Here is a 115,343-nt window from a genome sequence, read left to right as displayed (position 1 = left end):
CAACCTTATCCTATGAAGAAGATCTAACCTTGTTAAAGCAATTGGTTGGCTGTAAAAATGTCGGTATCATATTAGAACGCGGCGTGATGGATTATACACCGATTGCTGAAATGATTCCTAATCTGGAACGTAATTTAGATTTAAATCTCACCATATTACCTTTTGAAACGGCGAGTGATATCATAAATTCAGTAGATGGCTATGATGCTGTTTACTTTGCTGGAGGACTGTATTTAACCGATGCTGAAATCAAAACCATTTCAGAAGCGTTAATTGCTAAAAATATTCCATCATTTACCACAACACCTATTCAAGATGTAGAGAACGGACTTTTAGCCAGTAATCATGATCAATCACAAATTAATCAGTTTTTTAGAAGGGTAGCCTTAAGTGTTGAGTCCATTGTTGTAGATGATGATTTTGCGGAACCATCATCCCTCTTAACGTTGAACAAAAACTTGACTGTCAATTTTAATACAGCAGAAAAGTTGGGAGTTCCCTTGAAATATAGTTTGATAGCCTCTACCAATTTTGTGGGTGATGCTTCAGAATTGGATGCTGAAAAAATCTATAGTTTAGTGGATGTGATGACAGAAGTCATTGCAGAAAATTTAAGCTTACAGGAAAGTCAACAAAATGTACGTCTTTCAGAAAAAGATACGCAATTAGCCAAAAGCAATTATTTGCCAGATGTTTCTGCGGCAGCTTCTGCTAGTTATGTGGATCCTGAATTTGCAGCGGCCACTAATGGACAAAATCCCGAATTTTCAACTTCGGGTAATGTCACTTTATCACAAACGGTTTTCTCTGAAGCAGCCAATGCCAATATTGGTATTCAACAAGCACTTCAAAAAGCCCAGCAGGAGGACTATAACAGGGAACAATTGAATATTATTTTCGAGGCTGCTACAGCTTATTTTAATGCATTGATATTAAAAGCCAATTATAAAATTAAAAACAAAAACTTAAACCTCACCAAGCGTAATTTACAAATAGCCGCTCAAAATTTTGAGGCTGGTCAATCAGGTAAATCGGATGTGTTACGATTTCGAAGTGAGCTGGTTCAAAATATGCAGGATAATATAGAATCTATTAACCAGCTCAAACAAGGGTTTTATGTATTGAACCAATTATTGAACAATCCAATTGGGTATAGTATTGATGTGAATGAGGTCGAATTAGATCAGGGTGTTTTTGAGGCCTATGATTATCATGATTTTAGTAACTTGTTGAATGATCCTTTGGAACGTAAACCATTTATTCAATTTTTGGTTCAGGAAGCGTTAACCAATTCGCCAGAGTTAAAATATTTGGATTATAACTTATTGGCTACCGAACGCAGCGAAAAGCTATTTGGTCCAGGTCGTTTTTTACCAACAGTGGCTTTACAAGGAAAGTATAACTATGTTTTTTCCAGAAGTGGTGCAGGTAGTACGTTTCCAGCTTTTTTAACGACGCCTCCTGATGGGTTTTATAATGTTGGTCTGAACTTGTCGTTACCAATCTTTAATCAGAATAAGCAGAATATAAATCAGCAAATTGCAACTATTCAAAAAGACCAGTTGGGTATTGCTTCCGATAATATTAAGTTGGAAATTGAAAAGAATATCAATGATGCTGTTTTAAATATTATCAATCAAATCACCAATATTGAATTGTCAAAAGTATTTGAAGAGACGGCCAAGGAGGTTTTAGAATTAACCCAAACCTCTTATGAGAATGGTGCTGTTAATATTATTCAGTTGTTGGATGCCCAAAACAATTATTTAAAAGCACAATTGGCCAGTAGTAACGCTACGTACAATTATTTATTGGCTATGTTGACTTTGGAGCGCTATATTGGAAATTTCTTTTTACTGGAAACTACGGACGAGCGTCAGGAATTTATTGCTCGATTTATTGAATTTAAGGCCAGTGTTGAAGATTAATAAACTATCATAATGATTATGAAACATACAGGTAAGATTTGGATGCTCTTTTTAACCATACTGATTATGGCATGTGGTAAAAAAGAAGAAACCAAGGCAGAGGTATTAAGACCCGTTAAATACACCGAAGTGACCTATTCAGGTGGTGAAAAGGTTAGAAATTTTAGTGGTACGGCAAAAACCGAAAAAATAATCAACTTGAGTTTCAGGAATACAGGAATTATTGTGATGCTAGATATGAAATTGGGACAACAGGTCAAGAAAGGCGATTTATTGGCACAATTGGATAATGTGCAGGCACGATTAAATTATGAGAGTGCTTTGGAAAGTAAGAATAGTGCGGAGTCACAAATGAATACGGCCAAGTTGAGTTTGAATCGTGTACGCACCTTATATGAAAAGGGGAGTGCATCATTAAGTGATTATGAAGCTGCCAAGAATTCTTATCGAACAGCTGTAGCTAGTTTTGAATCCGCTAAACGCAGTGTGTCCATTCAAGCTGAACAAATTAAGTTTGGGTATCTCTATGCACCAGAAAACGGTTCCATAGCTTCCGTTGTAGCTGAAGTTGATGAAAATGTCTCACCTGGTCAAATCATTGGTGTATTGAATGCTGGAACGGCTATTGAAATTGCTTTGGGTTTACCAGAAAGTGTGATTAACAATGTGAATAAAGGCATGAAGGTAAAGGTGTCTTTTACAGCGATACCTAATAAACAATTTGATGCCACAGTTTCAGAGGTTGCTCCGGCACTAGACCAGAATACATCAACCTATCCTATTCGAGTAACCATTAATGATAATGATGAAGCTATAAAAAGTGGTATGGCTGCGAATGTTATGTTTGAATTTGGAATGGAAGATCAGGTAAAAAGAGAGCTGGTTATACCTGCAGTAAGTGTCGGCGAAGATGGTGAAAGCCGTTTTGTTTTTGTCATTGAGGAAAATCAAGACAAGCATATAGTCAAGCGTCAACCCGTTACATTGGGAGCGTTGACATCGGAAGGTTTTTTAGTCACATCTGGATTGGAGGCAGGACAAAAAATAGCCACAGCTGGTTTACAGACTTTGCTTGACGGACAACAGGTAAAACTTAATTAACTGCTAGATGAATTTAGCCCAGTTTTCAATAGAACGCAATAGAATTACCTTTACGGTTCTTGCCACCATTGTGTTAATGGGTATCGTCATGTACCAAGGATTATCACGTGATAGTATGCCACCCTATACGGTTCGAGTAGCTACTATCGTCACGCAATTTCCGGGAGCGAGTCCGGAACGTGTGGAGCTATTGGTAACGGATAAGGTTGAAAAAATTTCCCAGGAACTTCCGGAGTTAAAAGAAGTTAGTAGTACGTCACGTTCTGGTTTGTCAGTGGTCACGGTGGAGTTAAAAGATGAGGTCAAGCCTGAAAAATTACAAGCTGTTTGGGACAGATTACGTCGTAAGTTGGATGCCATCGAAGGATTGCCTTCTGGTGCTGTGCCTTTTTTGGATGATGATGGTATTGGCGAAGTGTTTGGAATTGCTGTGGGCTTGGTTTCAGATGGATTTTCCTATGCCGAATCAAAGGAATACATTGATGATATCAAAGACGATTTAATTAAACTGGAGTTTGCCGCTAAAGTGGAATTAGGAGGGGTGCAAGACGAACGCGTTTTTGTAGAGTTTGATAATTCTCGTTTAAAAGAATATGGTTTATCAGCATCTAAATTACAATCAGCTATCAGTGCCACCAATATATTGAGTTCAGGAGGTCAGGTCAATCTTCAAAATGAACGCATTATTTTGGAACCTACTGGTAATTTTAATTCGGTTGAGGATATTGAAAATACATTAATTCCGGTAGGTGATGGGACTCAAATGGTTTACTTGGGTGATATTACAACCATTGTCAAAGGTTATATCGATCCACCAACTCAAATCGTGAAGGTAAATGGCAAAGATGCCATTTCCATGCATGTGAGTTTGAAAGAAGGTGCCAATGTCATTCAATTGGGAGCAGATGTGAATCAGGTAATTTCCGACTGGCAAAATAAGTTGCCTGTTGGACTCGAGTTAACACGATTGGCTTCTTTAGATAAATATATTGATGTTAAAATCAGTGATTTCATTGTCAATCTCATGCAATCTATTGTGATAGTATTATTGGTGATGCTTATATTTTTAGGTGTTCGAACAGGAGCCATCATTGCCAGCCTGATTCCTTTAGTGACTATTATGACGTTGATGCTTATGGGAGTCATCAGTATGGGTTTAAATCAGGTGACTTTGGCAGCCTTAATTATGGCTTTGGGTATGATGGTCGATAATGCCATAGTTGTGGCAGAAACCGTAATGGTTAAAATGGAAAATGGCACAGCTGCTAAAACAGCAGCCATTGAAGCCTGTTCCGAATTATTTACACCACTGTTAATTTCAACCTTAACGACCTCTGCGGCATTTTTGGCTTTTTATTTGGCTGAATCGACTATGGGTGACATTGTAGGACCTATTTTCGTGGTAATATCTCTGGCTTTATTATCGTCCTGGCTTTTAGCTTTAACCGTAATTACCTTGTTCTGTGTTTTATTTTTGAAAATAAAACCTAAAGCAGAACGTGAACCTAGTGCTATCGATAAAGTCATATTTAAATTAAAAGGCTATTACAAGGATTTAATTCTGAAGGCATTATCTATAAAAGTTACCGTGCTTCTAGTAATAGTGGGACTATTTATGTTATCGCTTTATGGGTTCACGAAAATTCCATTCATTTTCTTTCCGGATAGTGATCGAAACATGATTACGGTAGACATTAACTTAACCCAAGGGACGCGAATTGAACGCACTCAAGAATTGGTTGAAGAATTGGAGGTTTACATGCGTGATTCGCTTTTAGTCAATGAAACTCGTGAAAATGGTATTACCGATTGGTCTTCATATGTTGGAAAAGGACCGGAATCTTATGATTTAGGCTATACTCCCGATGAACCCGATGCTAGTTATGGACATATGCTGGTGAATGTTTCTGATGCCATTTATAACAATGAGTTGGTGAATAAACTAGATGCATTTTGTTTTAATAATTTCCCGGATGCCGACATTAAAGTGAGTCTGTTGGGTTCAGGAGGTGGTGGTACGCCCATTGAGGTCAAAATATCTGGAGATAATCCAGATATATTGGCAGCCTTATCGGAACAAACCAAACAAAAACTATCCAAAATAACCGGAACCAAAAATGTCAAAGACGATTGGGGACCAAAAAGTAAAAAGTTTGTTGTCAACATTGATCAAAACAAAGCTCGTTTGGCGGGTGTTTCTAACCAGGATATCGCAACATCTTTACAAACGGTTTTAGATGGTTTTAAAACAGGGGAGTATCGTGAGGATGATAAATCTATTCCTATTCTAATGCGAAGTGACGGTAGTCAGCAACAAACATTGGCTTCCATAGAAACCTTAAATGTTTATGCTCAAAATACGGGTAAGAGTGTCCCTTTAAGTCAAGTGGCTACCATAATTCCAGAATGGCAATATGCCAAAATAAAGCGTTTGGATATTGATAGAACGATAGTGGTCTCCAGTGAGTTAAATGATGATGGTAACGCTTCAGCTATAATGAAGGAAATAACACCTTGGATAGCCGAACAGTCTAAAACCTGGCCAGAAGGATACACCTATAAATTTGGAGGTGATGCAGAAAACACGGCTGAAAATATGGGAGCGGTTATAGGTTATTTACCATTGTCAGGATTCATTATTATTTTATTGCTTATTATTCAATTTAATTCGGTTAGAAAAACTACCATGGTGGCCTCGACGATTCCATTAGGAATTATTGGTGTCGTCATTGGACTTCTAATATTCCAAGAACCATTTGGATTCATGCCGTTTTTAGGTGTGATATCGTTGGCTGGAATAGTTATTAATAATGCTATCGTTTTGATTGACAGGATTCAAATTGAAGAAACCGAAATAAAAAGACCCATTCAGGATGCTATTATTGCCGCTTGTTTGCAACGCTTCAGACCTATTTTATTAGCAACCTTTACTACGGTGTTAGGTTTAATACCATTGTATTTGAGTGGCGGTGAAATGTGGGAAGGTATGGCCGTTAGTATCATGGTAGGTCTTTTGTTTGGTACGTTTATAACCTTATTATTTATCCCATCGTTTTACAGCGTTTTGTATAAGGTGAATTACAAGGATTATGAATTCAATGAAAAATTAATGGAAGATTAAAGTGGTTTTAAAAAGACTCTATCAATATCGTTTTGAACTTTTCTTTTTTAGTCTGGTTTTAATTCTCTTTGGCTCACTTATTTTTCCGAAGTATTTTTTAAATACCCTTGTTATGCCTGTGCTGTTTGTTATTAATATAGCGTCTGGGTTGGTGATATTTAAAAAGAGACGAAAACAATCAATAATTGTTAGAGTTATTTTATTCGTTACAATTGGCGTTTTTTTATACCGTTATTTTTTAAGTTCTGAAGAACATGTATTAGAATATGTACGCTTTTTTATTTATTTTATTTTTTACAGTTTAACAACCTTCGAAATTATTTCTCAAGTTTGGAAAGCGAAAAAAGTCAATAAAACAGTTATTTATGGATTGATGAGTGGTTATATTTCCTTGGGGCTCATTGGATTTTTTATTTTTAATTGTATAGAACTTATCAATCCAGGTTCTTTTAGTGGGTTGCAGGAAACAGGAATGACCCCTAAAAATATCGATGATTTGATGTATTACAGTTACATTACCTTAATGACCATTGGTTATGGTGATATCACACCAATTTCTGACATTGCCCAAAAAGCGTCTATGTTTATAGCTATGGTTGGTCAGTTTTATTTGGTCATTATTACGGCGGTTGTCGTGGAAAAATACATTAGACACTCACAAAAAGACTAACTTTTAGGAAAATTTCCTTAAATAGAATTGTATTTTTGTTCCTCAAAAATCCACCGATGTACAAATTAATCATCCGACCACTTTTTTTTCTATTTGATCCTGAAAAAATTCATCATTTCACCTTTTCAATGATACGGTTTCTGAATAGGATTCCATTGATGTCTAATATGTTTAGAAGCCTTTACTGTGTGGATGATACAAAACTTGAACGTCAATTATTTGGATTAAAATTCAAGAATCCTGTAGGATTAGCAGCTGGTTTTGATAAGGATGCCAAATTATTTAATGAGTTGTCCAATTTAGGGTTTGGTTTCATTGAAATCGGTACGCTTACGCCAAAGGCACAACCTGGTAATCCTAAAAAACGATTATTTCGTTTACAATCAGATTCGGCTATTATTAACCGTATGGGATTTAATAATGGTGGTGTAGCTGAAGCTGTTGAACGTTTAAAAAAAAATACAGATGTCCTGATTGGCGGCAATATTGGTAAAAACAAGGTGACACCCAACGAAGAAGCGGTAAACGATTACAAGCTATGTTTTAATGCTTTGTTTGATTATGTGGATTATTTTGTGGTCAACGTCAGTTCACCAAACACGCCTAATTTACGGGAGTTACAAGATAAAGAGCCTCTTACCAAGTTATTACAAACTTTAAAGGACTTAAATTCAAAAAAAGAAAATCCCAAACCCATTCTATTAAAAATAGCACCCGATTTAACCGATTCGCAATTACTGGATATTATTGATATTGTTAAAGACACTAAAATTGATGGTGTAATCGCAACCAATACCACCATTTCAAGAACCGGTCTTAAATCTGAAAATAAAGATGAGGTTGGTGGCTTGAGTGGTAAACCGTTAACTGGACGGTCCACGGAAGTGATTCGTTTTCTTTCAGAAAAAAGTCATAAGGCTTTTCCGATTATAGGTGTGGGTGGTATTCATTCGGTTGCCGATGCTTTGGAAAAACTGGATGCAGGTGCCGATTTAATTCAACTATATACTGGTTTTATTTATGAAGGACCTAAACTGGTTAAAGCTATCAATAAGGCATTGCTTGAAAGAGCCTAACAACTAAACAGGTTTTTCAAGGAGGTAATCATCCATGATAAAGCCATTGCCAATATCAAACTCAACTTTTTCCTTTATTTGAAACCCTTGTTTTTCATACCATTGTATGGAATGGGTATTGTATTTATTGACCGTTAACCAGATTGTTTTGAAACCTTCGTTTTGAGCTTTTTTAACTGTGAAATCCAAAAGCGCAAGACCTAGACCCAAACCTCGGTAATGACTATCGACATAAATCTTGCTGATCATGATTTTACCTTCAACTGGATTAGGTACCAAAGCTAAATAACCACAAGGACGCGATTGGTGTTCAATCATGAAATACTGATAACCTTCCTGTATTTGTTGAGTTATGGCTGTTTCACTTTGGAATTTTTCAATCATATAATCCACTTGGTCTTGACCAATGATGGGCACATAATGTTGATTCCAAATGCTGTGCGCTAATTGGGCAGTTATTTTTATTGCTGATTTTGATGTGACAGTTTTAATCAATTTTTATAATTTATCAGGTTGCCAAGCTATTACGGTTTTGTAAATCTAATAAAAATAGAATCACAGCTAAATTGTTTTTTACTAATGGGTAAAAATCCTATTTTTGAGATTATGTCTGAAATCAAAATCATTGAATGTCCACGTGATGCCATGCAAGGTATCAAGGATTTTATTCCTACTGAAAAAAAGGTGCAATATATCCAGTCATTGTTACGCGTGGGATTTGATACTATTGATTTTGGAAGTTTTGTGTCTCCCAAAGCAATACCGCAAATGGTTGATACAGCTGAAGTGCTTTCACAGTTGGATTTATCAAAAACCACTTCTAAATTATTGGCCATTATTGCCAATACTCGAGGTGCTCAAGATGCCTCCCAACATCCAGAAATAAATTATTTAGGTTACCCGTTTTCAATCTCTGAAAATTTCCAGATGCGTAATACCCATAAAACCATTGCGCAATCGGTGGTTACTCTAAAGGAGATTTTGGAAATTGCCAATAAATCAAATAAAGAAGTTGTGGTATATATTTCTATGGGATTTGGTAATCCTTATGGAGACCCTTGGAACGTAGATATTGTAGGGGAGTGGACCGAGCGGTTGAGTAATATGGGTGTTAAGATATTATCCTTAAGTGATACTATAGGAAGCTCTGACCCTGAAAATATTGACTATTTGTTTTCCAATTTAATTCCCAAATATTCTCAAATAGAATTTGGTGCCCATTTACATACAACACCTTCCACTTGGTTTGAAAAGGTGGATGCGGCCTATAGAGCTGGCTGTAAACGATTTGATGGTGCCATTCAAGGCTTTGGCGGCTGTCCGATGGCTAAAGATGAGCTCACTGGGAACATGCCTACTGAAAAACTGCTTTCTTACTTCACTTCCAAAAAGAAATCGGATCTCAATGCCATGAGTTTTGAGAGCGCTTACAATGAAGCAACTAAAATTTTTAGTGTCTATCATTAAAAAAAGCTACTTGAAACAAGTAGCTTTTTAAATTTAGACTAATACATTATTTTAAAACCTAAACTCTAATCCTGCATTAGCAGCAAATGGCATACCAGGTCTTAAGCCAGCTGGAACTCGAGAAACTGCATATGTGGTATCCAAAGCATTAAAAATATTACCCATGACACTTAAATGTTTATTAAAATGGTATTTCGCTGAAAAATCTAAAACAAAATTTGAATCTACTTTTTCGTTTGTTGGTATGGCACCAGATCCGGCCATTGTTCTGAATGTTCCTAAATAGCGACCGCTAGCATTTAATTCATATTTCTCGTGCTCCAACGAAACCATCAAGTTAAATTGATGTTCTGGTAAATATGGTAATTGATCACCTGCCTCAACTTCACCCCAAAGACCGTCGGTACTTCCAAAGCTATTTTCGAATTCAGCATGCGTATAAGTATAGCCCAATGAAATAGGCAAACCGTATTTAGGGTTTTTAGACAACAAATCATAATTGATTAAGGCTTCTAATCCAGCTACATTAACCTCTCCAGCATTAAATTGTTCTAGGGACCCAGTACCACCCGTTGCTGCTAAATCACTACCCAACAAATTACTGTAATCATTATAAAAAACAGCGATTTCACCTTTTAGTCTAGAAACAGCAAATCTTGAACCTAATTCATAATTGATACTTTCCTCTGGTTTTTGTCCAACTTGATTACTTGGCGGCGAAAATCCTTTATGAACACCTCCAAATAAAGAGGTCATATTGTTGAATTTATAACTGAACCCAATGCCCGGAATAAATACGTCTACCTTGTTTTCACGATTTGATACATCCAAACCGATTCTGTTTACATCATTTTTACCAAAATCTTGTCTCTCTAAAACCATGTTTTCATAGCGTAAGCCTGGTGTGATGGTTATTTTGTTGTATCTGAATTTGTACATGGCATATGCGGCAAATGCTTTAGCAGCACTTATTCTATTAGCATCTGTTCCTGGAATGCCTGTTTGGGTCAAGGTCATTAAACCTTGAATGTCTATTTTATATTTATCAACCCATTGAAAACGGTCTTCTTCATCATAATGATAACGCAATCCGACTTCAATGTCGTGAAAGGTATTGCCACCTTTAATATGATAATCAAATTTTGATTGAATACCCTTTGAGTTGTAAAGTCTGTTGTTAGCTTTTACACCAAGCGCATCATCAGTGGAATTTGTTTCACCTTTTACGATAGCTAAATAATCTGAATAAGTCTCTGGATCACTGACTATATCAGCGATTCCTGCGCGAGTATTATTGAAAGTAACATCATTAAGTTTATACCAATTACGTTGGAAACGGTTATAGTATCCCGTTGTGGTGATTCTGAAGTTTTCATTGAAATCTGCAGTATGAGTTGCGGTAATTTGTACATGTTCAGCATTCATTTGATCTTCTTGAGAAGCCGCATAGCGATCAAACGGATTGGTGTCAAAATCAGCCTCTGTTAATCCTAAATAGGTTTCGTTAGAAACTTCATCAGAATATTGAAATTTCAGATCTAATGCATTTTGAATTTTGGCATCGCTGTTTGAATTAACACGAAATTTTGCTACAACATCATTTTTATCAAAACCTGTGTTTTGGTTGTCTAAAATGTTTTTAAAACCATCTGAATTATAGTTCAAGTATTCTACCATATAACCAAAGTTTTCGCGACTATCGCCAACCTTGGCCTGTAGTTGTCCGGTATTAAAAGAACCATAACTCCCAAAAATCTTTCCATGAAACGTATCAGGTATTTGGGTTGACACCATATTTATGGCACCACCTGTAGTAAACGGACCATATTGTACTTGACTACTTCCCTTTAAGATCTCAACGGCCTCCATTCGTGCTATTGATGGGAAATAGTAAGCGGCTGGTGCACTGTAAGGCGCAGGAGCTATTAAGACGCCATCTTCCATAAGGGATATTTTGGCACTTCGTTCAGGTGATGTGCCACGTAAACTAATGTTTGGCCTTAATCCAAATCCATCTTCCTCATAAATATTGACGCCAGGTACCGTTCGTAAGACCCTGTTGATATCGGTGTAATTAAACTTCTTTAATTCTTCTGGTGAAATATAATAGGCAGATCCTGTTCTATTTTTAGCGACATATTTATTTCCGAAAATAACATTGGTAGAAATAATTACTTCTTCTAAATCTTGAAGAGAATCTAAAGGTTTTTCATTTTGAGCAACTAATGATAAGCTTAAAAGTGCTGTGATTAGTGATAAGTAGTGTTTCATCTTTATTTAGACTTATTATAAATAGATTGTTTTTAAGTCCGCAAAAATAGTATCAAAAATTACTTCTTACAAGTTTATTTAGAATAAATAAAAATAATATTTAATAATTGTTTGATAGTCAGATAAAGAATGTGACCAATGTTACATTAGGAATGAAATAATTGTTGTTCATTTACGTTTTGAAAGTATCTTCTTCAAAGATTTTAAATGAAAACATATTTTACAATATTATTACTGACCGTTATCAGTTTTAATACCTTCTCTCAAAATTGGAATCACAATTTTAAAGAGGCTCAATTAGAGGCTCAAAAAATGCACAAACCAATGATCTTGGTTTTTTCTGGTTCAGATTGGTGTGCACCATGCATCAAGTTGGACCAGCAAATTTTCCAAAGTGATGCCTTTATAAATTATTCGGATGCCAATGTCGTATTGGTTAAGGCTGATTTTCCACGAAAAAAACAAAACACCTTGTCTGAAGAATTACAAACTCAAAACAGGAGTTTGGCTGAAAAGTATAATAAAAATGGTTTTTTTCCATTGGTGCTAGTTTTGAATGAAAGCGGAAAGGTTTTAGGAGAAATGGGTTATGAAAAAATAGCACCCCAATCCTATGTAGATAAACTGAAATCATTTGTGAAATAAATGAAATATTATCTGCCTCTATATTGTTTTTTTATAGTGTCTCAACTGACTTTCTCACAAGGAACCTATAAACGGACATTAAAGCTCATGGGCAGCCGGTTTGATATAACCGTTGTCGCACAATCTCAAGAACAAGCAGATGAATATATCGATGAAGCCGTTAGTGAAATTCAGCGTATTGAACGTTTAATTTCATCATGGGATCCAAATTCACAAACCTCTCTAGTCAATAAGAATGCTGGTGTTAAACCCGTTGTAGTGGATCCGGAATTGTTTAATTTGATTAAACGTGCCATTGGTATTTCAAACCTCACCCAAGGTGCTTTTGATATTTCGTATGCCTCCATGGATAGAATTTGGAAGTTTGATGGTAGTATGACCAAGATGCCAGAACCCTCTGAAGTTGAAGAATCGGTTTCTAAAGTAGGCTATCACAATATCATTTTAGATGACACTAATCACAGTGTCTTCCTGAAATTAAAGGGTATGAAAATTGGTTTTGGTGCCATCGGCAAGGGTTATGCAGCAGACATGGCTAAAGAACTATTGAAGAAGAAAGGTGTTTCTGGAGGGATTATTAATGCTTCAGGCGATATGAACACCTGGGGTTACCAAACCAATGGTGAGCCCTGGCGAATTGCTATTAACAATCCGTTGAATAAAGATCATGTTTTTGCCATGTTACCAGTAGATAATCGCGCTATTGTGACTTCTGGAAATTATGAGAAATTCGTGAAGTTTAATGATATACGGTATTCCCATATTATAGATCCCAGAACGGGTTATCCAAGCACGGGTGTTATAAGTGTTAGTGTATTAGCTCCTAAAGCCGAACTGGCAGATGCTTTGGCAACATCTATTTTTGTTATGGGCAAGGATATTGGGTTGGATTTTGTAAATCAGCTCAATCAAATAGATTGTATCATTATTGACGAAGACGGAGCTATTTTTTACTCCGATCAAATAAAACCTAAAGAATGAAAAAGTTTTTATTGCTTTCTGTATTAGCGTTAACATTATCTTCCTGCGTCACTGTTAAGGAATATGATAAGGTAAACATTAACGACCCTGAAATGGTTCTTTCTGCAAAAAAGATAGAACGATTTGAAACCAATTACCAGTTATACCGTGAAGGCTCTTCTGGCGCTAACGGAGGAAAAACAGGGGGAGGCTGTGGTTGTAACTAACATGAGAAAGATAATAATCATAGCATTGTTTTTCTTGATAGGAGGAATGTCTTTTGCTCAAGATACTGAAACAGATAACACAGCATCCTACAAAAAGAGGGTACTAGAAACCAATGAAGTTGATTTCTTGATGAGCTACTATACGCAAGATGGTACACATGCTGCTGTTTCAGGAGGTATAGGAACCGAAAAATTAACCGATATCACACCAACTATCGTTGTGGCTATACCCTTAAACAGTGATGATGTTTTAACCGTTGATGCAGGTATTTCTGCCTATTCATCAGCGTCTTCGAGTAATATTAATCCGTTTGATTCATCACAGCCTGCAAGCCCTTACTCAGACTCATCAGGTGCTTCAGCTTCTGATGTCTGGACTGGTGGAACCATTAGTTATGCGCATAGTTCTGATAGTAGAAATCATATTGTTGAAGGCCATTTAAGTGTGGCTTCAGAGTATGATTATTTTTCCATTGGTTTTGGAGGAAGCTATACGCACTTGTTTAATGAAAAAAACACCGAAATCAGTATTAAGGCCAATGTGTTTTTGGATACTTGGAATCCGCAGTATCCCATTGAATTACGTCCTGGTTTTACTAACAGTGATATTGTAGGCACAGGAACTTACAACCCTTTTAAATATCAGGCCTTTAACGATGAAAGCCGAAATTCCTATAGCGTATCAATAAGCTTTTCACAAATATTGACCAAAAATTTACAGGCTTCAGTTTTTGTGGATTTTGTGCAACAACAAGGCTTGTTGTCCACACCGCATCAGCGTGTGTATTTTATGGATCAACCAGATTTTTTTATTGATGATTTTCAGTTGGCTGACGATGTGGAGCGCTTACCGGATTCCAGATTTAAAATTCCTATTGGTATGCGTTTAAACTATTTTTTAAATGAACGATTGACATTTAGAACCTATTATCGTTTTTACAATGATGATTGGGGTGTGAATTCGCATACAGCCAGTATTGAAGTGCCTTTTAAAATATCGGATAAGTTTACAGTGTATCCTGTTTATCGCTTTTATACGCAAACTGCGGCAGACTATTTTGCACCTTATGAAATGCATCTTTCAACACAAGAATTTTACACTTCAGATTATGATCTATCTAAATTTCATAGTCATCAATATGGATTTGGATTTAATTATACGGATATTTTTACAGCCATGCATATTTGGAAATTTGGCTTAAAGAGTATTGACTTCCGATATGGCTATTATGATCGGAGTGATGGTTTGACGGCCAATATTTTTTCTGCAGGCTTTAAATTTTTATTGGATTAAATAGCTCTTGATAATAAAATTTGTTTAATAGCATAGACCCTCGTAATATTATAACATGAAATATGCTTGGGTCTTTATTTTATGCTGTACTTTTTTTCAGGTATCTGCGTCGGAATGGCAATCTTTAAAAGAATATCAAAGGCAAACAGGACGATTAGAACTGACGCATTCCGATTGGTTGAAATCAGATAGAAAGAAAAATAGCCAAGTTTGGCAACATGCCAATAACTTCAATTTAGAAAATCAATTGCCCCAGGAATATCAGACTATCATGCAACGGCGTGACTTTTATGAATGGTACTATAAAAGTATGGAAGCAAAAGGTCATGAAGTCATTTGGCCTAAAATGGCACATTATATATCCAAAAAACTGCGATTAACCAAGGCCTTCCCCTTTAGTTTGTTTACTAAAAAATCAGTTAAGGAATATGCCTATCAAGGCAGTGAAAAAGTTTTTAATTCGGCTTTTTTGAAGTTAAAGGCTATTTACAATTCTTCACCTGTCTTGAACGATATTGCAGCCACAGAATGGGATAAGGAAATATTGTATTTGGAACAGTATCATTGGCTTCAGGAAATTTATGCAGATATTGATGCCGAAACTCTCAAAACTATCAAGCGCATGTCTCAAGGCAAAGGGTTTTATGCACTTTTGGTTCCTTCAGAAATACGCTTTAAAGGCAACATTACAGATGCTAAAACACGTTACGAGTATGCTTTAGGAACATTGCGAGACTATTGCAAAGCACATTATGAATAAATTAACCCTTACTTAAAACATAGTTACTGTTTTAAGTTGTATATTTGCATGCAATTATAATCGTAATTGCATCATGATCGCACATCAAAATAAAATTTTAGGAGAAGGTCTAACCTATGACGACGTCCTATTAGTTCCAGCTTTTTCAGAAGTCTTGCCAAGAGAAGTTAGTATCACTTCAAAATTTTCAAAGAATATAGCTTTAAACGTTCCTATTGTGTCCGCAGCCATGGATACCGTTACCGAAAGTAAAATGGCCATTGCCATTGCTCAAGAAGGAGGTATTGGTGTTCTGCACAAAAATATGACCATTGAGGAGCAAGCCTCCAAGGTACGTAAGGTGAAGCGAGCTGAAAGTGGTATGATAATCGATCCAGTAACCTTACCATTGACAGCTATCGTTCGAGATGCCAAAGAAAATATGGCGGAGCATAGCATTGGCGGTATTCCAATTGTAGATGATCATGGTGTATTGAAAGGTATTGTTACCAATAGGGATTTGCGATTTGAAAAAGATAATAATCGTCCTATCATAGAAGTGATGACTTCAGAGAATTTGGTTACGGCAGGAAAAGGAACTTCTTTAGTGGATGCAGAAGATATTCTTCAGGAAAACAAGATTGAGAAATTACCCGTAGTTGATGATGATTATAAATTGATTGGTTTAATCACTTTTAGGGATATTACCAAGCTGACTCAAAAACCAATAGCTAATAAAGATTCTTATGGGCGTTTACGTGTGGCAGCTGCCATAGGTGTTACAGGAGATGCTGTTGATAGAGCAGAGGCTTTGGTGAGTGCTGGTGTAGATGCTATTATTATTGATACGGCTCATGGACATACGAAAGGTGTTGTGAATGTTTTAAAAGAAGTTAAATCAAAATTTCCAAAACTGGATGTGGTTGTTGGAAATATTGCCACTGGTGAAGCTGCAAAATATCTGGTAGAAGCTGGAGCTGATGCTGTGAAAGTAGGTATTGGACCAGGTTCTATATGTACTACAAGGGTTGTAGCCGGAGTTGGATTTCCGCAGTTTTCAGCCGTTTTAGAAGTAGCTGCAGCTATAAAAGGTTCTGGAATCCCAGTAATTGCAGATGGCGGTATTCGTTATACAGGTGATATTCCTAAAGCTATAGCTGCGGGAGCTGACTGTGTGATGTTGGGTTCTTTATTAGCTGGTACCAAAGAGTCGCCAGGTGAGACTATAATTTACGAAGGTCGTAAATTCAAGTCGTATCGTGGTATGGGTTCGGTAGAAGCTATGAAACAAGGTAGTAAAGATCGTTACTTCCAAGATGTGGAAGATGATATTAAAAAACTAGTTCCTGAAGGTATCGTCGGGCGAGTGCCTTACAAAGGCGAATTGAATGAGAGCATTCATCAGTTTGTTGGTGGTTTAAGAGCTGGAATGGGTTATTGCGGTGCTAAAGATATTGCATCACTTCAGAATAATGGACAGTTTGTTAAAATCACGGCATCAGGTATTAATGAGAGCCATCCTCATGATGTGACCATTACCAAGGAGTCTCCAAATTATTCACGATAAACACTTAATTACTTGGATTTATTTTTTTATTTTTAAGTAAATAAAAAATTATGAGCCCAAAGGTTACTACAAACTTTCAAACTGGTCAGGCGCAAATATTCAAGAATCCCGTTTTAGAGCGCCTAACCAAAACCGATCCGATATCAAATGTCATTGTATACGGATTAGTAAGCATTGGTATGACGTATCTTGCAATTGGTATTGTTAAGTTATCCGTTTTACAGTTTGTCATACTTTTTTTATCAGGTTTATTGTTTTGGACTTTTGCAGAATATGTACTTCATAGATATTTGTTTCATTGGATAACAGAGTCTAAATGGGTGCAGCGCTTTCATTTTATCATGCACGGATCTCATCATCAATTTCCCAAAGATGAAGAACGACTGTTAATGCCACCTGTACCTGGGATTATTTTGGCCTCCATATTGTTTGGGATTTTTTATTTGGTATTTTGGTTAGTAGGATATACTGACTTGGTTTTTGGGTTTTTTCCTGGGTTTTTTATTGGATATTTGTTGTATTCGTTTGTGCATCGCGCTATTCATGTTAAGCGACCACCCAAACGATTTAAAAATTTATGGTTGCACCATAATTTACACCATTATCAATACCCTGAAAAAGCTTTTGGGGTATCCAATACCTTTTGGGATAAGGTTTTTGGAACCATGCCACCAAAGCCGTCTAAAAAATAATTCAGTTTATTCTTTTTGACTATTGTAAAGCTGTCCTCGATGCGGTTTTAAAGCATCTCGAACCGTTTTCATGTCGGTCTCATTCACCACCAAATAAGCAATACTATGCATTTCTGAAATAACCTCATAACCTGTGATGCCTAACTCTAATTTTTCAATAGCTACATATTCCTTTAAATGAATGGCATGATGACTGGCTGTTTGAATAGAGTTTGGGCCTCTAAAGTCCCAAATAAGTTTTATTTGATGCATTTGTTAGTGTTTTTTGAGGTTATTTATTCTATCCAATAAAGTTGGGTGAGAGTAATGCATAAACACATAAGCAGGATGTGGTGTTAAGTTACTTAAACTATTTTTAGATAACTTCTTTAATGAAGTAATCAGTGGTTCTGCTTTATAGGTTTCTTTCGCATAATTATCTGCTTGATATTCAAACTTTCGAGAAAACCAATTCATGATTAATCCTGTAATTTCTGATATAGGCGAATATAACAATCCAAAAGCAATCAATCCAATATGGAAACTTGGTATTTCAACTCCCAATGCATTCGATAATACCGGATTGGATATAAAAATGGATAGTATATATAAAGTCAATCCCGTTAATACAATAGAGCTTATTAAGTTGAAAATGATGTGGTTTCTTTTATAGTGCCCCACTTCATGAGCCAATACAGCTACTATTTCCTCTTCATCTAAATCATTAATTAAGGTGTCGTATAACGTAACCCGTTTTTCACTGCCAAAACCTGAAAAATAGGCATTGGCTTTGGTACTTCTTTTGGAGCCATCAATAACAAAAATCTTGTTCAACTTAAAACCGACCGTTTCAGCATAAGCTGAAATTTTATCACGCAAATCACCGGCTTCCAAGGGTGCTTGTTTATTGAATAAGGGAACTATTAGACGGGAATAAAACATATTCATAAACACCGTAAATACGGTTACCAATCCCCAAGCATATAGCCAGAAATAAATACCAGTAGCATTATAGAACCAGATAATGGCCGCTAATATTCCACCACCCAAAATGCCCATCATAACCCAACCTTTAATTTTGTCTAGAATAAACGTCTTTTTTGTGGTTTTATTGAATCCGAAACGTTCTTCAATGACAAAAGTTTTATAGTATGAAAACAGGGTTGTGAGTATATCGCTGCCAATCATGATGATTCCAAAAAATATTAAAGCAATCAAAATAGGATTTTCAGAATAGTTTCTGGCGATATTATCAACATACTCAAACCCATCTAAAAACAAAAATGCCAGTGTTAATAGCAATGAAAATGTTGAGGTAATAATTCCGAATTTATAATTGGTCAGTTTATAGGCTTGTGATTTTTTGTATTCAGTATCATCATAAACATCATTTATGGCTTCGGGAAGATTGTCATTAAAGTGTTTGGCATTCAAAGCATCCAATATTTTGTCAATGATAAAATTGAGAACAATAATGGCTATGATAATCCAAAAAAGCGTATTGGCAGTCATGATAATTATTTGAAATCGCGATGTCTTTTGGCTTCAAAAATAAGAATTCCAGCGGCAACTGACACATTCATGGAGTCTATTTCTCCCTGCATAGGGATAATAATATTTTGGGTAGATTCTTGAAGCCATTCGTTACTTAATCCAGTGGCTTCTGTTCCTACGACAATAGCCGTTGGTTTTGTATAATCTTGGGTATGATAATCTTTTGAGGCCTGCAGAGCCGCACAATAAATATGGATGTTGTTTTTTTTCAAAAACTGAATAATTTCAGAAGTGGTTCCAGTCGCAATTTGATTCGTAAATATACAGCCTACACTAGACCGTATAATATTCGGGTTGTATAAATCGGTTTTAGGATTGGCAATAATTACAGCATCCAAATTGGCAGCATCGGCCGTGCGTAATAGCGCACCTATATTACCCGGTTTTTCAGGAGCTTCTGCTACTAATATTAATGGATTTTTGGAGTTGAATGTGAGATTATCAATTTCATGTTCCTTAAATTTTGCTACTGCCAAAACACCTTCCGTTGTATCCCGATGCGCTAATTTTTGATAGACCTCTTTAGAAATTTCAATAAGTTCCATGGACTTGCTTGTTAGTTCGTTTACAGCTTGTTCCGATATTAATTCAGGCAGAAATAAAATGTGTGATATATCATAGCCACCTTTTATGGCAAGTGTTATTTCGCGAACACCCTCAATTAAAAATTGACCAGATTGTTTTCTGGTACGCGATTTTTCCTTGAGTTGAAAAAGCTCTTTAATAAATGGGTTTTGGGTGCTTTTTATTGATTTATAAGTCATTATGACTATCTTTAAGTACTAATTGCCTAAAAATGAAATCAAAATTACTTTTTTATTTTTTAATACTTCCCGCATTATTTATTTTTTCTTATGCTCAAGATGTTTCGTTTTTTATGACACCAACTTGTGATGGTGCCATAGCAACCATAACAGGTGATACTGGAGGTAGGTTCACTTTTAACCCAACACCTGTTGATGCAGTTACAATAGACCCAATAACAGGTTCAGTTACTAATGGTATTCCTGGTGAGATATATTGCGTAGAATATTCAATTTCAGGTTCTATTACCGTTTCGAGCATTGTGTGCTTTATGGTAGCTTATATTGATATTGTTGAGCCATCACCTTTAGAAGCTTGTACAGATATTGGCTTTACTGAGTTTGATTTAAGTTCTAAAGTTACCGAAATACTGAATGGTACCGTCGATGTCACACTCACTTTTCATGAAACTTATAGCAATGCAGTAAATAATATTAACGCACTCCCTCTTACTTATATTAACGCTGTTGCCAATCAAATACTGTATGTCAGGGGAGAAGATTTAGTTAATGGTTGTTATAGAATAGTAGAGTTAGAACTTATTGCTGTTGATTGTTTAGATTCCGATAATGATGGTGTCATAGATTTAGAGGAAGATGTCAATGAAAATGGAAATTTGGAGGATGATGACACAGATATGGATTCCATAGCTAATTATTTGGACGATGATGATGATGGAGATAATGTTGATACTATTGTGGAGTTAAGTATGGAAGGTGGACGAACGATGCACAATTTTATTGATACGGATGGGGATTTAATAGAAAACTATTTGGATGACGATGACGATGGAGATGGATTATTAACTATCGATGAGGATTATAATAATAACGGAGATCCAACAGATGATGACACCAATACTAATGGTATTCCCGATTATTTAGAAAACGGCGTTGCGTTAAGTGTTGATAATCTGAACACAAGCTATTTCACTATTTATCCTAACCCTGTAAATGATATATTAAATATCAGCACAAGTAGTCAATTAAAAAATCAATTATCTATAGCGATTTATGATATTCAAGGAAAGTTAATTTCAGATACCTCGTACAATTTAGAAACAACCAATTTTCAGGTAGATGTTTCTAATTTATCCACTGGATTGTACGTTATTAAGTTTTACAACGATGACATTCAGGAGATAAAAAAGCTCATTATAAATTAATAACATAAAAAAAGCCTCAATTTAATTGAGGCTTTTTTTATTATTCGTTTTAGTATTTATCGGAGTATCGTTTTGCCAGCTCTGTTTGATGGGTTTCTAAACTAATTTCTCGACCTTGAACAAAAGCGCTTGTCAAAATATTGGTTCGCATATCCAAGGCATCACCTTCACTAATAAATAGGGTAGCATCTTTGCCAACTTCCAGAGTTCCACAAAAATCATCAATACCCAAAATTTTAGCGGTGTTTGATGTTAGAAGTTTTAAGGCTTCTTCTTTATCCAATCCATAAGCAACACAAGTACCAGCATAAAATGGAATATTTCGCGTATTAATACGTTCATTTCTACTTTCGGATTGTAAACCAACGAGCACACCTTGGTCAACCAATAATTTGGCTGCTTTATAAGGTAAATCATAATCGTCATCATCACTGTTGGGTCTGCTATGAACACCATTCAAAATAACAGGAATATTATTCTGTTTTAAAAGTGCACCAACTTTATACGCATCATAACCACCAACTATGACCATGTCAAGTTTCATTTTTTTAGCAAATTCAACAGCGTCGGTAATACCTTTTTCATCATTAACATGTACAAACACTTTTTGATTTCCTTTGAAAACACCCGATAAACCTTCGTAGAGTAAGTTTTTGTCTTGTTTTTTACCTCCTAAATAAGCTTTTGAAGCTGCAAAAAAATCGCTCAATTCGGTTACTTGATCATGATAATTGTCATTAGGTTTCAAAACATTAGGTTCGCCTAACCACCAACGACCTCTGGAATAGGGACTTGGCCAGTTGATATGGACTCCGTCATCAACCTTTACAGTGGCATCTTCCCAATTCCAAGCATCAAATTGTACGATAGAAGACGTTCCTGAAATACGGCCACCTTGTGGTGTAATTTGTCCCATCAGGACACCGTTCGGTCTCACAGATTCTACAATTTTAGATTCCGCATTGTAGGCAATAATACTGCGGATATTAGGATTCATTTGCCCAATTTCGTCATTGTCTTGAGTTGCTCTTACAGCATCTATCTCGACCAGACCCAATGTGGAATTGGGAGCTATAAATCCAGGATAAACGTGCTTGCCTTGAGCATTTATGGTTTCCATTTCGGTTGTGTTAATGCGAATGGTAGTCATATCGGCAACTGTTTCAAGTTTCCCATTGTTAAAAATGATGATACTGTTTTCAATAACCTGTCCATTACCAATATGAGCCGTTGCGCCTACTATGGCAACAGCCTTTTTTTGTTTAGGAGCAGGTGCTTGTTGTGCCTGAATGATGCTTGTTACTAAAAAACAAGCAATAATGGTATATAATTTTGTTACGTTCATTTTTCTGGTTTTTTAGTTTACGGTATCACAGTGAAACAATTCATCTTCTTTCTTTTCAATAGGTTTGGTTTTTAACCCTTTGTTTTTGGCCTGTAACATCATGGTTGTGAGTTCATTCTTTTCACGTTTCATAGTGTCACGCATACGTTTATCCCGGTCAATATCAAAATATACTGTCCCATCAATAATAGTTTTTTCTGCTTTCGCATAAATCGATAATGGGTTGTCACTCCACAGTACCACATCGGCATCTTTACCTTCTTTGATACTACCGACACGATTGTCAATATGCAATAATTTTGCTGGGTTTAAGGTTACAAATTTCCAGGCTTCTTCTTCACTAATACCACCATATTTTACCGATTTGGCTGCCTCTTGATTTAAACGTCTGGACATTTCGGCATCATCACTATTGATAGCAACAACAACCCCTTGATTATGCATAATGGCGGCATTTTGAGGAATGGCATCATTAACTTCAAACTTGTAAGCCCACCAATCACTAAATGTTGAACCACCTACACCATGAGCTTTCATTTTGTCAGCAACTTTATAACCTTCCAAAATATGTGTAAATGTATTGATGTTAAAATTGAACTGCTCGGCGACTTTCATCAGCATATTGATCTCACTTTGGACGTACGAGTGACAGGTAATAAAACGTTCTTTGTTGAGTATTTCAGCAAGAACTTCCATTTCTAAATCTTTACGATAGGGTTTGCCGCTTTTTTTGGCTGCATCATAGGCTTTAGCACGTGTAAAATAATCGATATAAACTTGTTCAACGCCCATTCTGGTTTGAGGAAAGCGTGAACGCACATTATCACCCCAGTTGGACTGCTTGACATTTTCACCTAAAGCAAACTTGATGAATTTAGGCGAATTGTTATAGATGAGTTTGTCGGGAGACTCACCCCATTTTAATTTTATAATGGCTGAACGACCGCCAATTGGGTTAGCCGAACCATGTAATATTTGAATAGAGGTGACACCGCCTGCCAAATTTCTGTAGATATCCACATCTTCGGAGTCTACAACATCTTCAATGCTGACTTCGGCAGTGGAATTATGGCCAGCTTCATTGACGGCAGCTGTAGCAATGTGCGAGTGCTCATCAATAATTCCAGCAGTCAGGTGTTTTCCTGAAGCGTCTATTATTTGAGCGTTTCCAGCGCTTAAATTTTGACCAATTTTAGAAATCTTGCCATCTTTTATTAAGACATCTGTTTGTTCTAAAATACCATCAGTCTCATTGGTCCATACGGTAGCATTTTTAAATAGAATAGTTTCTGGTTTTGGCAATTCAGTGAAACCATAGGCTTCATTAGGATATGTTACAGGAAATACTTTTGGTGTGTTTTCTTCCTTTGCTTTATCGTCCTTTTTATCTTCTGAAGCATCTTCTTTTACATTCTTGGTGGCATAAAAGGAAGTCTCATTGCCGTTCGGTAATATAGCAACGCCATTAAAGTTGTTGGTTGTAATGATTTTTGATGTTAGTCGCGTATAATCCTGTTTGGTTGAATCAATCCCAGAAAAGATTAATGTCATCCAATCATCATTTAGTGAAACTTTGGAACCCAGTTCATGACTGGCTGTTTTAACTTTGGATTTCGGTTTTGTAATTTCTCCAGAAATGGAGACCTCATATTTTTGACCTGAAACAGTAAATGTATAATCTCCGCGAATATCAATAGCATCCATTGGTGTGATTTCATGTCTGTCACCTATTGACCAATTTTCATATAAGGTAGTTTCCTTATCAAAAATATCACCGGAAGTGATTAGGAAGTTTGCGTAAAAACCGGGCTTCAATTTCCCTAAAACGGATTCCTTGCCCAAAGTTTTAGCAGGAATTGTTGTTAAAGCTTCTAGAGCTGCTGTTTTATCAAAACCATATTCTATAGCTTTTAAAAGATTGTCTTTAAATTCTTTAGGCGATTTTAAATCGTGGGTCGTCAAGGAAAATTTGATGCCGTTTTCATTTAAAACTTTTGGATTTGAAGGGCGCTGATTCCATTCACGTAATTCCGAAAGACCAACAGCTTGTGACAAAAACGGATCCTCCATGTCATAAGCATCTGGAAAATTGATTGGTATTACAAATGTGGCGTTGGTTGCTTTGATGGCTTGAACCATTTCATATTCATCACCACCACCTACAATAACATATTGCGTGCTGAATTCATCACCAACCTTATCAAATCGCAAAGCATTCATTTTGCTTCCTGCATCCATAAACTGAACCAATGATTTATTTTGATTAAAGGCTTCCAATGATCGATCGGTCACTTCAGACAAACCTTTGGCATGCCAGTCAGCATCGTAATTCACTTGTTTCAGCAAGGCAATAGTTCCCATTAATGAGGTAGGGTATGCCTGATTGGACGTTACACTTTTTCGAGTTGAATAGAACTGGCCACTATGATCGTCTAAAATGCGTTCGGCATCATTCGTATTGGGAGCTAATGCAATAATACTACCAGTACCTTGAACAATACCGTCAGATACATGGGTGTTGACAACGCCAAAACCAGCTTCACGTAATTCTTTAGCCGATTTAGCATCAAAATTATAATGCTCAATAGCATGTTGTTCTGGCTTTATGTGGTCATTCCAATAATAGCCTTCTCGCGACGCGTCATATTGAGGGGAATTGGAACGTTCGGCTCGTTGCGGTTTTTTAATGCCAAAATCTGTAAAAACATCAATAAAAGATGGATAGATATGTTTATCACTTAAATCATAAACCACTGAATTATCAGGGATGTTAACGGATTGTCCACTGGCAACAACTTTACCATCTTTTATTAAAAGGGTTCCATTTTGTATGGTTTCAGTTGGCGAAGCGTATATGGTGGCATTGGTAAAGGCTGTGTAGTTGGAATTTTCAGCTTTGACACCATCGTTTTTTGGAAAATATTTTTGTGCCGACGAATAATAACAACACAATAAAAAAACAGGAATAATGAGTTTTTTAATCATAGAATTGTTGGTTAGAAATTTTGAGGATTAAAGATAGTCAATCAGATGTGGACAGAAACCCAATTGTTTTATTTTAACATTTCAGGAATTTTGGGACAGAAAATAATTTACATACAGTGCTACAACATAACTGTAAGATTGCATGCCCTTTGTTTGATTGTTGGCAATTAAAAAATTATCGTAGGTTTTTCTAAAAAATGGTTCGGTGGGATTTTTATAGGAATCCCAAAATAGTTGGACTTCTTGATAGTTTTTAATAATACCATAGTGAATGGTATTTAGTAATTCAGAATACAAATCTGGGTCACGTTTGTAAACCTCATATAAACAATGACGAAGTGCAAAGGTGTAACCGCTATAGTTAAAATAGATATCATCATGATGCATGGCAGCCAAAGCTCCGATAAAATTAGCTTCATTTTCGGCAGCATATCCTAATTGATGGGCAATTTCGTGAGAAGCCGTTGTTGGGAATTTGAACGATGGTATAAGTCTATCAACTTGTGCTTCATTGGTTAAAGGATTCAGATAGCCACTAAACCCCATATAAGTGAGTGGTAAGCTATAAAGAGATTTTTTTAGGCTGGACGGCGAATAAGCCAAGTGCGGATATTCTTGCTGTAAATTTTGATAACCTTCAGGCGCTAATTTTAGTATATCAGTTTTTGAGTACGGCATCTCTATTTTAGCACTATCATCTTTTGAAATAGCCTCATGAGCGTCATTTGATCTATCAATTAACATTTTGGTTACAGAAACCAGTTGTTCTGTTGTATAATCTGATTCTAAATTTAAATTCTTGTGTAATGGCTGCCTATGATAGTTTAAGGCCCATAGAAAATGAAAAGCAAAAAAAACAATGGAAACGGTTGCAAAAATATCGATTAGCCAGTTTTTGGTGTCCTTAACTATACGCCAACGATTTTTAAAAAACCAGCGAATGATATAGATTATGGATAACGTATAAAAAATATCACCAAACGAAAAGGGTAGCCATCCAAAAACCCATCTAAACAGTTTTGAAACCCACTGATACAGACCATTACTGTAATAGGTTTCAACAATTTCAGGAATGTAGGTTAAGGCTTTAACAACCAGTATTTGCGGAATTAAAGCTAGAGCAATATATAGCTTTGGGTTTTTGTGCATAACTCAAAAATAGGGAATAGTTTTAATACTCAATGCAATATAATTACCTTTGTCCGACTTTTAAAACGATACTTATGAATGAAGCGATAAGAGAACTTGAACCAAAAGCACTATGGAATAAGTTTGCCGATTTAAATGCTGTACCCAGACCTTCTAAAAAAGAAGCGCGCGTTATAGCATTTATGAAAGATTTTGGTGAGAGATTAGGTTTGGAAACCATTGAGGATGTAGTGGGAAATGTCATTATTAAAAAGCCAGCTACGCCAGGAATGGAAGACCGTATGACTGTCGTCTTGCAATCCCATTTGGATATGGTGCATCAAAAAAATAACGATACCCAATTTGATTTTGACACGCAAGGTATTGACATGTATATAGATGGTGATTGGGTTCGAGCTAATGGGACAACTTTAGGTGCTGATAACGGTTTAGGTGTCGCGACCATTATGGCCATTTTAGAAAGCAAAGATATACCGCATCCAGCCATTGAAGCCTTGTTTACAATTGATGAAGAAACAGGCATGACAGGAGCTATGGGATTAAAAGGAGGGTTGTTAGAAGGCGATATTCTTTTAAATCTGGACACAGAAGAGGATGATGAAATAGGTGTGGGCTGTGCAGGTGGTGTCGATGTAACAGCAACGAGAACTTATCAGATAGAGGAGACGCCCGAATTTAAAATAGGATTCTCTATTACTGTTAAAGGATTGCAAGGTGGTCATTCAGGTATGCAAATTCACGAAGGATTGGGTAATGCCAATAAGATTATGAACCGTTTACTTTTTGATGGTTTTGAAAATTTTGGTTTACGAATTTCCGAAATAAATGGTGGAAGTCTCCGGAATGCCATACCCAGAGAAAGTCAAGCAATAGTGGCTATTGATGCCATTCACGAAGATGCGTTTATTATGGAGATGGCCCAACTGGCTCAAACTATTCAGTCTGAATTACGGACTATGGAACCCGATTTGGAAATTATCGTTACCAAATGTCAGACTCCAAAAACCATTATAGATTTAGGAGTTCAGGAAGGTGTGACGCGAGCTTTATATGCTGCCTGTAATGGTGTTTACCGAATGAGTGCTGATATTCCTGACTTGGTTGAAACATCAAATAATATAGCAAAGGTTTCCATTAAAGATGGTGAGATAAAGATTGAATGTTTAACACGATCATCTGTTGAAAGTTCGAAATGGGATTTAGCAAATATGCTTCGGGCTACCTTTGAATTAACCGGTTGTGAAGTGGAATTTTCAGGAGATTATCCGGGTTGGCAACCCAATATGGATTCCAAAATATTAAAAGTTTTGGAGCGTATTTATATTGGCATGAACAATGAAAAACCTCATGTTGCTGCATGTCACGCAGGATTGGAATGCGGTATTTTAGGGCAAAATTATCCAGACATGGATATGATTAGCTTTGGACCTAATATAAAAGGGGCTCATTCTCCAGATGAGCGTGCTCAAATTTCATCAGTTCAAAAATATTGGAAATTTGTTTTGGAGATTTTAAAGCAAATTCCAAAGAAGTCATAATTTTTAAAATTATTGAATAAAAAAGCAGCTCAATGAGCTGCTTTTTTATGGATAGTATTATTTCTATTTGATACTGACTAGCTCAATATCAAAAATCACATTGGCATTTGGTGGAATTGGACCTGAACCTTGTTCGCCCCAACCTAGATAAGATGGAATAAATACACGAACCTTATCACCAACATTCATATTTAACATGGCTTCTTTAAAACCAGGAACCGTTCTTGCTGTAGCGTTATAGGCATCTTCAAATGGTTTGTAACCACCTTGCTTATCACGTTGTTCGTTATAAACATTATTTTCTTTGGCAACATCAGCCCAGCTAGTATCGAATAAGCGTCCATCTTCAAAATAACCGGCATAGTTTATTAATACACGATCAGCACTACTCGGCTTATCACCTTTACTTTCATTGATATATATCATCACAATGCCAGTATCCGATTTTTCAACAGGACCAGGAAGCTCTTTGTTGTCTTCAATGAATTTTTCTGCTGCTTTACTAGCGGATTCCTCAAGCTTTTTGCGTGCTTCTTCTTTCAAAGCTTTTTGCTTCTCTTCGATTTTTGGTAATTCTTCAGTATAGACTTTAGCAGCATCAAAGTTTGTGGCGGCATTACCTTTTCGAATAATATTTAGTTTTTCAATAACTACAGGCTCTAATGGTTTGTTGCTGCCTGGGGCAACCTTAACGTTGGAAATAGTATCCAAAACATCCATTCCAACAACCAATTCACCAAAAACAGAATGTTTGTTATCCAAATGTGGTGTAGGTACTTCCGTGATGAAGAACTGACTACCATTGGTCGCAGGACCTGAATTGGCCATTGATAGAATCCCTAGTTTATCGTGTTTTAAATCAGGATGAAACTCATCTAAAAATTGATAACCAGGGCCTCCAGTACCAGTACCTAATGGATCACCACCTTGTATCATAAATTTATCAATAACTCTATGGAATATTATGCCATCGTAATATGGTTTCCCTTTAAGGGAATCAGTAACATTTGGATGAGTTCCTTCTGCCAATGCAACAAAATTAGCAACGGTCACGGGAACCTTATCATAATATAATTTGGCTACCATGGTACCTTTGTTGGTAACGAATTCAGCGTAAAGGCCATCTTTTAAATCAGGATATTTTTCCTGTTCACAGGAGGTGGCAGTCATTAATAATGCAAGTACTAAAAATTTCATAGTCTGTTTATAAATGTTCATATTGTTGTTTATTATTTTTTTAGTTGTTTTAAAATTATAGATCTTTTATTGAATTTATGGTTACTTCACAAATTAGAGGAACATTGGTTCCTATTTTATTCTCATCGCCATAGTATCCGTATGCTTTTTGTGATGGGAATAAAAACGTTGCCGTCTCACCTGGCCGCATGAGTTTTAAACCTTCTCGTAAACCAGTAAAAAGCTCTTGCTTATCCATAAGGTAGTTTTGGTTTTGAAGACTGCCTTTAGAATAAATAAGTGATCCGTCTAAAGATTTCACATTGTAATCAAAGTTTACCAAGTCGCCAAAACCGGGTGTTAGTAAAGAATCTGCAACTTTATGATTGTAATAATACCAGAATCCACTTTCCGAAGCGATGTAGTCAATTTCTGGATTTTCAGACATTATTTTTTCAATATCAGCAGTTTCACGTTCATTAAGTTGAATGTTGCGCTGAACCGATTGATCAATAAATGAACCAGTTTTTGCCGATATGGGCCTTCTGGCTTCAGGTGATTTACAGGAAGCACAAAAGACTGCTAACGTTAAAATTAAAAAGAATCTAGTCATTATTCAGGGCTTTATTATAGGATGGTAAGATACTAATAAATTTATCAATTGTCGATTTTAGGTTGGTTTCACTTTTTCCACCAGCAGCGTTGATATGTCCGCCACCATCAAAATGGGCTCTGGCAAACTCATTTACAGAAAAGCTACCTTTGGAGCGAAGCGATATTTTTATAATTTCTTGTTGCCTGTCTTCAATAAAAATGGCAGCAAACACAACATCGTTTAAAGACAAGGCGTAGTTTACAAAACCTTCTGTGTCGCCTTTTTTAAAATTGTGTTCTTGCAACTCTTCTTGAGATAGCGAAATATAAGCGGTTCGCGATTCGGGAATCACTTTTAAATTCGATAGCGCTTGACCCAATAATTGCATGCGGTCATAACTATTGGTGTCAAAAATCTGATTATGTATCTCGGCATGGTTAGCACCACAATCCATTAAAAAAGCGGCTACACGAAGCGTGTCACTGGTTGTTGACGGAAATCGAAACGACCCTGTATCGGTCATAATACCGGTATATAGGCAGGTTGCTATTTTTTCGTCAATCAGATTTTTATCATCCAAAGAGGTAATAAAATGATAAACCATTTCGCAGGTGGAGCTCATATTCACATCAGAATATACATATTGGGCGTAATCATCGGGTTGTTGGTGATGGTCAATCATTATTTTTACTGCCGAACTGCTCTCAAGAGCTGATGCCATATCACCGGCTCGGTTTAAGGCATTAAAATCTAATGTAAAAATAATTTGTGCCTCATTAATTAAGGTATTACAAGTATCTAATTGACTATCGTATTTTAAAATGTTTGATTCATTAGGAAGCCATTTTAAAAAATCAGGATAATCATTAGGGGAAATAACGACGGCATCATGATGTTGCTTTTTTAAGAAATGCTCCAATGCTAAAGTAGCTCCCAATGCGTCACCATCCGGATTTTTGTGAGGTACGATTACTATTTTTTTTGGTGCGTTTAGCAGCGTTTTTATGTCTCTAATATCTTCCTGTGTCATAGGCAACGAATATACAATTTTTTAATATGGGATTACATGGTTTTTATGTAGAAAAACATTACTTTTGCAGCCAAATTAAAACAAAGAAATGGCAACAAATAGAACATTTACTATGCTTAAGCCAGATGCTGTTGAAAAAGGACACATTGGCGCAATTTTAGAAAAAATTAATGCTTCAGGATTTAGAATCGTAGCAATGAAGTTAACTCAAATGACCCAAGCTGATGCTGAAGCGTTTTACGCGATTCACAAAGAGCGTCCGTTTTTTGGTGAATTGGTTGAATACATGACTCGAGGACCAATTGTTGCAGCTATTCTTGAAAAAGATAATGCTGTTGAAGACTTTAGAACCTTAATTGGTGCTACTAACCCAGCTGAAGCTGCCGAAGGAACTATCCGTAAATTGTATGCTGCATCAATAGGTGAAAATGCTGTACATGGTAGTGATAGTGATGAAAATGCCGCTATTGAAGGTGCGTTTCACTTTTCAGGACGTGAGATGTTTTAAACTATCTATATAATATAAAAAAAGCCAGAACACGTGTTCTGGCTTTTTTTATTATCGTAACACGAGTTTTTTTATCAATTCTTTTCCTAAACTATCATTCAACATGGTAATGATTTTTTGGGAGCCATAACTCAATTCCTCTCGCAAGACGCTAGAACTTAATTGTACATATAACACACTACCTTTTAATTGGATGTCAGTTGTGTAATTATTGACGCCATTTCCCATCATTTGAGACCAAGCATCTTGGACATTTACGGCATCTAAACCTTTGTCTAATTTATTGGTTTCAACAAATTCTTTTAATGCATCGGCAATGTTACGATATTCGGTGTGTCGTTTAGCCATTAATCAAGATTAATAGGTTGATATTTTCTATAGTTATATATGATTTTACTGGCGTTGATTACCTGCAAATTATTGTCGTTAGCATTTAAAACAGTTTCTTTCCAATGATCATAAGGTGTTTTATAATACAGGTTTAAACTGTCATTTTCAAATTTAACAGTAAAATTTTCAACAAGATTGGATGTTTCAAAATTACCATTAAAGGTTGGTTTTAATTTTTTTCTAAAGCCAGTAAGACTATCATTCACGGTAATATAATCCACAGTATCACTAAAGGTGTAATCTTTTTGCTGACCATCAGGAAGAATCACGGATTCAATTTCCCAATAGCCATTTAAATGATTTACATAATCTTCATTATTATTTTTACAACTAATTAATAATAAAACTATTAAAGATATTAGTGTAATGTTATAGTTTAAATATTTCATAAGATTGATGTACTTGTTTTATGGCAGCTTCCGTTCGGTCAGTATGGGTATCGCTAATGAATAATTGACCAAAATTTTCGTCATCAACCAACTTAATGATTTGACCTACACGCTGTTCATCCAATTTATCAAAAATATCATCCAATAGCAAAATAGGATTGACACCACTTTGAGCTTTAATAAAATCAAATTGCGCCAGTTTCAAAGCAATTAAAAATGATTTTTGCTGACCTTGACTTCCAAATTTTTTGATGGGGTGTCCTTCAATATTAAAAACCAAATCATCTTTATGAATTCCAGTATTGGTATACTGTAAGGCTTTGTCCTTATTGATTCCCTTTTGAAGTAGATCAATAAGATTATTATTGGTTAAATCACTTTCGTAAATCAAGTCAACATCTTCATTGCCACCACTAATGGCCTGGTAACGCGATTTGAAAATAGGGATGAAAGTTTCCAAAAATTGCATCCTTTTGTTATGAATGACATGACCATATTGATCAAGTTGCTCGTTGTAGATACTTAAGGTGTCAAAATTAAAGGTGTTGTTTAGGGCAAAGTATTTTAAAAGCGAATTTCTCTGCGCTAGTATCTTGTTGTATTTAATAAGTGTCTCTAAATAGGTCTTATCACTTTGTGAAATGACACTGTCAATGAATTTCCTTCGGGTAGCACTGCCTTCTATGATTAAATCACGGTCTGCTGGCGAAATAATTACCAAAGGCAAAAAACCAATGTGGTCACTAAAACGATCATAGGCTTTACCATTGCGCTTAATAATCTTTTTTTGTCCTTTTTTTAAGCTGACTACAATTTTTTCAATCTTATCATGTAACTCATATTCACCATTGACAACAAAGAAGGATTCGTCATGCTTGATATTTTGCAGGGCAATAGGGTTAAAATAGCTTTTACCAAAGGACAAATGATAAATAGCATCCAGTACATTGGTTTTTCCGACACCATTTTTCCCTACAAAACAATTGATTTTGTTGTTAAAAACGAAGGCTTGATTTTCAAAGTTCTTATAATTAAGTAAGGCTAATGACTTTAAAATCATAAAAAAGCAGCTTGTTAAAGTTTTTGAGTTTGTTGTGCTAAAAGATGTGCAAATTATTGAAAAATAACAAAAAAATACCCTTTTAAATCTAAAGAAAAATTATATTTTTGCGGCGCACAAATTTAGAATATATGGCAACGTACAAGAAGAGAGGATATAAACCAAAGACGAAAGAAGAAAAACAACACGAAGTTGAGGAGCACTCAACAACGGCTGAAGTTTTTAATACGCTTGACGAAACAGCATCCAAAACGGAAGATTGGGTTATAGCCAATCAAAAATACATTTTTGTTATCATTGGAATTGTAGCGGCTGTTGTGTTGGGATATTTGGGATACAATGAGTTTATAGCCAAGCCTAAACAAAATGAAGCCATGAACGATATGTTCCAGGCTCAAAAATATTATGACCAAGCCGTGACTTCAACCACAGCAAAAGATTCCTTGTTTAACCTAGCCTTAAATGGTGGTGAAGGTAAATTTGGTATGTTGGATATCGCTTCTGAATATAGTGGTTCCAAAGCAGCTGATATGGCAAATTATTATGCAGGAATGGCTTACTTAAATTTAAAGGACTATAAAAATGCAGTCACTTATTTAAGTGAATTTTCAGGTGAAGATGAGATATTGGCACCTATGGCCAAAGGTGGTATTGGTGATGCTTTTGTGCAATTAAACCAGGAGGAAGATGCTTTAGGTTATTATGAAGAAGCAGCTAATATGCGTTCCAATGATTTCACCACACCTATGTACTTGTATAAGGCTGGTATTGTGGCTATGGATTTAGGGAAAACTGCGGTAGCATTGAAGCATTTTGAAACCATAAAAGAAAAATATCCGGAGTCAACAGAGGCAACTGATATAGATGTGTTTATTGGAAAAACACGCGCCATGGCAAATAAATAAGATGGCAACAATAAATAAAAATTTATCAGATTACGATAAGAACACAATCCCAAACGCGAAAAACTTTCGGTTTGGGATTGTTGTTTCAGAATGGAATGATTCCATTACAGAAGGGTTGTTTGAAGGCGCCTACAATACGCTTATTGAAAATCAAGTCCCTGAAGATCAAATTATGCGATGGAATGTTCCTGGTAGTTACGAATTGATTTTTGGCTGTAAAAAAATGCAGGAACAAGATGTGGATGCCGTGATAGCCATAGGAAGTGTCATTCAAGGTGAAACGAAGCATTTCGATTTTGTTTGTGATGCGGTTTCACAAGGGATCAAAGACCTCAATATCTTACATGATGTACCCGTGATTTTCTGTGTGCTAACAGATAACACCTTACAGCAAGCCATTGACCGATCAGGCGGTAAGCATGGTAATAAAGGTACGGAGGCGGCTGTGGCTGCTATTAAAATGGCGCATTTGAACCTTTCGGCCTAATCACTATTAATAATTTCCCTGTTAACAATTTTTGGGATTTTTACTTTAGTATTTCCTTGTAAATTCAGTATTTTTGAGGGTATTTCATAATTGGTATTACTTTGGCAAAGTCAGCGAGACGTTTTAATTATAAACCAAGATTTCAAGATAACGTGACTGAAACTAGTAATGCCAATATTAAAGCTGAATGGGAAAACTTAAAACAATCAAGAACACGTAAAAAGAACTTTTTTAGTTCCCCAATATTTTTGGTCTTGTTTTTGATTACTGTACTAGTAGTGATATATGTTTTAAGTCAATATGAATAATTAAGATTATGGGTGTTTTTAAGGCTAAAAAAAATAAAAAATTTAGTTATACTCCAAGACATTATAAAGGTGAAGGAAACCCTTATGAAATCAAACATAAGTTTGATGATTTCAGAACCACTGTTGGAAATAATGGTGGCTTAAAGAATAAATTTGTTTCAGCTTGGGATGACTATCGAAACAATGCTGATGAAAATGCTAACCGTCGCGTGTTGATTATTGTGAGTATTTTGGTCTTAATCTTTCTGTTTATCATAGGGTTTGATTTGTCAATTTTCTTTCCAAAAAGCTAATGGCAGATATCATACAATTACTTCCTGATCATGTGGCCAACCAAATTGCAGCAGGAGAGGTGGTTCAAAGACCAGCTTCCGTTGTTAAGGAGTTGTTGGAAAATGCTATTGATGCCCAAGCAACGACAATTAAATTACTGATAAAAGACGCTGGAAAAACACTCGTGCAGGTTATAGATGATGGTGTAGGTATGAGTGTTACTGATGCGCGTTTGAGTTTTGAACGTCATGCAACCTCCAAAATACGCAGTGCTGAAGATTTATTTCAGTTGCATACTAAAGGCTTTCGAGGGGAAGCTTTAGCCAGTATTGCCGCAATTGCCCATGTCGAGTTGAAGTCAAAACAAGAAGCTGATGATGTGGGGACTGAAATTGTCATTGAAGGCAGTGAAGTAAAATCACAAGAGGTAGTGGTGACACCAAAAGGAACTTCTATAGCGGTTAAAAATCTTTTTTTTAATATTCCTGCGCGTCGTAATTTTTTAAAGTCCAATCCAGTGGAATTGCGTCACGTTATTGATGAGTTTCACCGTGTGGCTTTAGCGCATCCCAACATCGCGTTTGTCATGTATCACAATGGTAGTGAGGTTTTTAATTTGCCAGAAAGTAATTACAGACAGCGTATAGTCAATATATTTGGAAACAAAACCAATGAGAAATTGGTACCTGTAACTGAAGAAACGGAAGTTCTAAAAGTTTCAGGATTTGTTGGAAAGCCCGAGTTTGCTAAAAAAACCAGAGGTGAGCAGTTTTTTTTCGTGAATAACCGGTTTATCAAAAGTGCATATTTAAATCACGCCATAAATTCAGCTTTCGAAGGCTTGCTGAAAGATGGGACTCACGCTAGTTATTTCCTGAATCTGGAAGTGGATCCGCAAAGCATTGATATCAATATCCACCCTACAAAAACTGAAATTAAATTTGATGATGAACAGACCTTATATGCTATTTTAAGGGCATCGGTTAAGCATAGTCTGGGGCAATTTAGTATAGCTCCGGTTTTAGATTTTGAGCGTGATTCTAATTTAGATACACCTTATAACTACAAAGATAAGGAGGCTCAATTTCCAAAAGTTGAGGTTGATGCGACGTTTAATCCGTTTCAGGAGGAGAAAGTTTCCGGAAAAGGAACGCGAACAGCCTTTAGAAAGGAACCTGCTGCTTCATGGGAAAGCTTGTATGTAGGACTGGAATCTAAAGGAACACATTCACATCAGGATTTTAGCGAGATGCAGTTTGAAAGTGACCATCAAACGGAAAGTATATTTGAAGATTCCAAGCAAACAGAAACATCGCAATCCACATATCAAGTTCACAATAAATATATTGTGAGTAATATAAAATCGGGTATGTTGTTAATAGATCAATATCGTGCTCACCAACGCGTGTTGTATGAAGATTTGTTAAAACATATCACCATAAAGGAAAGTGTGAGCCAGCAGTTGTTGTTTCCAGTCGAATTGTTTTTCTCAAGTGATGAAATTAGTATTTTACAAAATGTTCAGGAAGATTTAGAACACACAGGATTTGTGTTTTCACATTTTGGAAAGGATAGCATTGAAATTACTGGAGTGCCCATTAATGTGCCTGCCAGTGAAGTGTCGGTTGTTTTGGAGCAATTGATTGCTGATATTCAAAACGAGATTCCAGATAGTCATTTTAGTGCATCCGATATGTTGGCTAAATCCATGGCTAAAAGTTTGGCCATTAAAACCGGGCAGTCATTAACAGCAGTTGAGCAGGAGCATTTAGTCAATAGTTTATTCGGCTGCAAAGAACCTAATGTATCACCAACCAATAAACCCACGTTTATTACGTTAACGGTTGACGAGTTGGATAAAAAGTTTTTATAAAAGTTTATGCTGAATAATATTACCGATACCGTAAAGCATTTAATAATCATTAACGTTATTATGTTTATTGGTACGCTTGCCATAGGCGGCGCTCCTTTTGGTGAGAACACCGTTTTTTATGATTGGTTTGCCTTACATTTCCCAAAGAATGCCGCCTTTCAGCCATGGCAAATTATAACTCACATGTTCATGCATGGAGGATTTATGCATATTTTCTTTAATATGTTTGCGCTTTGGATGTTCGGTACGGCAGTAGAGCAGCGTTTTGGTAGTAAAAAATTCCTATTCTTTTACATATCCTCGGGCTTGGGAGCAGCACTCGTCATGATAGGGTATTATTATTATCAATTTTATTCGGGATTGAATATCCTAAATGAAGCTGGCTTTGATCAGGCGCAAACTTTAGAGACTCTGAAGTCTGGATATGCTATGTATGATACACGTTGGGCAAATCATCTTTCAACTGATAAATTGTCGAGTTTTATAACTGTATTCAATAGTACAATGGTTGGAGCTTCGGGAGCTATCATGGGTGTTTTAGTAGCTTTTGGCATGATGTATCCTGAATCTAAATTAATGCTCATTTTTTTACCCATCCCAATTAAAGCCAAGTATTTTATTCCTGGTATTATTATTTTGGATTTGATTTCAGCCATTACAGGTCAATCATTCTTTAGTCCAAGTAACACCGCTTATATGGCACATATTGGAGGTGCACTGACTGGTTTTTTAATGATGTGGTACTGGAAAAAAACTCAGTTTAACAAAAATCGATGGGATAGATAGTGACCAGTTTAAATCATGACATAAAAGACAAATTACAACGACTCAATGTGTATGAGAAACTCATAGTCGTTAATTTTATTTTATTCATTGTTGGCCTCTTGCTCAAAAACCTTTTTCAGTTTGGACTGAATTGGTTTGAATTACCCAGTGACATTTCAGACTTTATAGTACAGCCCTGGAGCTTACTTACCTATTCTTTTGTACATTATGGCTTTTGGCACTTTTTGTTCAACATGATTTGGTTGTATTTTATTGGTGGTATGTTCTCGAATTTATTTAATACCAAGTTGGGTCTGAATGTTTATTTTTTGGGAGCCATTTTTGGAGGACTCATTTTTCTGCTTGGTTACAACCTTTTTCCTGATGTATTCAAATATGGAACCACATTAATTGGAGCCTCTGCAGCCATTAGAGCCTTATTGATATTTTTATGTGCTTATATGCCTAGCATGGAAGTACGTTTGTTTACATTTAAAATCAAACTATGGTATATTGGGGTAGCCGTAGTTGTTTTTGATATTTTAGGTGTTGTTGCTGGAATCAGTGATCCTGTTCAGGGTAATGCTGGTGGTAATTTAGCGCATTTAGGCGGTGCTGTTTTAGGATATTTTTATGGTAAACAATTATTGAAAGGAACCGACATTGGAAAAGGGTTTGAAAAAATGATGGATAGCTTCGCCAATATCTTTAAGCACAGTCAAAAATCACCATTGAAAACGGTTCACAAAAACAAATCTAGTAAAGTAGCAGGTTATACTAAAGCTGAATTTAATGAGTTTAATAAGCAGAAAAAAATAGACCTCATTTTAGATAAAATCAGTAAAAGTGGTTATGATAGTTTAACCAAGGAAGAAAAAGAGTTTCTATTTAAAGCTGGTAAATAGTTATGAAAAATCTCAAGTTAATAGACAAGATTATCTACCTAGTAAATGGTCTATTAGCTTTTGTTTTACTGCTATCTTATGTATTACCGTTTGTGCCGCCAAAATCTTTTGCACTACTGTCAGTTTTGAGTTTAGGAGTCCCTTTTCTTATCGTAATCAACATGTTATTTCTATTGTATTGGTTGATTAAGTTAAAAAAACAAATGCTGATATCTTTACTGGTTTTGGTTATTGGTTATTTAAGTTTTGGGTCGCTGTACAAGTTTTCATCATCAAATAATGACGTGCATGACAGTCAATTGGATGTCATGAATTTTAATGTCCGCTTGTTTAATTTGTACAATTGGATATCGGAAAAAGGTATCGAAACAAACATTGTAGATTTCTTAAAAGATAAATCGCCCGATGTATTGAGTATTCAGGAATACCATCCACATGAAAATATCGATTTGTCTTTTTTTAAATATAAGTACGAAAAATTATCGGGACGAAAAACCAAATATGGACAGGCTATTTTTTCGCAATATCCTATTGTGAATTCAGGCTCTGTTGAATTTCCTGAAACATCTAATAATGCCATTTTTGTAGATATTGTTAAGGCATCAGATACGATCCGAATATATAATATTCACTTGCAATCATTGAAAATTGATACCAAAGTGGAATTGAATCAGGAGGACTCCGAACGATTATTGAAGCGCGTTGAAAAAACGTTTGAAATGCAGCAGGAACAAACAGAATTGTTCTTAACCCATAAAGCACAATGCCCTTATAAAATGGTTATTTGTGGCGACTTTAATAATACCGCTTTTTCCTATGTGTATAAGGAAATTAAAGGTGAATTAGAGGATGCCTTTAAGGAAGCCGGAAATGGTTTTGGTCGTACCTATGAATTCAAGTTTTTCCCTGTACGAATAGACTATATTTTTTACAATTCGGAACTGGAGTTGACTTCCTTTAAAACATTTGACAATAAACTTTCGGATCATTATCCTATTATGGCGCGATTCAAATTACATGAGTAAGCAATCTACCCAATCAGCTAAAATATGAATAGCTAAACCAAGTCCCAATATTCGGGTTTTTTTAAAAAACAATAATAATAAGTATACACCAATAGCATAGTAACTATGCAGCGGATGGAAGTTAATACTGCATCTGTTGGCATCAAAAATAGGACTGGCTAGTAAATGGTCTAAATCAATAAGCATACAGGCTATCATAATCAAATAGGCCTTAACCCAAATAGATTTAAAAAATAACAAAGCAACCAAAAGAGGCACTATAAAATGAATACCATAGTGAATAACAACCTGCCACATTAGATGGGAATATTTTGGGATTCCAAATAGTTGATACTGTTTGGACCTTCATTGAACAGCAAGTCCAAAATACTCAAGTTCCCAATGAATCCATGCTTATCAGCAAAAACCTGTATATAATTATCAAAAGGCATAGTGGTTTCTTGCTTGGCATTTACCAGAAAACGAAAGTCGGTTTCAGTAGTTGATGTTTTTTCATAGGTAACCGATTTATCAGTTTTTAAATCAATTTGAAGACAGTCGCAAATGGTTTCAATACAGGTGAGGTTGAAATCATACAGATTATCAACAGGTGTTTCAAATAAGAACTTTAATTCATCTTCGTAGAACTCAAAATAAGGTGAGGTTCTGTAAGCCGATTCCAAAGATTTCCAATGATTGCGTTGCCATTTTTCGGAGTTTTGAATTTTGACCGTTCGATATTTTTGACGTTTTTTTTGTGTGTGGATAACCGGAATATTCAAGGACAGTTTTCCATTGGCACCGTAAACATAACAACGATTTCTATAGGTTTGCTTCTGAAAATTATCATCCCATTCAAAAGTAACGGTATCCGCTTGAACCATAGCCGAAAAATGCGCTATGTTTGGAAAATAAGTTGGGTGAATTAAAATATCACTCATAAAAAAACGGGTATTCTATTTAGATTTGGTATTTAAGCCTGCGCTTTTTTACGCTTTCTAAATTTACTGAATCCAAACCATGCGGCTAATAAGACTAAAAACGGAATCAAATAGGAGACAGGTTCGCCACTTCCATTTACAGTGGTAAACAAACGCTCCCAACGGATTTTTTCTTTAATACCTTTGCCATTGGTATTCCAGCTCATCCAAATAAACACCGGTTTTCCAACGACATGGTCAAATGGAACAAATCCCCAAGACCGCGCATCCAAAGAATTGTGTCTGTTGTCACCCATCATCCAGTAATAATCTTTTTTAAAGGTGTAATTAGGCGCCAATTCACCATTGATAAAAATTTGATTACCCTTAACCTGAATGGTGTTATTTTCATACTCCGTAATGATTCGCTTATAGAGTGGCAATACCTCTAAATTTAAGACAACTGTGGCTCCTTGTTGCGGTATATACATGGGGCCAAAGTTGTCATTATTCCAATTATAATTTGGGTCATGAGGGAATATACCGCTGTCTCGTGTTTTGGAATTATTTTTGACTATTGAAACCACATTGGGGTCCGCTTTCATTTGTTCAGCTAACTCTAAAGTGGCATTTGCACTGATTTTATTATTAACAAAACTGAATTTGAGTCTATCAAAGGCCGTTTGACTCATTTGGCCAACCACATGAACATTCGTGCTATCCTTGTAAACAATATCTAAATGTGTGTTGTTTGTGCTTAAAAAATCTTGCACACGTGTATCGTCCCATACATTGGTTGGTAGTGAAAACACTCGAGTGAACTCGGTGATACCATATTTATCCAGAAAATTTTGGCTGATATCAGACTTGGTTTCGACAGTATGGAAAAACTGCAATTTCGCACGATCAGGTAAGACATTTTGCTGACCATTAATATAAACAAAGCCATCTTTTATTTGTAGTGAATCGCCAGGTAAACCAACACAACGCTTTACATAGTTGGTTTTTTTATCAATAGGCTTATCATATTTTCTGTCAGGGTGGTTCACAGCCATACTGTAAGAGGAGTCTGCCGGCCAGTTAAAAACCACAATGTCATTATGTTTTATTTTTTGAAAGCCAGGAATCCTTAAATACGGAAGCGATAATTTATTGACAAAGGCATTTTTATCATGGTCGTTATATAAGTATGATTTTTTCTTTAAAACAGGTATGGTATCATGAACCATGGGTGCCGCCACAGCAGTCATGGGAACACGCGCGCCATAATGAAACTTACTCACAAACAAAAAGTCACCAACCAACAGGGATTTCTCCAGCGATGAGGTTGGAATGGTATATGGCTGAATAAAATATGTATGTACAATGGTGGCTGCAACAATTGCAAAGAGAATGGAACTCACCCAATCACCCAATGAGGTTCTGGGATGTAAATCCCGATCTTTAATGTGTTCTAAATCTAAAGCATAGTTTAGGTAGTAGTTGTAAAAACCAAGGGTTACAATGGCCAGCAACGTGTCAACAGCTGAATGTTTTCCAAAGCTTCTGGCGGTTTCAACCCAAACTACTGGGAACATAATGAGGTTCACTATGGGTAGGAATAATAAAATTACCCAGTACCAAGGGCGGTTGATTATTTTCATTAAAACCACGGCATTGTACACAGGAGCAAAGGCTTCCCATGCTTGTCTGCCTGCTTTCACATATAATTTCCAAGTTCCTAATCCGTGGATAACCTGAATGATCAAGAAAACGATAAATAATTGTGTCAATGTCATATCCTAAATTTTATTGTCTGTATTAGTGGTCAAGTTTGCTCTTAATGTTACCAAAATAAGTCATCTTAACCAATATTTAACACATCTTTCATAGTGTAGACGCCTGTTTTGCCCAATAACCATTCAGCAGCTATTACGGCTCCTAGAGCAAATCCTTCACGATTATGTGCTATGTGTTCTATTTTTATACTGTCTGTTGGGCTGTTGTAGGTAATGGCATGTGTGCCAGGCACATCTGGAATGCGTTTAGCGTGAATGGGGATGTTGCCTATGGATGCTTCATTTAATTTCCAATTGCCGTAAGCGTCATTTTTTTCTATAATGGATTCAGCCAATGTAATGGCTGTTCCACTGGGCGCGTCCAGTTTTTGTGTATGGTGAATTTCTTCCATTGCAACAGTATACTGCTTTAGACCATTCATTAGTTTGGCTAAATGAGAATTCAATTCAAAAAATATATTGACTCCTAGACTAAAATTGGATGCATAGATAAAAGCGCCTTTTTCATCTTCGCAGATTTTAAGGGCTTTTTTGTAATTGTGCAACCAACCTGTCGTACCTGAAACAACAGGCACTTGATGTTTGAAACAATTAACAATGTTGAAAAAGGCTGCTGTTGGCACACTAAAGTCAATGGCAATATCGGCATCTTGTATGTCATAACCACCTTCTTCCGAAGTTTTGATGACGATTTCATGACCACGCTCAAGAGCAACACGCTCAATAATTTTTCCCATTCTCCCATATCCCAGTAATGCGATTTTCATAACCTAAAATTTAAAATTAACAGTTAATCCCAAATCACCAGTATTGTCAAATTCATTGATTTTATAATGGGGTCTCAACGACAGATTTTCATCAACGTTATATTGCATCAGATGCGCATCCACATTGGCATCAATAATATTTAGGGCATAAATACCTATGGTTACCAATAAGGATATTTCTTTATTTCGGCGTAAGGTTTTTTGAGCTTCACGCAGTCCATCATCCGTTACGGTTCCAAAAAACTCATCGTCCTCAAATCCCGCTAAACGGCGTTTATAGGCATCTCTATACCGATTGTATTCCTTATCGTTGTCTAAATAGAAATACATGCCAATCCCTAAACCGGCATATACAATAGGAATTTTCCAATATTTTTTATTGTAGGCCTGACCAAGTCCTGGCAACACAGCAGAATAAAAGGCAGCACGTGCAGGTGCCAACGGATCAATAGGATCTCTGATAACTGTCGCGGCTTCTACTTGAAGTGTTTCAGTTGATTCCTTTTTATCTTCCTGTTTCTCGTCCTCTTGAGCAAAAGCATTGAAGGAACAGAAGGTGAAGAGGGAAAGCGCTATTAGAAACCTATTTAGCACGCTTAATCAGTTTAATTATTCGATTGAAATCTTCTTCGGAATGAAACGGAATGGTAATATTGCCTTTGCCATTTTTTGAGACCTTCACATCGATTTTATGACCAAAGTAATCCGAAAAATCCTTAACACCTTTTTTGATGTATTTAGGGATTTCAACAGCTTCTTTAGTTTTAGCTGGTTGTTTATCAGTTTGAAAATTACGTACCAAAGCTTCTGTTTCTCTAACGGAAAGCTTATTGGTGATAATCTTCTCGTAAATATCCAATTGCTGGCTTTGGTCTTCAATATTTATGATAGCTCTACCATGACCCATGCTAATAAAACCATCTCGCATACCTGTTTGGATGATAGGGTCTAGTTTTAGCAATCGCAAATAATTGGCAATGGTTGATCGTTTTTTACCAACTCGATCACTCATTTGCTCTTGGGTCAGGTTTATTTCATCAATTAAGCGTTGATAGGATAGAGCTATTTCAATAGGATCTAAATCCTGACGTTGAATGTTTTCAACCAAGGCCATTTCCAAAGATTCCTGATCGTTGGCAATACGAATGTAAGCTGGAATAGTTTCCAATCCGATTAATTTGGAGGCTCTAAAACGACGCTCACCAGAAACCAGTTGAAATTTATTGAAATTTAATTTTCTGACTGTAATTGGCTGAATAACTCCCAATTCCTTGATAGACGATGCCAATTCACGAAGGGATTCCTCATTAAAATTGGTTCGTGGCTGAAACGGATTAATTTCTATGGCGTCAATGTCCAACTCGACAATATTTCCAATAACCTGATCCGCATGCTTATCCTGAACCGAAGTAATATCATTCGCAGGATCTTTTAGTAATGCTGATAAACCTCTACCTAATGCTTGTTTCTTGGTTGCCTTCGCCATAATTAGGAGTTTTTATTAATGATTTCTTTTGCCAAACTTAAGTAATTACTGGCACCTTTGCTACTGGCATCATAATTTATGATACTTTCACCATAACTTGGTGCTTCACTCAAACGCACATTTCTTTGAATGATTGTTTGAAATACCATGTCATTAAAATGTTTTTGGACTTCTTCAACCACCTGATTGGATAGTCGTAAACGCGAATCATACATGGTTAATAACAAGCCTTCAATATCCAATTGCGAATTGTGGACTTTTTGAACACTTTTGATGGTATTCAATAATTTACCCAATCCTTCCAATGCAAAATATTCACACTGAATGGGGATTATCACCGCATCAGCTGCTGTTAGTGCATTTAGGGTCAGTAATCCCAATGAAGGTGCACAGTCTATAAGTATGAAGTCATAGTCGTCTTTTACAGATTCAATGGCTTTTTTGAGCATGTATTCGCGCTCATCTTTATCCACTAATTCTATTTCAATAGCAACCAGGTCGATGTGTGCGGGAATAATATCTAGGTTTGGTGTATCACTTTTTACAATAGCATCTTTGGCGCTATTAGTATGTTCCAATAGTTGGTAGGTTCCTATTTCCACGGTTTCGACATCTATGCCCAAACCTGATGTGGCATTGGCTTGTGGGTCTGCATCTATTAGCAGGACTTTTTTTTCAAGAACACCCAATGAAGCGGCTAAATTTACCGAAGTGGTTGTTTTTCCAACACCGCCTTTTTGGTTAGCAATTGCTATGATTTTACCCATTAAATTGATTTGGTTTTAATACGCGTAAAAATACAATTATTTGTGGGTTTTGAAAACGTAAGTTGTTAACAAACGTTAAACATTTTCGGTTAAAAAATAGCCGGAAATTTGGTTTAAGATTTACTTTTTTTACTGCGAATCATCGCTTCCAATTGGTCCCACATATCTTGTGGTATATCTTCCAGTAGATTGAACTCTCCGGCACCTTTTAGCCACTCGCCACCATCTATGGTAATGACTTCACCATTGACATAAGCCGAAAAATCGGAAACCAAATAAGCTGCCAAGTTCGCCAATTCCTGATGCTCACCGACACGATTTAGAGGCACTTTTTTAGCCATATCAAATTTGTCCTTCAAGTTACCAGGTAACAGTCTGTCCCAAGCGCCTTTGGTTGGAAATAGTCCTGGAGCAATGGCATTAAAACGCATGCCATACTTGGCCCATTCAACCGCCAAACTACGGGTCATGGCCAGCACGCCTGCTTTGGCAGCTGCACTTGGTACCACATAGGCCGAACCTGTCCAAGAATAGGTTGTCACAATGTTCAAAACGACAGTATTGGTTTGTTTGGTGTCTATCCAGTGTTTACCAATAGCCAAGGTGCAGTTCTTGGTACCTTTTAAAACAATGTCAATAATGGTATCAAAGGCATTGGCCGATAAACGCTCGGTTGGTGAGATGAAGTTTCCTGCAGCATTGTTCAATAAAACATCAATTTTACCAAATTTTGCAATCACGGCATCACGCATAGCTTCCACTTGATCATAATGGCGGACATCACATTGCAAGGGTAAACAAGTGCTACCGGTTTCGGCTTCCAATTCTTTGGCTGTGTTTTCCAGTTTTTCCAAATTTCTAGACGTGATAGCAACATGAGCGCCCAATTCCAGAAAGTATTTGGTCATGGCTTTGCCCAAACCAGAACCACCACCCGTTACAATAATGGTTTTGCCTTTTAAGGCGTCATCTCGAAGCATTTTTTTTGTGAATTCCATAAGAAAAGTTGACTTTTTGTAAAAGTAATTAATAAAAAATGAACTGTTCATGGATTAACATGATATATCGCAAAAGATGTTTTATCTTTATGGGAATTAATCAAAATAAATTATGAAAAAATCACACTTATTGAAACAAACACTCGTAGTAATTGCTTTTATGGGTTGTACATTATTTGGACAAGCTCAAATGAAACAGACTGCAAGTGTTGAAGGTATCACGGAGTATATGATTGATAATGGACTAAAGGTCTTATTATTTCCTGATAATTCAGCGCAAACTATAACTGTTAATATTACCTACAAGGTAGGCTCAAGACACGAAGGATATGGTGAAAAAGGTATGGCGCATTTATTAGAACACATGGTGTTCAAAGGGACGCCAAACCATCCAAATATTCCTGAAGAACTAACATCCCATGGTGCTAGACCTAATGGAACAACTTGGTATGATCGTACCAATTATTTTGAAACCTTTAATGCAACTGATGAAAATTTGGAATGGGCCTTAGATTTAGAGTCTGACAGAATGATGAATTCTTTTATTGCAAATGAAGATTTACAATCTGAATTTTCTGTTGTTAGAAATGAATTTGAAAGTGGTGAAAACTCGCCTTCTAGCGTCTTGATGAAAAATGTCATTAGTGCTGCGTATTTATGGCATAATTACGGACAATCTACCATTGGAAATCGTTCCGACATTGAACGTGTACCCATTGAAAATTTGCAAGCATTTTACAAAAAATACTATCGCCCAGATAATGCTGTTTTGATGGTAACAGGAAAATTTGATACAGAAAAAACTCTGGCATTAATTGAGAACAAATTCGGCGGTTTGAAAAACCCAGAAATACCATTAAAAGATATTCCAACTATCGAACCGCCTCAAGATGGTGAGCGTCGCGTTGTATTGAGTCGCGTTGGTGATTTGCAAATTGCATCAGCATTGTATCACATTCCAGCAGGTTCACATGAGGATTATGCAGCCATGGCCATTGCTGAAGAGGTTTTGACCGATGAACCATCTGGCAGATTATACAAAGCTTTGGTTGATGAGAAAAAAGCATCTGGAATTTGGTCATTTTCACCATTTACCAAAGAACCTTCATTTCTGTATATCAATGTGAATGTGCCTTCGGATAAATCATTGAATGTTGCTGAAGAAACCTTATTAGGCGTTTTGGATGATATGTCTAAAAATCCAATTACGGATGCTGAATTAAGCCGTGCTAAAGCAAATCTGTTAAAACAAATTGATCAAATTTCTAGAAATTCATCATATCTGGGTACCTATATGAGTGAATTTATTGGAGCTGGAGACTGGCGTTTGTCATTCATCCATCGCGATAGAATAGAAGACATGACTTTAGAAAAAGTGAATGCTGCCGTACAACGTTATTTAATAAATACTAATAGAACAGTTGGATTATTTATGCCAACAAAAACACCTATTCGAGTAGCTATAGAGCATACCGAAGGTGTGACAGAATTGGTTACCAATTACAAAGGTAAAGAAGGCTTTGATGCTGGTGAGGCCTTTGATGTATCCTATGATAATATCCAAAACAGATTAGATACTGGAGTCATGCAAAAAACACCCATAGAATATGGGTTCATTAAAAAAGACAATAGAGGTAAAACCGTAACCTTGAGATTTACCATACGCAACGGTGAGGTTGACGATTTTATGAACAAAGGGAAAATAGCCAGTTATACAGGACGTATGCTGAATAAGGGAACAACCACCAAATCAAGACAGGATATTGAAGATGAATTGAGTGCTTTAAAGTCCTCGGTATCTGTAGGGAGCTCCAATGGAAGGATTAATGCCACAATCAATACCACAGAAGAAAATTTAATGGCAACATTAGATGTCATGACTGATTTACTAAAAAACCCTGTTTTTGATGAAACAGAATTAGAGAAATTAAAGACACAGGATTTAGCCAATTTGGAGCAAAATAAAACGGATCCGCAGTTTTTGGCTATTCGTGAGATGGGGCTGTTAAATCAACATTATCCTAAAGGTCATCCCAATTACAACATGACCATAGATGAGGAAATTGACGCCATAAAAGCTGTAACGGTAGCCGATTTAATGGCTTATCATGACGAGTTTTATGGTATATCAGATAATGCATCTGTAGTAGCGATAGGTAATATTGATGAAGCTAAACTGAAAAATTATTTTGAGACCCATTTCAGTGATTTTAAGAGCAATCATCCTTATGTGGCTATTCAAAATCCTTATCATGACAATACAACAGCTAATGAAAGCATTAAAACACCTGATAAGAAAAATGCCATATCTTTTGGAATGCTTGCTATGGAAGTGAGTAGGGAAGATGAAGATTATGCGGCTCTGCAAGTTGCAGGCGAAATTTTAGGAGGTGGCTTTTTGTCTTCTAGAATTGCTAATAGATTGCGTCAACAAGATGGTGTGAGTTATGGTGCTGGTGGTGCAGTAAATATTGACAATGATAGCAAGGATAACAATTCCTCTGCTTTCGTATATGCTATTTATGCACCCGAAAATGCAGCAAAGGTTCAGCAAGGTTTTGAGGAAGAAATAGCTAGATTCATTAAAGATGGCATTACTCAAGAAGAACTCAATACCACCATAAATGGTTGGGTAGAAGAGCAGAGTGTTTCTCGTGCCAAAGATGGTGAGTTAGCCGGTTTGATAGGAACAAATTTGTATTATGATCGTGATATGACATTCCAGAAGCAACTGGAGGAAAAAGTAAAAAGTTTGACGGTTGCTGATGTTAATGCTGCTATTAAAAAGTATTTCAAACCATTTGAAGAATGGACTGTAACCAATGCAGGCGATTTTGAAAAAATGGAAATAAAAAATGAAGATAAAAAGGTTGACTAGTTAAAATTGAAGCCTTTAACAACAACAAAGCCAACCTTTTTAAAGGTTGGCTTTTTATATGTTTTAAATTGTATTCTACAATGAAATCAATCAATCAAAATTTCTAAAATCTTAATCGCAGCATCACTAATTTTGGTTCCTGGCCCAAACACAGCAATCGCTCCAGCATCAAACAGAAACTGGTAATCTTGTTTGGGTATGACACCACCAACAATCACCATAATATCATCACGCCCATAAGCCTTAAGTGCTTCAATAACTTGTGGTACAAGCGTTTTGTGTCCTGCTGCTAATGAGGAAACTCCTAATATATGGACATCGTTTTCTACCGCTTGTTTGGCAGCTTCCTGTGGTGTTTGAAATAAAGGGCCAATATCTACATCAAAACCAACATCGGCATAACCTGTAGCCACGACTTTGGCACCTCGGTCATGACCATCCTGACCCATTTTGGCAATCATTATACGAGGTCGCCTACCATCTTGCTCGGCAAATTTATCGGCCAATTCTTTGGCTTTTTTAAACGATTCGTCGTCTTTAATTTCTTTACTATACACGCCTGAAAATGATTTAATCTGTGCTTTATAACGCCCAAAAGCAACCTCTAAAGCGTCACTTATTTCACCTAATGTGGCACGCTCTCTGGCAGCTTCAACAGCTAAAGCTAATAAATTTTCTTGTCCTGTTTGTGCGGCTTTGGTTAATTTCGATAAGGCATTACCAACTTTGTCAGCATTCCGCGATGCTTTAATGTTGTTTAGTCGCTCAATTTGTTGGTTGCGAACCGTTTGGTTGTCAACTTCTAAAGTAGCAATGGGATCTTCTTCCTCTAAACGGTATTTATTAACGCCAACGATAATGTCCTGACCTGAATCAATACGCGCCTGTTTACGTGCGGCAGCTTCCTCGATTCTGATTTTTGGAATACCGGCTTCAATGGCTTTGGTCATACCACCCAAATCTTCAATTTCCTGTATGAGTTCCCAGGCTTTTTGAGCAATATCATGCGTTAATTTTTCAACATAATAACTGCCTGCCCAAGGATCGACTGTTTTGGTTATATGAGTTTCTTCCTGTAAGTAAATTTGTGTATTTCTGGCAATACGAGCCGAAAAATCGGTTGGTAGGGCAATAGCCTCATCCAAGGCGTTGGTATGTAAACTTTGGGTCCCACCAAAGGCTGCAGCGGCAGCTTCAATGGTGGTTCTTGCCACATTATTAAAAGGATCTTGCTCGGTTAAACTCCAACCCGATGTTTGGCAATGGGTTCGCAATGTCAGTGATTTTTCATTTTTAGGATTGAATTGTTTTACCAGCTTGGCCCATAGCATCCGAGCAGCACGCATTTTGGCAATTTCCATGAAATGGTTCATACCTATTGCCCAGAAAAATGACAAGCGTGGTGCAAATGTATCAATGTCCATACCTGCATCCAGTCCTTTTCTGATGTACTCCAAACCATCAGCAAGGGTGTAGGCCAATTCAATATCACAGGTAGCACCAGCTTCTTGCATGTGATAACCCGAAATACTGATACTGTTGAATTTGGGCATATTCTGACTGGTATATTCAAAAATATCCGAAATAATTTTCATGGAAGGCGTTGGCGGATAAATATAGGTATTCCGAACCATAAATTCCTTGAGAATATCATTTTGGATGGTTCCAGCCAATTGCTCTGGTTTAACGCCTTGTTCTTCGGCAGCTACAATATAGAATGCCATAATAGGTAACACGGCACCGTTCATGGTCATGGAAACGGACATTTTATCCAATGGAATCTGATCGAATAGAATTTTCATATCCTCAACCGAATCGATTGCGACACCTGCTTTACCAACATCACCAACCACCCGTTCATGATCGGAATCATAGCCTCTGTGGGTTGCTAAATCGAATGCCACGGAGAGACCTTTTTGTCCTGCTGCTAAATTGCGTCTGTAAAAAGCGTTACTTTCTTCGGCCGTTGAGAAACCAGCATATTGCCTAATGGTCCAAGGTCTACGGACATACATGGTAGAGTAGGGACCACGCAAATTGGGCGCAATTCCTGCCACAAAATTTAGATGTTCAATGTCTTTTAAATCCGCTTTAGAATATGTGGACTGTACCGGAATATCCTCAGCAGTCATAAATAATGATCTGTCTGATTCCGATTGGGTTTTATTGGATTCTAATTTGATATGCTGAAGGTTTTTACGGGTCATGAATTTTATTTATTAGTCGTGGTTATGTCCTGCATGAGGATCATCAGCTGGTTTTTGTTGCATGGTTGGTTTACTTGGGGTGGTTTGTAATGTGGTTTCTTCAATAGCCGGTTTCTCGGTTACTTTAGTTGGATCAACCTTGAACAAGTTAGCATAATACATATCTAAAGCTATGTACATAGATAAATACCTATCTGAATTAGCATTTTTAATTTCTTTTTGAAGAGGCGCTCCAATTAAGTCCAGACGCATACTATTGGTTTCAACCAAAGCATTAAAAGTGGTAGCTAAACTTTGGTTTTTGAAATTACTACTCAAGCATTTGAAAATAGGCGCCTTATAATTAATGGTATTATCACTATTCCATAAGTTAGATTGTCCTTTCAAGGCTTCAAAAACTTTCATGGTGTGTGGTGATGCTACAGATTGAAAATCAACTCGATTACCTAGCAAGCTTCTGAAAAATGTTGAGTAGGCAACTCTTGGGTCATTATTTCGAGGGTTGAAGGCTTTGATGATATCTTCTTCAAAAGACAAAAGTGCCTCGTTGTAAAGTTTAGTGTCTACATCGGTGCAGTTTAAAACGTTTTCAGTATCGGTATACTTATAGTCAGTAAATGTGGCAGTTGATTTTTCGTTTTTACAACCATAAAATGATAGACATATTACAATAACGGTTAATTTTAATAATGTTTTCATTGTGTTTGTTTTTTTGATATTTATTCTGTTTTTAAACGTTCTTGTTCTAATTTTTCGGCCAACCTATAGCCAATTAGGGGTTCTATTAAGGTTTTTCTGATATCAGTTTTAATAAAAGGGTATAATTCCAATTCTCCATTCATTTTATCACTTGGATTCGGATGCTTATTGGTACCCAACAAGGTGATTTCACCATTGTTAAAGCTTTCTTGCTCTTTGGAGGCTTGCTCTTTTATTTTTCTTTGAATGGTTCCCTCTTTTAGCATCTTTAAAAAGCCACTGTTGGATTCAATATCTTTAAACAGATTTAGTCCTTTTTCGGCCAGAGTATTGGTTAGTTCTTCTATGTAATAAGCACCATCAGCCGGATTGGAAACTTTATCAAAGTAGCTTTCGTGTTTTAACACTAGTAATTGATTACGGGCAATGCGGTCGCCAAATTCATTATTTTTATGATAGATGGCATCGTAGGGTAAATTATCAATAATGTCGGCCTCACCCAATATAGCGCTCATGCATTCGGTTGTGGTTCGCAACATATTGGTATTGTAATCATAAATCGTTTTGTTGCGTTTTGTAGGCTGTGCAAAAATCAAACAGTCTGTATTGAAATCGAATTCTTGAGCTACAGTTTTGTATAACACCCTTAAGGCACGCAATTTGGCAATTTCAAAAAAATAATTTGACCCAATAGCTACCTGAAAAACCATTTGGATTGTAGACTTTTGGTTTTTGTCAATTTTCGCATCCAAGAAATTAAAATACTCGTTCAAGTGAGCCATACCATAAGCCAATTGTTGTACCATAGTGGCACCAGCATTTTGATATAACGCGGTATTGATACTTATGCTAGGAGCACTTTTTAGTATTGATGCCAATTGCTCATGATCAGTAGATAAATCCTGAAACCAATTACCAGTTTCACATAAATGGCCAATAATATCTGTTTCTAATTTTACTGATTCTTTGCCGAGTATTTTCTCAAATGACTTGACGTATTCACTATTTAAAAACAATAGTCGAATATAAATGGTTGTAGATTCCAAATCAATGTTCTTTAACAATTCTGATAATGAAATCTCTGTAGATGGAATAATGAATCGGATACTTTCAGCACCACGGTTTAGTGCTTCTAAAACTTTGGTGTTAGAAACATCTATGTGCTGAACATAAATAGTTTGACAAATTTTCCAATTTGAATTGGTTTTGGAATCCCGAAATAACGGCTCTTCAGCAAAATCAAGGTGGTAAAAAGGCTTGACATCAATGCCCTCGCTTGTTTTCCAAATGAGTGTATCGTTATAGTCAGCTCCTTTTAAATCAGCTTGTATTTTTTGTTTCCACTGTTTTGAGGAAACTTCGGGGAATTGATCAAATAGTGTTTTAGTCATTTTTGTCTTCTTTTGGAATGCTATCTTCATATTCTATGATGAAGATATCCTCATTATCTTTCTTCATATAGTATTTCTCTCTGGCCAATCGTTCAACACCTTCTTCATTGCTCAATTCTTTAATGGCTTTTTGGTCCTTTTCAATTTCTTTTTTATAATACTCTTTTTCGGCTTCCAATTCATCAATTTCAGTATTCAGTTCATGATGTATAAACCAGGAATTAGCATCAAAAAACAACATCCATATGGTGAATACAATGAATATCAATAGAAAAATATTTTTAAAGGGTTTTAAATATTTACTATTCAATTTTGCCATTATACTAAACGTTCGTTTATGATAGTTTTCACAATATCAATAGCAACCGTATTGTATTTATTGTTTGGAATAATAATATCGGCATATTCCTTCATCGGTTCAATAAATTGTTGATGCATGGGCTTTAGGGTGTTTTGGTAACGGTTTAGTACTTCGTCCAAATCTCTACCGCGTTCTGAAATATCCCGCTTTAAACGCCTTATCAACCGCTCGTCACTATCGGCATGCACAAAGATTTTGATATCAAACATATCACGCAATTCAGGATTGGTCAGTATGAGAATACCTTCAACAATCATGACTTTTCTCGGATGTGTTAAGACTGTATCGCCAGTTCGGTTGTGTTTTACAAATGAATATATGGGTTGTGGAATGGTATTTCCTTTTTTTAATTCTTTTAAGTGCGTTTCCAGCAATTCAAAATCAATGGATCTTGGATGGTCAAAATTGATTTTAACTCGCTCATCATAGCTCAAATGCGAGGTGTCCTTGTAATAAGAATCTTGTGATATAACGCCAACTTCGCCTTCAGGGAGTTGATTTAGAATTTGATTGACAACAGTAGTCTTGCCACAACCTGTTCCACCAGCAATACCAATTATTAACATTTATTAAATTTTTTCAATCACAAATTTAAGTATTTAGTACGGAATTGAAAGTTCTTTAGACTAATCCTTTTGTGTTTTTTTGGGAATAATTTTCACAATTCCAAGATTTTCAATTCCTACATAAATGTAACCGTCAGGACCAATTTTAACAGATCTAACCCGACCTAAATCATCTAGCAGGCGTTCTTCTTTAATGATTTTTTTATCTTTAAGAAAGCAATTGTTAAGATATTGAAATTTTAAAGAACCAATTAACAGATTACCTTTCCAATCTGGGTAAATATCGCTAGTGACAAAGGTCATTCCGCTTGGAGCGATTGAGGGATCCCAATAATGAATGGGAGACTCCATCCCTGGGGCTTCAGTTTTATCTGTAATTTTTGAACCGGAATAATTTTTTCCATATGTGACCTTTGGCCATCCATAATTTTTTCCTGATTTGATAATATTTATTTCATCACCACCTTTTGGTCCATGCTCATGAGACCAAATTTCTTTCGTTACGGGATGCATAGCCAATCCTTGAGGGTTTCTATGACCAAATGAATAAATAGCTTTTTTTGCCCCAGGAGTTTTATAAAACGGATTATCTGAAGGAATACGACCATCATCATAAAGTCTGTAAATCTTTCCGCCATCACGATAAATGTCTTGTGGATTGACCTCACGTTGCCCACGTTCTCCAATTGAAAAATAAATATATCCATCATTGTCAAAGACTATTCGCGATCCAAAATGCTGACCCGCTTGAGTGTTTGGTGTGGCTTTATACAATAGTTGGTATTCTACAAATTGCTTATTTAGTAGTTTACCTCTGATTAAAGCTGTGTGGCTACCTTTGCCCTTGCCTTCTGATGAAGATAAAGTCAAATAGATCCAACCCGTTTTTGTGTAGTTGGGATGTAATGCTATATCCATTAAGCCTCCTTGTCCATTGACATAAGTTTGGGGTACATTACTGATTTCCTCACGATTGCCCTCCTTATAATGTATCAGTCTGCCATCTTTTTCCGTAACTAAAATAGATTGATCAGGTAAAAACACAAAACCCCAGGGAATTCTTAAATCAGGAACCACCACCTCGTACGAATAATTTTGGTTAATTGCCTTGTCAATTTGCGCACAAGTAAAAACATTAGATACCAAAATAAATAGAATGACTAGGTATTGATAATTCATAATTATTTGAGTTAGGTCTAAATTTAAAAATTATTATTGCAAGATTTTAAGTAAAAGCTATATATTTGCAGTCCTAAAATGATAGCCAAGTTTCGGGGTGTAGCGTAGCCCGGTTATCGCGCCGCGTTTGGGACGCGGAGGTCGCAGGTTCGAATCCTGCCACCCCGACAAAATCCAATCAAGAAATTGATTGGATTTTTTTATTTAAACTTGATTAAGTGTTAAGGTTTCCTTAATCTTTTAGGATTCTTCCAATTATATTCATTAAGCCATTTTATAAACACTAGCTTTGCTTCAAATTTTAATATTATAATTATGAGTCATGTAAAAGTTAATGATACTGTAAAAGTTCATTACACAGGAAAATTAAGTAGTGGTCAAGTTTTTGACAGTTCGGTTGATAAAGAACCACTGGAATTTACTCTTGGAATGGGTATGCTGATTCCTGGTTTTGAGAAGGCGGTATTAGATATGAAGGTAAACGACAAAAAAACTGTGGTGATTTCTAAAGAGGACGCTTATGGAGAAGTTCAGAAAGAATTGTTTCATGAAGTTAAGAACGAGGAATTACCACAAGATATAAAACCAGAAGTTGGTATGGGGCTATCATCTAGAAATGCTGATGGAACAGAACATAAGTTTCGCATTGCGGCGGTCAATGATGATCATATCATTGTTGATGGCAACCATCCTTTAGCGGGTCAAGACTTAACTTTTGAATTGGAATTATTGGAAATCAAATAATTACCCTTTAAATAAGCGCTATAAAGCTTGGGTTCGCTCAAGCTTTTTTTGTTAAAGTATTTTTAAAAATTACCATTTTTAATAAATTAATGCTATACTATATTCATGAAAAACAATAGTTTAAATCTTTGTATTTCAAATCTAATAGTTATCTTATAATTAGATTATAGGGCTTGATTTCAATTCAAGCACTTATTTCACTTCAAATTATTTATTAACATTAAAACATTATATCATGGGAAAAGAGAGTAGTACATTATTGGGAATTTTGGCAGGAACAGCAATTGGTGCAACGTTAGGCATTTTGTTTGCTCCCGATAAGGGTTCTAAAACTAGACAGCGCATTGCTGATGAAGCTGCAGCTGCAAGAGATAAAATGACCGAAAGCGCACATCAAGTAAGAGACAAGGTTGCTAATACGGTGGCAAGCAAAAAAGAAACTTTAGATGAACAAATTGAATCTATTGTATCTGACGCCAGTCACAAAGCTGATGACATTATTACCAGCCTTGAAAAGAAACTCGAGGAGTTAAAGGCCAAGAATAAAAAATATCAAAAATCCTAACATAATATAATATGTTTGAATCTATAAACGAATCGTCTGCAAAAATGGCAGATGCTGGGGAAACCTATATAAAAAAATCCCAAGAGTATTATAAACTCAAAGTTTTTCAACAAATTTCAGTATCCGTTAGTTTGGTTGCTAAAGTTCTATTGATTGGAGGTCTTTTATTTGTTGGCTTATTCTTTATGGCATTAGCTGCCGCTATGGCTTTGGGTGAGTGGTTGGGTGATTTAGCACTAGGCTACATTATAGTTGCTGGTGTATTTTTGTTGGCAACCGTCATTATCTTTTTTAAAAGGGAGGTCGTTAACAAAATGGTCATTAAAAGTTTATCGTCTAAATTTTTTGATTCGTAAGTTATGAAGCAATATCAATCATTTAAGGACATAGAAACAGATTTAAAGCGACTCAAATTAGAACGCGATATCGCTTTTGAGGAGATGAAACTTATTAAAACAGAATTTAAAGAAAACTTGAAACCAGTTAATTGGATTGGATCTACCTTAAGTACCATAGGGAAATATGGTATTTGGACCTTAATAAAAAGGTTTATTAGGAAGTAAATGGTGTGAAAAGTTCAGCATTTGAGACATTATATTTTCTAATGGTATCATAGTAACTGTTGATAACTTATATGTAAGGATTTATTCAAAAATTCTACTTTTGTTACAGTAAAAAAAGTAATGAAATTATGTCTGAAACAATAGAAAAAGTAAAGTGTTTAATAATAGGTTCTGGACCCGCTGGATATACAGCAGCTATTTATGCGGCTAGAGCCAATATGAAACCTGTTTTATATCAAGGTTCTCAACCCGGAGGACAATTAACAACCACTAATGAAGTTGAAAATTTTCCTGGCTACCCTGAAGGTATCACTGGACCGGAAATGATGATTGAGCTTCAAAAACAAGCGGAACGTTTTGAAACCGATGTTCGCGATGGTTGGATTACCAAAGTCGATTTTTCAGGTGATATTCATAAAGTTTGGGTTAACGATACTAAAGAAATTCACTGTAATACGGTTATAATCTCAACAGGTGCATCAGCCAAATATTTAGGACTCGATTCAGAACAGAAGTACTTAAAATTAGGTGGTGGTGTTTCTGCTTGCGCTGTATGTGATGGTTTTTTCTATAGAAATCAAGAGGTGGTTATTGTAGGTGCTGGCGACTCGGCTTGCGAAGAGGCGCATTATCTATCTAAATTATGTAAAAAGGTCACTATGTTGGTAAGACGTGATGAGTTTAGAGCTTCTAAAATCATGGCAGCCAGAGTGAAGAATACAGAAAATATAGAAATTCTGTACAATACAGAAACAGAAGAGGTTTTAGGTGACGGCCAAGTGGTTACGGGTGTTCGTGTGTTTAACAACCAAACTAATGAAAAACATGACATTCCAGCTACGGGATTCTTTGTAGCTATTGGACACAAACCCAATACCGATATTTTTAAAGATTATTTAAATTTAGATGAAACAGGCTATATCATTAATAAACCAGGCACAGCCAAAACCAATGTTGAAGGTGTATTTGTGTCAGGAGATGCTGCAGACCATGTTTATAGACAAGCTGTAACAGCTGCTGGTACGGGTTGTATGGCAGCATTGGATGCAGAGCGATATTTAGCCGCTAAAGATGCTACTTTTGAAGTAAGTACTTCGACTTACAATTAAATAACTACAAGTCATTTATTTATTATTTAAAATCCGGTTTTACCGGATTTTCTTTTTTTATAGCAATTTATATTTTTTGGGATTATTGTGTTATATGACAATAATCATGTTTTAGGTTTTTTATATCCCCGAAATTTGTATCATAAATTTAATTGTAAAGGGTATGAGAACAATTGAACTAAATGGGGTGTTAATTATCACCATCCTACTGGTAATCTTCGCAAGTCACAATCTATTAGCTCAACAGTTCAATCTTAACAATTCTAAATCAACTATGTCAATTTTTGGGACATCCAGTTTACATGATTGGGAGGAAGTTATTGAGGAGCAATCAGGAAGTATTCAATTATCTACTGAAGGAGAAATGGCTATTGTTAATTTAAATGTAAGTGTTGTTGCTGAAAGCATTAAAAGTGATAAGCCAGCAATGGACAAAAACACTTATAAGGCCTTAAAAACAGATACGTATAAGTCCATTACATTTAAAATGACCGATTTTAAAAATATGACGGATTTAGGTAATTCTGAATATCAAGTAACAGTCTCTGGTAAATTGAGTATCTCGGGTGTTACTAAAATAGTCGATTTGACTTTCAAAATGAAGACAACAACTAATGCCGTTACTTTAGAAGGTGAGAAATCTTTAAACATGAAAGATTACGGAATTGAGCCACCAAAAGCCTTGTTTGGGACAATTACAACCGGTGAAAAAGTAACAATAAAATTTAAATCAATATTAACTAATTAATAATCAATCTTTAAAACTTTAAATATTATGAAAACGATCTTTAAAAAATCAATAATTTTATCGCTCATGTTAATAGGGGTGAGTTTATTTGCCCAAAATAGGGATCTAGATAATTGGAGACCTGCAGACCAAAGAGGTGTCAATGTGTTTGAAGCACCAAAAGATACGGTATCAACTTTTGAAAAAGTTAAAGTAAGAGTAGGTGGTCAATCTACCTTGCAATTTCAAGCCTTAGACCATGAAAATGGTGTGGCACCAGCTGATCAAACAGAAACCAACACATTACAAGAAATAGGTTATAACTTTAATTTGGCTACTGCTAATTTAGATTTAGATGTCGCTTTAGCTAAAGGTTTAAGAATGCACTTAAGAACCTATTTATCTTCTCGACACCACCCAGAACCTTATGTAAAAGGGGGTTATTTTCAAATAGATAATCTAGATTTTATCAAAGAAGGGTTTTTAAGCGACCTAATGAAGTACACCACTGTTAAAGTAGGACATATGGAAAACAACTATGGTGATGCCCATTTTAGAAGAACGGACAATGCCCAATCAATCTATAACCCATTTGTTGGTAACTTAATTATGGATGCCTTTACCACAGAAGTTGGAGCTGAAGTTTATTACCAAAGAAATGGATTTATTGGAATGATTGGATTCTCTAATGGTAAGTTAAATCAAGATGTTCTGAAGGATGCTAATGGTAAAACAGGTGGTGCTGCATTCCTAGCAAAAATAGGATATGACAAGCAATTAACGGATGATTTTAGATTCAGATTAACAGGCTCTGTATACACTACAGGATATGTTGCAGGTAATTACCTTTACACAGCTGATAGAGCAGGATCTAGATATTATTCTGTTTTGTCCCCAGAAAAATATTATGATTGGAGAACACAGTCTTTACAAAATACTTCAGCTACAAATACATTTAGAACAGGACGTTTTGACCCTGGATACAGTAACAGAATTACTGCTGTAATGTTTAATCCGTTTGTGAAATATGGTGGTTTGGAATTCTTTGGAACTGTAGAACTTTCTCAAGGTAGATCAGATTCTGAAGACAATAATAATGATGGTCTTAATAATAAAGACGATAATCGAAGCACTACACAATTGGCTGGAGAAGTGATTTATCGTTTCGGAGCATCTGAAGACTTCTATCTGGGTGCTCGCTATAATACTGTAAAATCAGAACAATCTTTTGGTGATGCAGATATTAACAGATTCCAATTGTCAGCTGGTTATTTCTTGACCAAAAATGTTTTAGCAAAACTGGAGTATGTAAATCAACAATATGACGGTTATCCATCAAATAACGTTCTATACGAAGGTAAATTCAATGGCTTAATGATTGAAGCAGCAATTAGCTTCTAACCTAAATTATATCACATTCAAACATGTCTTATGAACAGATTTCCAATTTTAATTTGTATCATAAGGCATGTTTTTTTTAAATTATAACGGTAAATAGACTTTTAGTAATGAAAAGGATATTATTATTTATATCGTTTATCGCTTTTACTGCATTTACTTCAACTTATTTTGATTTTAAAGAGTCTTTGGAAATTGTAGTAAAGGAAGACAGTGAAGTATCAATTTCTGGAACCAGCAACATAAATTCATTTAATTGTTGCTATAATATTTCTAAATTAGAATCTCCTGTTCCTGTTTATTTTGAGTTTAGAGAGAAAAACATGTATTTTCAATCTACCGTTTTAGAGTTGGAAAGTGATTGTTTTGATTGTGGCCATAATGCTATAAATAAAGACTTTAATAAACTCTTAAAAACGCAAGTATATCCTAAAATAAAATTAAAGCTTTTAGCCATTGAAAGGAATTCTGAACAGAATAATACGTTTAATGCAAAAGTTGAAATTTATATAGCTGATGTCGTTAATTGCTTTGTCTTTCCAGTAAAGGTTTCTAAAGAAGAAGACATGCGTTTTATTGGCGATATCTCATTAGATTTGAGAGATTACAAACTAGAAGCTCCTAAAAAGATGATGGGATTAATTACTGTAAACCCTAATGTTAATGTAAATTTTAACCTCCATCTAAAAGAAATTTAAAAACGTTTGATTGATAATAGGAAAACCATCACGTACTCTCCAAAGAGTTTGTGATGGTTTTTTTTTGGTTGGTTGTTTTAAGTTTATTGTTGGCTAATCCCTCCGGAAACACCTTCAGATTTTTCTACACGTTCAGGATTTCCATAATAAGTCACATCACCACCACTATTGGCTTTAGCTATCAGTTCTTTTGAAGTATTAACAGAAATACTCGCGCCACTCGAAGCTTTAACCCGTGACTTTTCAGCTAGCAAATCACCAGCATCTATGTCGCTGCCACTGGATGCATCGGCATTAAAACTCATAACTTTTCCAGTAAGTTCTATATCACTACCACTGGTTGCACTACAAACAAGCGTTTGGGCATTGATGTCCAATTCTGCATCGCTACCACTACTTAAATCCAATTCTAAAATTTCATTGGTTAAAGTATTGGTGGTATATACGTCACTTCCACTTGATGCTTTAAGTTTGCTAATAGATTTATAATTCACATGTACTTTTTTAGCGGATGATGAGCTAATGTTCTCTTCGGCTTTAATTTTCAAAACACCATTATCAACGATAACGGTAATGATGTCTTGTAAGTTACTGTCTGCCTCTACAGTTACTGATTCCGTGTTACTTTGGGTTAAGTAAACATCCAAGCCACGACTCACTTGAATCTCATTAAAACTGTCATTGGTTTGTCGTGTTTCGGTAACCACATTACCATTACCAGATACACCCATCCATCCTGAACCAAATTCACAGGAGAACAGAAGTAATGATAGGATAATGGATACAATAATTTTTGTTAAAGTTGTCATGATTAGGATTGTTTTTTGATTGATTGATTGATTTTAAAATTGTTTATTCGTTTTCGGAAGTTATTTCAATACCGTTTTCGTCAATATTGACTTTGACGTCTTCGCCATTGGCTTTGACACCATCTTTATTGACTTCAAGATTGGAATCATTGGTTTTAATTTCCAAACCATTCTCGTCCAGTCTTACATGGGTTCTGTCGTTACCAACATCAACTTTTACTTTGTAATCTCCTGGACAGTCCATACATTCCACGCCATCATCGATGATTCTTAAATAGTGTTCTTCCATACCGTTGTCTAAAATATCATTGTAATAGCTGGAGTTTCTATGGAAACTATAGGTATTGTCATCAGCATACAACACAGAACCTTCCGGTAAGTACAGTATGACTTCAACTTCTTGGTCACTAAATTTATTTTCAATTTTAGTTGTTAAATAACCATCTAAAAAGAGCTCGTTTCCAACTAATTTATAGTTGTAATTGATGTTGTTGGCTCGCTTTTTTGCAATTTGATAATCACTACCTTCTGCATTTTTTTCAATGCTAATAGACGCCAAACTATCTGTAGTTGACCTCACAATTAAACGTATGTCAGAAGAATATATGATTTTATCATCATTTTCATCGCGTAATAACCTGTAGGAACTACCATGTCTGTAAACATCTTTTCTATAGTTATCATTACCAACCATTTTAATGTTTAAGGTGTCATTGGCTCTAATATTTATGACTTCTTTGTTTGTGACACTCGCATCAAATGCATGTTCACTAGCTTCCCTGATACCTATAACGGCCAAGGTTATGATGGATACCAACCAAACACCAAACAAGGTAAATTTGGCAATGTTTCCAATGGATTTTAGGTTGTTTATTAGAATTTTCAAACCTAAATAGAATACAAAGAAAAATGGTATGCCAACGGCAAAGAACGTTAATAACGATATAAGCCAAACAGGTGTATTGGTAGCATTGGCCGCATCAAAGAAATCAAATCCTGGTACATGTATAATGTCTGAAGCGCCTAATGTGAATAGTCCAATAAGAAGCCCTATTAAAGCTGATGCTCCAGTTATGATTAAAATAATTCCAATAAATTTGGCCAGAACTTTAAAGAAGAACATAAAAATATCACCAATAGCATCAAAAAAAGATTGCGATCCAGATTTTATTTTATTGCCCTGCTTTTTTAAGTCGACATTTTTGGCAGCTCCTGATACCGAATCTGAAACATTTTTTGCTGCTCCCGTAACAGATTCAGTGACGTTTTTTGCTGCATCAGATACACTGCCTAAACCGTCTTTAATTTTTTTTTCGATGTTACTGATGTTGACGGGTTCACCCTTCATCATCAGCTTATCGGCTGTGGTCACGGCTTCAGGTACTAAAATCCAAAGTAAAATATACAGAAAAACACCTGTTCCTCCACCAAAAATTAGTACTATCCAGGCTAGGCGAATCCAAATGGCATCCACGCCAAAATAGTGTCCTAAACCAGCTGAAACACCACCTATATAGGAGTTCTCGGTATCTCTAAATAGTTTTTTGGAAGGTCCTGATGGTTTTTGGTATGCAGATTTTGGTTCGTCTTCAAATATTTCGTCGTCTACCAAATAATCTTCTGGTTGCCCCATAATGGCAATAACCTCGTCTACTTCCTTATTTCCAATAACTTGCTTTTCGTGCTTCACGCGCTCACTAAATAATTCTGCAATGCGCGCTTCGATATCCGAAATAATTTCCGAACGACCTTGAGAGTCTGTAAATGAACGTTTTATAGCCTCAAGATAGCGTTGTAATTTTAAGTATGCATCTTCATCAATATGGAAGAATATACCTGCTAAATTTATGTTGACTGTTTTATTCATTATTTTTTAGTTTTTTGTCTGGTTACTATATTCACTGCATTTTGTAATTCGTCCCAAGTTGTATTTAATTCTTTTAAAAACAACTTGCCGGTTTCTGTTAGGCCATAATATTTTCTTGGCGGTCCAGAGGTTGATTCTTCCCAACGATAGTTAAGAAGCCCTGCGTTTTTTAGCCTTGTAAGTAATGGGTAAATAGTACCTTCTACTACAAGTAACTTGGCGTCCTTTAGCGTATCTAATATTTCGGCAACATAAGCGTCATCATCTTTTAGTACCGAAAGAATGCAATACTCTAAAACACCCTTACGCATTTGTGCTTTTGTGTTTTCTATCTTCATATTCTAAAGCGTTTTAAATTTTTTAAACTGTTCATTTTTTGATTGATGTGATTGATGATTTTTATTTTAAAAATGGTATGGTCAAAGGGTAATGAAATAGTTCACCATCTTTGGCAGCAAGACCAGCCTTGACAATGAAAACCATTTCCAGTAAAAAGGCTATTACTGCTAAAAATCCAAGTCCGCCAGTTATATATAAAAGCGGAGAGGGCTTGGTAATATTTATGCGAATACTGTCAAAAGCATGAAAATCCAAAAACTCAATGCCTTCAAAAAAATTGAAAAGAAAAAAAGGAATGGTTATCATACCTAAAATAAGGGCATAAAGTAAAATGCTCATCTGAAAATTGATGATTTGCTTACCATGCGTATCAATGAATTCAGATTTATCCTTATTGGCTATCCATAATATAATAGGTCCTAAAAAATTTCCAAACGGAATAAAGAACCTACTAAATGATGATAGGTGTATAAATGTGGCGATATTTTTTTGATGTTGATCTACCATTTTTAAAAGTATATAATAGTTTCTTATGCAAATATATATCTAAAAGAAGGTAATATGCAATACAAAGTACTTAAATTTAACATAATATTAACAAATTGCATTGTCGAATATTTTCAATATTTTTAGAAAATAATAGACATCAAATGAAGCTAACACCTCGGAAAATTAACCTGTTTAACCTGTTTAAACTACCTGCCGCCTATTTTACAGGTGTTCGGGTTACTGACATTGATGACAACTCGTGTACGGTTTCAGTAAAACACCGATGGATCAATCAAAATCCCTTTAATTCCATGTTTTGGGCAGTTCAGGGTATAGCGGCCGAGTTGACAACAGGAGCCTTGGTTTTAGGAAAAATAAAGAGTAGTGGTAAAGATATTTCTATGTTGGTTTTAAATAATAATGCCACATTTACCAAGAAGGCTACGGGACGTATTAAGTTTATTTGTAAAGATGGTGCTAAAATAGATCAAGCCATTAAGCACACTATAGAAACTGGTGAGGGCCAAACCATTTGGATGCAATCAGTTGGAATCAATAAAGATGGAGTTGAGGTGTCCACTTTTAATTTTGAATGGACTTTAAAGTTGAAAAGCTAATTTATGATGTAACAAATTAGTAGAACTTGAAACTAATCAATATATCAATCAATAAAAATTAATATAATGAATGCACACGAAATAGACTACCATATATATGGTGAAGAAATGCAATATGTAGAAATTGAGTTAGATCCCCAAGAAGGTGTTGTGGCAGAAGCCGGAAGCTTTATGATGATGGACGATGGTATTAAAATGGAAACCATATTTGGAGATGGTTCTACTAAAAATAAAGGATTTTTAGGATCTATCCTGGGTGCTGGAAAGCGCATACTGACTGGCGAAAGTTTGTTTATGACCGCTTTTTATAATGACTTATTTGGTAAGCGCAAGGTGAGTTTTGCATCACCTTATCCAGGGAAAATCGTACCCATTGATCTCACTGCATATCGAGGAAAGTTTATTTGCCAAAAAGATGCTTTTTTATGTGCAGCGAAAGGCGTGAGTGTGGGCATTGAGTTTAGTAAGCGTTTAGGTAGAGGGTTGTTTGGAGGTGAAGGTTTTATCATGCAGAAACTGGAAGGTGATGGTATGGCCTTTGTGCATGCAGGTGGCACTTTGGCAAGACGCGAATTGCAAGCAGGTGAAACGTTACGTGTTGATACTGGTTGCATAGTTGGATTTACGCAAGATGTAGACTATGATATTGAGTTTATTGGCGGTATTAAAAACACCATATTTGGTGGTGAAGGCTTGTTCTTTGCAAAATTACAAGGACCTGGAACGGTTTATATTCAGTCTCTACCATTTAGTCGTTTGGCAGGACGTGTCTTGGCATCTGCTCCCAGAGGCGGTGGCAAAGATAAAGGAGAAGGCAGTATATTAGGTGGTTTGGGCGATTTATTGGATGGCGATAACCGGTTTTAAAAAATGAACATTTTTGTTAACAGTCCATTTACCTTTGAAGTGCAAATGAATACAGATGGTTTTTTAATTTTGGGAATTAATATTAGTATCTGAAATCTGTTAAAATTTTCTTTAGGTTGAATTTTGAATGTATTTTTTTTGTACATTTAATGGGATTAATAAAACCGTTCGCCTATAAAACAACTATACCTTTTTAACCAAAAACCTTAAGATTAATGGCAAGAGCAATGTTTGAGTACACCAAAACAGTACTTAAAAAAGTCAGTTTTGATGCTACGTTGTTTTGCAAAGAAGTACAAAAAGCACTTCAAAGATTACTTCCTTATGAAATTGAGGAACTCAAAATCTTTATCGAGTCATTAGTACGGCAAAACCCCGAATTAAATCAATGTCTAATTTATTTAAAACCATAGAAAAAAAAGCGACCAATTGGTCGCTTTTTTTTATTTGGGTAGTGGACTGATAATTTGAACATTTTCGAAGGCTATAGCGCCTCGTATGATTCCCGATATAACGCTTTGAAGGGCTTCTATGATTTGCATTTTCAATTCACTTTTATGATAGATAATGCTTACTTCTCTAGCGGGAGCAGGCTCAACAAAGTAGTGTAAGTTTTGTTTTTCTTTATCGTTCAAGTTTAAGGTATGCAAGTAGGGTAATAGTGTCATGCCTAATCCCTCATCCGAAAGCTTAATAAGGGTCTCTATACTGCCACTTTCTAATTGGAATGGATCGTCTGTATGGTCTTTGAAAGCTTTGCATAGATTGATAACACCATCTCTAAAACAATGGCCATCTTCAAGGAGGAGCATATCATCAATCTCTAAATCGGATATTTGAATTTTTCCTGACTGATGTAATCTGTGATGATTGGGTATATAACCAACAAAAGGTTCATAATACAAGACACGTTCTTTGATGTTGTCATTTCCAAGAGGCGTCGATACTATGGCCGCATCTAAATGACCATCGTTTATTCGAGAAATGATTTCTTCAGTGGTTAACTCCTCAATTTTGAGTTTAATTTTTGGATACTTCTTGATAAAAGATTTTAAAAACATGGGAAGCAATGTAGGCATCACTGTTGGTATAATGCCAATTTTAAACTCACCTCCAATAAATCCTTTTTGTTGATCAACTATATCCTGAATTCTATACGATTCATTGACAATGTTCTTTGCTTGGGTTACTATTTTCCTGCCAACATCTGTTAATTCTATAGGTTTCTTACTTCTATCAAAAATTTGAACATCCAATTCATCTTCTAGTTTTTGAATTTGCATACTCAAGGTTGGCTGTGTAACAAAGCATTTTTCGGCTGCTTTTGTGAAATTTTGGTGCTCTGCAACTGCCAGAACATAATATAATTGTGTAATGGTCATATATATCAATTTAGGTTATAAAAATATAAAAACTATCAATAAAATTTATGGAAACACTAGTTAATTATAAATTAAATTTGTGGTATTAATTTAAAACAACAAGAATGAAACTGAATAGTATTGGTCTGGATGACCTAAAAACAAAACATATTGCTCAAGACCTCAATCAATTATTGGCTAATTTTCAAATTTATTATCAGAATTTGCGAGGAATCCATTGGAACATTAAAGGTAAACGTTTTTTTGATTTGCATGTTAAGTTTGAAGAACTCTATAATGATGCCAACATGAAAGTAGATGCTATCGCAGAACGCGTTTTAACTTTGGGAACAACGCCACTGCATACCTTTGACGATTACATTGATGCAGCTAAAGTACCTGTTGGTAAAAATATTTCAGAAGATGAAAAGGCTGTCCGACTTATTGTAAGCTCTTTGACAGAATTATTGAAAATTGAGCGAAACATTCTTGATAAATCAGGTGATGCCAATGATGAAGGTACCAATTCCATGATGAGTGATTTTATTACAGAACAAGAAAAAACGGTTTGGATGATGAAAGCGTGGTTAGGAGAAACTGTATAGTTTTTTTAATAAATAGCAAAAAGGGCATAATATAAGTTATGCCCTTTTTTATATTTAAATTTCATTAAAAGCGAATAACGATTTCTTTGCTTTCGGTTAATTCAAATTGGGCATCAGCAAAGGTTGGTGGTCCATAAAGCATCGGGTTGTTGGACATGCCATAGGATTCTTTGGGCATTCCATTGGCCTCAAAATCCATACGGTCATTATCATTTTCATCATGTAAAACCATAATGGCATAATTGCCAGGAGCTACATTTTCAAACGTTACCGACACTTGGCCATCAGTAACTTTGGATTTAGCGTTTAAAATTCCTTTTCCTTTCATAAAGGTGTCTGCTGTATGCAAGCCAATCAGAACATGACCGTTGTCATTTAAGGGATTAGCAACCTTAACAGTTACAGAAAAAGTTTCAGTTTGTTCTTGAGAATAACCAAATATGGAGGTTACTACTAGGGCAATAATTAGTGCGATGGTTTTCATATCATAAAATGTTTTAGTTAATACGGTGTAAAAGTCTTATGATATTGGGATAAAAAATAAATTCTCTGACCGAACTGTAAAAATATCAGTACGAATTGTAGAAAGGCAATCATTCAGGATGATTCAAAGCCTGTGAATCACTAAATCAACCCTCGTGCTTTAATTTCAAGATATTTGTTGATGGTATTTATAGTCAGGTCTTCTGGAGGAGTCAAGATGCTCTGAATGCCATGTTTTTGAAGTTCATTGACAATAAGCTTCTTTTCATAAACAAATTTTTCAGCAATGGTTTTTTCAAAAATATCGTATGTGCTATCGGATTCTTTTAAAGTCAATTTTTCCAATTCGGTATTTTCAAAGAAAATAACCACAAGCACATGATTTTTGGCAATAGCCTGTAAATAGGAGAGTTGTCTGTGTAGGGCATCTAATGTTTCAAAATTGGTGTAAAGCAAAAGCAGACTTCTTTGCGTGAGATTTCTTTTAATGTCAATATATAATCTCGAAAAATCAGATTCTGAAAAATCGGTATTTAAGTTGTATAAGGTCTCCAGAATTTGATTCATTTGCGATGGTCTTCTTTCGGCCACAACTTTGTTTTCGACTTTTCTGGAAAACGAGAACATACCGGCTTTATCTTGCTTTTTAAGTGCCACATTACTGATTACCAAGGTGGCATTAATGGCATAATCCAATAAACTCAATCCATCAAATGGCATTTTCATGGAACGACCTTTATCAATTACCGAATAAATAGGTTGCGAGCGCTCGTCTTGAAATTGGTTCACCATCAACTGATTGCGTTTGGCCGTGGCTTTCCAATTGATATTCCGTATGTCATCACCAGGTACATAATCCTTAATTTGCTCAAATTCCATGGTGTGGCCAATACGTCTGATTTTTTTCAAGCCAAATTCAAATATCTTGTTTGAAAAGGCTATCAGCATATACTTTTTTAGCTGTAGAAAAGACGGATAATTTGGCACCATGGCATTCTGTCCAAATTGATAACGTCGCGATATCAAACCAATTGGGGAAGTCGTATAAATATTTAAATGACCAAAATGGTACTCACCGCGTTCCAAAGGCCTCAATGTATAGGTGATTTTCTTTTCGGCACCTTTTTTAATATGGGTATTGATTTGAAAATCCCGTTTTTGATACTGAAAAGGCAGTTCGTCTATGAGATTCAGCGCGACATTAAATGGATGTTTATTCAGGATTTTAATGTCAATGGGGTTCTCGTCACCATTACTCAATTTTTCAGGTAAAACTCGGGTGGCTTCAATGCCTTTTAGCTTAAATAGTAATATGCTATCAACCAATGTGATGGCTACAAATACAACAAATAAGGTTTTACTGATTATCAATAAACCAGGAAATTGAAAGGCCATTATGAATAAAAAAGCCAATACAATCAGTCCGATAAAAAACCGAAATTCTAAATAAATATTTTTAAACAGGCGCTTCAATTATCTCGGTATTTCGATAGTCTCAAGAATTTGGTCGACCACTTTATCTACTGTAAAGGCTTCCATTTCGCGCTCTGGAGTTAACACCAAACGATGTTTTAAAACAGCTTTTGTACAGCGCTTAATATCATCAGGAGTTACAAAATCTCGTCCATGAATGGCCGCATTGGCTTTAGCCGCATTTAAAATGGCGATAGAAGCTCTGGGTGATGCTCCTAAATACAAATTGGCATTGGCACGCGTATTATTGATTATCGAAGCGATATAGTGCAGCAAATGATCTTCAACTAATACCTGCTTAATTAAATTTTGGTATTGGGTTATGTCTCTCGCAGTTAAGACAGCATTGATCGTATCAAAATCTAATTTGTCCTCACGTTTATGATTATCCATCAAAATTTTCACTTCTTCATCCAGACTAGGATAATCAACATTAATTTTAAATAAAAAGCGGTCTAATTGTGCTTCAGGCAAACGATAGGTGCCTTCTTGCTCAATAGGATTTTGAGTTGCAAAAACTAAAAAAGGTGCTTCCATAACAAATTGATTGTTGTCAATAGTTATTTGGCGTTCCGCCATGACTTCAAACAACGCTGCCTGGGTTTTTGCAGGAGCTCGGTTTATCTCATCAATAAGCACAATATTAGAAAAAATCGGTCCTTTTTTATATTCAAAATCATTGGTCTTCACATTAAAAATAGATGTCCCTAAAATGTCACTGGGCATCAAATCTGGTGTAAACTGAATTCTACTGAAATCCACATTTAAAGTTTTGGCCAAAAGCTTGGCAGTAACCGTTTTGGCAACTCCAGGCACACCTTCAATAAGCGTGTGACCGTTTGATAGGATTGAAATTATGAGCAATTCAATCATATCATCTTGTCCGATAATAATTTTTCCTATTTCAGCTTTTATTTTTTCAACATGCTCTTGGAGCGGTTGCAAATTAATTCGGCTGGTAAAATGGGAGTTTTCAGTTTCCGGTTGGGTATTTTCAAATGCTTCTTGATGTTCTTCCATGTGACATTATTTTATTAAGAATTTTTCAATCTTTTCGTTTAGTTCAATGAGTTCTTTTTCGGTATGACGCGATTTGGATTTTAAATAGGTTATATAATCTATTAAAGATTTGGTTTCGGGTAGCGCATTGCCAGATTTCACTGATAAATTCTGAATGAAGCGTTCGCTAAATTCATGAGTTTCCAGATAGTAATGGCTGCGTATATGCTCTAAAAAATAGGTGATTTTTTTATTTATAATATTGCTATAGTCACCATGTTGAAAGTATAAGTCTCCAATGGTTCGGGTAAAATCTACAGTCGCATTCTTAAGGGGTTCCACAACTGGTATAATTCGCTGGGTGCGTTTGCCTTTAAAAATCACAAACAAGATTAATGACAACAAACTAATGTAAAAAGCCCAACGTAAAGCATCATTTGAAAGAATGAAACGCAATGGGCTGGTGACTATTTTCCGACCACTTTTATAATAATTATCCCAAATGATATTGTTCGTTGGAAGATAGGAGAGTACCGTAGCAACATAATCACTTTTTCCATCAAGCATGTGATAGTTCGTAAATGCAAATGGATTACTGTGAATATAAAAAGCACCGCCATTATCACCGATAGACGTTTTTATGAAGTTCACTTCGGAATATTCTTTGTCCTCATCCCAGTAATATCCAAGTACAACACTATTAACTGTGTCAATAGAGGTGATGAAATTGTTTTCTATGACATCTTTAAAAAAGGTATTGTTTTTTGAGAGTTTAGGATTTGAAAAGGTATTGTGAGAAGGGCTTTTTAAAAAGCCTTCATAATTTCGGTCAAACTCAATATTCAGTGTATCGGCCAGTTCTCCATAAAAATAGCTGGCGCTAATAAAAACAGAATTTCCTTTTTCAACAAATTCCATAAGAGCATCTACGCCTTCTGACTCAAGGGAAATGTAGTTGTTTATCAAAAGAATGGTTGAATTGGTTGAATCCGGAACTTGCTTTAAGGTCTCATATAATGATTTTGAAGAGGTTTCCAGGCTGTTATTAGTAAGATCCTGTAATTCCTGAAACAGTACGTAACAACCTAAAGGAATTTTATCAGCCGCTGAATAGGAATCACGCCAATTGATGGCCTTGGGTTTGGAAACTTCGGCAAACATTAACAGCAGAATAATAAAACCAATGCTGTAAAGCGCAAATTTAGAGCGTTTATCCATGAATAGCTTGGTTTAGGTTATTAAAATCCTGCTGGTTTTTAAGGAAGCTGGATTCATCAATACTGAATTCGCCATACCAAACATAGTCATAGATGTAAGACACACGCTTAAAATATGCTTTTATGGTTTCGTCCTCAATTTCGTTTAGGTAATCAGTATTGGTCTTGTCATAATGCCAATCAATAATGTTTTTACGCGTCAGTTTTTTCAGGGAAGCTAAATACAGGTAGCGCGTTGCTAAACGGTAATTAGTGTCCTTAAGTGCTTTTTTTATTAAGGCATCAAAATTAACTTCCGTGATGTCTTCTTCCACATATTGAAATTTTTCAATGGTTTGCTCATCTGTTTTAAAAACGGACTGAATCGGAGATTGCAAAAGGAATTTCAATAATAGGTATATGGAGCCTAAAGCCAATAACCCATATACAATATATTCCAAGGTTTGATAGTCTATAAAGTCTATATCGATACCAAAAATTTCACCAAGCCACCTAAAGAACTTTCTGAAAATACCTTGAATCAAATTGACACCGCCTGTATCGTTGATATCGTATTTAAAATCAGAGTCATCATAACGCTCCTTGATATTTTCTTTAAAATATGAGACGGACACATCGGATGAATCAGTTTTTAGACTATCTTGACTTAATGCAGATTGGCTTGGGTAAATAACAAAGCCAATAACGAGTATCATGATATGTTTGATGGTTTTAGTCATTAACGCCAATCTCCTCAATACGTTCCCTCAAAAATATATTGTAAGTCTCTTCATGTAAATTAAAATACAAAATGCCATAAGCCAGTTGTGATAAGGCTTGTGTGAAAATAAAAGATAGTAGGAATATGGCAAAACCCAGAGTGAAAATCACGGTAGCAAGTGTGCTTGTGAAGATTTCTACTCCACTTTCAACCGAGAAATAAACATAAATCCCCAAAATAAATCCTGGAATAGATAAAATTAACATGGTGATCATCAGGTTTAAAATACCTATAATCAAGCCATAAAATACGACACGTATAAAATTGTTAATAGTGAAATTCCAACCTTCAGAAAAGGCTTCGCCAACAGATTTATTGCCAACAAAAAGCGAAATAAACGCAAGACCAAAAAAAGCTCCTATGGTAAAACTTAAGGCATATTGAGCCAACATACCTAATAAAGGTATAAAAGCCAAAATGAATGAAATTATAAGATATCCCAGATAAATTCCAATACCAATGAGAATAAACAAAATCATGGAACCAACTTTGCTTTTAAGTGAATTCCAAACATTTTTGGAATTTACGGTTCCTTCATGTTTGACATACTCGTTGATATAAGCGCTGGAAATGCCATAATTAATTAACGCTGTGAGAGCAAAAATGAACACTAAAACCATAGCTCCTAAACCAATGTATAGGTTGTTGTCCACATTGCTACCCATCCCAAAACGAAAATCACGACTAGCCAGCCCCATAAAACCAGTAACCAGTAAGTAAGATCCCATAATAGTTAGAATCATACTAATAGCATTGTACCGTAAATAGAGGTTGGTGTAATGCTTGAAATTGTACTTTAAAAATAAAAAGTAGGTGTTAATAATATCACCGAAAGTATTTCGTGTGCGCAGTTCTATATAGGGTTTAGGATTCATTAGTTAGCTTGAGGTTTCTGTTCAGTTTAATCGGATATATAACGTAATAATAGATTATCAAAGTCAATGATGCCAAAATAATACCATAGCGTAATATCCACGGCATCTGTTCACCAAAACGGGTAAAAAATCCTTCAATAAATCCTGCAATGATAAAAAATGGAATGGTACTGACCACGATTTTAAGGCCGTCTTTAGCGCCTTTCATAAAAGCCACCCGTCTGGAGTAGGTTTTAGGGAATAAAAAACTATTGCCCATCACCATACCTGCGCAGCCAGCAATAACGATGACCGATATTTCAATGGTGCCATGTAACCAAATAGTTGATGTTTTTTCTAAAATACCATAGTTGTAAAAAAAGGTAATAAAAGCGCCTAGCATAATACCATTGCTAAACAATACATATATGGTTCCAGCACTAAACAACACGCCAAATGCAAAAGCAATGATAGCCACTCGGATATTATTAATGGTAATCCCTAAAAACGTGCCGACTTGACTACCACTTTTATAAACGGCCATAGGTTCACCGTTTTCAATATTTTCAATAGTCATATTGACATAGGCATCTCCAAGAATGAGCCTGACAAAATTATCGTCATGTAAGGTTGAGATGACACCAATAAGCACTGCAGACATAAAAATTAGAAAAGCATAAAGCAGCGTTTTGTGATAGTGTTTAAAAAATAGTGGAAACTCATATTTCCAAAATGATACAATCTTGTTTTTGGATTCCCGCTTGGTGATATAGATTTTTTGATGCGCTTCAGATGCCAACGAGTTTAAATACAATAAAGTCTTACTATCGGGATAGTAAGTCTGTGCATAGGACAGGTCGTTGGTTAGTTGAATATAGTAGGAAGCGAGGTCATCAGGATTAATTTTTACATTATTGTGTAATGCTTTTTCAAATACCATCCATTTTTCCTTATTTTGCTTCACGAAAGATGCTTCGCGCATAGAAAAAATTTAATTTGAACGAATATACATTTCCATGAGCAAATTAGCAATTAACACTGCCCAAAATGTTAATTTAGATTATAAACTGATTGGTGTTGGCGAACGATTTGTAGCATTCTTGATTGATGGACTCATTCTAACGGCTTATATGTTTGTTGTGGAAAACCTCGTAGAAGTTTCAGCTATTTTTGATACGGATAGTTGGACACGTCGCGGTATGTTGGGCTTGTTTTTATTGCCGGCGTTTTTCTATTCCTTGTTATGTCATATTTTGTTTAGTGGACAAACCATTGGGAAGATGCTTCTAAAAATTAAGGTAGTCCGATACGATGGCTCCCCAACACAATGGTATAATTTATTGGTTAGGTGGATGTTGCGTATTGTGGATATCTGGATGTTCTTTTCTTCCATAGGTGTCATGAGTATTTTGTTATCTGATAAAAAACAACGGGTAGGAGATGCGGCTGCAGGAACCGTGGTTATTAGCGTCAAGCAAAAGCATAAAATAACCAGTACCATTTTAGAGGATATTACTGATGATTATCAACCGGTTTTTAGCACGGTAACTCAATTGAGTGATAAGGATGTGAGAATCATCAAGGAAACCTTTCAGATATCTAAAAAGAATAATGATTTTAAGACACTCACCCTCTTACGAAATAAAATTTGTAGCGTCCTCCAGATAGAATCCGAATTGTTTGACAAGGAATTCATTGATACTATTCTAAAGGACTATAATTATTATACCCAGAATATGTAATGTTTTATACCATAGATATTTTAGGAACTATTGCTTTTGCCATATCGGGTGTGTTGGTAGCCTTGAGCAAAAAAATGGATCCTTTTGGAATTCTCATTATTGCTTTTGTGACTGCAGTTGGTGGCGGAACGCTTCGAGATATCCTTATTGGGGACACACCAGTTAGCTGGATGAAAAATCTAACATTTACCTATGTCATCATCGGGTCGTCTGTTTTTGCCATTCTTTTTAAAAGTAAAATTGATTATCTCCGTACTTCCTTATTTCTGTTCGATACCATCGGTATTGGGCTTTACACCGTAGTAGGTGTTGAAAAAGGCATTTCGGCTGGGTTGCATCCTATTATTTGCATTGCCTTGGGTACCATGTCGGCGTGTTTTGGAGGTGTTATCCGTGATATTTTGTGTAATGAAATTCCGGTCATTTTCCGGAAGGAAATTTATGCTACAGCCTGTATTTTAGGCGGACTCTCTTATTTTTTAATTAAAAAATTACCCATAGATAACAATGTGGTTTTTATTATTTCAGGGTTGGTGGTTATTGCCACGCGATTGATTGCTGTACGATTTAAAATCAGCTTACCAAGTTTGTATAAAGAGGATTAGTGTCCTACTTGATTATCTCAACCTTTTTAATATAAATATTATTCAAAGGCCATTCGCCCTTGTCAGTTTTTTGGGAGGCTATCTCATCTACCACGTCCATGCCTTTGGTAACCTCACCAAAAATCGTGTATTCACCATCTAGATGATGCGCACCCTGTTCAGCCTGAACAATAAAGAACTCATAAGGCGAAGCTAATTTATAGGCGTTTTCTATTTCACTACTGGGCATACTTAAAACACCTCGGCGATGGGTATAACCACGCTTGGTGTCAGGTGGTAATAAATAGTGACCTATTCGATTGCGCTTGCGTTTCACTTTCGGATCATCCGTGTTGCCAGCTTGAATAATAAAGTTATTGACGACTCTGTAAAATTGTGTTTTATCAAAATAACCGCGTTTGGTGAGATAAATAAAATTAGCCCGATGGAACTTGGTCGTATCGTAAAGTAGGACTTCTATTTCTCCAAAACGAGTGGTGATACGCACCTTGTTTTCTTTGTTATCCTTCTCATACTCCAAAAAGAACTCCATGGCATTATCGTCTGTTAAAAAAGGAAATTCCGGTTCTTTCTTAATAACTGAATCTTTTTTTACAGGCTCTTTTTTGGTTTTTTGAATGGGTTGTTCGGGTGTTTTTTTTATGGCAGATTTCTTATCTTCACAGCCTATTAGTATTATAGAAAAACAAATTAAAAGGATACGTTTCATAGATGGATTTCAAGGTGTTTTTAAGTTCAGTCTCAAAAATAGAAAATATCCCGCTACCAGCGGAAGCATCGCAGTTTAAAATGTCTCCGCCATTCCGTGAGAAATTGCAGGCATTACAAAAGGAAAACATGACACGTGCCAAGCAAGCTGGTGTCATGGCTTTGTTTTATCCAGATAGTGAGCAGTTGACTAAATTGGCCTTGATACTCCGAAAAACCTACAAAGGTGTACATTCTGCCCAAGTGGGATTTCCGGGAGGTAAGTTGGAGCCTACTGACAAAGATCTCATGGAAGCAGCTATTAGGGAAACCCATGAAGAAATTGGGGTACACCCAAAAGAAATCACAGTTTTGAAGCAATTAACACAAGTGTATATTCCGCCTAGTAATTTTTATGTGCAGCCTTTTATGGGGTTTGCCAGGCAAACACCAATGTTTAAAAAACAGGATGAGGAGGTTGAAGACATTCTGGAGGTTTCTTTAATAGATTTTATTGACGATAGGAACGTGGTAACCAAAAGCGTATCAACATCTTATAAGCTCAACGTTGAGGTCCCAGCCTTTAAACTGAATGATCATATTGTTTGGGGAGCCACGGCTATGATGTTAAGTGAAATAAAAGACTTGTTAAAAGAACTGTTGTAAACTATCAGTTTTATTACATTTGTATTCTCAACTATCAAGGACATTAATGCATGGGATTGTTTAAAAAAAATCCTTTTGGACATATATTATTCATAAAAAAGTGGCTCATCAGAATTCTGGGAGCGGCTACCCACAGGCGGTTTAGAGGATTTAATGAGTTGCAGATTGACGGATCTGAAATTATTAGAAGTCTGCCAGATAGAAATGTCCTGTTTATTTCCAATCACCAAACTTATTTTGCCGATGTGGTAGCTATGTTCCATGTGTTCAATGCCAGTTTGAGCAATCGCGAGGATTCTATTAAAGGTATTGGCTATTTATGGAATCCAAAGTTGAATATTTATTATGTAGCTGCCAAGGAAACTATGAAAGCTGGGTTGTTGCCTAAGATTTTGGCGTATGTAGGGTCTGTCAGTATTGAGCGTACTTGGAGGGCAGAAGGGAAAGATGTGAACCGTCAAGTAAAAATGAGCGATATATCCAATATTGGTAAGGCACTTAACGATGGTTGGGTAGTGACTTTTCCTCAAGGTACAACCACGCCTTTTAAACCTATAAGAAAAGGTACAGCTCATATTATCAAAAAATACAATCCTATTGTAGTGCCAATTGTTATTGATGGTTTCAGAAGGTCCTTTGATAAAAAAGGGCTGCGTATTAAAAAGAAAAATATTCTGCAATCCATGGAAATAAAAGAACCGTTGCAGATTGATTACAAAAACGAGTCGGTTGCTGAAATTGTAGAAAAAATAGAGTATGCCATTGAGCAGCATCCATCATTTCTGAAAGTTATTCCACAAGAAGAAATTGAAGCTCAAGAAGCACTCAACAAACAAAGGGCATGGCGTCCAGAAAAGACCTCATAAATTAAACTTCCATTTTTTGAAGTTCCTTGTAATTTTTATTAAGTCTTCCTAGTAAAATACCATAAACCAGCCAGTAGAACAGGAGTAATACGCCAATGGCAATAGCTAGGAATAGCATCGTTGTTAGGATAAATACAGCATAAAACTTAAACATTTCACCATCAGCTGCTGCTTGTTGTACTTGAGAAATTATTTGAGGGTCTTGTTTAAACTCAATAAATAACACCACAATAACCGATACAATCAGATAGCCTAGATTAAAGGCTACATAATGTTTGACAGTACGTCGTGTTTTCAGAATATTCTCCATCAAACGTTTGGCGTTATCAGTTACTGAAATAGTACGATAATTTTTAAAGAACAAATAGAAGAAATACGCCAAAACAATATAACCCAGAATCGCTAATGGAATTAAAATGGCATCGGCATTGTACTCGTTAAAACGTTCCATGCTCTTGTTGTCCTTGAGAATAAAGGATATACCCAACCAAAAAACAAACTCCAGGATGCTGATGATAAAAATCCACTTTACAATAGATGATGATTTCCTTAAAATCATTTTGTAAAGGTCATTATAGGACAGCTTCGGATAGCGGTCATCCGATTTTTGCCAGTCTTTCTTTAATAAATCTAATTCATCCATAATCTTACGGATTTAGTATGGTTTTTAGTTTGGTTTTCACCCGGTTCATCTTCACTCTGGCATTCACCTCACTGATACCCATAGTTTCACTTATTTCTCGATAGCTCTTATCTTCCAAATACAGGAACACAAGGGCTTTTTCAATGTCGTTTAACTGATGTACCGCTTGATATAGCAGTTTTAATTGCTGTTCTTCGGTGTCATCATATTCCTCACTTTTAATTTTAAATTCAAAGGCATCAAAAGCTTCGGTGTTAATGCGACGTTTCTTTTTTCTGTAAAGCGTAATAGCGGTATTCAATCCTACACGATACATCCAGGTGCTAAATTTCGCTTCACCACGAAACTTGGGATATGCTTTCCAAAGCTGTATGGTTATTTCCTGAAACAAATCGTTGTGAGCATCTTGATTATTGGTGTAAAGTCTGCAAACCTTATGTACAATATTTTGATGCTGTTCTAATTGCTCGATAAAACTATGTTCTAATTCTTCGCTCAAATCGGTTGTTTAGTTACTCTATTTGTAGCATTAATATGAAAATGTTACAAGCTTTTGAATTTTTGTTCAAAAATAGTCTTTCAGATTGGGATGTCGTATCTTTGTGATACATTTTTCTTACAAACACTATGAATATTCCCGAGTCTGAATTACCAAGAATGGTCATAGTTGGTGGCGGTTTCGCCGGCATTAATTTGGCTAAAGCACTCAAAAACAAACCGATTCAGGTTGTTCTGATTGACAAACACAATTATCACACATTTCAGCCCTTGTTATATCAGGTATCTAGTTCGGGTTTAGAGCCCGATTCCATTGCCTATCCGCTTCGGAAAATTATTAAAAAATCAAGAAATATTTTTTTTAGGTTAGCAGAAGTTCAGGAGATTAATCCAGATAAGAGCGAAATTCAAACCTCTATTGGTAATCTGACCTATGACTATTTGGTGTTGGCTACTGGTACCAAAACCAATTTTTTTGGTAATAAGGATGTGGAGGCCAATAGTATGCCTATGAAAACCGTGCCGCAGGCTTTGAATATTCGAAGTTTGATTTTGCAAAACCTCGAAAAGGCTACGATTGCTAAAAGTGATGAAGACCGGAAGGCATTTCTAAACTTCGTCATAGTAGGAGGTGGGCCAACAGGAGTGGAACTGGCAGGTGCCATTGCGGAGCTCAAAAATCATATTGTTCCTCGTGATTACAGGGATTTAAATGCCAGCGATATGCAAATTCACTTATTGGAAGGTGCTGATCGATTGTTGCCACCTATGAGTGAGCATGCTTCCAGAAAAGCTGAAATGTTTCTGAAGAAATTGGGCGTGCATGTCCATTGCAATACGTTAGTCAAGGATTATGATGGTAAAACAGTGGAAACCAATTCCAATTTGGAATTAGAGTCCGAAACCCTTATTTGGGCAGCTGGTGTTACCGGAAGTCCCGTAAATGGTTTATCAGCCGATGTGTTAATCGAGCGTTCTAATCGGTACAAGGTTAATGCTTATAACCAAGTGGATGGTTGCCGAAATATTTTTGCTTTAGGAGACATTGCTTACATGGAAACCGAGGCTTATCCAAAGGGTCATCCACAGGTCGCGCAACCGGCTATTCAGCAAGGGCAATTATTGGGTAAAAACATCTTAAAATTGCTTGCTAAAAAGCCTATGCGAAAATTCAAATATAACGATAAAGGTTCCATGGCCACCATCGGAAGAAATAAAGCTGTTGTCGATTTAAGCCGTGTTAAATTCGCCGGATTTTTTGCGTGGTTCGTTTGGATGTTCATTCACCTCATGGCGCTCGTTGGATTTCGAAATCGAGTAGTGGTTTTCTTTAATTGGGTGTATAATTACATCAATTTTGACAAGGCAGCACGCTTAATTATTCGTCCTTTCAATAAAGTAAACTGATGGTTTAATAAAATATATTTAAGTAATTGATTATTAATTACAAAAATATTAACTATAAATAAAATCTATTGCTGTTTTAGGAGCCCAAAAACGATAAAAAGCTGTGCAAAAGCATATGTAAACATAATACTTATATTCGAATATGCCAAAGGCTCATAAAATTTGTTTACAGCCAATAAACTGTCCGAAATTAAAAATAAAATAGCACCCGTTAGCACCAAATTATAGCTTAATACTCTCACACTACCCTTTCGTAAAAATGCTGAAGTTGCCATGGTTAAAATAACCAGCATATAAAAAAATACCGGTAAAAGCATCACTCCCAAATGATCCTTTAACACATAAAATAGGGAACTGCCATAGACTATTAGAATAGTTAAAAATAACCAGGGATTTTTTGCCCGATTTCGAGCCTTTAAAAACACTAAAATATACAATACATGTGCCGTTAAAAATGATACCAATCCAGCAGTAAAAAAATGGGGAGATTGGTCAACAAACATCAAAAGGATATCACCTAACAGTGAAAACACCAAAGCACCCAAGGTTAATTTACGAATATGGGCTTCTATATGTTGGCTTTGAAACACATAAAACGAAATTAATGAGATTAATATAGCTGGTTTCGCAAAATAATGGAGTATAGGTGCCTCCATTGCCGTGTACATTTCAAAAATGAGCACTAGGCAAAACAATATGGCAAAGAGTCTTTCGGATTTTGTAAGCATAAAAAATGGTTTCTTCTCAAAAATATGCAATTCGTCATAGAAATTTGACGGTTCGGTTCTAATTAGTTTCGCTAAATTTGGTTTGTTCGCACTTTTGCTGTGTCAATTTAAAAATCGAACAGTAAAATCTAACCACATGAAATCACTAACCAACCTTTTCTTTTTATACTTTGTTTTGATAGGCTATTCCCAAACGACCGTTTCTGGGATAGTCACTGATTCTAAAGGTAATCCTTTGGAAGGCGCCAATGTATATCTCGATGGAACTTATGATGGTGCTACATCGCAAGTGGATGGGTCCTTTAGCTTTCAAACCGAAGAAACTGGGCAGCAAATCTTAACGGTTTCCTTTTTAGCCTATGAAACCTATCAACAGGCGGATGATGTGAAGACATTTACAAATATCACCATAAAACTCCGTGATGATGTCAATTCCTTGGATACGGTTGTTATTTCAGCAGGAACTTTTGAAGCTGGTGATAACAGTAAGGTCTCGGTATTAAAGCCACTGGATGTAGTCACCACAGCCAGTGCTATGGGCGATTTTGTGGGAGCACTGCAAACATTGCCTGGAACATCAACAGTAGCCGAAGATGGACGTTTGTTTGTACGTGGTGGTGATGCCAACGAAACCCAGATTTTTATTGATGGTATTCGGGTATTCACACCATATACGCCAACTACCAACAATGTACCGACTCGCGGTCGCTATTCCCCGTTTTTATTCGATGGTATTACCTTTTCAACGGGTGGTTATTCTGCCGAATTTGGTCAGGCTTTGTCCAGTGTTTTGTTATTAAACACCATTGAAGAGCCTGACCAGGAAAAAACCGATATCGGTATTATGAGTGTGGGTGCCGCTTTGGGGCATACCGAAAAATGGAAGAAAAGTTCCTTGAGTGTCAACGGATCCTACATCAATTTAGCACCTTATATAGCCCTGTTTCCGGATAGAAACGATTGGGATAAGCCTTTTTATGGCGGTTCTGGTGAAGCAGTTTTCAGACGTAAATTTAATTCCGGAATGCTGAAGTTGTACACGGCATTTGATGCTGGTGGCTTCGCATTGACCCAAGAGGATATTAACTATCCAGAGGGTGTGTACTACAAATTAAACAATAATAACCTCTATTTCAATGGCTCTTATCGTGGGATGTTAACTGATACCTGGTCTATTTTTGGGGGTATGAGTTACACCTATGCCAAGAACGACTTTCAGTTTATTTCAGATGATATCAAGGATACTGAAAATTCGATTCACGCCAAGCTGAAATTCAAACGTCGCTTTAGTAGCCGATTTAAATTGAATTTTGGAGCCGAATACTTTGCAACCGATTTCAATGAGAAATACAAAGGTCAAAACATAAACACGGTAAGCTATGGTTACAATAATAACATTGCCGCAGCTTTTGCCGAAGCCGATTTTATTTTCTCAAAAAAACTAGCCTTAAAAGCGGGTGTGCGTTCGGAGTATAGTGAGATTTTCAAACAACTCACCTTGGCACCGCGTATATCGTTTGCTTATAAAACAGGACAGAACAGTCAAGTATCATTAGCATTTGGTAACTTCTACCAAAACCCTAACAGTGCCGTTTTAAAATTTGAGCAAGATTTGGAAGCTGAAAGTACCACGCACTATATTCTGAATTATCAATTAAACGGCGATGGTAAAATCTTCAGGGCAGAGGCTTACTACAAAGATTACCATAATTTGGTTAAGTATGATACCGATTTTGCAAGCTTTAACAGTCAATATAATAACAGTGGTTCGGCTTATGCCACAGGATTAGACTTGTTTTGGCGTGATAATAAAAGCATCAAAAATATAGACTATTGGATTAGCTATAGCCTGTTAGATACAGAACGTGATTACCAAAATTACCCACAGGCAGCTAGACCCTCTTTTGCCAATACCCATAACCTGTCTGTTGTTGGAAAATATTGGATAGACGGCTGGAAAAGTCAATTGGGTATCAGCTATACCTTTGCATCTGGTCGTAGCTATACCGATCCGAATTTAGGTGGCTTTCTCAACCAAAAGACCAAGAACTATAACAGTATCAGTATGAACTGGGCTTATTTGATCACCCAGCAAAAAATACTCTATGTATCGGTTAATAATGTGCTTGGTACGCAAAATATCAATGGTTACCAATTTGCCAATACACCCAATAGTACTGGGCTTTACGAAAGCAGAGCTTTAAAGCCAGCAGCCGACAGCTTCTTTTTTATTGGCTTTTTCTGGACCATTAGCGAAAATAAAACCGATAATCAGTTGGATAACTTATAATACTTCATGCTTAACCACCAGCTGGCCAATGGTTACCAGACCAATCAGGAGTATCAACATCAAGGATATCACTCTAAATTTTGTTTGTGGAATATATGCCAATATCTTCTTACCTATATATGAGCCTACAAGTCCTATCACAAACAAAAAGGGTACATATTTCATATCATGACTATGTAAATAACCATTTTGGTAATAAACAAAAGTTCTTGAGAAATCAATCATGAAGTCAATAAAGGCCGATGTGGCAATAAACACACTTTTTTCCAAATTAAAGGCAGCCATGGTCAGACCCCTAATGGCACCACCAGTTCCCAATAAGCCGGCTGAAAACCCAGATAGCGATCCGCCAACAACAGCGTTTTTCCTGTTGGGTAACACAATGATGTTGCTTTTGATTAAAAAGAACAAACTAAAAGCAACCAAAAAGACACCTAAAATCACTTCCAGATAGGTGCTATCTAAATACTTGGATAAAAACCCACCAATAATGACAAACACCACCGATGGAATGCCGATATTAATCAACAGTTTTTTGTCCAGACCTTTACGGAATAGAAAAATCTTACTCAAATTACTGGACAAGTGAAATAGCGCGGTCAGTCCCAAAACCGAATAAAAATCGAAGTAGAAATTGGCAACGGGCACGAAAAATACTGAGGAGCCAAACCCACCAATAGTACCAACGATTTCAGCAACTAATGCTAATAGTAAAAAAATGTAACTAATGTCTCGCACGGTAAAACTTTAGAGCTTTCAATATAAAGATTTTAGCAACAATAAACCGATATGGTTTTTCTGTTTTAAATGTTCAGCTTCGATATCTTTTAAAACAGGCCACTTATGTCCCCATTTTCATTTATATCAATATGTTCAGCGGCTGGATGAGCGGGCAATCCTGGCATGCGCATAATGTCGCCCGTAATAGGAATTAAAAACCCGGCACCTGCAGCTATTTCAATTTCTCGTATGGTAATGATAAAATCTTTAGGTCTTCCTAGTAGTTTAGGGTTATCTGATAAAGATTTTTGAGTTTTAGCTATACAAATGGGTAGGTTGTCTAAACCTAAGCTTGATATCTTTCTTAAGTTCGCTTTGGCTTTTAAACTGTAATCTACGTGCTCTGCGCCGTAAATCTCGGTGGCAATGGTTTCTATTTTATCAATTACTGGAGAATTCCATTGATAAAGGGGTTCAAACTGTGATGTCGACGTGTCAATTATATTTATGACTTCTTTTGCTAAATCCAATGCGCCAGCGCCACCTTTGGCCCAAACGTCGGCTAAAGCCACTGAAATATTTTTTTGTTTTGCAAATGCTTTAATTAGGCTTATTTCCTCTTCGCTATCGGTAGCAAATTTATTAATAGCAATAACGGCAGGCACTTTGAATTTTGAAATGTTTTCCAAATGCTTTTCTAAATTGGGTAGTCCGTTTTTTAGAGCATCTAAATTAGGTTTGGTTAAATCATTCAAGTTGGCACCACCATGATATTTTAAAGCTCTTATCGTTGCTGTCAATACAACCACTTTTGGTTTTAAGTTGGCACTTTGACATTTGATATCAAAGAATTTTTCAGCACCCAGATCAAACCCAAAACCAGCTTCAGTGACAGTATAGTCTGAATGCGACATACCCATTAAAGTAGCTATCACACTATTGGTTCCCTGGGCAATATTAGCAAAAGGACCACCATGAATAATGGCTGGGTTTCCTTCTATGGTTTGTACTAAATTTGGTTTAATGGCATCCTTCAGCAAAACTGTCATGGCACCTTCAGCATGCAAGTCGCGTGCATAAATGGGCTGTTTGTCATAGGTGTAACCCACAAAGATGTTCCCTAATCGTTTTTTGAGATCCGTAAGATTCTCGGCTAAACAAAGTATAGCCATAATTTCTGAAGCTGCTGTAATATCAAAACCGGTTTCTCTTGGTACACCAGAAGTGGTGCCACCAAGGCCCACAATAATGCGTCGTAGGGCACGATCGTTAAGATCAACCACTCGTTTCCAGCTAATCGTTCTGGGGTCTAGTTGTAAGGAAACCGTTTTACTTTGAATGTTGTTATCAATAATGGCCGCTAATAGGTTGTGTGCTTTTTCAATGGCCGAAAAGTCACCTGTAAAATGCAAATTAATATCCTCCATGGGCAATACTTGTGCATGACCACCACCTGTTGCACCGCCTTTTATACCAAAAACCGGACCCAAAGAGGGTTCTCTTAAAACAACCGTGGTCTTTTTATGGAGCTGATTTAATGCTTCCGACAACCCAATAGAGATTGTAGTTTTGCCTTCTCCTGCAGGTGTCGGTGAAATTGCTGAAACCAGTATTAAATGACTATTATTAGCTTTGTTTCTGTCAATATAGCTTAATGGAATTTTGGCTTTATATTGGCCATAGGTCTCAATTTGGTAAGTATCGATTCCTAATTTGTTGGCTATTTCAGATATAGGCTTAAGGGTAACGGTTTTGGCAATTTGTAAATCAGTCATAATTATGGTGTTTAAACCATAAATTTACTAGTCATCTACAAATTATTCCATGATATTTATCATGCTTCTTTAATGACTTATTACAATGTCTTGCCCATGAACCGTTTGTCTAAATTTTTCAGGTTTTAATTCGTTAAGTAATTTCAATCCACCAGAGGCTTGTATCAGCTCCTCAAAATGGGTTTCGCGCGCATCATATTGCGCTTGGTTGGCATACGTGGTAATTAAGATAAAGTTGTACGGTGTCACTTCACTAGGCTCAATTTCTAACAGTTGGTAACTGGCAATATAACCTTTCTTTACAGCGGCTATTCGTAACGCTTTCCAATTATTTTGGTAGTAGTATAGAGCTTCAGCATGGTGATTGTTCAACACGGCTACAAAATCTACTGATGAAATCTGGACATCATTTTGGGCTTGAGATGACAAAGTGCTTGTCAATAATGCTAAAAAAAGTAATGCATGTTTCATAACAAATTTATTTAGGCAAGTAAAATAGACAATAATCCACTTGCATACTGTTAACAATTGCTTAATTCACTATTTACAAAACTGATATTTGTCATAGTTTTTGGCTTTCATACTGCCTAACTTCATAGGTATAAAACGGAGTATTATGGAAGTCAAAAAAAATCCCAGTTTAGAAATAGGTCGCAATAGCGGTATTTACTTTGCTATCGGTCTCAATATCATGTTGTTTTTTACCTGGCAAGGCTTGGAATACCGAACCTTTGATACCGAGATTACCTCCCAGGATATTTTAGCAATGTCTGATGAGGTTGAAGAAGATATTCCCATTACCAATATTGATGCACCACCACCGCCACCGCCACCAGCTGCTGCCGCTCCCGATGTCATTACTATTGTTGAAGACGTCGTAGAGATTGAGGAAACGGTTATTGAAAGTACAGAATCCAATCAAGAGGACGAAATAGCTGAACCTGTTGAGGTTGAATCTGTTGAGGTTGTAGAAGTGGAAGAAGAGGTAGTGGTACCCTTTACAGTAGTAGAAAAAGTGCCTATTTTTCCAGGTTGTAAAGGCAACAATGCTGAATTAAAGGCTTGCTTTAATGCCAAGATGCAAGAACACATCAAAAAGAATTTTAATTATCCTCAAAGTGCTTTAGAAATGGGTGTACATGGTAAAGTATTCGTGCTCTTTGCTATTGACGCTAATGGTCACGTATCCAATATAAAATCTCGTGGTCCTGCTCAACTATTAGAAACAGAAGCTGAACGTATTATCAGTCTGTTGCCCACCATGGAACCAGGTAGACAACGCGGTAAAGCTGTAAAAGTTCCTTATAGTATTCCCATAAGCTTTAAAATTCAGCAGTAACACCAGCATTATTAAAGCCATGTCCAGTTTATGGTGCGTGGCTTTACAGTTCATCATAAAAAAATAACAGTTCAGTTATTTCCATTTTCATTGGCTTTGGTTTATATTGATATTTGTACCGTTAATCAAATTACGAACAGTATAATATTTAAACCATCATTATGAAAAAATTTTTACTACTTGCGTGCACAATGGTACTGGTAGCTACCCAAGCGCAAACCCCTTTTGAAAAAGGTATGACCAAGGCTTTTTCGCTCTGGCAATCAGGTGATATGAATGGCGCTGAACAACTGTTTGAGCGTATAGCCAAGGCAGAACCCAACGAGTGGCTGCCCAATTATTACGTGGCCCAAATTAATAGCTTAAAAAGTTGGGAAGAAAAAGACATAAACGTATTGACAGCCCAATTGGGAAAAGCTCAAGAATATATTGATGTTGCCAAAAACATCAGTCCTGATAATCCTGAAATTATGGTTATGCAGGCTCACATTTACACAAACTGGGTAGCCTATGACGGTGCTACTTATGGCATGAAGTATGGCGGTATTGTTGCCGGTATTTATGAAAAAGCATATGTATTGGCTCCTAAAAATCCGCGTGTGGTTTCCAGTAGAGCAGAATGGGGTATGGGTAGTGCCCGCTATTTTGGAACGGACATAACACCCTATTGTGAAGCCATGAAGAATGCTGTAGAACTATTTGATACCTTTGAACCTGAAACGCCATTTTCACCTAATTGGGGTAAAGAGCGTGCCCAGCAGGTAGTAGCTGAATGCCAATAATCATTTTTAGTAAAAGATCATGAATAAGCATGTCAAAAATATTTTTATCACCTTTTTCATTGGAATTGGGGTTTTTATTGTAGGAAGCATTATTGAGGACGGCTTTCAATTTGACAGTGCTAAAGATTTTGCGATAGAATTCACTTTCTATCAGATTTATGCTTTCGTTTTAGGGTATTCTAATATGTATTTTTTCACCTATCTGGGATCCTTAAACTGGAAGAAATCAGAAGGTATTAAACGCGTAGTTATTGGTATAGTCGGTTCAGTTATTATAACCTTAATAGGTTTGTTTTTATTGCGGATGCTGACATCCATGTATTATTTTGACAATACATTTGAACAGTTTATTTCGCATGAGCGACCGAGAGCCTATTATTTTGGACTGTGGATTACTTTGAGTATTGTGGTGGTATTCCACATCATCTACTTTTATAACCAGTATCAGCAGAACCGAATCAAGGAGCAACAGGTTATTGCTGGCACGGCCAGTGCTAAATTTGATGCTTTAAAAAATCAGCTAGATCCGCATTTTTTGTTTAACAGTCTGAATGTACTGACGAGCCTGATAGACGAAAACCCAGAAAATGCGCAGCGGTTTACCACCTCCTTGTCAAAGGTATATCGCTATGTATTGGAGCAGAAAAACAAGGACTTGGTAACCGTAGACGAAGAACTGGATTTTGCCCGAACTTACATGATGCTATTAAAAATGCGATTTGAAGACAGCATTGTGTTTGATATCCCAGAACGCGCTTCAAACCCTGAAAGTAAGGTTGTGCCTTTATCGTTACAGTTATTATTGGAAAATGCGGTCAAACATAATATGGTAACCACCAGTAAACCTTTACATATAAAAATTTATGAGGAAGATGGTGACCTTATAGTTCAAAATAATTTTCAACCTAAACAAATTGTCAAGAAGAGCAGTGGTGTTGGCTTGAGTAATATCATGCAGCGTTACCAACTATTGACTAACAGAAGAGTAAACATCAATCAACAAGCAAAAAGTTTTGCAGTAGCAATACCCATGCTTACAAAACAAATCACAATTATGGAATCAAATTATTCAAACAGTCAAGAGGAAGCCTATTATAAGGCCAAAAAACGTGTAGAAGAAATCAAAGGTTTTTATGGAAACATTATTTCATACATGGTAGTCATCCCGTTTTTAATATTCATTAACTATAGAACGTCATGGGAATTTCAATGGTTTTGGTTCCCAGCTTTAGGCTGGGGCATGGGTATTGTATTTCATGCTTTTGGAGTCTTTGGATATGGCAAAAACTGGGAAGAACGAAAGATTAAGGAAATTATGGAGAAAGAGAATCAACGCAAAAACTGGAACTAATGGAATCAAATTTTGACGAGCAAAAACGATTGGAGCGTGCCAAAAAGCGTGTTAAGAAAATAAAAGGGTTCTATTCGCACTTATTAGTGTATGTAGTTATAAATATCATGATAGTCATTATCAATATCAACAATTTAGAGCCAGGTGAATCGTATTTTCAGTGGAAAAACTTTATTACATTGTTTTTCTGGGGTCTGGGGTTAGCAGTGCATGGTCTTTCTGTTTTTCTTCCCAATATGATTTTAGGCAAAAACTGGGAAGAACGTAAGATAAAGGAAATTATGGAACGCGATAAAAAGCGTTGGGATTAAAAGTAAAGCACATCAATTCAAAATAAATCATAATATAAATTAATCATGGAACCAATACCAAAAGATAGAAGTGTATCATATCATAGAGCTGTAAAAAAAGCAAAACAAATTAAAGGTTTTTACGTGCATTTGTTTTTATATGTGCTAGTAAACGTAGGATGGTTTATAGTCATGGCCTTTTTTGATTTATTACACGCGTACTCACTCTACGGTTTTTGGGGCATGGGCTACGGTCACGTTTCGATGGCTGTTTTTTGGGGACTTGGTCTCTTACTCCATGGCGTGTTGGTGTTTGGTGGTAACTGGCCATTTTCGAAAAAATGGGAACAACGTAAAGTTCAGGAATTAATGGACAAGGACAGGCAATTGTGGGAATAACATGGTAATTAATTAATATAAGAAAATCAACAGCACACATGAACGTAATTATCATTGAAGACGAAAAACCATCAGCAAGGCGTTTACAACGCATGCTGGATAAATTAGGTATTCAGGCAGAAACCATGTTGCACTCGGTGGAAGAATCGATTGAATGGTTTCAAAACCACGGACATCCCGATTTAATTTTTTTAGATATCCAATTGAGTGATGGTTTATCGTTTGAAATATTTGAATCGGTTGAAGTGAAATCGGCCATTATTTTTACCACTGCCTACGATGAGTATGCTTTGCAGGCATTTAAACTCAATAGCATTGACTACCTCTTGAAGCCCATTGATGAAGATGAACTGGGAAAAGCCATTCATAAATATCAGGAAAACCAACCACAAAAGCAACGCGTTACCCTGGATTTTGATGATATTAAAAAACTATTGGTAAACCCATTGGAACGCGAATATAAAAAGCGCTTTTCAGTAAAGGTAGGGCAGCATCTAAAACTCATAAATATTGATGAAATCGAATGCTTTTACAGTGAGAACAAAGGAACCTATCTCTATACCACGGATGGACGAAACTATTTACTGGACACGACATTGGAACAATTGGAAGACGAGCTCGAACCGCAGACATTTTTTAGAATCAGTCGTAAATTTTTTGTGAATATTCATGCCATTAAGGATATGGTAAGCTATACCAATTCCCGTTTACAGATCAAGTTAAACCACTATAACGAACAGGAGGTTATTGTGGCTAGAGAGCGAGTTAAGGACTTTAAGAATTGGTTGGAAGACTAATTAAAAAAAGGGCTGTAGGCTTTTGTAAAAGCTTTATTCTTCATATTAACGGAATCCATTAAAGCACGCATAGTGATAATTAAGTCATCCTTAAGCTTCGATTTACTAGCTAAAACATCTCGATTCAAAGTATCGGTGATTATAAAAGAGGCAAACTGAATTTCTTTGTTTTCCATACCAGTTGTGGCAATATTGAAGTATTGCCCATCTTTTAGGATATCAATCTTGTTCCAAATAAGGAATTTCTTATTCTTGTTTTCATCTGAGACTACTTGGTTCCATAACCCATAATTGTCAAACATGGCTCTACTAGACAATGCAGAACTCATTTTATTGACATATTTAATTTCGGTAAATGTTATGGTGTCTTGATCTTGAATAACGGAATGTCTACCTTCATAAATCCCAATAAACTTATTAGATTTTTTACCATACTTTGAATATGCTTTAGGGGTACAACTTATTATTGCGAGTACAAAAAAAGCAAAACAATATATAATCAGTTTATTATTCATCAATTCGGTTATCATCAAAAGCCGAAGGCAACAATTTTGGAATGAACTTAATTACCAGGGGCAGTAATAAAGCACCACCAGGTAACATAAAAATGGCTAAACTAGGGATAGACTTGAAGATATCCAATAACTGATCATTGACGCGTTTTTGTTCCTCCTCACTTAAATCACGCACTGTGGACTGGGTTAGTAATTTCATCAGTTCCTTACTTTCTCGAAGTTCATTCAGCAGGCGCTTGCTGTTTCGGGAAATAAGCTTATGCACCATTTTACTGGAATTATCGTAAAAGGTTTTCACAATATTTTTCGAACTCAACAAAGCAATTTTGTCCTTATGTGTTTTATAAAATGCATTAATGGCTTCCATGGCCAATTCTATAACAGCATTGTCCAGATTCAAATCAGCCCCTAATTGGTTTAAAAACCTCTTTTCTTTATTGTCAATCACCGAGTCGCCCCAAGTGGCCATGCAGGAAATATCGACCATGTAATAGGCTTCCTCTGGAGTCTTGATGTTTTCAAGAGCTTCCTCGTATGTCAGTTTATGGGTATTCTGATAGCGCAACGATTGTTCAAACAAATCAATAAGGCTTTTGTCATAATCACTTTTAGTAATTTTGGCATTTAATGCTTTAATGACGAAGGCTTCAATGGAGGCTTCCAGATTTTGAATATAGGACTCCGAAATACTATTAGTCTTTAGAAATACCTGATAGGCCAAAATATCACTATATAAAAGCGCATTGGTTATAAAGTAATTGAAACTTTTATCAATGATATTGTCATCAATTTGGATGCGCTTGTGGATGATTTTTTCTAGAAGACCATGCGATTTTTTCTCACCCAGCAACTCGGAAAAAAAGGATGTTTTGTGTGCGTTGATTCGAGTATAAAAATCAATAACACTATCAGCAAAGTGAACCTCATTACCTGAAGTCAGGTATGTGTAATAAAAAGCTACTAGAAAATTAACCTTGCAAATTTCTTCATTAGTAAAATCATGATTCTCAACCAATTCATCAATTACCAACACATTACTGCCGTAAATAAATCCTGAAGAACGCAGGTTTTTATAAAAGGTTAAGGTGTCATAGCCTTTTAATAACTGGGAAAGGGATTCGCTTTTGAGTAGTTTTTTTATCCAGCCGTTAGCAGATGGATTCATGCCATTAATTTTATGGGGTAAAGATACTTTTTTAATTGAAAAATGAACAGATTTTTAGTGTTATCCAAAAATTTATAAAACCGCCTTTAATGTTTTTCCGTAGGTATGTGTGAGAGTCAAGAATAAATAACTAAAACCTCAAAATTATGAAAAACATGAAAATTTATGTAGGAATCGGAATTATTGCCATAGCCGGTTTCCTATTAGTAGCAGCCGATCACATTGATGCGCCTGCCGTATCAGGTGGTACAAGCGATATCACCGATTTTTACGCCTTCCAGGCTGAAGATACCGATAATGTGGTGTTTGTAGCCAACTTACAAGGCTTGTTGGCACCTGGATCAACAGATGCCGCAGCATTTGATGAAAATGTACTGATTGAATTCAACATTGATACCGATCAGGATAATGTGGAAGATATGGTCATTCAAGCGATACCTCGTGATGGTAAAATGTACTTTTTTGGACCTGCAACCCCAAGCAACACAGGGTTGAACAGTACTGTTTTAACATCGGCTACACAGTCCAGCGTGGATATTTCCACCAGAACAACACCTAATATGAGCGAAAATGCTGGTATGAAGTTTTTTGCAGGCCCACGTGATGATCCATTTTTTATGGACTTCGCTCAATACAGTGATATTATAGCAGGCAATGCTACAGGATTCAATAATCCTGGGAGTGACACCTTTGCGGGTACAAACGTACTGTCTATAGTTGTTGAGGTGCCTAAAGCTATGGTAGGAGGTTCAGGAACCGTGAATACCTGGGTAGAATCAAAGAGAAAACAATAATAACCAATAAGACAATACATTATGAAAACGATTAATATAAAATATTTATTAATGACATGCGCCATAGCAGCCTTGAGTTTTAGCTGCTCCAATGACGATGATTATACACCACCTAACAATGGAGGCGGTGGTGGTAATGGACCTGATTTTTCGGGAGTCTATGCGCAGCAAGACCAAATGGGACGCCCAGCCGTGAATACGGTATTTGTGTCCAGTGACAGTAAGAATATGTTCAACATGACGATACCATCACAACAAAATGCTGGGTTTCAAACCATGTTTCAAACCAATTTGGAAGCCTTGAGTCCTGCGTTTGCCAATCCGGGTGATATGAATGCTCTGGGACAAGATTCTGCAGCTTTCTCAACGCTTTTGGCAACTGATGTACTGAATCTATCACTAGATGGAACCACTACTTTTTACGATGGCACCAACGTGTTGACAGGAAGAGCATTGGCTGATGATGTGATTACCGTAGAACTCCTACTAATTTTTGGAGGCGAAGACTTTAGCGAAAATCCAACCTTATCCAATGATAATGTGGATGCCAACGATAAACCGTTCTTAACCTCGTTTCCTTACCTAGCAGCCCCTTGGTAAGGAGTTACAGTCAGAGCATGTGTTCTGCATGCTCTGATTTTTTTAACAAAACCCACTAAATTATGAAAACGACAAAATTATTTAAACTAGGCGTGCTTATCTGTTTGCTTTGTTTCAGTAGTTGCAACAAGCACCTAGAGCAAGTTACAGATGCTAATACTTACAATACATACCTTGAATTAGACGAGAATGATGCGCTGCAAATAGCAAAAAACGACCTCCTATTTTGGGAAAAAAAGCTAGAAAAAGAACCGAATCAGTTTCCATACCTTGCTAAATTGGCAGCGTGTCATTCTCAATTATTCAATCAGACAGGTGAGATCGCCCATCTCATTAAGGCTGAATCTTATTTAATGGATGTAAACAAGCGCACCAACTATAACCACGCTGGTTATTTGAGAACATTGGCCAGAAACTATATTTCACAGCATCGATTCAAGGAAGCATTGACCTTGTTAGAAAAGGCAGTTTCCAATGGCGAAAATATACAAGCAACTTATAAAATGTTGTTTGACGTGCAATTGGATTTGGGTAATGTAGTAGCCGCCAAAACCTATTTAGACAGGATAAAGGACTTGAGTGATTTTGATTACTTGATCAGGTTGTCTAAATGGAGCGACCATGAAGGCAATTTAGACGCCGCCATCAAGTATATGGAAAAAGCCACAGCTATTGCAGAATCTTCAAACATCAGCAATACCAAACAATGGGCCTATACCAATCTAGCCGACTTTTACGGTCATGCCGGGAACATTCAAAAATCCTATGATTATTATCTGAAAGCTTTGAAACTGAACCCTCATGATGCCTATGCCAAAAAAGGCATAGCTTGGATTGTCTTTTCCTATGAACGAGATGCTGAAGAGGCTTTACGGATATTGAACTCGGTTACGCAAAGTTATCAAACACCAGATTTATATTTGCTGAAGGCCGATATATTGGAATACCTGAACCAAAATTTGGAACAGCAAGCCATTATCGATAATTATGTGGCTATGGTTTCCAACGAGCAATATGGAACTATGTATAATGCTTATAACGTTGAACTGTATGCAGAACAAGATGCTTCGGTGAATACAGCTTTAGAGCTCGCAAAACAGGAGATTTCAAATCGACCCACACCACAATCCTATGATTTATTGGCATGGAGTTATTACCAACAAGGAAACGTTAAAAAGGCGTTAACCATTATGGAGGATTTTGTGGTTGGTTATACCTTTGAACCACTTGCCATGTACCACTTGGCAGTAATTTATAAAGCCAATGGTATGGAGGACAAAGCCAATGCATTGAAACCAGATTTAGAATCCAGTATCTATGAGTTGGGTCCTTTGCTGGAGCGAGATATCAAAAACATATAATCAACCTAAAACCTATCCATGATTTCTAATAAAAATCTATTCCAATATTTACTATTGTTCTTCCTGTGTCAAACAGTTTGGTCACAACAAACCATCAAAGGTCTTGTGTATGACGAATCAGGTCAGCCATTGGAACATGTTTACATCTATAATGCCACGTCAACCAGTCATGCGCATTCCTTGGCAAATGGGTCCTTTATTTTGGAAAACAACCAGGTAGGTGACACTCTCAATTTAGGATTGTTAGGCTATGAAAAGCAGGTTATTGTTGTTGATCAACAGTATTTTGATAGTGGTTTGGAAGTTGGATTACAGCCTAAAACTATTTTGTTGAACGAATTGGTTATTACCGAGCAGGTTAATGCACTAAATAGTATAGCCAAGGTTGACTTGGAAACCAATCCTGTGAATTCATCACAGGAGATATTACGCAAGGTACCAGGACTTATTATTGGTCAGCATGCAGGAGGTGGTAAGGCTGAACAGATTTTTCTACGCGGCTTTGATATAGACCATGGAACTGATGTCAGTTTAAGTGTGGATGGCATGCCTGTTAACATGGTTTCCCATGCACATGGTCAGGGTTATAGCGATTTACATTTTCTAATTCCTGAAACCATCAATACGATTAACTTTGGAAAGGGACCCTATTATGCCAATAAAGGTGATTTTACCACGGCAGGTTTTGTGGATTTCAGTACCAAGGATAAATTAGAAACCAGTGAAATCAGTTTGGGTTATGGTCAATTCAATTCCTTAAGAACCTTGGGTCTTTTCGATTTAATGAAAAACAACAAGCGCTCTAATGCCTATGTGGCTGTGGAGTATATTGAGTTTGATGGACCATTTGACTCACCACAGAATTTTAATCGCTTGAATCTGTTTGGTAAGTATACCACCTACTTAAAAGGAAATGACAAACTATCGATTAACGTATCGCACTTTACCAGTCGTTGGGATGCCTCGGGACAAATACCACAAAGAGCGGTAGATAGTGGCTTGATTTCGCGTTTTGGTGCCATTGATGATACCGAAGGTGGTAATACCTCCAGAAGTAATGTGAACGTGAGTTATAACGCTTTATTGAAAGATGATTTACAATTCAAATCCAATATATTCTATTCCAAATATGACTTTGAACTGTATTCCAATTTCACCTTCTTTTTAGAAGACCCTATTAATGGCGATCAGATTAAGCAGCATGAAGATCGCGATATCTTTGGATTCAACACCCAGTTTATAAAGGATACCCAGTTGGGTACTATGGATACGCAAATTTCTTCTGGTTTCGGTTTGCGTTACGATATGGTGAATGATGTGGAATTATCTCATACTCGAAATCGTAATGAGACTCTGGAATACCTGGCATTGGGTAATGTCAACGAAACCAATCTTTATGGTTTTGTAAATGTAGATTTTGAATTCGGAAAGTTTGTAGTGGCACCGGCTTTGCGTTTGGACCACTTTAAATTTATGTACAATGATGCCTTGATAACCGATTACGAAACACAATCGGAAAGCAAAACCATATTGAGCCCGAAACTGAATCTATTCTTTAATCAGAACCAAAACTTACAATGGTTTTTAAAATCAGGAATAGGCTTTCATTCCAATGATGCTAGAGTAGTAGTCCAACAAGGCGGTACTGATATTTTACCAAGGGCCTATGGTACTGATTTCGGTGCTATATGGAAACCATTCAATAAGATGGTTTTTAATGCCACAGCCTGGTATTTATTTTTGGAGCAGGAGTTTGTGTATGTGGGCGATGCTGGTATTGTGGAACCAAGCGGTAAATCGGAGCGGTATGGATTGGATTTGGGTATACGCTACCAATTTACAGATTGGCTATATTTTGATACCGATGCGACCTTAACAAATGCGCGCAGTGTGAACGAACCAGATGGTGAAGATTATATCCCATTGGCACCAGATTTCACGTTGACAGGTGGATTGGCCATTAATGATATCAAAGGTTTTTCAGCGGGAATACGCTATCGCTTTATTGATGATAGACCTGCTAACGAAGATAACTCCATTGTAGCCGAAGGCTATTTTGTAACCGATGTGAATATGAACTATGCCTTGACCAAAAACATCAATCTAGGTGTCGTTATTGAAAATCTATTTGATACCAAGTGGAACGAAACCCAGTTCGCCACAGAATCTAGATTGCAAAATGAAGTAAACCCTGTTGAAGAAATTCACTTTACACCAGGAACGCCCTTTTTTATTAAAGGCATTATTAGTTATCGGTTTTAGGAAATAGCATTAGCCTAGTGATTAATATCGCTTTAATTTTACCAGGCTATTAAAATTAGTTATTCAAAACAGAACTTATAAGGGTTATGAGTGCTTCATTCTGTTTTTGGGTACTCCTAATCAGTTCATTTTGATTGAGAATAATCATTTTAATTCCAAAAAGACCAGACAATAACTCCTTATCTGTGGCAATATCCAAGTCAGTAACAGAAGGCATTTTTGAAGGAATCCCCATCCAATTGGCTACAAATTCTTTAGTAAAAAACTTGGGGTAATATTCATCGACAATCCGTCTGTTCAAAACCATAATACGATTTTGCACGCCCGTTAAATAGTCATAGTCATAATATTCAGATAAGGCTTTTCGAAGGTCGCTATCCGTAATAAGGTCAATGTTTTCTGCCGATAGCATATTGTTGAATGCAATACGCACAGGGTCAAATATTTCATAAAAGGTAAAGTCATTGGCGTTTTTATCGAAAATACGAAAACGTTCAGCATTAGAGAGTGTATCCACAAAAATCTGAAGCATCTCATCAACCATGCGTGTTTTTTTTACGTTAAAATCCAATACCGTTTGGAGTCTCAAGGAATCTTGTTGAAGATTATTTCGTATTTCCAGTAAATAGTTCTGTTCCTTGTGTTTTGTTTGCCGTTCAATATTCCAATTATTAACCTGCAAGGCAATCAAAATACCAATGACTACCAATATAATCTCGCCAATGGCATATTTTAAATACTTGGCAGTTTTGCCTTCTGAAAGTAGGTTTTCGCGGATTTTACGAAAGATTGTTATCATTTATGTCTTTGTTTCTTCAATTAATTCAACCAATGTTTTTCGAGCTCTTTTAAGCCATTTTCTGGTCATCACATACATATATAATTTGTCGTCTATATGATTTTCAAACCATGAGTCAGAGAGTAAAGCCGCATTGCTTTTCAAAATGGTTGATGGCGTATAGTTAAATTCGTCATCAGAAACATCAACATTCCTTAAAGAGCCATGTTGTTTTAAATAGGCTATAATTTCCTCACCTGTTTGTTCCGTTCTCTGTTGAACCTCTTGCATTTCTTTTGTTTGCCTAGACCATTTGTAAAGTAAAAGTTTTAGTTGTGGGTTGTTTAGCTCTGCAATTCCTCCCGAATTGTTCAAATTGTTTAAAAGATATTCACTGGGTTTCCAGTTTGGAGATTCCAGAGCATCAGAGAGCCAAATGTTTAGTGAATCCAAAGAATAGTTGGTTGTTTCAGGAGAAAACTTACCAAATAGTTTTTCAAGAGAACCAATAACTTCATCTACTTCTAGAGCAATGGAGTCTAAATCCTTTATGTTGTCCTCAAATTCCCCTTTTAAATTAAAAAGGAGTTGTTTCTCCTGTAAATCTGCTTTACGCTCTTCGTTCCAATTATTAATCTGTAAGGCAATCAAAATACCAATGACTACCAATATTATTTCACCAACGGCATATTTTAAGTACTTTCCAGTTTTTCCTTCTGATAGCAGTGATTTGCGGATGTTTCTAAAAAATTTAATCATTATTGATGTTTTTTAGAATAACAATTAGGCTCTCAAGTTGTATTTTTGTAGCTGTTAAATCATTTAATTTACCAGCCTCATTACCAATTAAATATCGCAAATCATTTATTAAGCTTTCGTCTTGACTCAATTCTTCAACCACCGATTTAGCGAGAACATAATCAAGATCAATGGAGCAGTCATCGGGAAGTTTCGGAAGATAACTATTTCTAGTTTTCACATAGGTATCTCCACAAACTAAACGTATTTTAGATTGTATGTCATCAGGCATTTTTCCTCTTAAATTCTTTCTATAGGTGTTTTCAAGTTTCGCCACACCAGATTCAGACCAATTAATATCATAATATCGAATTAAGGCCGTTTTCAAACTGTCATTTTGGATGAGATTTATTTGACCTGAAGCAATTAACTCTTTATATGTTGATGATGCAGAGTAGGGGTCTATCCATTGGCTAGCCTGATACATATCAATCAGGTTGGCAACAGGATCAGGATTGGCATCAACAGAATTTTCAAAAACCGCGATGGCATTTTTAGCATGTTTAGTTACCTGTTTGGAATAATTAAAAGTGGCTTCAAGAATTAATCTTTCTTCTCTTACATCATCCAAAAGGCGTTCATAATATTGAAATTCTAAATTCTGGTTTAGACGGTTTTGGTTCCAGTTGTTCACCTGAAGCGCCAATAGTATACCTATCATCACCAATACTATTTCGCCTAAAGCATATTTTAAGTACTTTCCGGTTTTATCTTCTGAAAGAAGTGATTTGCGGATATGTCTAAAGAATTTTATCATAGTTTATTGATTGGTGGTTTGAGATTTGTTCAAATTCGTGATAATGTTTTCGATGCTTTCAACATTTCTTTGAAAGGAGGCAATTACTATGGTTAGTTGTGACATTCGTCCACGTAATTTATCTTGAAGATCGATGTCAGAGCGGAAACGTATTACAGCATTTTCAATTTCCTCATCAAGGTCAGGTTTTTCACAGTATTCGAGTGTAAAGACAAATCCACCGTCACCATCATTATACATTTGGCGCTGGCAATCACTGCTCCAAATATAGTGCTGTAAAGCCCAAGGCATTTTTTCACGAATCATGTCTCGGTATGGAGGGCTTCCTCCAGAGATTACTTCAACGTCGTTGGCAGTGACTTCATAATAGTTTGCAAGCCCCGTCATGGCATCTTGACTCCCAATACTATAAAGTGCACCAGCGGCTTGAACTTCTCGATAGGTTGGACCACTCACACGAAACGGCATGATTTGACCTGCTTGAAAGGCACCCAAAACAATATGCCATCCTTGGTCTGCTGTCAGCGGTTCTTGGGTCATAAGGGCAGGTAGCGTAGTTTCTGCAAAAACTAGTGCCTGCTTATAATAGTCAATGCGCCATTCTAGACTGCGTTGTGTTGATCGCAAATCTTCTATAATATCGGCCCGCCATATTTTGGCCTGAGCCATGGTCTTACGGTTTTCATTAACATTGTTTAACTGCAACGCAATCAAAATACCAATTACCACCAAGATGATTTCACCAACGGCATATTTTAGGTACTTTCCAGTTTTACCACCTGAAATTAGGTTTTGACGAATCTTCCTAAAGAATTTAATCATGAGTGATTGGTTTTCCTAAAGATATAGTTTTTAATTAATTGTTAAGGACACCATACTCATTTAACCATCGTAAAACGTCTACTTTATATTCATTCGGCAATTCATGTCCAGAGTCAAAATAGTTTACTTCTTTTTGGGTTAATGGTATGTTTTCCATAAAGTTAGTCACTTCGTCATCAGTATAAAAGAAATCTTGATTTCCCAATAACAGCATCGTCGGTGATTTTTGAAAGGCCGCATAATTTGAGGCTGTAACTGTTTTTAGTCCATTAGTAACTTCTTCAGACCAGTTAAAACCCTTCAGTTCTTTTTCTGGATGATGTAATGGAGGTACACAGGATACTATTGTCGATATACGATTATCTACAGCATTTAATATGATTGCAATGGCACCACCCATACTATAGCCTATGATGCTGAAACTAATATTATTGTCTACATAACGGTCCTGAAAATAATCCATGATAATTCGTACATCCTTTATGGTGGAGGACATGAGGACTTCAAAGTGCTCACCATCTGTTTCGTTTTTAGATAATAAAGGTGGCAAGTTTTCGGCAGGACGAAAACCAAGTTCATAACTTCGTTCGCCATGATATTTAGCATCAGGAACAATGAGGCTAAAACCTTGTGATATAAGAGAGTCTTTGATGGATTTTAAATTATCACTCCAATTTAGATAGGGTTTAGATGGATAGACCCAGTCATTTTTTGAGCCTCCCAATCCATGTAGCAAAATGATATAGTTTTTAGCTTCAGGTCTTTTGTTTTCAAAATGATAAAAAGGAACTTTCGAATCAGAACCATCTAAAACTATTTTTTCAAAAACTGTTACAGAATCAATAGGTTGTTTATGAACGATAGTTGCAGTATTGCTGGGCTTCTTGGTATAATTAAATACTTCTATATTTATCTGTGCGGATGTTTGAACAATAAAAACGATAATAAAAATAAGAAACCATAAATTTTTCATAATCCTAATTGTTGTTTCTATAAAGGTATGATAATTAGCTAATTGAAAATAATTTTAGAATAAATCATTTTTGAAGTGAATGCTTTAGTGTTGTTCAGTATTATTTTTTATTCAACTTATAAATTCATTACCTTTAAAAGCATATTATCATTTATGACAGCCTTTTTCAAATTCAGGTATCTTTTAAATTGGAAAATAATCACTGGTGTTTTGCTCATTTTCGCTACCATGCAAGTATATTCACAAGTGCCACCGCCGCCACCTTGTCTGGCTAATGGTAATAATGGGTTTGGAGGTGCTGTTGGAGAAGGTGTATTCTCATCAGCTACAGGAAATACAAACCCTATTGTTTTTGGTATGCAAGTGCATCCCGACTCGGGTAGTATGGATGATATATTGGTGTTTTATATTGATACAGGTGCACCCGGACGTAATGCAATAGATAATACAGTGGATGATAATGGTGATGTCTATAGAATTGCCATTACGAATAGTGATTCTTTTGGTTTTGGCAGCCATATTACATTTCCGCCAGGTTTTGAAGCCTCTTATGCTGTTGCTGTCGATGTAAATTTTGGTGGATTATATGCCATTCCAGCTTCAGGTACTATTAGCACAAATGATTTAGAATTCGTTTCAACCGTCAATTCTACATTAACATCACCAACACAGCTATATTATGAGTTTAGTTTTAGTTGGGAAGCTATTGGATTAACAAGTGGTGATGAATTTGAAATAGTAGGCTTGTATGTGCGAAACAACGGATTTTCCTCTGATGAAGCTTACGGAGAGGGCGTTTCTGCAGGAACTTCTGGATCAGATGATATTACATTTATTGATTCTATTACTCTTCCTGGGTGTGGTGAGACTTTAAGTAATAATAGTAATGAGGATGAGGCACTGGATTTATATTATGTAAATAACCAATTGTTTTTAAAAGGTATTAATGATTTGGTTTCAATAAGCGTGTATGATATTCATGGCAGAAATATTTACCAAAAAGAGCATGAGGTTAATGATGTAACACCAATTCACCTAGAGTTAAACAAAAACCAATTACAGTTTATTGTAGTAGAATCTTCTAAAGCAAAAAAGGTTCTAAAAGTAATACCCAATTAATCATTTTAATCTTTATCAATTACTTTTGTATTCAAAAGGTCATCACTATAAATCACGCCTTTTAAGCTCTTTAAGGAGTGCTTCGTAGTATTCAGGCTTTTTCAGGAATTTATAAATAATGAATAACGGAATAAGCGTCAAAAAGCCCCAAGTATTGGCAACCACACTATAAATGATAATACCTGCCAAGAACCCAATAAAAAGGGCATCGATTATCGGTGAAGGTTTATTCCTTTTTACGGCTTCCTGTAACTCTTCATCGGATAGTTGCGATAAATCTTTTTGGTTCATCTTAGTTGATTGTTATTTTAACTGCACTATTACCGGTAAATGATCCGATAAATATTGATTGTTAGGCATCTTATCATCAATATGCCTGTAGGCAGCAACACCCAGGTTTTTCACAAAAATATAATCAATCCGTCGTTCAGGAATGGCGTTTTCCGTAAATCCTGTAAAGGTACCTTCAGGCCCATATTTACCATTATCAATAGTTTTTGAGGCATCTACAAACCAGTCTGTCAGTGTTTTAATGGCTTGGCTGTCGGGTTCCGAATTAAAATCACCCATGAGTATCACTGGGAAATCTTCCGTGTTAAGGTCATTGATTTTTTTTAGAATGAGTTTTGAGGATTCTTCTCGAGCACGTTCCCCAATATGGTCGAAGTGGGTATTGAATATCCAGAGTTTTTGCATGGTTGTTTTATCTTGAAATAGTCCATAGGTACAAATGCGCTCCATGGAGGCATCCCAGCCAACAGAAACCGTATCTGGTGTTTCAGAAAGCCAAAAGGTGAAATCTTGTATCAGGGATAATTTATGATGATTGTAATATATGGCACTGAATTCACCTTTTGTTACACCATCATCGCGACCCACACCAATTCGGGAATAGTCCATGAGTTGCGTATCTAAATACTGTAATTGATGTAGCAAACCTTCCTGTATGCCCAGTACATCGGGTTTGTAATAGGTAATTAAATGTGATAATTCCTGTTTTCGGTTATCCCATTGGTTAATGCCGTCTCCAGGATTATCATAGCGGATATTATAGGTCATAACCTGTTGCAATTGACTGTAAACTTGGTTATGGAATACAATAATAATAATAAAATTCAGTAGTATATTTTTAATGGGATTCACGATAAGGTTATTTGATATATATGGACCTATTAGTACTTAATTGTTATTTATCAAGCCTCAAGAATCTTGCTGCGTTATTATAAAATATATCTGCTTTTTGTTCTTTGGTTAAGAACTCGGCATTATTGATAATAGTAATTGATTCTTCTAGTAGTTCTGGCCAAATGAAGGTGTCAGACCCAAACATAATGCGCTTACCAAATCCAGCTGCTATCATTTTCTTGAGATGAAATTCATAAAAATATTCACTAGGATATGCCCATTGAATACCACCTAAATCAACATATATTTGTGGGTAGTGGTACATCATTGTTATCATTTCATCAATAAATGGTTCGCCATAATGCATGACAGAAATACGAAGTCGAGGGTATTTTTTTAGAACTTCTTCTAGTAGCAAAGGATTAGAATAAGCTGCAACATAATCAGGGCTAAACATATAAGGACTTCCAGGCGCTCCAGTACCTAAATGAATGGCAACAGGAATATCCAATGCCTCTGCCATAGCATAATAGTCATCCATTCTGGGGTCATTTGGTGCTATGCCAGCGTATTGATTGGATATTTCACCAAAAACCTTGATGTTTTGCTTGTTTATGATGCTTTTTAAGCTATCTGCTGAAAGGTTATCTCGTTCTAGATTAAACTCGATACTGGGTATTATTTTATCACCGAATTTTATAGCCCATTGGCGCAAAACAGATTCAGAACCACTAACAACTGGAATCACGTTAAATTTAGTTAGTTGCTTTTGAACTCTTGAACTATAGTCCTCAAATGTTGTGGATGACCAAATGGGGTTTTTACAATTTGGATTTTTTAAAGTGTTTGTCCAAACATCAGCATATGCTTCTTTTGGATCAAAGTGCGGAACCAAATTAGACAACGGTATACATAAGCCAAGTTTGTCGGGTGGTAGGGTATTATCATTTTCGGCATGCATGTGCATATCTATAATAGGACCCGTGTAGTCTTGATTATTTTGCAATGGTTCTTCTTGACCTGGTTTTGAGTTGCAAGAAACGACAAGTAAGATGAGGCCAATAATGTTATACAATTTCATAAGTCTTTGATTTCGTTAAGATTTCAGACACTAATTTACAAATTAAATGAAGACTTCAAGTCCGGTAAACCCATTCAAAACAGGTAAATAAAGCGTTATTTTGATATACGTTGTTTTAAACAGGTATTTATTCTGTTTTAAATTCAGGAATCTTAATTTGTTCAAAACAATCTGGATTGGGTTTTTTCGTTGGATTATTAAAAAAATCATTTGCAGCTTGCATGGCGCACGGATTACTCCAATTGGTAGTAGGACCATGTTTCCAGCCTTTAAATATTAGATGGTAAGCATTGGTTAGATTATGAGTCATTGATTCAGCCCATTTAACAGGTGTTAATTCATCATAGGCGCCACTGATTAAAAGAACGGGAATATCACTGCTAATAGCTTGATTTTCGATTTCGGCCACCTTTTTAACGCCCCATATTTCGCAAATGTTCTTATCATAAGTTGCTGGTGATAGCCCTTTAGTTTCGGGGTATTTATAGGTTTGCGTTTCTATAACTTCTTGGGAATTAAAAGGATATTCTTCGGCACACCAAACCGATAGTCTCATGCCTATACCTGTGCCTGCACCAGGCTCTTGGAATAGATTGGATAGTTGCTCTTTAACCGATGTCAAGTCGTTATTTAAGAGTTTATTAATCTCAAATGGAATATTGGGAACATCACTTGTGTAGGCAGAACTAAAGACTGAAATCAAATCTTCACCTTTTAAATAAAACGTTTCGAGTGCTCTATTGTTGGGATTCTCAACTTCCACTTGCAATGGGTTTATAGTTTTTTCTTTTAAATACTCAAAAAATCGGCTTTTAATGTTTGGAAAGGCAGCGTTGCATTTGTCGTCATTTTCACAATCCGAAAGCAACATACTCACAGTTTCTAGCAGATTGCCCACGCTTTCTTCATCATAACTCACTTCTAACGGTAATGGTGAGTCCATAACCACACTTCTAATTTTATCGGGATAATCTCGCATTAAAACCTGCCCAATTTTAGTGCTGTAAGACAAAGTCAATAAATTGTACTCTGGTATCCCCAAGGTATTTATTAAGTCTTGAATGTCTTCTGCAATTTGGTTTGTGGTATAACAGTTTAAGTCAATTCCCTTTTTTCGTAATCTTTCATTGCACGCTTTAGCTGCTTGTTGAAAAAGACTGTCAGTTTTGGCAGCATCAAAACTTGGCAGATTGGATTCATAAACCGCGTTTGCCCATTCAGGACAGTCTAAACTGGGTTGTGCATATTGAGTGCCTCTTTGCTCAAATAAAATAAAATCGCGATCATCCAGGTACTTGTAATATGCCATATATTTTGATGCCAGCATGGAGGTGTAACCAGGGCCGCCAACGGTATACAAAATAGGATCAGGTTTTGGATTTTTACTGCGACTTTTAAAAATGTATATGGGTAATTTTATTGTATAGCCATCAGGTTTGTCTCTGTTTTCAAGTACTTCTAAATAGCCAAAAGTATAGGCTTGGTCTTCTGGAATCTTGTGAGTCGTTTTTTTTGACTTTTTAAAACTGGGTTTAAAACCTGTTTTATTTTGACTAAAACTATTTGTTGAGATGAGTAAGCCCATTATAAAAATGAGATACTTTATTTGAAAGTCGTGCAACATCCTATTTGCTTTTTTTAGATTGACTCATTTTGAAAGTTTTGGCAAAGTACGTGCACAATAGGTAATTATATATTCACATTTGTTAAGAAATGGACTTTTTTTTAATTCTGCTTAAACTTTGTTCAGAAACACCCAAATAAGAGGCAATGTACTTTTGAGGAACTCTTTGAAAAAGACTAGGGTTTCTTTTTATCAAGGCTTGATATTTCTCGTTAAGGTCGAGTAGTTGCAAGTAGGCCACTTTTTCTACTGTAGTTATAAAAGCTTTTTCAGCAATGATTCTGCCCAGTCTCTCAATTTGATGAGATTTATTGTACAGGTTGTTTAAATCGTTTTTTTTAAACTCATAGTAGATGGATTCTTCAAGGCTTTCAATGTATATTTGACTTGGTTTGTTGTTTAAAAAACTTGTAAAATCAGTTGCGAACCAGTTTTCAAAATAGAAATGATGTGTGTAGTCTTTACCATCGATAATCTTGTATGCCCTTAAAAGTCCTTTTGTTAGGAATAACAGTTTGTTTACGGGTTTATTTGGATAGAATAGAATTTGGTTTTTCGCTACTTTTTTTTCAGTGGCAATACTTTTTAGGAGATTATAATGGTCTTCTGAAAATGTTAAGTGCGACTCAATGGTTTTTTTCATTTGTTTTGGAGAAGATAAGGTTCAATTACCATTCAACTGTTTTTGATATTCTTCCGCATCGTATGTCCCGATTGATTTTTGGACGAGACCTTGGTCATTCATTGTCCACTCTTCAAATCCACTGAAATCAACTTTATTTCCAGTTCCATTTGGTCCAGAATGTGTTCCTTTAAAAGTCCAGTAATATCGATAAGTCCCATTTCCCATTGTCAAACTGTCCATTGTTAATTCCAAATCAGGAAATGCTTCCATATATGATTTAGCAGTTTCTGCTAATTGTTTTCTTCCTACTGCTGGTGTTCCATTATTTACGGTTAATGTTCCATCCTCGGCATAAAATGAAGCCATTTTCTCTGGTACATTACTATTCCAAGCATCAGTATATTTTTGTCCGAATTCGACCATTTTATCATATTCAGACTTATCAGATTTACATCCTGTCATTATGGTTAGGATTATTAAAAATGTTGATAAAAATGTATACTTGGTTTTCATAATATGGTTTTCGTTTAAATTGGTTACAACGGTCTCGTGTATGAGTAGTAGCGGTATTTTACTCATAAACCTTTTGTTTTTGCACTGACCTTTGTTTTATTTTTATACTTTCGTTTTGTCACATTAACCGCTATTACTTATACACATTGTTAGCTACTGGCTTTTATTAGTGTTATCCTTGGGTTTCCAAGTGAATTCAAAATATTTAAGCCTATCATCTTCAAAAATTAATTCAACAGTATTTGCTAAAATATTCGGATTCAAATTGGATTCAGTATTGATCTTTACCCAATCATACTTATAACTAAATGTTTTGGTGTTGATTCTTCTTTCATTATAAGCAACAGGAAATACTTTTTTAATATCCTTTAATTGTGTATTAGAAGATAGAATAATTTTTGGATTGATTAATTGAATGGAAGACTCCTCGAATTCAATGAAACTCAAGTAAGTAAAGTTCTGAAATTTGGCAAAGCCGATATTTGGATTATCATAATACCAACAATCAAATGATGTTTTATTGTCATCAGATTTGTTAGGATAGAATCTACAATTTTTTATTACTTCGTTAGGTTCTCCAAAATGAGAAATCAATTCTTCAGAACTTAATATTACAGAAACATTTTCGAGCTTGGTTTTACTTATTTGGAATAATTCCATTCCATTCTTTTCGGAAGCTGTTTTACAACCTAATAATACTACGGATAATAATAAAATGACTTTATTCAAACAAATATATTTTTTTAGCTTGTAGCTAACGGTTTGGCTATGATTCCGTTGCGAAGAAAATCCGTAGGATTTTCGGAGTAGGAATCGGGCCAAGTTAAATATACTGATTTTTGGTTTAGCATTTAGCGAGCAATGGATTATAGCCGTTGTTAGCATATGTTTTTAATTTAACCAAAAATATAGATAGCAGGCTATAGAAATTATCAAGGCTATTAGAATGGTTTTTGATATTTCATGTTGAGATTTTTTAGCCTTGGCAATTGCACGAAAAACCATTAGTGATGATATTACAAATAATGGTACGTAAAATATCAGATTAGTCGCAAGTCCATTAGTTTTATTTTCGTTAGTTCCAAGTCCTTTATCGAGAAAAAAGTAGAATAAAAAGAAAATCGAAATCGCAACTATAGCATAAAGAAATAATGCTCCAATTACATGAATAAGAATTGACAGGTAATTAATTTTAGCAGATAAAATTCTTTTCAACATGGTTTAATAATGTATGCTAACGGTTCTCGTGTATGGCTCGTTGCGGGAAATCTGCGAAGATTTTCCGCCGTAAAACGAAGATAGCAAATTGCAAGGAATTTTCGGTAGAAAATTCAGCCGCAATGAGCTATACACGGTGTTGGCAAACGTTTTTTTTATTCAACTATAATTTTCCTTTTGCTGAAAATACTTTCTGTTGTTCAGAACCTTTCGGCCAATTTCCATTACAAGCTTCCTCCAATGTGTAAATAGATTCCCATTTGTAACCTGTTCGATTGTTTATTGATTCCAACAGATACATTTCAACTGTTTTTTTTCGGTCAGTTTTTAGAAATTTAGCGACTACAATATCTCCGACTTTAAAAGGGCAATAAGCTTCTCCAATTAGAGAAACGTCAATTACTAATTCCGATTCAAATTCCAATTTGTTAAATTCCACTCTGCATTTAACCACAATATCTTTTCCACCACCAAAATATTCATTGTTTCCAATTACATTGGTTATTTCAGCCTTTCCACAATTCAGGTCAGATTCAGTCCATTTTTTAGATTCCGATTTTTTCTTTCCACAAGAGAAATTCAAAATCAAAGTCAGACTTAAAAGACAGATTATTAATTTTTTCAAATTCGGTTGCTGTTTTTTTAAATGTTTGCCAACGGTTTTGTGTATGGCTCGTTGCGGGAAATCCGAGAGGATTTTCCGCCGTAACCTAAAGATAGCAAATTGCAATGAATTCCGATTAGGAATTTCAGCCGTAATGAACTATAGCCGTTGTTGTGCATAGTGTTTTTTTTATTCAGCTCTTTTGTAATTCAGTCCAGTTTTAAATCCGCAAAAAGTTAAGAAAATCAGAAGTAATATTTGGGTGTAAAACAGAACACTTGATAAAATTCCAAAATTATTTTCTTTTGGTTCAATTTCTTGCTCAATTCCATCGCCTGCACTCAAAGGTGGATAAATAGTCCAACCAGAAGTTTGTTGAATAAAATTCTCCACAATTGCGCTAATTCCGTTTAGGATTATTATTAGCAGAATTGTCGAAATCATTAAAATCAGGTTTGAGGTCAGATTTTTAAAATTCCTGCGTAATGTTCGGATAAGATAAATTCCGAAAAACACCACAACTCCGAGTAAAATGATGAAATGAAAATTGGCAATCACAAAATAAGTATCGTGAACATTTATATCAAGAGTTGAGTCAGATTTCAGTCCGTCAATTCCGAAAATCAGCGTGTTTAAAATCAACACGAGAATTGTCGTTCCAATCAGCCAAAATATTTCTTTTTTTCTCAAATTTAAATTCAGATTACGGGTTTTGGGACATTATGCACAACGGTTTGGGCTATGGTTTCGTTGCGGAATGGTTCGGCAGAACTATTCCGCCGTAAACCAAAGTTAGTAAATATGCAGGAATTTCCGCGAGGAAATTCCGCCGCAATGAACTATAGCCAGTGTTGTACGCTGGCTTTTTATTCCGCTATAAATGGTTAAATTCAAATTTTAATATTCGTTCTTTCAAGTGTATTTCAGCTTCGATAGGTTCATATCCATCTTGCATATCCAAAAATTCAAATCCATAATCAGTCCGAAACCAACTTCCTCGATATTTAGTTTTTAATAATGAATCGGATACCAATTTGAAAAATTCCATATTCTCATTTCCTGCAATTTGATATCTGCCTCTTTCGCTTCTGAACCTTTTCAACTGGTCAAAGTATGGTTCCGATTCGATTTGATTTATAATTCGGTCAAGTTCCGCTTTATTCAGTTTGATATTAATATTCAGAGTATAGTCGCTTTCAAATCCATTGTTTGATTTATCTTCATCTTTAACAACTTCATAGTTTTCTCCAAGGTCAATATTCAATTCATTTTCTAGTAAAACTATTCGCTTTTCTTGATTGGAACAGGAAACTATTAAACAAGCAAGAAGTAAGAATTTAATAATGTATTTCATTGGTTTTTCAGCTTGCGTACAACGGTCAAGTATAAGAGCAGTAGCGGATTTTAAGCACTTACCTTTCAGATAGCAAGATACTTAATTAAATGCAAAAACGGTTCGAGTTTACACCCAAACCGCTATTGCTTTTATACAATGTTGTAAGCTGGCCTTTCTTCTTTTTTATGTAATTATTTCGTGTTCAGGACAGTCCACTCGGATTTCAGATTCTGTAAGCTTTGTTTTTAGTAAATTGCAATAATGTATTCCGTTTTCGGCATTGTAAAAAGAGCAAGTAAAACACATTCGTTGAATGGTAATGATACCTGATTTGTTTAAATCATAAATCAATTTCAGTAGTCCGTTAAGCATTATTGTTTTTTGTTCTTGTGTCAGTTTTTCAATGGGTTGTTCAATTAAGGAAGCAAAGAATGATGCTTTTTTAGCTATACTTTTTCCTTCATCGGTAAGTGATAGCGAATAGCTTCTTGTGTCAATTGGGTCTGTTTCTTTGGTAACTAATTCTTTGGACAGTAAAACCCTAACGCTATCGCTAATAGTAGCTTTTGTCATATTGAACTCGTCCGCTAAATAACCCACTTTGCATTTTTCTTGGGCGTGGAATTGTATGAAAATCAAAATTTGAATTTGAATAGGACTTAATGAGTTTTCTTTGCTTTCATTCCATAACAAGACTCTAAACGCTTCCGAAATTCTTTCTAAAGCCACTACTATTTTACTCTCTGTATTTTTGTTTTGTCGGTTTAAGTCAAAAGAGGATTTCATCTAATTACAGTTTTCCATTTCGTAAATAAAATATCCTTGCTGATTGATTGATTTTTCCCAATCAGGTTTTACCGTTTCTATGTGGCAAAAGCTACATTCTTTTGATGTTAAGGGTTGTCCGTCTTGTCCTTTGGTTTTTAAATAATCTCTACCATAACTGTAAATTACGGTTGTGTCTTTAATTTCTTCGGGTGCGATAATGTCAAAGTGCATCACGTTACCGTCTTTTTTTGTTACATAGGTGTCCCAAACTGCTACTTTCATTTCTGTTTTTTTGATGACAAATAAAGCCCTGTAAAGATAGGAATCCTAACTTTACAGGGCAAAAAAATATTATTTTACTTTATAGGGTAGCGACAAATCTCCACTTGCTACTGAATATACTTTGTAAACGCCAAGCATTGGTTTGTCTCCGCCACCGTGTCCACCGTCTCCGCCTGTATTTACTTGCATAAAGGCTGCAACTCCGTCATAGGAAAAATCCGTTTTGTTGTTCATTCTATAATCTGGAACAACCACTTTTATAGTATTTCCTTTTGTGATGACCTGAAAACCTGGTGAGTCCATATACATTGGCATTCCGGGATTGGTTGGTGGTAAAACCACACTCGTGTCTTTTGGGTCAAATTGTTTTACTGCCAAACCACCTTCTACACGTTTGTCTTCGGTTAAAATTACCCAATGCGGATGCCATATAATACCGTCATTCGTAAAATTTCGGTCTGTGTTTTCATCCCAAAGCGGTGTGTCGTCAAAGTCAGGATGTGAAGTAAGGGCAAGAGCCACTATGCCTTCGGTATCACCAAATCCAACATCCGTTGGTTTCAAGGAAGTTGGGAATACGTAGCCTAAAACTGGTGCGCCATTAAGTTGACCTGCTGGCGTTGGCGTTGTTTTTCCTGCTGTACCTTTTACGGTAATTTCCCAAATAGTTGCTGCAATGTCAGCCGAGTGTTTTACGCTCACACTTTTAATTTGGAAATCGTCATTGTTGTAGTTTCCGCATTTGTCGCAAGCATAGCTTTGAACTGCGAAAAGCGAAAGACCGAGAAGAAGAAATAATTGTTTCATTTTTTAGAATTTAAATGGTTAAAAATTAAGTTAGAAACCCTAATATAAATTAGGACTCCTAACTTTTAGAGAGAAATTTTTTTAGCCTTTTACGTCAGCCATAGACGCACCAAAATTGATGTGCAATACATTTCCGTTTGGCGTTAACAAAGCTGGAACAGATTTTACACCTGCTTTTTCCGCTTCTGCAATACGGTTACGGTCTTCGCCAATGTGAACGAGTTCTACATTGTCAGCACCAATTAGATTAACGATGTCGTGCTCTGCACTCACGCATACAGGACATCCTGCGTGATAGAAAATTGATTTTGCCATTTACTTAATGTTTAAAATTTTGTTTTGGCATTATTGCCGATGCAAATATAGTAAGGAATCCTAACTATACAAATTATTTTGAGAGTTTATTTAGGAATATGTAGAAAGTCATTGATAATCAGTCAGAAAATTTTTTGAAAGAAGAGATTAATTTGTCTTTCGTTCGGGGTTTTAATTGTTGCACGGACGTTCTTTTGGCTTGCTTACAACGGTCTCGGCTATGAGTAGTTGCGTGGGTTAGCATTTAACTTTGCAAGTACACACCAAGTTGGAAATTCCTGCGGAATTTCCAAAGTAGACGAGAACCAGCAATTACTTATAGCCATTGTTGTAGCCAGTTATTTATTCAGCGTATTTTTTGTATTCAACTATTTTAGCTTGTAATCTTGTGTTTAGATACTCATTTTTATTTTTTAACATCTCGTTAATCAATTTGGCTTCATTCAGGTAATTCAAGATTTTGTCTTTTCCCCAAAACTTTGGTGGTTCTTGAAGGTTAGTAATTCTATCCGCTAGTTTAACAATTCCGACTTCTTTTTCTAATTGATTAATTCGGTTTAAGCTATCTGTCATTTTCTCTTTTTTAGAAGTCAGATTATTGTTTTTGGTCAAAGCTTGAATTCCCAAAGCTACTTTTTCTCCAAATTGTTCATTTAGTTCTGTAAATTCAGTTTTGGTATCTTCTAAAGTATCGTGAAGTAGAGCTAATTGTATTGCATAATTTATATCAAAATCTTCATTTTCTTTGTGAGCTAAAATGATTTCCATTGCAACATTTGAAATATGTAACAAATAGTTCGCATCTGTTCCAGGTACTTTTTGATTTTTATGTTTTTCTCCAGCAAACTTTATAGCTTTCTGATATATTTCTTGTGTCATTTGCGTGAGTTTTCTAATTGGCTACAACGGTCTTGTATATGAAAAGTAGCGGATTTTAAACGACTACTTTTCGGTTTGGTACTGACGATAAATTTATGAAAACCGCATTAGATTAAGCACTTAAACCGCTATTTTTTATATACGTTGTTAC

The 115,343-nt window shown here is 36.0% G+C and carries 123 protein-coding genes and 1 tRNA gene (1 of these 124 running past the window's edge); 55 read left to right on the top strand and 69 right to left on the bottom strand.

From position 1 onward, the window contains the following. From C1T31_RS13195 to C1T31_RS13175, 5 genes are all read left to right on the top strand, one after another. Positions 1 to 1,928 carry the 3' portion of a TolC family protein gene (locus C1T31_RS13195; RefSeq protein ID WP_103052983.1) on the top strand. It extends 409 nt beyond the left edge of the window, so the window shows 1,928 of its 2,337 coding nt (coding positions 410-2,337); its start codon lies off the left edge, out of view; the stop codon is at positions 1,926 to 1,928. An 18-nt stretch (positions 1,929 to 1,946) separates the two neighbouring features. After that, positions 1,947 to 3,029 carry an efflux RND transporter periplasmic adaptor subunit gene (locus tag C1T31_RS13190; RefSeq protein WP_243398952.1) on the top strand — a complete coding sequence of 361 codons (1,083 nt, stop codon included), beginning with the start codon at positions 1,947 to 1,949 and terminating at the stop codon, positions 3,027 to 3,029. Positions 3,030 to 3,036: 7 nt separating this feature from the next. Continuing rightward, positions 3,037 to 6,150 carry an efflux RND transporter permease subunit gene (locus C1T31_RS13185; RefSeq protein WP_103052982.1) on the top strand — a complete coding sequence of 1,038 codons (3,114 nt, stop codon included), beginning with the start codon at positions 3,037 to 3,039 and terminating at the stop codon, positions 6,148 to 6,150. Between the two features lie 112 nt (positions 6,151 to 6,262). Then, positions 6,263 to 6,820: a potassium channel family protein gene (locus C1T31_RS13180; RefSeq protein ID WP_103052981.1), complete on the top strand. Its 558-nt coding sequence runs from the start codon at positions 6,263 to 6,265 to the stop codon at positions 6,818 to 6,820. 56 nt (positions 6,821 to 6,876) lie between these two features. After that, positions 6,877 to 7,896: a quinone-dependent dihydroorotate dehydrogenase gene (locus C1T31_RS13175; RefSeq protein WP_103052980.1), complete on the top strand. Its 1,020-nt coding sequence runs from the start codon at positions 6,877 to 6,879 to the stop codon at positions 7,894 to 7,896. 3 nt (positions 7,897 to 7,899) lie between these two features. On the opposite strand, the gene C1T31_RS13170 is transcribed toward C1T31_RS13175, so the two are convergent. Then, positions 7,900 to 8,391, bottom strand: coding sequence for a GNAT family N-acetyltransferase (locus C1T31_RS13170; RefSeq protein ID WP_103052979.1), 492 nt, complete (start codon positions 8,389 to 8,391; stop codon positions 7,900 to 7,902). A 111-nt stretch (positions 8,392 to 8,502) separates the two neighbouring features. On the opposite strand from C1T31_RS13170, the gene C1T31_RS13165 reads away from it, so the two are divergent. Beyond that, complete coding sequence (locus C1T31_RS13165) at positions 8,503 to 9,363, top strand: hydroxymethylglutaryl-CoA lyase (protein ID WP_394338511.1); 861 nt, start codon at positions 8,503 to 8,505, stop codon at positions 9,361 to 9,363. Between the two features lie 51 nt (positions 9,364 to 9,414). Here the strand turns inward: C1T31_RS13165 and C1T31_RS13160 are convergent, their stop codons facing one another. Further along, positions 9,415 to 11,634, bottom strand: a complete 2,220-nt coding sequence (locus tag C1T31_RS13160) for a TonB-dependent receptor family protein (protein WP_103052978.1) — start codon at positions 11,632 to 11,634, stop codon at positions 9,415 to 9,417. 207 nt (positions 11,635 to 11,841) lie between these two features. Here C1T31_RS13160 and C1T31_RS13155 point away from each other — a divergent pair, with 207 nt between their 5' ends. The 7 genes from C1T31_RS13155 to C1T31_RS13125 all read left to right on the top strand — a co-directional run bounded on the left by C1T31_RS13155 (position 11,842) and on the right by C1T31_RS13125 (position 17,758). Next, positions 11,842 to 12,279 (top strand): thioredoxin family protein, encoded by a 438-nt coding sequence (locus tag C1T31_RS13155; protein ID WP_103052977.1) that lies wholly within the window; start codon positions 11,842 to 11,844, stop codon positions 12,277 to 12,279. Then, positions 12,280 to 13,260, top strand: coding sequence for an FAD:protein FMN transferase (locus tag C1T31_RS13150; RefSeq protein WP_103052976.1), 981 nt, complete (start codon positions 12,280 to 12,282; stop codon positions 13,258 to 13,260). Next, entirely contained in the window at positions 13,257 to 13,466 is a 210-nt protein-coding gene (locus C1T31_RS13145) for a DUF4266 domain-containing protein (protein WP_103052975.1), read from the top strand. Before C1T31_RS13150 ends, C1T31_RS13145 begins: the two co-directional genes overlap by 4 nt. A gap of 1 nt (position 13,467) precedes the next feature. Further along, a complete protein-coding gene (locus C1T31_RS13140; protein ID WP_103052974.1) occupies positions 13,468 to 14,760 on the top strand; it encodes a DUF3570 domain-containing protein in 1,293 nt (430 codons plus the stop codon). Between the two features lie 55 nt (positions 14,761 to 14,815). Beyond that, positions 14,816 to 15,520 carry an Insecticidal toxin complex protein gene (locus C1T31_RS13135; RefSeq protein WP_103052973.1) on the top strand — a complete coding sequence of 235 codons (705 nt, stop codon included), beginning with the start codon at positions 14,816 to 14,818 and terminating at the stop codon, positions 15,518 to 15,520. 73 nt (positions 15,521 to 15,593) lie between these two features. Then, positions 15,594 to 17,066: an IMP dehydrogenase gene (gene guaB / locus C1T31_RS13130; RefSeq protein WP_103052972.1), complete on the top strand. Its 1,473-nt coding sequence runs from the start codon at positions 15,594 to 15,596 to the stop codon at positions 17,064 to 17,066. A gap of 50 nt (positions 17,067 to 17,116) precedes the next feature. Beyond that, complete coding sequence (locus C1T31_RS13125) at positions 17,117 to 17,758, top strand: sterol desaturase family protein (protein WP_103052971.1); 642 nt, start codon at positions 17,117 to 17,119, stop codon at positions 17,756 to 17,758. A gap of 6 nt (positions 17,759 to 17,764) precedes the next feature. Here C1T31_RS13125 and C1T31_RS13120 read toward each other — a convergent pair whose 3' ends face one another. The 3 genes from C1T31_RS13120 to C1T31_RS13110 are packed head-to-tail and all read right to left on the bottom strand — an operon-like array spanning position 17,765 to position 20,055. Beyond that, a complete protein-coding gene (locus C1T31_RS13120; protein WP_103052970.1) occupies positions 17,765 to 18,010 on the bottom strand; it encodes a hypothetical protein in 246 nt (81 codons plus the stop codon). A 3-nt stretch (positions 18,011 to 18,013) separates the two neighbouring features. Next, a complete protein-coding gene (locus C1T31_RS13115; protein ID WP_103052969.1) occupies positions 18,014 to 19,249 on the bottom strand; it encodes a M48 family metallopeptidase in 1,236 nt (411 codons plus the stop codon). 5 nt (positions 19,250 to 19,254) lie between these two features. Beyond that, positions 19,255 to 20,055: a TrmH family RNA methyltransferase gene (locus tag C1T31_RS13110; RefSeq protein WP_103052968.1), complete on the bottom strand. Its 801-nt coding sequence runs from the start codon at positions 20,053 to 20,055 to the stop codon at positions 19,255 to 19,257. A 32-nt stretch (positions 20,056 to 20,087) separates the two neighbouring features. Between C1T31_RS13110 and C1T31_RS13105 the strand changes: the two genes are divergently transcribed. Continuing rightward, complete coding sequence (locus C1T31_RS13105) at positions 20,088 to 21,260, top strand: T9SS type A sorting domain-containing protein (protein ID WP_103052967.1); 1,173 nt, start codon at positions 20,088 to 20,090, stop codon at positions 21,258 to 21,260. A 49-nt stretch (positions 21,261 to 21,309) separates the two neighbouring features. Here the strand turns inward: C1T31_RS13105 and C1T31_RS13100 are convergent, their stop codons facing one another. From C1T31_RS13100 to C1T31_RS13090, 3 genes are all read right to left on the bottom strand, one after another. Further along, positions 21,310 to 22,605 carry an amidohydrolase family protein gene (locus C1T31_RS13100; protein ID WP_103052966.1) on the bottom strand — a complete coding sequence of 432 codons (1,296 nt, stop codon included), beginning with the start codon at positions 22,603 to 22,605 and terminating at the stop codon, positions 21,310 to 21,312. A 12-nt stretch (positions 22,606 to 22,617) separates the two neighbouring features. Beyond that, on the bottom strand, positions 22,618 to 25,590 hold the full coding sequence (locus C1T31_RS13095; protein ID WP_103052965.1) for an amidohydrolase family protein: 2,973 nt from the start codon (positions 25,588 to 25,590) through the stop codon (positions 22,618 to 22,620). Positions 25,591 to 25,671: 81 nt separating this feature from the next. After that, positions 25,672 to 26,739, bottom strand: a complete 1,068-nt coding sequence (locus C1T31_RS13090) for a DUF3810 domain-containing protein (protein WP_103052964.1) — start codon at positions 26,737 to 26,739, stop codon at positions 25,672 to 25,674. Between the two features lie 74 nt (positions 26,740 to 26,813). Between C1T31_RS13090 and C1T31_RS13085 the strand changes: the two genes are divergently transcribed. Then, positions 26,814 to 28,277: an aminoacyl-histidine dipeptidase gene (locus C1T31_RS13085; protein WP_103052963.1), complete on the top strand. Its 1,464-nt coding sequence runs from the start codon at positions 26,814 to 26,816 to the stop codon at positions 28,275 to 28,277. A gap of 63 nt (positions 28,278 to 28,340) precedes the next feature. Here C1T31_RS13085 and C1T31_RS13080 read toward each other — a convergent pair whose 3' ends face one another. From C1T31_RS13080 to C1T31_RS13070, 3 genes are read right to left on the bottom strand one after another with little or no spacing between them, the layout of a single operon-like run. Continuing rightward, on the bottom strand, positions 28,341 to 29,474 hold the full coding sequence (locus C1T31_RS13080; protein WP_103052990.1) for a peptidylprolyl isomerase: 1,134 nt from the start codon (positions 29,472 to 29,474) through the stop codon (positions 28,341 to 28,343). Positions 29,475 to 29,529: 55 nt separating this feature from the next. After that, on the bottom strand, positions 29,530 to 30,066 hold the full coding sequence (gene gldI / locus C1T31_RS13075; RefSeq protein ID WP_103052962.1) for a gliding motility-associated peptidyl-prolyl isomerase GldI: 537 nt from the start codon (positions 30,064 to 30,066) through the stop codon (positions 29,530 to 29,532). Further along, positions 30,059 to 31,078 carry a DHH family phosphoesterase gene (locus C1T31_RS13070; protein WP_103052961.1) on the bottom strand — a complete coding sequence of 340 codons (1,020 nt, stop codon included), beginning with the start codon at positions 31,076 to 31,078 and terminating at the stop codon, positions 30,059 to 30,061. Before C1T31_RS13070 ends, gldI begins: the two co-directional genes overlap by 8 nt. An 88-nt stretch (positions 31,079 to 31,166) precedes the next feature. Here C1T31_RS13070 and C1T31_RS13065 point away from each other — a divergent pair, with 88 nt between their 5' ends. Then, on the top strand, positions 31,167 to 31,586 hold the full coding sequence (locus C1T31_RS13065) for a nucleoside-diphosphate kinase (protein WP_103052960.1): 420 nt from the start codon (positions 31,167 to 31,169) through the stop codon (positions 31,584 to 31,586). Between the two features lie 51 nt (positions 31,587 to 31,637). Here C1T31_RS13065 and C1T31_RS13060 read toward each other — a convergent pair whose 3' ends face one another. Genes C1T31_RS13060 through recF form a run of 3 tightly spaced genes read right to left on the bottom strand, consistent with a single transcriptional unit; the run spans position 31,638 to position 33,425 of the window. After that, positions 31,638 to 31,934 carry a DUF721 domain-containing protein gene (locus tag C1T31_RS13060; protein ID WP_103052959.1) on the bottom strand — a complete coding sequence of 99 codons (297 nt, stop codon included), beginning with the start codon at positions 31,932 to 31,934 and terminating at the stop codon, positions 31,638 to 31,640. Beyond that, the gene (locus tag C1T31_RS13055; RefSeq protein WP_103052958.1) at positions 31,934 to 32,365 is read right to left on the bottom strand and encodes a hypothetical protein; all 432 of its coding nucleotides are present in this window, start codon (positions 32,363 to 32,365) and stop codon (positions 31,934 to 31,936) included. Before C1T31_RS13055 ends, C1T31_RS13060 begins: the two co-directional genes overlap by 1 nt. After that, complete coding sequence (gene recF, locus C1T31_RS13050; RefSeq protein WP_103052957.1) at positions 32,346 to 33,425, bottom strand: DNA replication/repair protein RecF; 1,080 nt, start codon at positions 33,423 to 33,425, stop codon at positions 32,346 to 32,348. The genes C1T31_RS13055 and recF overlap by 20 nt, the downstream gene beginning before the upstream one ends. 131 nt (positions 33,426 to 33,556) lie before the next feature. Here recF and C1T31_RS13045 point away from each other — a divergent pair, with 131 nt between their 5' ends. The 8 genes from C1T31_RS13045 (at position 33,557) to C1T31_RS13010 (ending at position 39,966) form a co-directional block, all read left to right on the top strand. Then, positions 33,557 to 34,330: a tetratricopeptide repeat protein gene (locus C1T31_RS13045; protein WP_103052956.1), complete on the top strand. Its 774-nt coding sequence runs from the start codon at positions 33,557 to 33,559 to the stop codon at positions 34,328 to 34,330. A gap of 1 nt (position 34,331) precedes the next feature. Continuing rightward, positions 34,332 to 34,817 carry a 6,7-dimethyl-8-ribityllumazine synthase gene (gene ribH, locus C1T31_RS13040; protein WP_103052955.1) on the top strand — a complete coding sequence of 162 codons (486 nt, stop codon included), beginning with the start codon at positions 34,332 to 34,334 and terminating at the stop codon, positions 34,815 to 34,817. Between the two features lie 101 nt (positions 34,818 to 34,918). Beyond that, positions 34,919 to 35,125 carry a hypothetical protein gene (locus C1T31_RS13035; protein ID WP_103052954.1) on the top strand — a complete coding sequence of 69 codons (207 nt, stop codon included), beginning with the start codon at positions 34,919 to 34,921 and terminating at the stop codon, positions 35,123 to 35,125. Positions 35,126 to 35,133: 8 nt separating this feature from the next. After that, on the top strand, positions 35,134 to 35,418 hold the full coding sequence (locus tag C1T31_RS13030; RefSeq protein ID WP_103052953.1) for a riboflavin synthase subunit beta: 285 nt from the start codon (positions 35,134 to 35,136) through the stop codon (positions 35,416 to 35,418). Continuing rightward, entirely contained in the window at positions 35,418 to 37,271 is a 1,854-nt protein-coding gene (gene mutL, locus C1T31_RS13025; protein WP_103052952.1) for a DNA mismatch repair endonuclease MutL, read from the top strand. The genes C1T31_RS13030 and mutL overlap by 1 nt, the downstream gene beginning before the upstream one ends. 9 nt (positions 37,272 to 37,280) lie before the next feature. Continuing rightward, positions 37,281 to 38,057, top strand: coding sequence for a rhomboid family intramembrane serine protease (locus C1T31_RS13020; RefSeq protein WP_165780113.1), 777 nt, complete (start codon positions 37,281 to 37,283; stop codon positions 38,055 to 38,057). Continuing rightward, positions 38,057 to 38,941, top strand: a complete 885-nt coding sequence (locus C1T31_RS13015) for a rhomboid family protein (RefSeq protein WP_103052950.1) — start codon at positions 38,057 to 38,059, stop codon at positions 38,939 to 38,941. The genes C1T31_RS13020 and C1T31_RS13015 overlap by 1 nt, the downstream gene beginning before the upstream one ends. Before the next feature lie 2 nt (positions 38,942 to 38,943). Next, positions 38,944 to 39,966, top strand: a complete 1,023-nt coding sequence (locus tag C1T31_RS13010) for an endonuclease/exonuclease/phosphatase family protein (protein WP_103052949.1) — start codon at positions 38,944 to 38,946, stop codon at positions 39,964 to 39,966. On the opposite strand, the gene C1T31_RS13005 is transcribed toward C1T31_RS13010, so the two are convergent. The 8 genes from C1T31_RS13005 to C1T31_RS12970 all read right to left on the bottom strand — a co-directional run bounded on the left by C1T31_RS13005 (position 39,955) and on the right by C1T31_RS12970 (position 46,661). Continuing rightward, entirely contained in the window at positions 39,955 to 40,263 is a 309-nt protein-coding gene (locus C1T31_RS13005) for a DUF6122 family protein (RefSeq protein ID WP_103052948.1), read from the bottom strand. The genes C1T31_RS13010 and C1T31_RS13005 overlap by 12 nt on opposite strands. Further along, a complete protein-coding gene (locus tag C1T31_RS13000) occupies positions 40,263 to 40,886 on the bottom strand; it encodes a WbqC family protein (RefSeq protein WP_103052947.1) in 624 nt (207 codons plus the stop codon). Before C1T31_RS13000 ends, C1T31_RS13005 begins: the two co-directional genes overlap by 1 nt. Before the next feature lie 32 nt (positions 40,887 to 40,918). Beyond that, complete coding sequence (lepB, locus tag C1T31_RS12995; protein WP_103052946.1) at positions 40,919 to 42,643, bottom strand: signal peptidase I; 1,725 nt, start codon at positions 42,641 to 42,643, stop codon at positions 40,919 to 40,921. Positions 42,644 to 42,708: 65 nt separating this feature from the next. Continuing rightward, a complete protein-coding gene (gene dapB / locus C1T31_RS12990) occupies positions 42,709 to 43,410 on the bottom strand; it encodes a 4-hydroxy-tetrahydrodipicolinate reductase (protein ID WP_103052945.1) in 702 nt (233 codons plus the stop codon). Positions 43,411 to 43,413: 3 nt separating this feature from the next. Next, complete coding sequence (locus C1T31_RS12985; RefSeq protein ID WP_103052944.1) at positions 43,414 to 44,004, bottom strand: DUF5683 domain-containing protein; 591 nt, start codon at positions 44,002 to 44,004, stop codon at positions 43,414 to 43,416. Continuing rightward, the gene (locus tag C1T31_RS12980) at positions 43,994 to 44,896 is read right to left on the bottom strand and encodes a ParB/RepB/Spo0J family partition protein (RefSeq protein ID WP_103052943.1); all 903 of its coding nucleotides are present in this window, start codon (positions 44,894 to 44,896) and stop codon (positions 43,994 to 43,996) included. The genes C1T31_RS12985 and C1T31_RS12980 overlap by 11 nt, the downstream gene beginning before the upstream one ends. A gap of 2 nt (positions 44,897 to 44,898) precedes the next feature. Then, positions 44,899 to 45,663 carry a ParA family protein gene (locus tag C1T31_RS12975; protein WP_103052942.1) on the bottom strand — a complete coding sequence of 255 codons (765 nt, stop codon included), beginning with the start codon at positions 45,661 to 45,663 and terminating at the stop codon, positions 44,899 to 44,901. A gap of 113 nt (positions 45,664 to 45,776) precedes the next feature. Next, on the bottom strand, positions 45,777 to 46,661 hold the full coding sequence (locus C1T31_RS12970) for an SDR family oxidoreductase (RefSeq protein WP_103052989.1): 885 nt from the start codon (positions 46,659 to 46,661) through the stop codon (positions 45,777 to 45,779). Between the two features lie 112 nt (positions 46,662 to 46,773). On the opposite strand from C1T31_RS12970, the gene C1T31_RS12965 reads away from it, so the two are divergent. Next, a complete protein-coding gene (locus C1T31_RS12965) occupies positions 46,774 to 49,539 on the top strand; it encodes a M16 family metallopeptidase (protein ID WP_103052941.1) in 2,766 nt (921 codons plus the stop codon). A gap of 86 nt (positions 49,540 to 49,625) precedes the next feature. On the opposite strand, the gene scpA is transcribed toward C1T31_RS12965, so the two are convergent. Genes scpA through C1T31_RS12935 form a run of 6 tightly spaced genes read right to left on the bottom strand, consistent with a single transcriptional unit; the run spans position 49,626 to position 55,942 of the window. Then, on the bottom strand, positions 49,626 to 51,746 hold the full coding sequence (gene scpA, locus C1T31_RS12960) for a methylmalonyl-CoA mutase (protein ID WP_103052940.1): 2,121 nt from the start codon (positions 51,744 to 51,746) through the stop codon (positions 49,626 to 49,628). A 12-nt stretch (positions 51,747 to 51,758) separates the two neighbouring features. Then, positions 51,759 to 52,445: a hypothetical protein gene (locus C1T31_RS12955; RefSeq protein WP_103052939.1), complete on the bottom strand. Its 687-nt coding sequence runs from the start codon at positions 52,443 to 52,445 to the stop codon at positions 51,759 to 51,761. Positions 52,446 to 52,465: 20 nt separating this feature from the next. Further along, positions 52,466 to 53,836, bottom strand: coding sequence for a methylmalonyl-CoA mutase subunit beta (locus C1T31_RS12950; RefSeq protein ID WP_103052938.1), 1,371 nt, complete (start codon positions 53,834 to 53,836; stop codon positions 52,466 to 52,468). Beyond that, positions 53,829 to 54,155 (bottom strand): FtsB family cell division protein, encoded by a 327-nt coding sequence (locus C1T31_RS12945; RefSeq protein ID WP_103052937.1) that lies wholly within the window; start codon positions 54,153 to 54,155, stop codon positions 53,829 to 53,831. The genes C1T31_RS12950 and C1T31_RS12945 overlap by 8 nt, the downstream gene beginning before the upstream one ends. After that, the gene (gene udk / locus C1T31_RS12940) at positions 54,155 to 54,763 is read right to left on the bottom strand and encodes a uridine kinase (RefSeq protein ID WP_103052936.1); all 609 of its coding nucleotides are present in this window, start codon (positions 54,761 to 54,763) and stop codon (positions 54,155 to 54,157) included. Before udk ends, C1T31_RS12945 begins: the two co-directional genes overlap by 1 nt. 60 nt (positions 54,764 to 54,823) lie before the next feature. Next, positions 54,824 to 55,942, bottom strand: a complete 1,119-nt coding sequence (locus tag C1T31_RS12935) for a PQQ-dependent sugar dehydrogenase (RefSeq protein WP_103052935.1) — start codon at positions 55,940 to 55,942, stop codon at positions 54,824 to 54,826. Between the two features lie 93 nt (positions 55,943 to 56,035). Here C1T31_RS12935 and C1T31_RS12930 point away from each other — a divergent pair. The 9 genes from C1T31_RS12930 to C1T31_RS12890 all read left to right on the top strand — a co-directional run bounded on the left by C1T31_RS12930 (position 56,036) and on the right by C1T31_RS12890 (position 61,746). Beyond that, positions 56,036 to 56,110 (top strand) — tRNA-Pro (locus tag C1T31_RS12930). Positions 56,111 to 56,257: 147 nt separating this feature from the next. Further along, positions 56,258 to 56,686 carry an FKBP-type peptidyl-prolyl cis-trans isomerase gene (locus C1T31_RS12925; RefSeq protein ID WP_103052934.1) on the top strand — a complete coding sequence of 143 codons (429 nt, stop codon included), beginning with the start codon at positions 56,258 to 56,260 and terminating at the stop codon, positions 56,684 to 56,686. Positions 56,687 to 56,921: 235 nt separating this feature from the next. Further along, on the top strand, positions 56,922 to 57,251 hold the full coding sequence (locus tag C1T31_RS12920) for a YtxH domain-containing protein (RefSeq protein WP_103052933.1): 330 nt from the start codon (positions 56,922 to 56,924) through the stop codon (positions 57,249 to 57,251). A gap of 11 nt (positions 57,252 to 57,262) precedes the next feature. After that, positions 57,263 to 57,607 carry a hypothetical protein gene (locus tag C1T31_RS12915; protein WP_103052932.1) on the top strand — a complete coding sequence of 115 codons (345 nt, stop codon included), beginning with the start codon at positions 57,263 to 57,265 and terminating at the stop codon, positions 57,605 to 57,607. A gap of 3 nt (positions 57,608 to 57,610) precedes the next feature. Next, positions 57,611 to 57,814, top strand: a complete 204-nt coding sequence (locus C1T31_RS12910; protein ID WP_103052931.1) for a DUF6327 family protein — start codon at positions 57,611 to 57,613, stop codon at positions 57,812 to 57,814. 128 nt (positions 57,815 to 57,942) lie between these two features. After that, complete coding sequence (gene trxB / locus C1T31_RS12905; protein ID WP_103052930.1) at positions 57,943 to 58,923, top strand: thioredoxin-disulfide reductase; 981 nt, start codon at positions 57,943 to 57,945, stop codon at positions 58,921 to 58,923. 163 nt (positions 58,924 to 59,086) lie between these two features. Beyond that, entirely contained in the window at positions 59,087 to 59,671 is a 585-nt protein-coding gene (locus tag C1T31_RS12900; RefSeq protein ID WP_103052929.1) for a YceI family protein, read from the top strand. Positions 59,672 to 59,698: 27 nt separating this feature from the next. Next, on the top strand, positions 59,699 to 61,051 hold the full coding sequence (locus tag C1T31_RS12895; protein WP_103052928.1) for a hypothetical protein: 1,353 nt from the start codon (positions 59,699 to 59,701) through the stop codon (positions 61,049 to 61,051). Between the two features lie 107 nt (positions 61,052 to 61,158). After that, on the top strand, positions 61,159 to 61,746 hold the full coding sequence (locus C1T31_RS12890) for a hypothetical protein (RefSeq protein ID WP_103052927.1): 588 nt from the start codon (positions 61,159 to 61,161) through the stop codon (positions 61,744 to 61,746). Between the two features lie 83 nt (positions 61,747 to 61,829). Here the strand turns inward: C1T31_RS12890 and C1T31_RS12885 are convergent, their stop codons facing one another. The 4 genes from C1T31_RS12885 to C1T31_RS12870 form a co-directional block, all read right to left on the bottom strand. Continuing rightward, positions 61,830 to 62,555, bottom strand: a complete 726-nt coding sequence (locus C1T31_RS12885; RefSeq protein ID WP_103052926.1) for a head GIN domain-containing protein — start codon at positions 62,553 to 62,555, stop codon at positions 61,830 to 61,832. Between the two features lie 43 nt (positions 62,556 to 62,598). Then, positions 62,599 to 64,422 (bottom strand): PspC domain-containing protein, encoded by a 1,824-nt coding sequence (locus C1T31_RS12880; protein ID WP_103052925.1) that lies wholly within the window; start codon positions 64,420 to 64,422, stop codon positions 62,599 to 62,601. Continuing rightward, entirely contained in the window at positions 64,422 to 64,760 is a 339-nt protein-coding gene (locus C1T31_RS12875) for a PadR family transcriptional regulator (protein ID WP_103052924.1), read from the bottom strand. The genes C1T31_RS12880 and C1T31_RS12875 overlap by 1 nt, the downstream gene beginning before the upstream one ends. Positions 64,761 to 64,821: 61 nt before the next feature. Next, a complete protein-coding gene (locus C1T31_RS12870; RefSeq protein WP_103052923.1) occupies positions 64,822 to 65,268 on the bottom strand; it encodes a DUF4870 domain-containing protein in 447 nt (148 codons plus the stop codon). 143 nt (positions 65,269 to 65,411) lie between these two features. Here C1T31_RS12870 and C1T31_RS12865 point away from each other — a divergent pair, with 143 nt between their 5' ends. The 3 genes from C1T31_RS12865 to C1T31_RS12855 all read left to right on the top strand — a co-directional run bounded on the left by C1T31_RS12865 (position 65,412) and on the right by C1T31_RS12855 (position 67,147). After that, complete coding sequence (locus C1T31_RS12865) at positions 65,412 to 65,867, top strand: DUF4442 domain-containing protein (protein ID WP_103052922.1); 456 nt, start codon at positions 65,412 to 65,414, stop codon at positions 65,865 to 65,867. Positions 65,868 to 65,933: 66 nt separating this feature from the next. Then, positions 65,934 to 66,734: a TIGR00266 family protein gene (locus tag C1T31_RS12860; protein WP_103052921.1), complete on the top strand. Its 801-nt coding sequence runs from the start codon at positions 65,934 to 65,936 to the stop codon at positions 66,732 to 66,734. A gap of 215 nt (positions 66,735 to 66,949) precedes the next feature. Then, positions 66,950 to 67,147 (top strand): hypothetical protein, encoded by a 198-nt coding sequence (locus C1T31_RS12855; protein ID WP_103052920.1) that lies wholly within the window; start codon positions 66,950 to 66,952, stop codon positions 67,145 to 67,147. A gap of 30 nt (positions 67,148 to 67,177) precedes the next feature. Here the strand turns inward: C1T31_RS12855 and C1T31_RS12850 are convergent, their stop codons facing one another. Continuing rightward, the gene (locus C1T31_RS12850) at positions 67,178 to 68,116 is read right to left on the bottom strand and encodes a LysR substrate-binding domain-containing protein (protein ID WP_103052919.1); all 939 of its coding nucleotides are present in this window, start codon (positions 68,114 to 68,116) and stop codon (positions 67,178 to 67,180) included. Positions 68,117 to 68,220: 104 nt separating this feature from the next. Between C1T31_RS12850 and C1T31_RS12845 the strand changes: the two genes are divergently transcribed. Next, positions 68,221 to 68,700, top strand: a complete 480-nt coding sequence (locus C1T31_RS12845) for a Dps family protein (protein ID WP_103052918.1) — start codon at positions 68,221 to 68,223, stop codon at positions 68,698 to 68,700. Between the two features lie 64 nt (positions 68,701 to 68,764). Here C1T31_RS12845 and C1T31_RS12840 read toward each other — a convergent pair whose 3' ends face one another. From C1T31_RS12840 to C1T31_RS12810, 7 genes are all read right to left on the bottom strand, one after another. Further along, positions 68,765 to 69,184 carry a DUF2141 domain-containing protein gene (locus C1T31_RS12840; protein WP_103052917.1) on the bottom strand — a complete coding sequence of 140 codons (420 nt, stop codon included), beginning with the start codon at positions 69,182 to 69,184 and terminating at the stop codon, positions 68,765 to 68,767. Positions 69,185 to 69,324: 140 nt separating this feature from the next. Continuing rightward, positions 69,325 to 70,656, bottom strand: coding sequence for a DUF58 domain-containing protein (locus tag C1T31_RS12835; protein WP_103052916.1), 1,332 nt, complete (start codon positions 70,654 to 70,656; stop codon positions 69,325 to 69,327). Next, complete coding sequence (locus C1T31_RS12830; RefSeq protein WP_103052915.1) at positions 70,657 to 71,676, bottom strand: AAA family ATPase; 1,020 nt, start codon at positions 71,674 to 71,676, stop codon at positions 70,657 to 70,659. It abuts the gene before it with no gap. A gap of 6 nt (positions 71,677 to 71,682) precedes the next feature. Continuing rightward, positions 71,683 to 72,873 carry a DUF4350 domain-containing protein gene (locus tag C1T31_RS12825; RefSeq protein ID WP_103052914.1) on the bottom strand — a complete coding sequence of 397 codons (1,191 nt, stop codon included), beginning with the start codon at positions 72,871 to 72,873 and terminating at the stop codon, positions 71,683 to 71,685. Next, the gene (locus C1T31_RS12820) at positions 72,866 to 73,591 is read right to left on the bottom strand and encodes a DUF4129 domain-containing protein (RefSeq protein ID WP_103052913.1); all 726 of its coding nucleotides are present in this window, start codon (positions 73,589 to 73,591) and stop codon (positions 72,866 to 72,868) included. The genes C1T31_RS12825 and C1T31_RS12820 overlap by 8 nt, the downstream gene beginning before the upstream one ends. Beyond that, on the bottom strand, positions 73,584 to 74,507 hold the full coding sequence (locus C1T31_RS12815; protein ID WP_103052912.1) for a stage II sporulation protein M: 924 nt from the start codon (positions 74,505 to 74,507) through the stop codon (positions 73,584 to 73,586). The genes C1T31_RS12820 and C1T31_RS12815 overlap by 8 nt, the downstream gene beginning before the upstream one ends. Further along, on the bottom strand, positions 74,497 to 75,468 hold the full coding sequence (locus tag C1T31_RS12810) for a stage II sporulation protein M (RefSeq protein ID WP_103052911.1): 972 nt from the start codon (positions 75,466 to 75,468) through the stop codon (positions 74,497 to 74,499). The genes C1T31_RS12815 and C1T31_RS12810 overlap by 11 nt, the downstream gene beginning before the upstream one ends. A 34-nt stretch (positions 75,469 to 75,502) precedes the next feature. Here C1T31_RS12810 and C1T31_RS12805 point away from each other — a divergent pair, with 34 nt between their 5' ends. Beyond that, positions 75,503 to 76,228 (top strand): RDD family protein, encoded by a 726-nt coding sequence (locus tag C1T31_RS12805; RefSeq protein ID WP_103052910.1) that lies wholly within the window; start codon positions 75,503 to 75,505, stop codon positions 76,226 to 76,228. Next, entirely contained in the window at positions 76,228 to 76,833 is a 606-nt protein-coding gene (locus C1T31_RS12800) for a trimeric intracellular cation channel family protein (protein ID WP_103052909.1), read from the top strand. Before C1T31_RS12805 ends, C1T31_RS12800 begins: the two co-directional genes overlap by 1 nt. 4 nt (positions 76,834 to 76,837) lie before the next feature. On the opposite strand, the gene C1T31_RS12795 is transcribed toward C1T31_RS12800, so the two are convergent. Next, positions 76,838 to 77,542, bottom strand: a complete 705-nt coding sequence (locus C1T31_RS12795) for a peptidylprolyl isomerase (RefSeq protein ID WP_103052908.1) — start codon at positions 77,540 to 77,542, stop codon at positions 76,838 to 76,840. A gap of 2 nt (positions 77,543 to 77,544) precedes the next feature. Between C1T31_RS12795 and C1T31_RS12790 the strand changes: the two genes are divergently transcribed. After that, positions 77,545 to 78,186: an NUDIX hydrolase gene (locus C1T31_RS12790; RefSeq protein WP_103052907.1), complete on the top strand. Its 642-nt coding sequence runs from the start codon at positions 77,545 to 77,547 to the stop codon at positions 78,184 to 78,186. Between the two features lie 50 nt (positions 78,187 to 78,236). Beyond that, a complete protein-coding gene (locus C1T31_RS12785; RefSeq protein ID WP_103052906.1) occupies positions 78,237 to 79,052 on the top strand; it encodes a lysophospholipid acyltransferase family protein in 816 nt (271 codons plus the stop codon). 1 nt (position 79,053) lies between these two features. Here the strand turns inward: C1T31_RS12785 and C1T31_RS12780 are convergent, their stop codons facing one another. Further along, positions 79,054 to 79,695: a hypothetical protein gene (locus C1T31_RS12780; protein WP_103052905.1), complete on the bottom strand. Its 642-nt coding sequence runs from the start codon at positions 79,693 to 79,695 to the stop codon at positions 79,054 to 79,056. 4 nt (positions 79,696 to 79,699) lie between these two features. Next, positions 79,700 to 80,194 (bottom strand): RNA polymerase sigma factor, encoded by a 495-nt coding sequence (locus C1T31_RS12775; protein WP_103052904.1) that lies wholly within the window; start codon positions 80,192 to 80,194, stop codon positions 79,700 to 79,702. Positions 80,195 to 80,322: 128 nt separating this feature from the next. Here C1T31_RS12775 and C1T31_RS12770 point away from each other — a divergent pair, with 128 nt between their 5' ends. Next, complete coding sequence (locus C1T31_RS12770) at positions 80,323 to 81,600, top strand: NAD(P)/FAD-dependent oxidoreductase (protein ID WP_103052903.1); 1,278 nt, start codon at positions 80,323 to 80,325, stop codon at positions 81,598 to 81,600. 65 nt (positions 81,601 to 81,665) lie between these two features. On the opposite strand, the gene C1T31_RS12765 is transcribed toward C1T31_RS12770, so the two are convergent. Then, positions 81,666 to 82,328: a lysoplasmalogenase gene (locus tag C1T31_RS12765; protein WP_103052902.1), complete on the bottom strand. Its 663-nt coding sequence runs from the start codon at positions 82,326 to 82,328 to the stop codon at positions 81,666 to 81,668. A gap of 136 nt (positions 82,329 to 82,464) precedes the next feature. Between C1T31_RS12765 and C1T31_RS12760 the strand changes: the two genes are divergently transcribed. Further along, the gene (locus C1T31_RS12760; protein WP_103052901.1) at positions 82,465 to 84,618 is read left to right on the top strand and encodes a TonB-dependent receptor; all 2,154 of its coding nucleotides are present in this window, start codon (positions 82,465 to 82,467) and stop codon (positions 84,616 to 84,618) included. On the opposite strand, the gene C1T31_RS12755 is transcribed toward C1T31_RS12760, so the two are convergent. From C1T31_RS12755 to C1T31_RS12745, 3 genes are all read right to left on the bottom strand, one after another. Next, positions 84,613 to 85,356, bottom strand: a complete 744-nt coding sequence (locus tag C1T31_RS12755) for a sulfite exporter TauE/SafE family protein (RefSeq protein ID WP_103052900.1) — start codon at positions 85,354 to 85,356, stop codon at positions 84,613 to 84,615. The two genes, C1T31_RS12760 and C1T31_RS12755, sit on opposite strands and share 6 nt — an antisense overlap. A gap of 89 nt (positions 85,357 to 85,445) precedes the next feature. Beyond that, on the bottom strand, positions 85,446 to 87,113 hold the full coding sequence (locus C1T31_RS12750) for a formate--tetrahydrofolate ligase (protein ID WP_207764285.1): 1,668 nt from the start codon (positions 87,111 to 87,113) through the stop codon (positions 85,446 to 85,448). A gap of 69 nt (positions 87,114 to 87,182) precedes the next feature. Then, positions 87,183 to 87,584, bottom strand: a complete 402-nt coding sequence (locus C1T31_RS12745; protein WP_243398951.1) for a hypothetical protein — start codon at positions 87,582 to 87,584, stop codon at positions 87,183 to 87,185. 145 nt (positions 87,585 to 87,729) lie between these two features. Here C1T31_RS12745 and C1T31_RS12740 point away from each other — a divergent pair, with 145 nt between their 5' ends. The 6 genes from C1T31_RS12740 to C1T31_RS12715 all read left to right on the top strand — a co-directional run bounded on the left by C1T31_RS12740 (position 87,730) and on the right by C1T31_RS12715 (position 92,071). After that, complete coding sequence (locus tag C1T31_RS12740; RefSeq protein ID WP_103052987.1) at positions 87,730 to 88,452, top strand: energy transducer TonB; 723 nt, start codon at positions 87,730 to 87,732, stop codon at positions 88,450 to 88,452. Between the two features lie 161 nt (positions 88,453 to 88,613). Then, positions 88,614 to 89,234 carry a tetratricopeptide repeat protein gene (locus tag C1T31_RS12735; protein WP_103052898.1) on the top strand — a complete coding sequence of 207 codons (621 nt, stop codon included), beginning with the start codon at positions 88,614 to 88,616 and terminating at the stop codon, positions 89,232 to 89,234. A 19-nt stretch (positions 89,235 to 89,253) separates the two neighbouring features. Next, complete coding sequence (locus tag C1T31_RS12730) at positions 89,254 to 90,585, top strand: 2TM domain-containing protein (RefSeq protein ID WP_103052897.1); 1,332 nt, start codon at positions 89,254 to 89,256, stop codon at positions 90,583 to 90,585. Then, a complete protein-coding gene (locus tag C1T31_RS12725; protein WP_103052896.1) occupies positions 90,585 to 90,896 on the top strand; it encodes a 2TM domain-containing protein in 312 nt (103 codons plus the stop codon). The genes C1T31_RS12730 and C1T31_RS12725 overlap by 1 nt, the downstream gene beginning before the upstream one ends. A 45-nt stretch (positions 90,897 to 90,941) precedes the next feature. Then, the gene (locus C1T31_RS12720; RefSeq protein ID WP_103052895.1) at positions 90,942 to 91,274 is read left to right on the top strand and encodes a 2TM domain-containing protein; all 333 of its coding nucleotides are present in this window, start codon (positions 90,942 to 90,944) and stop codon (positions 91,272 to 91,274) included. Positions 91,275 to 91,312: 38 nt separating this feature from the next. Next, positions 91,313 to 92,071 (top strand): LytR/AlgR family response regulator transcription factor, encoded by a 759-nt coding sequence (locus tag C1T31_RS12715; protein WP_103052894.1) that lies wholly within the window; start codon positions 91,313 to 91,315, stop codon positions 92,069 to 92,071. Here C1T31_RS12715 and C1T31_RS12710 read toward each other — a convergent pair. Both C1T31_RS12710 and C1T31_RS12705 read right to left on the bottom strand, forming a co-directional pair. Next, positions 92,068 to 92,586 carry a hypothetical protein gene (locus C1T31_RS12710; RefSeq protein ID WP_103052893.1) on the bottom strand — a complete coding sequence of 173 codons (519 nt, stop codon included), beginning with the start codon at positions 92,584 to 92,586 and terminating at the stop codon, positions 92,068 to 92,070. The genes C1T31_RS12715 and C1T31_RS12710 overlap by 4 nt on opposite strands. After that, complete coding sequence (locus C1T31_RS12705; RefSeq protein ID WP_103052892.1) at positions 92,579 to 93,751, bottom strand: LETM1-related biofilm-associated protein; 1,173 nt, start codon at positions 93,749 to 93,751, stop codon at positions 92,579 to 92,581. Before C1T31_RS12705 ends, C1T31_RS12710 begins: the two co-directional genes overlap by 8 nt. A gap of 146 nt (positions 93,752 to 93,897) precedes the next feature. Between C1T31_RS12705 and C1T31_RS12700 the strand changes: the two genes are divergently transcribed. The 4 genes from C1T31_RS12700 (at position 93,898) to C1T31_RS12685 (ending at position 98,768) form a co-directional block, all read left to right on the top strand. Then, positions 93,898 to 94,545 carry a DUF4331 family protein gene (locus C1T31_RS12700; protein ID WP_103052891.1) on the top strand — a complete coding sequence of 216 codons (648 nt, stop codon included), beginning with the start codon at positions 93,898 to 93,900 and terminating at the stop codon, positions 94,543 to 94,545. Positions 94,546 to 94,596: 51 nt separating this feature from the next. Further along, a complete protein-coding gene (locus C1T31_RS12695) occupies positions 94,597 to 95,145 on the top strand; it encodes a DUF4331 family protein (RefSeq protein WP_394338510.1) in 549 nt (182 codons plus the stop codon). Between the two features lie 62 nt (positions 95,146 to 95,207). Further along, a complete protein-coding gene (locus C1T31_RS12690) occupies positions 95,208 to 96,506 on the top strand; it encodes a tetratricopeptide repeat protein (RefSeq protein ID WP_103052889.1) in 1,299 nt (432 codons plus the stop codon). 18 nt (positions 96,507 to 96,524) lie between these two features. Next, on the top strand, positions 96,525 to 98,768 hold the full coding sequence (locus C1T31_RS12685) for a TonB-dependent receptor (RefSeq protein WP_103052888.1): 2,244 nt from the start codon (positions 96,525 to 96,527) through the stop codon (positions 98,766 to 98,768). Positions 98,769 to 98,823: 55 nt separating this feature from the next. Here C1T31_RS12685 and C1T31_RS12680 read toward each other — a convergent pair whose 3' ends face one another. The 5 genes from C1T31_RS12680 to C1T31_RS12660 are packed head-to-tail and all read right to left on the bottom strand — an operon-like array spanning position 98,824 to position 102,896. After that, positions 98,824 to 99,567: a DUF6090 family protein gene (locus C1T31_RS12680; RefSeq protein ID WP_103052887.1), complete on the bottom strand. Its 744-nt coding sequence runs from the start codon at positions 99,565 to 99,567 to the stop codon at positions 98,824 to 98,826. Continuing rightward, on the bottom strand, positions 99,568 to 100,305 hold the full coding sequence (locus tag C1T31_RS12675; RefSeq protein WP_103052886.1) for a DUF6090 family protein: 738 nt from the start codon (positions 100,303 to 100,305) through the stop codon (positions 99,568 to 99,570). Then, positions 100,298 to 101,101, bottom strand: coding sequence for a DUF6090 family protein (locus tag C1T31_RS12670; RefSeq protein ID WP_103052885.1), 804 nt, complete (start codon positions 101,099 to 101,101; stop codon positions 100,298 to 100,300). Before C1T31_RS12670 ends, C1T31_RS12675 begins: the two co-directional genes overlap by 8 nt. A gap of 3 nt (positions 101,102 to 101,104) precedes the next feature. Further along, entirely contained in the window at positions 101,105 to 101,923 is an 819-nt protein-coding gene (locus tag C1T31_RS12665; protein ID WP_103052884.1) for a hypothetical protein, read from the bottom strand. A 34-nt stretch (positions 101,924 to 101,957) separates the two neighbouring features. Continuing rightward, entirely contained in the window at positions 101,958 to 102,896 is a 939-nt protein-coding gene (locus C1T31_RS12660; RefSeq protein WP_103052883.1) for an alpha/beta hydrolase family protein, read from the bottom strand. Positions 102,897 to 103,049: 153 nt separating this feature from the next. Between C1T31_RS12660 and C1T31_RS12655 the strand changes: the two genes are divergently transcribed. Then, positions 103,050 to 104,015: a hypothetical protein gene (locus C1T31_RS12655; RefSeq protein ID WP_103052882.1), complete on the top strand. Its 966-nt coding sequence runs from the start codon at positions 103,050 to 103,052 to the stop codon at positions 104,013 to 104,015. 45 nt (positions 104,016 to 104,060) lie between these two features. Here the strand turns inward: C1T31_RS12655 and C1T31_RS12650 are convergent, their stop codons facing one another. The 15 genes from C1T31_RS12650 to C1T31_RS12575 form a co-directional block, all read right to left on the bottom strand. Continuing rightward, positions 104,061 to 104,306: a 6TM ABC transporter family protein gene (locus C1T31_RS12650; RefSeq protein WP_103052881.1), complete on the bottom strand. Its 246-nt coding sequence runs from the start codon at positions 104,304 to 104,306 to the stop codon at positions 104,061 to 104,063. Positions 104,307 to 104,318: 12 nt separating this feature from the next. After that, positions 104,319 to 105,158 (bottom strand): endonuclease/exonuclease/phosphatase family protein, encoded by an 840-nt coding sequence (locus C1T31_RS12645; RefSeq protein WP_243398950.1) that lies wholly within the window; start codon positions 105,156 to 105,158, stop codon positions 104,319 to 104,321. 43 nt (positions 105,159 to 105,201) lie between these two features. After that, a complete protein-coding gene (locus tag C1T31_RS12640) occupies positions 105,202 to 106,221 on the bottom strand; it encodes an amidohydrolase family protein (protein WP_103052879.1) in 1,020 nt (339 codons plus the stop codon). A 127-nt stretch (positions 106,222 to 106,348) separates the two neighbouring features. Then, a complete protein-coding gene (locus C1T31_RS12635; RefSeq protein ID WP_103052878.1) occupies positions 106,349 to 107,845 on the bottom strand; it encodes an alpha/beta fold hydrolase in 1,497 nt (498 codons plus the stop codon). Positions 107,846 to 107,927: 82 nt separating this feature from the next. Further along, on the bottom strand, positions 107,928 to 108,488 hold the full coding sequence (locus C1T31_RS12630) for a Crp/Fnr family transcriptional regulator (protein ID WP_103052877.1): 561 nt from the start codon (positions 108,486 to 108,488) through the stop codon (positions 107,928 to 107,930). Between the two features lie 21 nt (positions 108,489 to 108,509). Then, positions 108,510 to 109,049 carry an ester cyclase gene (locus tag C1T31_RS12625; protein WP_243398949.1) on the bottom strand — a complete coding sequence of 180 codons (540 nt, stop codon included), beginning with the start codon at positions 109,047 to 109,049 and terminating at the stop codon, positions 108,510 to 108,512. A gap of 87 nt (positions 109,050 to 109,136) precedes the next feature. Continuing rightward, positions 109,137 to 109,712 (bottom strand): hypothetical protein, encoded by a 576-nt coding sequence (locus C1T31_RS12620; RefSeq protein ID WP_103052876.1) that lies wholly within the window; start codon positions 109,710 to 109,712, stop codon positions 109,137 to 109,139. Positions 109,713 to 110,364: 652 nt separating this feature from the next. After that, the gene (locus tag C1T31_RS12610; protein WP_123912680.1) at positions 110,365 to 110,826 is read right to left on the bottom strand and encodes a hypothetical protein; all 462 of its coding nucleotides are present in this window, start codon (positions 110,824 to 110,826) and stop codon (positions 110,365 to 110,367) included. Positions 110,827 to 110,994: 168 nt separating this feature from the next. Next, complete coding sequence (locus tag C1T31_RS12605; protein ID WP_103052873.1) at positions 110,995 to 111,495, bottom strand: hypothetical protein; 501 nt, start codon at positions 111,493 to 111,495, stop codon at positions 110,995 to 110,997. A 184-nt stretch (positions 111,496 to 111,679) separates the two neighbouring features. Further along, complete coding sequence (locus C1T31_RS12600; RefSeq protein WP_103052872.1) at positions 111,680 to 112,159, bottom strand: hypothetical protein; 480 nt, start codon at positions 112,157 to 112,159, stop codon at positions 111,680 to 111,682. A gap of 165 nt (positions 112,160 to 112,324) precedes the next feature. Then, the gene (locus C1T31_RS12595; protein ID WP_103052871.1) at positions 112,325 to 112,927 is read right to left on the bottom strand and encodes a MarR family winged helix-turn-helix transcriptional regulator; all 603 of its coding nucleotides are present in this window, start codon (positions 112,925 to 112,927) and stop codon (positions 112,325 to 112,327) included. Then, on the bottom strand, positions 112,928 to 113,191 hold the full coding sequence (locus C1T31_RS12590; RefSeq protein WP_103052870.1) for a DUF2024 family protein: 264 nt from the start codon (positions 113,189 to 113,191) through the stop codon (positions 112,928 to 112,930). 69 nt (positions 113,192 to 113,260) lie between these two features. After that, entirely contained in the window at positions 113,261 to 113,998 is a 738-nt protein-coding gene (locus tag C1T31_RS12585) for a hypothetical protein (protein WP_103052869.1), read from the bottom strand. Positions 113,999 to 114,079: 81 nt separating this feature from the next. Further along, positions 114,080 to 114,313, bottom strand: coding sequence for a thioredoxin family protein (locus C1T31_RS12580; RefSeq protein ID WP_103052868.1), 234 nt, complete (start codon positions 114,311 to 114,313; stop codon positions 114,080 to 114,082). Between the two features lie 342 nt (positions 114,314 to 114,655). Continuing rightward, positions 114,656 to 115,192, bottom strand: coding sequence for an HD domain-containing protein (locus C1T31_RS12575; protein ID WP_103052867.1), 537 nt, complete (start codon positions 115,190 to 115,192; stop codon positions 114,656 to 114,658). Positions 115,193 to 115,343 lie beyond the last annotated feature (151 nt).

Origin of the sequence: Hanstruepera neustonica (assembly GCF_002895005.1) — a bacterium.
In the GTDB taxonomy this organism is placed as follows: domain Bacteria; phylum Bacteroidota; class Bacteroidia; order Flavobacteriales; family Flavobacteriaceae; genus Hanstruepera; species Hanstruepera neustonica.
The sequence above is the reverse complement of the archived record's forward strand: the minus strand, read 5'-3'. Positions and strand labels throughout refer to the sequence as shown.

Coding starts and splice junctions, on each gene's coding strand:
- C1T31_RS12800 (WP_103052909.1), top strand. CDS start 76,228: ATGTTTTATACCATAGATATTTTAGGAACTATTGCTTTTGCCATATCG.
- C1T31_RS12750 (WP_207764285.1), bottom strand. CDS start 87,113: ATGACTGATTTACAAATTGCCAAAACCGTTACCCTTAAGCCTATATCT.
- C1T31_RS13000 (WP_103052947.1), bottom strand. CDS start 40,886: ATGAGTGATATTTTAATTCACCCAACTTATTTTCCAAACATAGCGCAT.
- recF (WP_103052957.1), bottom strand. CDS start 33,425: ATGATTTTAAAGTCATTAGCCTTACTTAATTATAAGAACTTTGAAAAT.
- C1T31_RS12670 (WP_103052885.1), bottom strand. CDS start 101,101: ATGATAAAATTCTTTAGACATATCCGCAAATCACTTCTTTCAGAAGAT.
- C1T31_RS13105 (WP_103052967.1), top strand. CDS start 20,088: ATGAAATCAAAATTACTTTTTTATTTTTTAATACTTCCCGCATTATTT.
- C1T31_RS12950 (WP_103052938.1), bottom strand. CDS start 53,836: ATGACTAAAACACTATTTGATCAATTCCCCGAAGTTTCCTCAAAACAG.
- C1T31_RS12890 (WP_103052927.1), top strand. CDS start 61,159: ATGAAAAGGATATTATTATTTATATCGTTTATCGCTTTTACTGCATTT.
- ribH (WP_103052955.1), top strand. CDS start 34,332: ATGGCAACAATAAATAAAAATTTATCAGATTACGATAAGAACACAATC.
- C1T31_RS13045 (WP_103052956.1), top strand. CDS start 33,557: ATGGCAACGTACAAGAAGAGAGGATATAAACCAAAGACGAAAGAAGAA.
- C1T31_RS12590 (WP_103052870.1), bottom strand. CDS start 113,191: ATGAAAGTAGCAGTTTGGGACACCTATGTAACAAAAAAAGACGGTAAC.
- C1T31_RS12865 (WP_103052922.1), top strand. CDS start 65,412: ATGAAGCTAACACCTCGGAAAATTAACCTGTTTAACCTGTTTAAACTA.
- C1T31_RS12720 (WP_103052895.1), top strand. CDS start 90,942: ATGGAACCAATACCAAAAGATAGAAGTGTATCATATCATAGAGCTGTA.
- C1T31_RS12770 (WP_103052903.1), top strand. CDS start 80,323: ATGAATATTCCCGAGTCTGAATTACCAAGAATGGTCATAGTTGGTGGC.
- C1T31_RS12885 (WP_103052926.1), bottom strand. CDS start 62,555: ATGACAACTTTAACAAAAATTATTGTATCCATTATCCTATCATTACTT.
- C1T31_RS12625 (WP_243398949.1), bottom strand. CDS start 109,049: ATGAGTAAAATACCGCTACTACTCATACACGAGACCGTTGTAACCAAT.
- dapB (WP_103052945.1), bottom strand. CDS start 43,410: ATGAAAATCGCATTACTGGGATATGGGAGAATGGGAAAAATTATTGAG.
- C1T31_RS12740 (WP_103052987.1), top strand. CDS start 87,730: ATGGAAGTCAAAAAAAATCCCAGTTTAGAAATAGGTCGCAATAGCGGT.
- C1T31_RS12875 (WP_103052924.1), bottom strand. CDS start 64,760: ATGAAGATAGAAAACACAAAAGCACAAATGCGTAAGGGTGTTTTAGAG.
- C1T31_RS12850 (WP_103052919.1), bottom strand. CDS start 68,116: ATGACCATTACACAATTATATTATGTTCTGGCAGTTGCAGAGCACCAA.
- C1T31_RS13175 (WP_103052980.1), top strand. CDS start 6,877: ATGTACAAATTAATCATCCGACCACTTTTTTTTCTATTTGATCCTGAA.
- C1T31_RS13095 (WP_103052965.1), bottom strand. CDS start 25,590: ATGATTAAAAAACTCATTATTCCTGTTTTTTTATTGTGTTGTTATTAT.
- C1T31_RS12710 (WP_103052893.1), bottom strand. CDS start 92,586: ATGAATAATAAACTGATTATATATTGTTTTGCTTTTTTTGTACTCGCA.
- C1T31_RS12655 (WP_103052882.1), top strand. CDS start 103,050: ATGACAGCCTTTTTCAAATTCAGGTATCTTTTAAATTGGAAAATAATC.
- C1T31_RS13150 (WP_103052976.1), top strand. CDS start 12,280: ATGAAATATTATCTGCCTCTATATTGTTTTTTTATAGTGTCTCAACTG.
- C1T31_RS12935 (WP_103052935.1), bottom strand. CDS start 55,942: ATGAATTATCAATACCTAGTCATTCTATTTATTTTGGTATCTAATGTT.
- mutL (WP_103052952.1), top strand. CDS start 35,418: ATGGCAGATATCATACAATTACTTCCTGATCATGTGGCCAACCAAATT.
- C1T31_RS12805 (WP_103052910.1), top strand. CDS start 75,503: ATGAGCAAATTAGCAATTAACACTGCCCAAAATGTTAATTTAGATTAT.
- C1T31_RS12680 (WP_103052887.1), bottom strand. CDS start 99,567: ATGATAACAATCTTTCGTAAAATCCGCGAAAACCTACTTTCAGAAGGC.
- C1T31_RS12870 (WP_103052923.1), bottom strand. CDS start 65,268: ATGGTAGATCAACATCAAAAAAATATCGCCACATTTATACACCTATCA.
- C1T31_RS12925 (WP_103052934.1), top strand. CDS start 56,258: ATGAGTCATGTAAAAGTTAATGATACTGTAAAAGTTCATTACACAGGA.
- C1T31_RS12685 (WP_103052888.1), top strand. CDS start 96,525: ATGATTTCTAATAAAAATCTATTCCAATATTTACTATTGTTCTTCCTG.
- C1T31_RS12585 (WP_103052869.1), bottom strand. CDS start 113,998: ATGAAACAATTATTTCTTCTTCTCGGTCTTTCGCTTTTCGCAGTTCAA.
- C1T31_RS12900 (WP_103052929.1), top strand. CDS start 59,087: ATGAGAACAATTGAACTAAATGGGGTGTTAATTATCACCATCCTACTG.
- C1T31_RS12715 (WP_103052894.1), top strand. CDS start 91,313: ATGAACGTAATTATCATTGAAGACGAAAAACCATCAGCAAGGCGTTTA.
- C1T31_RS12820 (WP_103052913.1), bottom strand. CDS start 73,591: ATGACTAAAACCATCAAACATATCATGATACTCGTTATTGGCTTTGTT.
- C1T31_RS12785 (WP_103052906.1), top strand. CDS start 78,237: ATGGGATTGTTTAAAAAAAATCCTTTTGGACATATATTATTCATAAAA.
- scpA (WP_103052940.1), bottom strand. CDS start 51,746: ATGACCCGTAAAAACCTTCAGCATATCAAATTAGAATCCAATAAAACC.
- C1T31_RS12830 (WP_103052915.1), bottom strand. CDS start 71,676: ATGGAAGAACATCAAGAAGCATTTGAAAATACCCAACCGGAAACTGAA.
- C1T31_RS12730 (WP_103052897.1), top strand. CDS start 89,254: ATGAATAAGCATGTCAAAAATATTTTTATCACCTTTTTCATTGGAATT.
- C1T31_RS12650 (WP_103052881.1), bottom strand. CDS start 104,306: ATGAACCAAAAAGATTTATCGCAACTATCCGATGAAGAGTTACAGGAA.
- C1T31_RS12815 (WP_103052912.1), bottom strand. CDS start 74,507: ATGAATCCTAAACCCTATATAGAACTGCGCACACGAAATACTTTCGGT.
- C1T31_RS13145 (WP_103052975.1), top strand. CDS start 13,257: ATGAAAAAGTTTTTATTGCTTTCTGTATTAGCGTTAACATTATCTTCC.
- C1T31_RS13005 (WP_103052948.1), bottom strand. CDS start 40,263: ATGTGGCAGGTTGTTATTCACTATGGTATTCATTTTATAGTGCCTCTT.
- udk (WP_103052936.1), bottom strand. CDS start 54,763: ATGTTAATAATTGGTATTGCTGGTGGAACAGGTTGTGGCAAGACTACT.
- C1T31_RS13180 (WP_103052981.1), top strand. CDS start 6,263: ATGCCTGTGCTGTTTGTTATTAATATAGCGTCTGGGTTGGTGATATTT.
- C1T31_RS13155 (WP_103052977.1), top strand. CDS start 11,842: ATGAAAACATATTTTACAATATTATTACTGACCGTTATCAGTTTTAAT.
- C1T31_RS12780 (WP_103052905.1), bottom strand. CDS start 79,695: ATGGATGAATTAGATTTATTAAAGAAAGACTGGCAAAAATCGGATGAC.
- C1T31_RS12700 (WP_103052891.1), top strand. CDS start 93,898: ATGAAAAACATGAAAATTTATGTAGGAATCGGAATTATTGCCATAGCC.
- C1T31_RS13120 (WP_103052970.1), bottom strand. CDS start 18,010: ATGCATCAAATAAAACTTATTTGGGACTTTAGAGGCCCAAACTCTATT.
- C1T31_RS13090 (WP_103052964.1), bottom strand. CDS start 26,739: ATGCACAAAAACCCAAAGCTATATATTGCTCTAGCTTTAATTCCGCAA.
- C1T31_RS13080 (WP_103052990.1), bottom strand. CDS start 29,474: ATGAAATTTTTAGTACTTGCATTATTAATGACTGCCACCTCCTGTGAA.
- C1T31_RS12840 (WP_103052917.1), bottom strand. CDS start 69,184: ATGAAAACCATCGCACTAATTATTGCCCTAGTAGTAACCTCCATATTT.
- C1T31_RS12745 (WP_243398951.1), bottom strand. CDS start 87,584: ATGAAACATGCATTACTTTTTTTAGCATTATTGACAAGCACTTTGTCA.
- C1T31_RS12845 (WP_103052918.1), top strand. CDS start 68,221: ATGAAACTGAATAGTATTGGTCTGGATGACCTAAAAACAAAACATATT.
- C1T31_RS13115 (WP_103052969.1), bottom strand. CDS start 19,249: ATGACTGCCAATACGCTTTTTTGGATTATCATAGCCATTATTGTTCTC.
- C1T31_RS13030 (WP_103052953.1), top strand. CDS start 35,134: ATGGGTGTTTTTAAGGCTAAAAAAAATAAAAAATTTAGTTATACTCCA.
- C1T31_RS13160 (WP_103052978.1), bottom strand. CDS start 11,634: ATGAAACACTACTTATCACTAATCACAGCACTTTTAAGCTTATCATTA.
- C1T31_RS12910 (WP_103052931.1), top strand. CDS start 57,611: ATGAAGCAATATCAATCATTTAAGGACATAGAAACAGATTTAAAGCGA.
- C1T31_RS13185 (WP_103052982.1), top strand. CDS start 3,037: ATGAATTTAGCCCAGTTTTCAATAGAACGCAATAGAATTACCTTTACG.
- C1T31_RS12855 (WP_103052920.1), top strand. CDS start 66,950: ATGGCAAGAGCAATGTTTGAGTACACCAAAACAGTACTTAAAAAAGTC.
- lepB (WP_103052946.1), bottom strand. CDS start 42,643: ATGACATTGACACAATTATTTATCGTTTTCTTGATCATTCAGGTTATC.
- C1T31_RS12760 (WP_103052901.1), top strand. CDS start 82,465: ATGAAATCACTAACCAACCTTTTCTTTTTATACTTTGTTTTGATAGGC.
- C1T31_RS12675 (WP_103052886.1), bottom strand. CDS start 100,305: ATGATTAAATTTTTTAGAAACATCCGCAAATCACTGCTATCAGAAGGA.
- C1T31_RS13070 (WP_103052961.1), bottom strand. CDS start 31,078: ATGACACAGGAAGATATTAGAGACATAAAAACGCTGCTAAACGCACCA.
- C1T31_RS13100 (WP_103052966.1), bottom strand. CDS start 22,605: ATGAACGTAACAAAATTATATACCATTATTGCTTGTTTTTTAGTAACA.
- C1T31_RS12860 (WP_103052921.1), top strand. CDS start 65,934: ATGAATGCACACGAAATAGACTACCATATATATGGTGAAGAAATGCAA.
- C1T31_RS13110 (WP_103052968.1), bottom strand. CDS start 20,055: ATGACTTATAAATCAATAAAAAGCACCCAAAACCCATTTATTAAAGAG.
- C1T31_RS13055 (WP_103052958.1), bottom strand. CDS start 32,365: ATGAAATATTTAAACTATAACATTACACTAATATCTTTAATAGTTTTA.
- gldI (WP_103052962.1), bottom strand. CDS start 30,066: ATGACTAGATTCTTTTTAATTTTAACGTTAGCAGTCTTTTGTGCTTCC.
- C1T31_RS12795 (WP_103052908.1), bottom strand. CDS start 77,542: ATGAAACGTATCCTTTTAATTTGTTTTTCTATAATACTAATAGGCTGT.
- C1T31_RS12595 (WP_103052871.1), bottom strand. CDS start 112,927: ATGAAATCCTCTTTTGACTTAAACCGACAAAACAAAAATACAGAGAGT.
- C1T31_RS12790 (WP_103052907.1), top strand. CDS start 77,545: ATGGATTTCAAGGTGTTTTTAAGTTCAGTCTCAAAAATAGAAAATATC.
- C1T31_RS12735 (WP_103052898.1), top strand. CDS start 88,614: ATGAAAAAATTTTTACTACTTGCGTGCACAATGGTACTGGTAGCTACC.
- C1T31_RS12725 (WP_103052896.1), top strand. CDS start 90,585: ATGGAATCAAATTTTGACGAGCAAAAACGATTGGAGCGTGCCAAAAAG.
- C1T31_RS12665 (WP_103052884.1), bottom strand. CDS start 101,923: ATGATTAAATTCTTTAGGAAGATTCGTCAAAACCTAATTTCAGGTGGT.
- C1T31_RS12980 (WP_103052943.1), bottom strand. CDS start 44,896: ATGGCGAAGGCAACCAAGAAACAAGCATTAGGTAGAGGTTTATCAGCA.
- C1T31_RS13010 (WP_103052949.1), top strand. CDS start 38,944: ATGAAAAATCTCAAGTTAATAGACAAGATTATCTACCTAGTAAATGGT.
- C1T31_RS12920 (WP_103052933.1), top strand. CDS start 56,922: ATGGGAAAAGAGAGTAGTACATTATTGGGAATTTTGGCAGGAACAGCA.
- C1T31_RS12970 (WP_103052989.1), bottom strand. CDS start 46,661: ATGGAATTCACAAAAAAAATGCTTCGAGATGACGCCTTAAAAGGCAAA.
- C1T31_RS12825 (WP_103052914.1), bottom strand. CDS start 72,873: ATGGATAAACGCTCTAAATTTGCGCTTTACAGCATTGGTTTTATTATT.
- C1T31_RS12705 (WP_103052892.1), bottom strand. CDS start 93,751: ATGAATCCATCTGCTAACGGCTGGATAAAAAAACTACTCAAAAGCGAA.
- C1T31_RS12915 (WP_103052932.1), top strand. CDS start 57,263: ATGTTTGAATCTATAAACGAATCGTCTGCAAAAATGGCAGATGCTGGG.
- C1T31_RS12635 (WP_103052878.1), bottom strand. CDS start 107,845: ATGTTGCACGACTTTCAAATAAAGTATCTCATTTTTATAATGGGCTTA.
- C1T31_RS13085 (WP_103052963.1), top strand. CDS start 26,814: ATGAATGAAGCGATAAGAGAACTTGAACCAAAAGCACTATGGAATAAG.
- C1T31_RS12810 (WP_103052911.1), bottom strand. CDS start 75,468: ATGCGCGAAGCATCTTTCGTGAAGCAAAATAAGGAAAAATGGATGGTA.
- C1T31_RS13140 (WP_103052974.1), top strand. CDS start 13,468: ATGAGAAAGATAATAATCATAGCATTGTTTTTCTTGATAGGAGGAATG.
- C1T31_RS12945 (WP_103052937.1), bottom strand. CDS start 54,155: ATGGCAAAATTGAATAGTAAATATTTAAAACCCTTTAAAAATATTTTT.
- trxB (WP_103052930.1), top strand. CDS start 57,943: ATGTCTGAAACAATAGAAAAAGTAAAGTGTTTAATAATAGGTTCTGGA.
- C1T31_RS12975 (WP_103052942.1), bottom strand. CDS start 45,663: ATGGGTAAAATCATAGCAATTGCTAACCAAAAAGGCGGTGTTGGAAAA.
- C1T31_RS12695 (WP_394338510.1), top strand. CDS start 94,597: ATGACATGCGCCATAGCAGCCTTGAGTTTTAGCTGCTCCAATGACGAT.
- C1T31_RS13125 (WP_103052971.1), top strand. CDS start 17,117: ATGAGCCCAAAGGTTACTACAAACTTTCAAACTGGTCAGGCGCAAATA.
- guaB (WP_103052972.1), top strand. CDS start 15,594: ATGATCGCACATCAAAATAAAATTTTAGGAGAAGGTCTAACCTATGAC.
- C1T31_RS12580 (WP_103052868.1), bottom strand. CDS start 114,313: ATGGCAAAATCAATTTTCTATCACGCAGGATGTCCTGTATGCGTGAGT.
- C1T31_RS12880 (WP_103052925.1), bottom strand. CDS start 64,422: ATGAATAAAACAGTCAACATAAATTTAGCAGGTATATTCTTCCATATT.
- C1T31_RS12690 (WP_103052889.1), top strand. CDS start 95,208: ATGAAAACGACAAAATTATTTAAACTAGGCGTGCTTATCTGTTTGCTT.
- C1T31_RS13190 (WP_243398952.1), top strand. CDS start 1,947: ATGAAACATACAGGTAAGATTTGGATGCTCTTTTTAACCATACTGATT.
- C1T31_RS13165 (WP_394338511.1), top strand. CDS start 8,503: ATGTCTGAAATCAAAATCATTGAATGTCCACGTGATGCCATGCAAGGT.
- C1T31_RS13065 (WP_103052960.1), top strand. CDS start 31,167: ATGGCAACAAATAGAACATTTACTATGCTTAAGCCAGATGCTGTTGAA.
- C1T31_RS12955 (WP_103052939.1), bottom strand. CDS start 52,445: ATGAAAACATTATTAAAATTAACCGTTATTGTAATATGTCTATCATTT.
- C1T31_RS13135 (WP_103052973.1), top strand. CDS start 14,816: ATGAAATATGCTTGGGTCTTTATTTTATGCTGTACTTTTTTTCAGGTA.
- C1T31_RS12660 (WP_103052883.1), bottom strand. CDS start 102,896: ATGAAAAATTTATGGTTTCTTATTTTTATTATCGTTTTTATTGTTCAA.
- C1T31_RS12765 (WP_103052902.1), bottom strand. CDS start 82,328: ATGCTTACAAAATCCGAAAGACTCTTTGCCATATTGTTTTGCCTAGTG.
- C1T31_RS12600 (WP_103052872.1), bottom strand. CDS start 112,159: ATGAAATACATTATTAAATTCTTACTTCTTGCTTGTTTAATAGTTTCC.
- C1T31_RS12640 (WP_103052879.1), bottom strand. CDS start 106,221: ATGAAATTGTATAACATTATTGGCCTCATCTTACTTGTCGTTTCTTGC.
- C1T31_RS12895 (WP_103052928.1), top strand. CDS start 59,699: ATGAAAACGATCTTTAAAAAATCAATAATTTTATCGCTCATGTTAATA.
- C1T31_RS13060 (WP_103052959.1), bottom strand. CDS start 31,934: ATGGCTAAACGACACACCGAATATCGTAACATTGCCGATGCATTAAAA.
- C1T31_RS12575 (WP_103052867.1), bottom strand. CDS start 115,192: ATGACACAAGAAATATATCAGAAAGCTATAAAGTTTGCTGGAGAAAAA.
- C1T31_RS12630 (WP_103052877.1), bottom strand. CDS start 108,488: ATGAAAAAAACCATTGAGTCGCACTTAACATTTTCAGAAGACCATTAT.
- C1T31_RS12965 (WP_103052941.1), top strand. CDS start 46,774: ATGAAAAAATCACACTTATTGAAACAAACACTCGTAGTAATTGCTTTT.